Genomic DNA, 115,343 nt, shown 5'->3' with positions numbered 1-115,343 from the left:
ACATTATGGGTCGAGCTGGCAGGGTTTTGCGCCACATCATTAACGGTGGCATTGATGACATTATTGCCTTGTGGCAGCGCCTGTACATCACCCGCCGGAACCGACACACTCCAACTGCCATCAGCCTGAACCACGCCTTGATAATTCTTGCTGTGTAAACTAACGGTCACGGTTTGCCCTGCTTGTACTCGCTGACTATTGCCACTGATGGTCAGTGCTGACTGGCTTTCCTGATAATTGATGATGTCATCACTGGTGACCGTGGAGACTGTCAAGACAGGTTGGTCTGCCAGAGAGGCAATGACTGTGACCTGATGAGTATCACTCGCCGGGTTCCCCGCCACATCGGTCACGGTCGCCTGCGCAGTTAAGGCCCCTTCCGGTAACTTACTGACATCGGCGGCCGGAACCGTCACTTGCCAGTTGCCGTCACTTTGCACCGTGCCGCTGTAGGTTTTGCCATTGAGCATCACACTGACGGTGCGCCCAGCCTCTACATGGCTGGACACCCCATTGATCAACACATCTTTGGTGGACTCAACACGACTAATGAAGTTATCACCCGAGACGCTGCTAATCGTGACCGTTGGGAGATTAACCGGCGAGGCATCGATGGTTAGCGTGCGGTCGACTGTGGTTTGGTTACCGGCGCTATCACTGATAGTCACCCGCACCGGATAGTTACCATCCGCCAGCCCTTGCAGCACGCTGTTACTCAGCGGAATACTCCAGGTGCCATCCGGTTGAACCAAACTGCTGTAAGTCACCCCGTTTAGCTGCACCGACACTGTTCGCCCCGCCTCAGATTGCGGCGCATTACCCGTGATATTGACGGTACTCAGGGCCTCAATGGCATTGATGATATTGTCATTACTGATAGGGTTAACCACCAGCGCGGGGGCAATTTTATCCACCGTCGCGCTACCAGTGTAACTGTTGCTATTGCCTGCACTGTCGGTCGCGGTAACTGAAATCACCAGATTGCCATTGGGCAGATTTTGCAATTCCGACGGTTGCAGGGTTAATTGCCAGTTACCCTGACTATCCGCCACCAGCGTATGGACCACCCCGCCCACTGTCACCACCACCTGTTGCCCCGCGCCACTCACGCCGGTGCTACCGCTTAATGTTTGGCTGGAGGTGACTTCTGTGGCATTGAGATAACCATCAGCAAACGGCGTAGTCAGTGTTGGGTTCGGAACCGACTGGGTGACCAGCTTGATATTCTCAGTCACGGTAGTGGTATTGCCAGCACTATCCTGAATTGAAATGGTGATGGGATAGCTGCCATCGGCCAACAAGTTGAGGGTATTAGCCGGGATATCGACACTCCAACTGCCGCTATTGCTCACTTTGGTGCTGTAAGTTTGGCCATTTATCACCACATTAACTAAAGCGCCCACTTCATTAGAAGTACCAAATACCGGGATGTTGGCTGCCGCTTCAGTGGCATTTATGACGCCATCAACGGCAATTTTCCCCACCGATAATTCAGGCGGCAACGTATCAACCGAAATGGCGGTGGTGGCGCTATTGGTATTCCCCGCAGCATCGGTAACTTGCACCTTAATTGACTGCCCGCCCTGTGCCAGCCCTTGCAACACGCTCGGTGGCAATGTTAATGACCACTGGCCGTCATTACCCACCGCGGCCTGATAGGTTTTGCCCCCGACAGTCACCGTCACCGACTGCCCTGCGCCCGTCACACCGGTGGTGCCATTTAAGCTTTGGCTGATACCGGCCTCGGTTTGGTTGAGGGTGCCATCACCAAAGGGGAGGTTGGTCACAACCGCCGGCAGACTATGGATATAAACCCCAAGTTCGCTGCTGGTGGATACCGTGTTCCCGGCGCTATCCGTCGCGGTAGCAGTCAGTGTGGTTTTGCCATCGGCCAACAAGGCCAAATCACCGGCGGGCAATGCCAGACTCCAATTCCCATTCGATCCGGTAGTGGTAGTGTAGGTTTTGCCATTTAGCGTCACCGTAATGGTCTGGTTGGCATTCAAATTACTGGAGGTGCCGTTCACCGTGATACCTGCCGCCGCTTCCTGCGCGTTGATCAGGTTGTCACCAGTCAGTGGGCTGATACCAATCCCGCTTTGAGTATTGTTGACAATAATAGTGTGGCTACCATTGGCGGCATTGCCATTCACATCACTGACTGTCGCGGTAATATTGGTCGTACCATTGGTCAGTAATGCCAAATCACCGGCGGGAATGGTTGTACTCCATTTACCGGCAGAATCCACAGTTGCGCTGTAGGTTTTCCCATTAAGGGATATCGTAATCGTTCGCCCGGCCTCAATGCCGGTGGTACTGCCACTGACGGTCTGACTCACTTTCTGTTCAGCACCATCCAGGATATTGTTATCCGCAAAGGCATTAATAGACAGTGTCGGGAAATTACGTGGATCGGCATCCAGCATGACATCTTGTGTCACGGTGGTGCTGTTACCGGCCGCATCCTGAACTTGCGTGCTCACGACATAACGCCCATCACCCAGCGATGACAGCGCACCGGCCGGAATAGTGACACTCCAGCTACCATCAGGCTGCACCGCGCCGGAGTAGAGTTGCCCGCCGATACTCACTTTCACAATGGCACCGATTTCCGAGCTGGTACCCCGAACAGTGATGCTGGCGGCGGCCTCTGTGCCATTGATAATGTTATCTGTTGCAATCGGAGCAACAGTTAACGTGGGGGCTTGAGTATCCACTTTGAATTGAGTGTTGAGTGTATTGCTGTTACCGGCCGCATCACTGGCAGTAATCGCCAGCGACTGGTTGCCTTGCCCCAATCCTTGCAATGCATTGGCTGGGAGTTGTAATGACCAACTGCCGTCTGCGGCAACCGTGGCGGCATAGGTCACCCCACCAAGGGTCACACTCACCTTCTGACCATTGCCAGTCACACCGGTGCTGCCGGTTAATGTCTGACCGAGTGCCGCTTCCGTACTGTTGAGTGTGCCGTCGCCAAAAGGTGGAGCCAGGCTGGCGGTAGGTAGCGTATGGGTATAAATGCCCAAATTTGCCGAGCTGTTAATCGGATTGCCGCCAGCATCGGTGGTACTGGCGGTTAATACCGCGCTGCCATCCGCGAGTTGAGCCAGATCAGCCGCTGGAATCTGGGCACTCCAGCGCCCATCCGCCCCCACCTGCGCAGTATAGATTTTACCATTTAATGTCAGGGTGATTGTTTGCCCGGCATTCACATTGAATGATGTGCCGCTGACCGTCACGCCTGCCGCTGCTTCAGCCGCATTAATCAGGTTGTCGCCCGTCACCGGATTGATACCCAGCCCGGTCAACTTATCATTAACAGTAATATTATGAGTTTCAGTGGTGCTATTGCCGCTGGCATCCGCGACGGTTGCGGTGATGCTGGCATTGCCATTGACCAGCAGAGCCAGATCAGCGGCACTGACTTTGACACTCCAGCTCCCATCAGCACCCACCGTGGCCTGGTAGGTTTTACCGTTCAGCAAGATAGTGACCACACGGCCTGACTCTACTTGGGTGGTGGTACCACTGACTATTTGATCAACGCGCTGTTCGGCAGCATCGAGAATATTGTTACCCGCAAAGGTATTGATAGATAAGGTGGGCAGATTGACCGGATTGGCGTCTAACGTCACATTCGAGGTGACGTTGGTGATGTTACCCGCCGCATCCATTACCGTCGCCGTTAACGGGTGGCTGCCATCAGCAATCCCCGTTAATGCACCAGCAGGGATATCGACATGCCAGGAACCGTCGGTCTGGACAATTGCCTGATAAGTTTTCCCTTCGTAAGTAATGACGACTGTCGCGCCAATCTCAGAACTACGACCACTGAGGGTTATCGGCGCGGCAGCTTCAATGGCATTAATGGTGCCGTCACCCGCAACGGGATTGACCGTCAGTGTCGGGGCCTGAGTATCTACATTCACTGTCAGTAGCTGACTTTTGCTATTACCTGCTATATCACTGACGGTCACCAGCAGCGGAGTATTACCTTGCCCCAGCATCTGTAAGATAGCGGAAGGGAAAACCAGCGACCAACTGCCATCCAGCGCCACCACCGGGTGATACGTCACGCCATTAAAGCTCACCGTCACCGTCTGACCCGCCCCATTCACCCCCGTTGAACCCTGGAGTGTTTGGTCGATCTTCGCCTCGGTACCATTGAGATTTCCATCACCAAAAGGCGTGCTGAATGTCGCCGCTGGCAAATTATTGATATAAATCCCCAGTGGCAAGGTGGCGTCTGGTAACCCGGCGGCTTCCACCGTTAAGGTGATCGGGCCATCGGTCAGTTTACCTAAATCTCCTTTCGGGATTAGCACACTCCAGTTGCCATTGGCATCCACAGTGCCGTTATAAGTGACACCATTTAATGTGACCTTCACTGCCGTATTCACCGCCAGCCCTGCCGATGTACCGGTGACGGTGAGATCAGTCTGCGCTTCATTGGCATTGATCAGGTTATCGCCGGAGACCGGGTTGATCCCTAAACCGCCTTGAGTATTATCGACAGTGAAAACGCTATCTTTGCTAGCCGGATTGCCCGCAGCATTGGTGACTTCAACATGGACAGTGGCAGACCCATTGGCGAGCATCGCCAAATCAGCTGGCGGTATCTGAGTACTCCATTTGCCATCCGCCCCAACCGTCGCGCTATAAGTCTTATTATTCAGCGTGATAAGCACTAATCTGCCAGCTTCAACATGGGTGGTTGCGCCACTCAATGTCTGGCTGACTTTCTGCTCAGCACCATTCAAATGATTGTCGCTGGCAAATGAGTTGACGAATAATGCTGGGAAGTTAAGAGGATCAGCATCAATCATCACACTTCCGCTGGCACTGGCGCTGTTACCGGCACTGTTGCTCACTGTGGCCGATATCGACTGTGAACCGTCTTTTAACCCAACCAACGCGCTGGCTGGAACATCCACACTCCAGCGCCCATCACTTTGTACCGTGCCGGTATAGGTTTTCCCGTTAAATACCACGGTGACGGTTGCGCCAATGGCTGATGATGTCCCGCCAATAACAACTGTCGCTTTGGCTTCAGCTGCGTTGATAATGCCATCACCGGCGACGGGAGAGAGAGTCAATGTTGGCGCGGTAGTATCAACCACCAGCGTGACAGTTTGCTGCGCTGTCTGGCCGCTACCATTGGCCACCGTCACCACCACCGGATAGCTACCGTCATGTAAACCTTGCAGCACACCGGCCGGTAATAAAACGCTCCACGAACCATCGGCTTGAACTTTCGCCGTATAGGTGGTGCCATTAATGGTGACATTCACCAACTGCCCGGCGGCAACGCCCGTTGTTGTACCGCTTAAGGTTTGATTGGAATTTACTTCGCTACCATTGAGGCGGTTATCGCCAGTCAATGGGTTGACTGTCAATGTCGGTGCGGGGCGCGGATTGCCGCCAGTAACAGGAGGAGGATCGATATTACCGCTGCCAGAACTGCCATTGCTGTTGTGTGATGCGGCAATGCCAATACCGCCGGCAATCGCCAGAAAGCCTAATGCACCCGCCAATAGCCCTGCCGAGCTGGCACTTCCTCCCAGCGCCAGTCCCGCGACACTATCAATGGCAGTCAATTGCGGCACCAGGATGGCATCAGCGCCAGCAGCGGCTCCCACAGCGGTTGGGAAAGTGACATGCACCGGCGGATTGACACCATCATCAAACACCAATTCGCTATAATTTCCTTCAGCGTCGGCGGTGAAAAAGTGCTGATATCGCACTGTGGTGCCATCTTTCATGTGCAAAATCAGATCATTGCCCTGACGCTCATAGCTGGCGACACTGTCTGCCGTGCCATGAATTCGCACGATGCTCAACCCGTTAAGCGCCACGACTGACTGATTTCCCGCAACCTCTGAAATCAATGCCCCGTTTTGCCGCGAAATAATATCAATTGCGCCAACCGCTGAATTCGCCATGGATAACCTCAAAAATCAAGCAAGTCACTATCTCCACGTAAGAACTTATCGGGGGGCCAGATAAGTCGGACGCCGGAGGGTAAATAAACACCTCAATTCCGAGGGTTTAAGCTTGTTTCTGGTGTGGTTAATAACAGCAAAGAAATCAGCGCAATATGTGTTTATCTTGTTTTTTTAATGTGATCTCGAACAGCTAGCTGATTGAGACTACTTAAATATAAGTAGATAATGTTAAAACTGTACAATTAAATTTTTCATTTAATTTACAAACATTAGTAATCAAAATAATATGTATCGGCTACTTCTCGATAAAAATCGCTAAAATAAAAAATGTAACCTAATGATAAATTAAGCTTTAATCGTTTCATCAACGTTAGCTATCACAGGAGGAAACCATAGTAATGTTAATTATTTATACACAGGAATAAGCATTAAAATTAATATATGGTTATTACATTTGTGCAACATGAAGGGGAAACTATTTTTCCATAGTTTAGATTTATTGAATTATTCTACTAAAGAGGTAGATTGCTCAAATATTAACCACATCGATAATAAAGTCAGCATATCGATAAATAAGGCGGTTAAGTTTCAACTAATCCAGATAAATCCCTTCGACCCGCATTTCGCTTTGTGATAGAAACGTCTGTCTATATTTATTATTCATATCAATCGCAGATCCCATACCTCATGACCGCCAAAACACACCAATTAACAGTGCAGCCCGGTGTTGCGCAGCAAGTCTCGACTCGGCTCGCATTTTTTATTTCCGGATTGGGAATGGCCGCCTGGGCACCACTGGTACCCTTTGCCAAAGAACGGATAGGTCTTAACGATGCCTCACTGGGCTTACTATTATTGTGCATTGGTGTTGGATCGATGCTTGCTATGCCCCTGACCGGAGTGCTCACAGCAAAATGGGGATGCCGGGCGGTGATTTTGTTAGCGGGAGCTGTGCTCTGCCTCGACCTCCCCTTGCTGGTGTTGATGAATACCCCCGTGACGATGGCGCTGGCGCTGCTGGTCTTCGGTGCGGCGATGGGCATAATAGATGTTGCAATGAATATTCAAGCGGTCATTGTTGAGAAAGCCAGTGGGCGCGCAATGATGTCCGGTTTCCACGGGCTGTTCAGTGTGGGGGGGATTGCCGGTGCCGGCGGCGTCAGTGCATTATTGTGGCTGGGGCTAAGCCCGCTCACGGCCATCATTGCTACCGTCGCATTAATGATTATCCTATTACTCACCGCCAATAAAAATCTGTTACAGGGCAGCGGAGAGCCTCATGATGGCTCACTGTTTGTGCTGCCGCGCGGATGGGTGATGTTTATCGGTTTTTTGTGTTTTGTGATGTTCCTGGCTGAAGGTTCAATGCTTGACTGGAGCGCCGTTTTCCTCACCACACTGCGCGGTATGGACCCCTCACAAGCAGGAATGGGTTATGCAGTATTTGCTATTGCGATGACGCTGGGCCGGTTAAATGGTGATCGGATTGTCAACGGATTGGGCCGATACAAGGTATTATTAGGCGGCAGCTTATGTGCTGCTGTGGGGATTATCATCGCGATAAGCATTGATAGCCCAATCGCCGCCCTTATTGGCTTTATGCTTGTGGGGCTGGGTGCATCAAATGTGGTGCCAATCCTGTTCACTGCCGCAGGCAACCAAACTGTCATGCCAGCCAATTTAGCGGTGGCCTCTATAACCACTATCGGTTACGCCGGTATTCTGGCAGGCCCCGCAGCCATTGGTTTTGTTGCCCAGCTCAGTAACTTATCGGTCGCTTTTGGCTGCGTGGCCGTCTTGTTACTCACAGTGACAGCCAGTGCCAAAGCCGTCACGCGCTAACCAAGGGATATGCATTATCGTTATGCAAAATAACTCGTTATCTACCAGTTCAGCTAACATTACGCGCTGCTTCTGGCTGTTTATCGTATTACTGCTCATCACCGTTGGGCTGTATGGCTACAACTATACCAATGCTTACCTGACAGAAAAAAAACACGCATTGAGCTATATTGCCACCGGTTTACAGCAACGTATCGATGATTATCGTTACCACACCTACCAGATATATGATTTTGCCAATAATCCGAATATCTCTGATAAAAATATTCTTTCTGCCCAAGAAGTGCGTCTGCGCCCTGATATTTACTATATTGAAAAACCGCGCAGAAAAACTGACGCCGTCATTTTTGGTAATCACGAACCTGCCACACTCGCCATGACCTTGCAGTTGTCAGATTATCTCGACAGCCATTGGGGAGCTCAGAATGATACCTACTCAATGTATTATCTGAACGGCCAGGACAATAGCCTAACCCTCATCACCACTCAGGCCTTAAAGGAAGTCACTTCGCGTTTTAAAGAAAGCTACCTGACTGCCGCCGCAGAGTCTCGGCGAGCAGAAATGCTACAACAGGCCAATACGCTAGATGAGCGTGAGAGTTTCTCTCCATTGCGGAAATTACGCTTCCAGAACGCCTACTATTTCACGATTCGAACCACCTTTAATCATCCCGGTCATCTGGCGACGGTCATTGCCTTTGATTTGCCGATTAATGACTTAATTCCGCCGAATATGGCGCGTTCGAACTTCCTGTTGCAACCGGATAAAACACCGATTAATGAGGGGATGGCACCGGAGGATACTGCCGCTGCCAGCGTGACACTCAATGGCTATTGGGTTGAAATTTCAGCGCCACTGGCCAACGCGTCGTTGAAAATTGTTTATCGTGTTCCGGTGACCGTGCTGGCCATTGATTTGCTGAGAAATAACTTCTGGCTAATCTTGTCCAATATATTGCTACTGGCTCTGGCTGTTTTGGGGATCTATTTTATTCGTCGCCAATTCGTTCGCCCAAGTACAGATATCCTTGATCAATTAGAAGCGCAAAAATCACTGAGTCAGGAAATTATTACCAGCTTGCCACAAGGGCTACTGGTTTATAATTTCAGTAGCAATGCGGTAGTCGCCAGTAATCAGATAGCCGATAACCTGATGCCTCACCTTAACCTGCAAAAAATTGCCCATATGGCAGAACAGCACCACGGGGTGATTCAGGGCACGGTGAATAATGAAGTTTACGAAATCAGGATGTTCCGCAGTAAGTTTTCGCCTGAAACCTATCTTTTCCTGCTCCATGACCAGGATAAAGAAGTTTTGGTCAATAAACGCCTACAACAGGCCAGACGTGAATACGACAAAAGCCTGCAAGCCCGTAAACTAATGCTCCATAACCTGGGTATTGAACTGAATCAACCCATTAATAACCTCAATCAAACGGCCAAAGAATTACAAAATACTACTGACCCGGCGTTGCAACATGAATTAGCGAGCAAACTGGCAGAACAATCTGAAAGTATCATTGAGCTGATTGATAATATTACCTTACTAACACGTTTAGAAACTCAGGATTGGCAACCAGAACAACATAGTTTCTCCCTGTCGGCATTAATTGATGGGCTGCTACTGGATGTGCTGCCAGCGATAAATCAGAAAGGGTTAACTCTGTTTAATCATTATCTTGTTGGCCTCGACCAAAATTACATTGGTGATGAAAAAGTATTGCGTAAAATACTTTCATTACTACTGCATTATTCTGTTATCACGACTGCTTACGGTAAGATAACGCTTAATGTGGATCATGAGCCTGGACACCCGGAACAACTGATTATTCAAATTACCGATACGGGTGTGGGCATTTCTGATGAAGAGATCAGTAATCTTAATTACCCTTTCCTCAGCCAAACATTGGCCGACAGATACAATCACAGTTCGGGGTTAACATTCTTTTTATGTAACCAATTATGTAAAAAATTAAACGGTCAATTAGAGATTCGTAGCAAAGTTGATATAGGTACTCGTTATACAATCCGGGTTACGATTGCTATCCAAAATGAGCAGGAGGAGGAACAAGAGAAATTATTGGATGGTGTCACGGTATTATTAGATATAACGTCAGAAGAAGTGCGTTCTATAATCACAACATTATTGAATTCATTTGGCGCTAACTGCATTATCGTCGATGACCGCTTGCCGGGCCGAGACTATGATGTGACAGTGACTGACAACCCACAACACTATGATAACTTTACTTTATTACTTGCATCTGACGAACCAGGAATGCAGCAGTTGCAGGATAATTATATTCGGGTAAATTATAATTTAGGAAGTGCAGTCATTGATGCAATATTATTATTAATCGAACAGCAGATTTCATCTGATGAACACATTGAAAAGCCTGAATCCATTGCTGCTGATGATATAAATGCTTACGAGCAACAACTAAAATCCAGTGACTATTATTCCTTATTTGTTGAGACAGTACCGGTAGATCTGAAGAAACTGTATACTGAACTTCAGCAACGTGATTTCATATCGCTTTCGCAGACCGCACATCGATTGAAAGGCGTATTTGCTATGTTGAATTTGCTTATCGGCAAACAACTGTGTGAAACATTAGAACAGCATATCGCAGATGGCGATCGGTTGAAGATCGAAAATAGCATCAGTCAAATTGATTCTTTCGTCACCAGACTGTTGCAGCAAGGTAACCCATAACCATGAACAACCTTAATGTAATTATTGCTGATGACCATCCAATTGTGTTGTTTGGCATCCGAAAGTCACTTGAACAAATTGAGTGGGTAAACGTTGTCGGGGAGTTTGAAGACTCCACAGCGCTTATTAACAACTTGTCTAAACTCGATGCCAACGTGCTAATTACTGACCTCTCCATGCCTGGAGATAAGTACGGTGATGGCATCACATTGATAAAATATATAAAACGACACTACCCAGATTTAGCCATAATAGTACTAACGATGAATAATAACCCTGCTATTCTTAGTTCAGTTTTGGACTTGGATATTGATGGGATTGTACTAAAACAAGGCGCGCCTGCTGATTTACCTAAGGCTTTGGCAGCATTACAGAAAGGGAAAAAATTCACCCCTGAAAGTGTGGCTAAGCTGTTGGAGAAAATCAGCGCTAATGGTTACGGTGACAAACGTTTATCACCGAAAGAAAGTGAAGTTTTACGGTTATTTGCTGAAGGTTTCCTGGTAACTGAAATTGCCAGAAAACTAAATCGCAGCATCAAAACCATCAGTAGCCAGAAGAAGTCGGCGATGCTGAAACTGGGCGTGGATAATGATATTGCCCTGTTAAACTACCTCTCCTCTGTCACTATTGGCCAAGACAAAGAATAATTTCTGTTCCCCAACCCGGCATTGCTCAGCAGCGCCGGGTTTATTATCCCCTTCATATTTGAAACTACAGCTTCAAGCTCAACACCATAAGCCAAAGTAATTGGAGTTGCAGGTAGGCAGCAAACGAGCAAATCCCAATGAGCTTACTTATTTTAAGGTCAATGGCTAGTAAGTGATTTGGGTGAGCGAGTGTAGCTAACAACCCTGCAGCTTCAAGTACAAAGGCTTTAGCGGGTTTTTCGCACCTTATCGCCATAATATCGCAACATCTGGCGCAAAGTATCCAATGTTACCGGCTTAGATAAACAGTTATCCATACCCGCTTCAATACAGCGCTGCTTGCCTTCGGCCAAGGCATTAGCCGTAACACCAATTACCGGGAAATTATGATTCAGTTCTCGCAGGCGATGAGTCAGGCGATAACCATCCATATTCGGCATATTCACGTCAGTTAGCACAATATCGACACTATTTGTATTCAACACCGCCAGAGCATCCAGCCCATCATTAGCCGTAATGACCCGATAACCTAAAGCTGTCAATTGATCAGCCAACAACCGCCGGTTGATAGGATGGTCATCCACCACCAGAATGTGCAGATCTGCATTCTCATCCAGATTAGTTTTCGGTGCAGGCAACGCCAGTGGTGTGTCCTCAACAACTCGCTGATCCAACAATATGTGATCCAATAATGGGATAATTTCCAGCAATGTGGATGTGCTAAGCAACCAATAACCTGGACGAGTCTCTTGTGGTAAACCAATATGTTCAATGGATAGCTGAATCCATGTTGATAATGGCGCGTTTATTTGTGGTAAATAATCACAGATAAGCACTTGATCCTGCAATGTTTGCTCATTGCTATAGCGTTGGATAGTCGCACCAAAGTGACTTAACAGATCGAGTAAATAGCTCTCAAGACGAGCATTACGGATATCCAGCCACAGTATTTTCCCTTGCCAGCGCTCACTCTTCGGCAAGACTGCATTTTGGACATGATGTTGAACTCCTTTCAGATACAAAGGAATACGAATGGCAAAAATGCTGCCCATCCCCAGCTCTGAAATCACTTCAACATCGCCGTCCATCAGGTTGACCAATTTCTCACAAATTGCCAACCCTAACCCGGTTCCTTGGAAATGGCGCTGTACCCCCGTTCCCACCTGGAAGAACGGATCAAATAGCTGATTTATCTCACGTGAATTTATCCCCACACCGGTATCGCGCACGCGGAACTCCAGGTAATAGCCACGGACCCTTACCTGCAAAATGATGCAACCGGTGTCAGTAAATTTAATCGCGTTATTAAGTAAGTTAGAGATAACTTGTTGTAGGCGAACCGCATCACCCAACATCAGCCGTGGAACATCAGCTTCAATAAAGCAGTAAAGGCCCAAACGCTTTTTCACCACCAGCGGTAAATAGTTCGCCGTGATATGTGTTATCACCTCTACAGTGGAAAACTCACTTGGCTCAATTTTCAGTTGCTCGGACTCTATTTTGGAGAAGTCGAGAATATCACTGATAATTTTGAGCAATAACCCTGACGAGTTGTTCATCGCCGTCACCAGACGCTCAACACCGTGAGGTAATTCTTTGGTTTGCAATAAATCGAGGTTACCAATAATGCCATACAGCGGAGTGCGCAGCTCATGACTAACCGTTGCCAAAAACATCGATTTTGATTGGCTGGCCTGCTCCGCCGCTGCCGCCATTTCCTGCAATGACTCTTCCATTTTTACGCGTGAACTGACATCTACCAGCACACAAATCGCTACATCTTCATTACGGTAGCGGGAGTGAACGAAGCTGATTTGTAGATTGTTGTTATTACTGGTCATCACATCGACAAAATTCGCCTGTTGCTCACAAATAATGCGCGTAATACGTTCACGATCCTCATTGGTCAGCAAGTTAATATAGTTATGTGCTAATTCGTTACTGAGGATATTGGTGCCGTCACTGATCCGCAGAATGGAAATACCCACCGGAGCAGAGGCCACAATTTTACGGTTAAATTGCTCATGTTCTTCCAAGCGCAAAGCATTATCTTCAGCCGGATGGAACATTTTTCGCTCAAACAACCAGGCCAGGGTAAATATGACCACCGCAGAAAGAGCATTCAGCAACAAAGCATTAAAAATTAATAACTTGAATATCTCTATTATGGTTTTGACCGGCAAGGAATAGGCAATACTTAGGGGGGACGGCAGTAAATTCTTTTTCAGCAAAAGATAATTATAATCGTCCACATAGCCAAAGTAAGAGGGAGTATCTGGGTAGTCATCCAACATCGAAGCATCGCGTTCACCCGTTGCCAGACGTAATACTGGCTCATTATTTTGATCCAGCAAAGTCACGCCAATGGGCAACGGGCCGGAGGAGATAAAATCTTCCAGACGAATAGTCTGTTCCGTGCCAACTAATGCTTCTAACTTATTCCCCACATAAAGTGGGCTAAGCACATATAAGGTGCCTATTTCAGGACGCACGCCGGGGACTACCCAATATAGCGGGCTGTCTTTATCCTGATTATTGGCCTCACGATACCGTGCAATATGTTCACTCAGCGACTTAAGTAAGCTTTCTTGCTCCATCGGAACATTGCGAATATCGAAGTCCACCATGCACATGGTGTCACTGCCAATAAAAAATATCCGATTAAGATCATAGGCGGCAGCGAAGTTCTCTTTCCAATACAAAATAAGATTACTGAGAGAATCTAATGATGAATGGCGAGACGAATTAAGTGTGGCGCAATCAGCTGCTGAATTGAGTGGGTAATATTTGGGCGTGGCTTTATTTTTGATAAAAGCGCCCGAAGCAATGTCACTGCTCGCAGTATTGTGATTAAGCCTGTTTTCCGACATATATTTGATATCACGAATAATGTCGGAAGAGTGCCTAATGTAGTTCTGCGCCTGCTCAAAGTTAGTATTATATTCCTGACGAATATCTGATTTTTTCTCGTTAAGAATGTTCAGGATATAAAAAGTGGTCAGCAGTGCGCCAAGTGACCATAACATGACCGCCAATACCCGAAATAGGTAACGGGAGATTTTCAGCGTCGTGCGAAATGAAGAAAGATATTTCAATCTGATTCCATGATGAAAGCATCGCCGGGCAGGCTGCGTAATAACAGAATACACTACCCATGACTCATTAAAAAGTCAGCATAAAAAAGCCAGCTCGTAAGCTGGCTCCTATTTCATTTACGCATTATGCGTTGTCATCGTCTTCTGCTTCGCCAGCAGCATCTTCATCTTCTGGTGCATTCAGTGCAGCATCTTCCTCGCTGCCCTCTTCACCTTCTAATGATTCACCCTCAAGGATGTCATCATCCTCTTCCGGCTCAGCTACACGTTGCAGGCCAACGACATGCTCGTCTTCAGCGGTACGGATAAGTGTCACACCCTGGGTATTACGCCCCACAACACTCACCTCTGATACGCGGGTACGTACCAGCGTACCGGCATCGGTGATCATCATGATTTGGTCAGTCGGCGCGACTTGTACCGCCCCAACAACCTTACCATTACGTTCACTAACTTTAATGGAGATAACCCCCTGAGTCGCACGGGACTTGGTTGGATATTCTTCCACTGCGGTACGTTTACCGTAACCGTTTTCAGTCACAGTCAGGATTTCGCCATCGCCACGAGGGATGATAAGAGAAATAACCCGATCGTCGCCATTGAGGTTGATACCGCGTACACCGGTCGCGGTACGGCCCATCGAACGGACCTGCGATTCAGGGAAGCGAACCACTTTACCCAATGCAGAGAACAGCATGACTTCGTTAGTGCCATCGGTCAGATCGACACCAATCAGTTCATCGCCTTCATTCAGATTGACGGCAATAATACCGGCACTGCGTGGACGGCTAAACTCGGTCAGTGCGGTTTTCTTCACGGTGCCGCTAGCGGTAGCCATAAAGATGTGACGACCTTCTTCGTATTCCCGCACCGGCAGGATGGCGGTGATACGCTCATTTGGCTCCAGCGGCAACAAGTTGACGATCGGACGACCACGCGCGCCACGACTGGCTTCCGGCAACTGATAGACCTTCATCCAATAGAGACGGCCACGGCTGGAGAAGCATAAAATAGTATCGTGGGTGTTGGCGACCAGCAGGCGATCAATGAAGTCTTCTTCTTTGATACGCGCAGCCGATTTACCTTTACCACCACGACGCTGAGCTTCGTAATCAGACAGAGGTTGGTATTTGACATAGCCCTGATGGGACAATGTCACAACCACATCTTCCTGATTAATCAGATCTTCAATATTGATGTCAGAGGTATTCGCCGTGATTTCAGTCCGACGCGCGTCATTATATTGCTCTTTAATAGCAACTAACTCTTCGCGGATAACTTCCATCAAGCGCTCTGGATTTTCCAGAATAAAGATCAGCTCGGCAATGACGGTCAGTAGCTCTTTATACTCATCCAGCAGTTTTTCATGCTCCAGGCCGGTCAGTTTCTGCAAGCGCAGATCCAAAATCGCCTGAGCTTGCTGCTCGGTGAGATAATATTTGCCGTCACGGATACCGAACTCAGCTTCCAACCATTCAGGGCGGGCAGCATCACCACCGGCACGTTCCAACATGGCTGCAACGTTGCCTAACTCCCATGGGCTGGCAATCAAGCCGGCTTTCGCTTCAGCAGGTGTTGCTGCACGGCGGATCAACTCGATAATCGGATCGATGTTAGCCAGTGCAATAGCCAGCGCTTCAAGGATATGTGCGCGGTCACGTGCTTTACGCAGTTCAAAAATGGTACGGCGAGTCACCACTTCACGGCGGTGACGCACGAAAGCAACTAAAATGTCTTTCAGGTTAAGTAATTTAGGCTGCCCTTGAGACAGAGCCACCATATTGATACCGAAAGTCACCTGCAATTGCGTCAGAGAGTAGAGGTTGTTCAGAACCACTTCCCCGACAGCATCACGTTTGATTTCAATCACGATACGCATGCCGTCTTTATCAGACTCATCACGCAACGCACTGATGCCTTCTACGCGTTTTTCTTTAACCAGCTCGGCGATTTTTTCTATCAACCGCGCCTTGTTCACCTGATACGGGATCTCGTGAACAATAATGGTTTCGCGACCGGTTTTAGCGTCAGCCTCAACTTCAGCACGGGCACGGATATACACCTTGCCACGGCCAGTACGATAAGCTTCTTCAATACCACGGCGACCATTGATAATCGCAGCAGTTGGGAAATCTGGCCCCGGGATGTACTCCATCAACCCTTCAATGGTGATGTTTTCATCTTCGATATAGGCCAGACAGCCATCAATAACCTCAGAAAGGTTATGCGGCGGAATATTGGTTGCCATACCGACAGCAATACCTGACGAGCCGTTAACCAGCAAGTTAGGGATTCGGGTTGGCATTACGGCAGGAATTTGCTCCGTACCGTCATAGTTCGGCACGAAGTCGACGGTATCTTTTTCTAAGTCCGCCAACAATTCGTGAGCAATTTTAGACATACGGATTTCGGTATAACGCATCGCTGCGGCGGAGTCGCCATCAACGGAACCGAAGTTGCCCTGCCCATCCACCAGCATATAGCGCAGTGAGAACGGCTGGGCCATACGCACAATTGTGTCGTAGACCGCGCTGTCACCATGCGGGTGATATTTACCGATAACGTCCCCGACTACACGGGCCGATTTTTTGTATGGCTTATTCCAGTCATTACCCAGTACATTCATCGCAAACAGTACGCGACGGTGCACCGGTTTCAGTCCATCCCGGACATCTGGTAACGCACGTCCGACAATAACGGACATCGCATAATCCAGATAGGAGCTTTTCAGCTCTTCCTCGATGTTGACCGGTGTTATTTCTCTGGCAAGGTCGCTCATTGAGCCGCTATCCCTCTACTAATTACCGGATTTAAAGGTACGAAACTATATCACAAATCGCAGATTTTGGCGAAACTGCATGATGTTTGTCGAAACGAGTTATGTATAATCCGCGCAAAGAAGCAAAACAGTGAGAACTCTATCATGTGCGCAGATGTCACCGCCCTTAATCAGAACGTCGATGAACAAGAAATCGCCAAATTTGAGGCAGTTGCCTCCCGCTGGTGGGATTTGGAAGGTGAATTTAAGCCGCTCCATCGTATTAACCCGCTGCGCCTTGATTACATTTTGCAGCGCGCTGGCGGTATTTTCGAGAAGAAAGTGCTGGATGTCGGTTGCGGTGGTGGCATTTTAGCTGAAAGCATGGCGCGTGAAGGTGCGCAGGTTACCGGGTTGGATATGGGTTACGAGCCGCTACAAGTGGCTCGATTACATGCACTGGAAACCGGCACCAAGCTTGATTATGTTCAGGAAACAGTCGAAAGCCACGCGCAAAAACACCCGCAGTATTACGATGTTGTGACCTGTATGGAGATGCTCGAGCACGTCCCTGACCCTGCATCGGTTATTCGCGCCTGCGCACAACTGGTCAAACCCGGCGGTCACGTTTTCTTTTCGACCATTAATCGCAATACCAAATCATGGCTGATGGCCGTGGTTGGTGCGGAATATGTCTTGAAGATGGTACCGAAAGGCACCCATGATGCGAAAAAGTTTATCCGCCCGTCAGAACTGATTAGTTGGGTGGACCAAACCCCACTGCGCGAACGCCATATTATTGGATTGCATTACAATCCGATAACAGACCATTTCAAGCTGGGCCGTAATGTTGATGTGAATTATATGGTGCACACTCAACGGGATGAAGCATAAAGCGCAGATTATTACTGTCAGAGAGCCAGTCACTTGATTGCTCTCTGATGGAGCAAATTGCCCTTAATGTATCCATTTTTTGTGTCTTCGCGCACCATTTTGTCGCTTTATGCCGCGTCAATCAGAAAATTAGGCAGAAAGCGTCTTTTTGAACAATAAAAGCGATAAGTTATGCTGTTTTTTTCTAATGTTTAATAAACCGGCAAACGATCATGATTTTAAGATTTTCGGTAAAATCTTATCCCCCAGAGTGTCGGGCAGCAAGCCCCAGTAATGACGCAGCCTGTGAGCCTTTCGTAACAATTCACCCCCAAGTTATCCACACAATTTAGCGATCTTGTTCACTTGCCAAAAGTCTCAATACTCACTATCTTGTTATCTATCCACCACCCACCCCCTATATATTGTGTTTACATACTGAACAATACACTACGACCTCAGTGATTATCTTAATCATGGAGTGCGTAAATTTGTGCTGTATAGACACTGAGTAAGGGGAACAAAGGTCACGAACACATGAACCAAAGCCTACTTGTTACTAAACGCGATGGCAGTAAAGAACGCATCAATCTGGATAAAATCCACCGGGTCATCGACTGGGCCGCGGAAGGTTTACATAACGTCTCAGTATCTCAAGTAGAATTGCGTTCACACATTCAGTTTTATGATGGCATCAAAACCGCCGATATCCACGAAACCATCATCAAAGCTGCCGCAGATTTGATCTCACGCGATGCACCAGATTACCAATATCTGGCCGCACGTCTGGCTATCTTCCATCTGCGCAAAAAAGCCTATGGCCAGTTTGAACCGCCAAAATTATTCGCCCATGTGACGAAAATGGTGGAGATGGGTAAATACGATAAACATCTGCTGGAAGATTACACCGCAGAAGAGTTCGAACAGATGGACACTTTCATCGACCATTGGCGCGATATGAACTTCTCCTATGCTGCTGTTAAGCAGTTGGAAGGCAAATATTTGGTGCAAAACCGCGTCAGCGGCGAGATCTATGAAAGTGCCCAATTCCTGTACATTCTGGTTTCCGCCTGCTTGTTCTCTAACTACCCGCGCGAAACCCGCATGGATTACATCAAGCGTTTCTATGATGCTATCTCTACCTTTAAGATCTCATTGCCAACGCCAATTATGTCCGGCGTCCGTACCCCGACCCGCCAGTTCAGTTCTTGCGTGTTGATCGAGTGTGGTGACAGCCTGGATTCCATCAATGCCACTTCCAGCGCCATTGTGAAATATGTGTCACAACGCGCCGGTATCGGCATCAATGCGGGCCGTATTCGTGCTCTGGGTAGCCCAATTCGCGGCGGTGAAGCTTTCCATACCGGTTGTATTCCGTTCTATAAACACTTCCAAACTGCGGTGAAATCCTGTTCGCAGGGGGGGGTACGTGGTGGTGCAGCCACGCTGTTCTACCCGATGTGGCATTTGGAAGTTGAAAGCCTGCTGGTGCTGAAAAACAACCGTGGGGTGGAAGGCAACCGCGTCCGCCATATGGATTACGGCGTGCAAATCAACAAGCTGATGTATCAGCGCTTGCTGAAAGGTGAAGATATCACCCTGTTCAGCCCATCCGATGTTCCAGGGTTGTATGACGCGTTCTTCGCCGATCAAGACGAATTTGAGCGCCTTTATACTCAATACGAACAAGATGACAGCATCCGTAAACAACGAGTCAAAGCGGTTGAGTTATTCTCTTTGATGATGCAAGAACGTGCTTCTACTGGTCGTATCTATATTCAGAACGTAGATCACTGCAACACCCACAGCCCGTTTGACCCGAAAATTGCGCCGGTGCGCCAGTCAAACCTGTGTCTGGAAATTGCTTTGCCAACCAAGCCGTTAAATGACATTAACGACGAAAATGGTGAAATCGCGCTCTGTACCTTGTCGGCGTTCAACTTAGGTGCCATTGATAGCCTTGATGATTTAGAAGACTTGGCAGTGCTGGCTGTACGCGCGCTGGATGCATTGCTGGATTATCAAGATTACCCGATTGCCGCAGCAAAACGCGGTGCTATGGGTCGCCGTACCTTGGGTATCGGTGTGATTAACTTTGCCTATTATCTGGCGAAGAATGGCGTTCGTTATTCCGATGGCAGCGCCAACAATCTGACTCACCGCACCTTTGAAGCTATTCAGTACTATTTGCTGAAAGCCTCAAATGCGCTGGCCCGTGAACAAGGTGCTTGCCAGTGGTTCAACGAAACCACCTATTCACAGGGTATTTTGCCGATTGATACCTATAAGAAAGATTTGGATACCATCAGTGACGAACCTTTGCATTACGATTGGGAAACGCTGCGTAAGGATATTCAAACTCACGGCCTGCGTAACTCCACGCTGTCAGCACTGATGCCTTCCGAGACATCTTCGCAGATCTCCAATGCCACCAATGGTATTGAACCACCACGCGGCTATGTCAGTATCAAAGCTTCGAAAGATGGTATCCTGCGTCAGGTTGTCCCTGAGTATGAACGCTTGAAAGATGCTTATGAACTGCTGTGGGATATGCCAAATAACGATGGTTATCTGCAACTGGTTGGTTTGATGCAGAAATTCGTCGACCAGGCGATTTCAGCTAACACCAATTATGACCCAACCCGCTTCCCGTCAGGCAAAGTGCCGATGAAGCAGTTGCTGAAAGATTTGCTCACCACCTACAAATTTGGCGTAAAAACCCTTTACTATCAAAACACCCGCGATGGTGCTGATGATGTGCAGGAAGATATCCAAAGTCAGCCGGGTGATGACGACTGTGAAGGCGGTGCATGTAAGATCTGATTTTGAGTTCAGGCCCTCCCGATGATCCCACAAGGGGTCATCACGGGCCTATCTTCATTTGCCCTTTGCTGTCCCTGAGGAAATCATGGCCTATACCACTTTTTCGCAAAATAAAAACAATCAGTTACTCGAACCGATGTTCTTTGGTCAATCCGTCAACGTGGCACGTTTCGACCAACAAAAGCACGCTATTTTCGAAAAACTGATTGAGAAACAACTCTCGTTTTTCTGGCGTCCAGAAGAAATTGATGTTTCCCGCGATCGTATCGATTACAACGCCCTGCCAGATCACGAAAAACACATTTTTATCAGTAACCTGAAATACCAAACGTTGCTGGACTCCATTCAGGGCCGCAGCCCTAACGTCGCCCTGTTGCCGCTTATCTCTATTCCTGAGCTGGAAACCTGGGTTGAAACCTGGTCATTTTCAGAAACCATTCACTCACGTTCTTACACTCATATCATCCGTAATATCGTTAACGATCCGTCGATTGTTTTTGATGATATCGTGACCAACGAAGAGATCCTCAAACGCGCAAAAGATATCTCAGCCTATTATGATGATTTGATTGAGATGACCAGTTACTACCATCTGCTGGGGGAAGGCACCCATCAGGTGAACGGTAAAACCGTCGTGGTGAATCTGCGTGAGCTGAAAAAGCAGCTTTATCTGTGTTTGATGAGTGTGAATGCGCTGGAAGCCATCCGTTTCTACGTCAGCTTCGCCTGCTCCTTTGCCTTTGCCGAGCGCGAACTGATGGAAGGTAACGCCAAAATCATCAAAATGATTGCCCGCGACGAAGCCCTGCATCTGACCGGTACCCAACATATTCTGAATCTGATGCGCAGTGGCGAAGACGACCCGGAAATGGCTGAAATTGCTGAAGAATGTCAGCAACAATGCTATGACCTGTTTGTTCTGGCCGCACAACAAGAGAAAGAGTGGGCAGAGTATCTGTTCCGTGACGGCTCTATGATTGGCCTGAACAAAGAAATCCTGTGCCAATATGTGGAATATATTACCAATATCCGCATGCAAGCCGTGGGTCTGGGCATACCATTCAATACCCGCACCAACCCCATTCCGTGGATCAACTCTTGGTTAGTGTCTGATAACGTACAAGTTGCGCCGCAGGAAGTTGAAGTCAGTTCTTATCTGGTCGGTCAGATTGATTCAGAAGTCAGTGCTGATGACCTGAGTGATTTCGAGCTGTAATCCATGAAATCTATTGTGACGTTGAGCACCACCGGTGCTCGACTTAACCGCCCCGCTAACAGCCGTAACTTGCTAGAAACGCTTGAATATCATCAGGTAGCCATCGAATACCAATGTCGCTCTGGCTATTGTGGCTCCTGCCGCCTGCGCTTGCTGAAAGGCGAGGTCTGCTATCAACAGCAGCCGCTGGCATTTATCCAGACTGGCGAGATCCTGCCCTGTTGTTGTCAGCCAAAGGGCGATATTGAAATCGAGCTTTAAGCAGATAGATAAATCAGCCAATCGGATTTCACCTATAATCAGCCTGTTGAATAGATGATATTTTTGCATCTGGAATTAAAATCATAGGGACAAAAGATGAAAAAACTGTCAATCGCCATAACCAGCCTATTAATGGCCGCCTCTGCCAGTACTATTGCCGCTACCGAGCCGCCACTTAATCAACAACAGCCGTTAGAGAAGATTGCGCCTTATCCTCAAGCTGAAAAAGGCATGAGCCGCCAAGTCATTTTCCTCGAGCCACAAGAAGACGAAAGCCGCTTCAAAGTTGAATTGCTGATCGGTAAAACCATTGAAGTTGACTGCAACCGCCATATGCTCGGTGGCAATCTGGAAACCAGAACCTTGTCTGGCTGGGGCTTTGACTATTTGGTGATGGATAAAATCTCCGAACCTGCCTCAACCATGATGGCTTGCCCGGATAACACCCGCCGCCCACAATTTATCGCCGCCAATCTGGGTGATGCTGCTATGCAGCGCTATAACAGCCGCTTGCCAATTGTGGTTTATGTACCACAGGGCGTTGATGTGAAATACCGGATTTGGGAAGCAGGAAAAGACGTTAGAAGTGCGCAGGCGAAGTAATTTACATCTCCATATTCTGCATTAACCTTGTCAAAATACCCATTCAACTGAGTGGGTATCTGAATTCTATAGTCAATCGCTGGCATATGATTAATAATTGCTCGCCGTTAGAATATGAGAAACAAACTGGGGCAGTTTAGGTTGTGGATAGATGCCTTCGTATGCTCGGGTCGCGCCATCAAAATCAGGTATAATATTAACCAGTTGAGTAATATTATCTGGTACAAATGGGGCATTCGCCAGCATCGGTTCAGTGTCAGCAAAAATAAAATCCTGAGCATCAAGTTGCTCAATATCCAATCCATCCAGATACATTAAGCTGATACTTTTACCCTTCGGGCCAAACTCAATATCTACACCTTGAACAAGAGCCAATCCATTAATAATCATCGCATTTCTTTTCGTTACAGATAACTCAGTGAAATTACGAATGCCGACAGCACTTAAATCAATTTTATCAATACCATGCCTAAATCCACGAACGGTATTGCGATAATCCGATTGTTCCTCTTGGGGAACCACGACAAAAGTACTGGGTTCTGTATTCTCCCGCTGATAGACAGTCCCCGACAATGAAGCCACCATTTTACCCTGAGCATTGGTGCGTAAAGAGATACCTCCTCCGCCGCCATTCAGCAAAATATCGGTTGCCTTACGTACGGGGTTATCCATTGATTTGCTGCTATCAACATAGTGGGCAGGCGCGGTAAAGGTATCCTGAAAGTTAAAATGATGGGCCTGCAATGCGGCAACCTGTTGGCCTCCGATAGTTATTATTTGACCATCAGCTAGTTTGATCTGAACATCACCCTGCCGTTGTTTTAACCGTAATTCGCTGAATCCTTTTTCCGCAAAGCCAACTAAGTTAATGACCTCACGTTTGTCTGCCTCAAAGTTAATAATACGGTCATGCCCCTGTGGGCGTTTACGCACCACAAATATCTCTTTGCCCGCGCCTCCTTCCAGGGTATTTCTACCTCGCCCACCATCAAGCAAACTATTATTCCGGCCTGCGGTTAAAACATCGTTACCATCACCACTCACTATATTATGAATCGTTTGCGGGGAGTTAATCGTCAGAGTTGTCCCGCCAAGGTTTGCCTCTCCAGTCACTAAATTGATCTTCACCGCGCCTGACATAGCCGCAGCATTCAACGTATTTCGGCCACCGGCCACACCATTAATTGCATCATTTAAGATGGCTCGTGTAGGTTGCTCTGCAACCTGAGCGGCAAACTCATCAGTATAAAAATAGACATCATCAGCGCCAGTTTTGTGACCAAAGAGTCGTAGTGACCAGCGATTGAGCTTGATGGGTAAACCCTCTTTGGCATCTTTAACTACCAATTTCCACTGGCCGGTAGAATCTTCTCCACGAGAATGTGTCGACATAAAGGTATAGTTAAATTCACCGGATAGTGCGCTGCCCATATCGGTATCGTTGACCGCTGGTTTTTTCCCGGCCCGAACTAACAAAATACTCTCGCTGCCACCCGGCGAAATTAGTTTCACCGTCAAATCGCCCAACCGCCCCACAGCAGCACTGACATCAACCTCTACCTGTTCAACATTCAAGCCACTTGTCATAGTAATCGATGAGGTATCAACGTCCCCAGCATACAGCCGTTTCCACATAGCGTAATAATGACTTTTTTCCAAACTTTGTTGATTAGCATCGGTATTTTTACTCATCCAACTTTCTGCCAAACGCACTGCCGCCCGTGCATCGACCATACCAAAACCATAATCATGGCTTACCTGCATCCCGCCGCCATTCCAATTTTTGGCATTATTAATGCGCCACTGGGTGGCCGGATCATTCACCTTACGAGCCGACAAGGCGAGGATCTGTTGAGCATCGCGATAGCCCAGATTCGGATTGGCTTGCAGCATCAGTGCGGCAATACCGGAGACCATCGGCGCGGCAAAACTGGTACCTTGTTCGGTGCTGTATTCACTACCAAAGACCGCCCCGCGCTCCGTTTCTAACTCAACACTACTCGAGAGCACATGGTTACCGGGGGCTGAAACTAATAAACTGGCTCCGGGATTGGAGAAAGGTAATGTCCGCGTTTTTAAGATGGACAAATCATCTGCCCCATTAATTGCGCCGACCTGAATAGCAAAACGACTATGACTCATCAGCGAGCCTTGCGTGCTGCCCCCCTGTTCGCGTTGATTCCCGCCCGCAGTCACAATAACGGTGCCTAATCCCCCACGGCCATTGGCCGCCGCATAATGTAGTGTCGTGTTGAGGAGGTTTGGTAGATTAAGCGCCCCACCGGCGGTATGGCTCAGCGCAAAATCAGGTTGGGAACTCCAGCTATGGTTAACCACATCATAGCTGGACATTTTACCCAGAGTGGTCATATCCGCACCATTATTGCTCAGGTAATGGCCGCCCAAGGTCGCATCATAAGCCACCCCTACCCCACCGACACCATTTCTGGTGGCGGCCATCACCCCAGCAACCATAGTGGCATGATTGGAAACATCGGTGGGTAGTGTACCCGCGCTGTTTTGTGTTGCCAGCCAGATGGGGTCAACATTGGCAGCTAAATCAGGGTGTTGAATATCGAAAATCTCTGGCCCAGTGGCAAATGGCCCACCAGGTTCAAATTGCCCTATTCTTATGCCTTTACCGGTATAATCCTGCCATACAGGTATCACATTGATATCATTTAAATAAATTTGTTTGGCAACAAAAGGATCGTGGGGAATATCTGGTGTTAATAGCGTCACCGTCCCCCTCATTCCTGCCGACTCCCCCGTGGACAAATCAACCACAGAAATCGCCGGATCGCCGCTGCCACTCTTCACCTCATATTTAAAACTCATTACTCCAGTGAATGTGCTATCAGGTGTAAATATGACGTCCTTTTGAGCGTTAAGCTTGACCGTGCCCCCCACTGCATCGCCGACCGCAGATAGGTAGCCAGGTGTTCCGTCATTAAACTGTAAATCATTGGCGAGCAAGCTGGCTGCGGGAATGCGCTGCGCCCAGCGCCGATGAAGGGTTCTGCCTGGTTGACTCAACGACAATACATCATCGACTGGAATAATATTATTGGTATTTAGATCTACCGCGGAGATATCGGCAAAATTCAATTTTTGAATATTTTTCAGTGTCAGAGTGCCATCACGACCTGCCACTTTATCCCTTATCTGAAAGCCGCTATCAGTGCGAGTAATGGTGTAATCCGCATAGCTGCCATGCAATGTCACCAGATTGATCCCCCCGCCACCATCAATCTGTGCATCGCCGTGTCCCGCTTCAATAACATCATGACCTTCATTGCCGTAAATCCTGTCCGCACCACCACCGGCATAGATAATACTGCCTTGCTCTGAGGCATAAATGGTATCGCCCTGTGATCCTGCATAAATAACCGCTTTGCCACTACCACCAACAATCAGGTTTTTTCCACTGCCACCGACCAGTACATCATTGCCGCCCCCGCCCACCAAGGTGGTATTCCCGCTGCCCGCTTTAATAAACACACTGTTATTGCCGCCACTGACAATAATATCGTCGCCATCCCCCCCTTGAGCCAGAGTGATACCACTGCGCGCCATATTCAGCGCCACGCCTTTTTTACCGACAATCAGCACCGTATCGCGCCCGCCACTGCCTTTAATATTGTTCGTGTCATCACTGGCGCTGATAACAAATACATCGTCGCCAGTCTTGCCCATATAAGTATTACTGCCACCACGGCCGACTAACCAACTACCCTTGGCGCTGGCCATTAAAAAATCATCCCCATGACCGCCATAAATATTATTAACTTTCAGCCGGTCGGCCGATAGCACACTGCTGTTATCCGTGAGTTGAACATAAGCGGTGGTGGTGACCTCGCCGCTGTCAGAACGAATAAATGCGCCGCTGGCATCACGTTTAGTAATGGTATTACTCACCGGCGAACTGGCGAAATTCACCGCCAGCACTTCGCGTCTGCGGCCTCTGATGGAGAAAAAAGCTCGCGCCACTATCCGATTGCCGTGACTATCCTGTTCTTCGACCGCACTGGCGTTGACTTTAATTTGCGTAATCCGCCAGTCATCCAGCGTTTTCAGTTCACCGGCGTCGACCTTGCCGTTATGGGAAACATCCTGCCAAATACGCAATTTGTGCCAGACAGGATCATATCTATCAATCGCGCCATTGCCATCGGCATCCTCACTGGCCAGCGCGGCAAAACCATCCCGATAGCGTTTTTCCCCCGGCTGACCATTAATACCGGCGCTACCGCCGTAATATTCCGAATACATCTGGCTGATATTGTCAATTTTCCCACTGTCATTATCCAGCACCAGCATGCCTGTATCCGGCCCCGTCCAGCCGGTGCGCTTTAAGCTGCCACTGTTATCGGTATCAAACAGCACGCCATCTTCAATGCCGGTCATACTCACGCCCTGACCACTCAAATCCAGCAGCAGTGGGTCAACATAGGTATTGACGGTGGTTTGCGCCGACAGGCCATTGAGGGTGGCGGCATCAAATAAGCCGCTTTCCGGCAGTATGTAACTGGGTCGTTCCAGATAATAATCCGATAAATAACGGCTGGGCTGCACATTGGGGTCGAGTTGCACTTCCCCCGGGCGAATACCGCCCGATGCCAACCCCCCCATCTGCACCGAGGTAAAATCGGTGTTATCTAAAGTGCCATCACTAAAGGAGAAGCTGTGGGTGGGTTTATTCACCAGATAGCCGTTAGTGACATCGTGCCGCGCCTGATCTTCATCGGCAATACGCTGCACCGCTTGGGGGGTTGGGCTGATATTGATATCAAAATTGCATATCTCGCTTGAAAACAGTGCCGCTTCTTCTTCGGTGCTAAAGAGTTGGCGGGTGCTGCTTTTGGCTAACGCCCAATAGCCTGAGAGCGAATCGACTCTGTCAAACCATTCGCGCGAGGATGCCCGAATATCATCAGGGGCCACTTTCACAGACAACGCCATTTTTTGGTAGGTATCCACAGAAAGCATTAATTCTGCTTTGGGATTATCCGCCGCATTCAGCACCCACTGCCAATAAGCAGGCCGAATTTTAGGCTCGATAGCCTTAAATACCGGATCCAGCGTCCAGGCCTTGGAGGGTAATTCATGTTTCCCAAAAACATCATTATGAAATAATGCTGCTTGTTTATGATCGATATCACCATAGATAATTCCTGTGGGGCTTGCGTCCAGCCTCTTTTGCTGGGTATTAAGATAGCCATGCGCCATATCATAGCGGATATTATTAAGCTGTGACGCTGTCATCGGTTGATTGTGGCTGGCGGCCACGCTCTCCAAATAGTGAATAGCCATGGCACCGGCGATCGAATCCCCTTTCGCTACACCATTCGCCAACCTGGCATAACGATCGCCTTTGCTGGCTAAAAAGTCATACATTGGGCTGGGATCCTTACTCTCCTGATGAGCGGCCAATAACTCTCTGGCGCAGGCCAGATCGGCGGCATTCAGTTGTAATTCTCCTGCATTGCTATTTTGCTGTAACATAATTATCTTCCTTAACGTTTAATATGCGATAAAAGAAACTGCTGGGTACTGCTTACAATGGCTCTCCATTGTGGTAATTTTTCCACGGTAAAAGTAATCTCAACCAGTGAGCCTATTTCTGGCATCACAAAATAAGATTCACATCGGTAATATTTTTTTTTCAATGGTAGCCAAGCACAGTCAAATACCACCGGCACTTGCCCATTAACTTCTGACCAATAATAACCATTAACATCCTCATCAAACCAATAAGGCCAATCAGGGGCATTTTTATCCGGTGGCTTACCTCGGTTTAGTTTTTCAGTTGCCTCGACAAAAAACAGCCCTAAATTTTCAATATAAACAACCGGATCAAATACTTTATTCTTATCTTTCCTAAGGTAAGCATCGCGCATAAAGGCAACATCGGTATCGGATCGTCTAAATGGTCTGACACTGATTGTTAGCCCCTCAAACCTCAATATCTGCTCATACCACAGATTCTGATCGCCGGGTTTCATATCCGGCCAGCTGGTTATCATCGGCAATACCACAAAGTTGGCATCACAACCTTTTTTATTATAAATAAAATTGGGATCCCAGGCGCTGGCCCCCTCATACTCTGCCCAGTAAATAATATAGCTATCCGGTACTTCCATCACATGACCATTAAATTTACCGCAAACAAAACCGGGGCGATTATCAGCGAAGGTTAGCGGCGATATAATCAACAACATGATTTTAAATAAAAAAATTAAAGCTCCAATAATAAATTTATTCATTAACACCATCCCTATATCAATTCATTCCTATAGCAATATTAAATTAATTTCTTATATAATATGTGAAAATAGTTGTCTATTGTTAACGCCACTAAATTGAAAATAACGTGAATATAAAAATAAAACAAGAGATGGAAGTGAAATCAAAAACAAATAACAATCAGAAAAACAGGCTAATAAATAATATGAGCTTAATAAAAAAGGCGCTATTTTAAAACTGCGCCTTTATATTCTTATTAGAAGTTATCGACTAACTACAAAATCTCAACCACTTCCAGCCAACCGTGCTGACCACAAATCGGGCTGCCTTTTAACCAGCGGCGCAACATATCTAAAGCCAACATGGCACTGCTTTCCTGACGAATGCGCAAACCATGTCGGCTGGCCTGGTAACGCACCGTCTGAGCAAAAGTTCCCTCAGGGGTATGCAGTGCAACACTCAGACAATCATGTTGCATGGCCCCTACCGCCAGCACCATTTGCGCACCACACAGCATCGATAATGACTGAGCGCGGCCCGCCACCTCGGCTAATGACTCCTGACAATGGGCCGGTAGCAACTCGCCCCCAGCCAAGGGTGCCGCGGCGCTTTGTAATTGCCAGTGCAGCAAGCCAGCGGTAAATTGTTCGCTAACTGCCAACAATAATCCACGGTGGGTCAATTGCTCACTCAACAATGCCGGTAAACCGCGCGTGCCTTCGAATATCGTGCTATCACCCGCCACTGCCCTGACCTGTTGCCAAACCTCTTCCATCGCCGCTTGTTGCGACGCTGGCCCGGTGAGTTTCAGCTCAATAATAGGTGCAGATGAACGATAACCAAGCACCGCGCCGTCCGGAAGCGGTAGTGAGTCCAATTCGAGTGCCAAATCACTTTCTGAGCGACCAAAGGTGGTCATGCGCAGACACAATGGTGGCTCTGCCACATCAAAATGTTGACGTAAGCGCGGCATAATCTGCTGTTCAACCATCACTTTAAATTCTGACGGTACACCAGGTGTGAAAAACATCAGGCACTTATTGAGCCGTAAAGCGAAACCGCAGGCAGTTCCAACCGGGTTATCCAACATTTCCGCATTCGCCGGAATATGGGCTTGTTTACGGTTAGTCGATGACATCTCGCGGCCGCGCTCTTGAAAGAAAGCCTCCATCCGCGCAATCCATTCTGGATGCTCAATCAGTTCCGTCCCGGCAGCACGCGCCGCTGCCAACGCGCTCAAGTCATCACTGGTCGGCCCAAGGCCGCCATTAACAATCAGCACATCAGCCACCTGACTCCGCTCCGTCAGCACCTCAATAAGAGCGGAAAGTGAATCCCCGACGGTTTCCCGACTGCTGATTGGCAATCCCTGATTAAATAAATAATCTGCCAACCATGCCGCGTTGGTATCAATAATCTGCCCATGCAGCACTTCATCCCCGGTACTCAACATCTCAACTCTGATCATTTTCTTCTCCGTTGGCGCTTATACATTCACTTTATGAAGCTCCCTGCCTAAACACAATCGTTATCCATTATCAGAATGAATAACAATGGCAAAAGCCTCTATTTCAGCACCCTGAACACTGTAATTATAAGTTTACACATTGCGTAACGCCGATTTGACACAAATGGACCGATCTACTACCCTGCTGCACTCAATAATTTCAATAAATTGTCATGTAGTAGAGGAAAGCGTGAAGAATCGCACTCTGGGCAGTATATTTATCGTTGCTGGCACCACTATTGGTGCTGGTATGCTGGCAATGCCACTGGCGGCGGCGGGAGTCGGTTTCGGCGTCACCCTCGCACTATTAGTTTTTCTTTGGGTATTAATGTGTTACACCGCATTATTGTTGGTAGAAGTCTATCAACATGAAGCGGCAGATACCGGGCTTGGTACTTTAGCTAAACGCTATCTCGGCAATCGGGGGCAATGGCTCACCGGTTTTAGCATGATGTTTTTGATGTATGCGCTGACTGCCGCCTATATCAGCGGTGCCGGTGAGTTACTGGCAACCAGCATCAGCCAATGGACTCAACAATCATTTCCAACCTACCTCGGCGTATTGTTGTTTACACTCGTGGCCGGCGGTGTGGTCTGTATCGGTACTCATTCTGTTGATTTATTTAACCGCATCTTATTCAGCGCCAAAATTATCTTCCTGATAGTCATGCTGTCGCTGATGATGCCGCATATCGAAAAAACCAATTTATTGACGTTACCGCTGGAGCAAGGGTTAGCGCTTTCTGCTATTCCGGTGATTTTCACCTCATTTGGTTTTCATGGCAGCGTACCCAGTATTGTCAATTATATGGGTGGCAATATTCGCAAACTGCGCTGGGTGTTTATTATCGGTAGCGCCATCCCATTAATTGCGTATATTTTCTGGCAGTTAGCGACATTAGGCGCTATTTCCTCCCATACTTTTGTCGGAATATTGGCACAGCAAGCCGGTTTGAATGGTCTATTGCAAGCCGTACGCGATGTGGTGGCCTCCCCTCATGTTGAGCTGGCCGTTCACCTGTTTGCCGACCTGGCGCTGGCAACCTCATTCCTCGGGGTCGCCTTGGGTCTGTTTGATTATCTGGCCGATTTATTTAAACGCCGCAATTCAGTACGGGGCCGCCTACAAACCGGTGCGATTACCTTCGTACCACCGCTGCTGTTTGCACTGTTTTACCCACGTGGTTTTATTATGGCGCTGGGCTTTGCAGCGGTCGCATTATCAGTATTAGCATTAATCCTACCTGCGATGCTGGCGTGGAAAGCACGTAAAATCCATCAGGGAAATTATCGCGTTTGGGGTGGGAAACCGGCGTTGGCCGCAGTATTTGCTTGTGGCGTTCTGGTGATTGGCATTCAAGTAGGGATAGTGACCGGCGCATTACCCGCAGTCGGGTAATCAGCCCATAAATACAAAAAGGCGCATATCCTGTCAGGAGTGCGCCCTGCTTTAATCAACACCACCAATATATTAGCCAAAGTCATTGGCGTTACAGCTAGGCAGCAAATGAACAAATCCCGATGAGCTGACTCATGTCAGTGATTCGGGTGAGTGAATGCAGCTAACAACGCTGTAGCGTCAAGGACGAAGGATAATCAGAAGTTCAGGCCAGCGCCGATATATACACCATCCGCTACGCGATTATCCCGACGCCCGTCTTTACCTTCCATATTGATATAGCGATAGCCGACATCAACAGTTAATGGGCGGAATACATTCCAGCGCAGGCCGCCATTGGCTTCACTGTAGGACTTCATCCCGCTGGTCAGTTCTTCAGGGGCGAAATAGCCTTCACCGTACAGAGTAAATGATTTGTTGATTGGGTAAGTTAACCCGCCGCCAATCGCTACTGCACCACCACTGCTGCCATCTTCCGGTGACATATAAATGCCTTTACCGCCGACAGTTGCCATCAATGGGCCAAGTGGTAAGTTAAAACCCAGGCCTAATCCATAGACATCACCATCGTGATCGCTACGCGCCCAGTTGCCGCTAATAGCCAATCCACCAGTGTTAGTGCCCATGCCAAAACCCAGGTTGGTATAATCACTACCCACTTCACCATTAAGACTTATCGCACTGGCTGAACCTGCCACAAGCAGCAGACCGGCTGCGCACGCGGCTAAAGATTTATTCATATTCTTCTCTCATTATCCATTATGTCACCTGTGAGCCAATTCTCACTGACAGGTTTTTCCACCCCGAGTTTAACCGAAAAAAACCACATAAACACATGTAAAAACCGATTAAATACAACACTATTTCAAATGATTGCAAATGACCATGTAATTGACATGTCTTATGTCAGCAATGGTAACGATAAGGTGTGCCTATTTGCTGAATCGCACCAATAAGGCTACAACTAGTGTGGAGATCAAAGAATAAACCGCTGATGTTGTTTAAGTTATTATTTTGCCAATCGGACTTTTGGCGAAATCTCATGCTGTAAAACACCCGACGTGCAATCAATTCAACAGCCACACTGGAGAAAATGATGAGTAAAAAGAAAGGATTAACCACCGCAGCAGGTGCTCCCGTCGTTGATAATAATAATGTTGTGACGGCTGGTCGACGCGGCCCGATGTTGTTACAAGATGTTTGGTTCCTGGAAAAACTGGCCCATTTCGATCGTGAAGTTATCCCGGAACGCCGCATGCATGCTAAAGGCTCAGGTGCTTACGGTACCTTCACCGTCACCCACGACATTACCCAATATACTCGCGCAAAAATTTTCTCTGAGATTGGTAAACAAACTGAAATGTTTGTGCGCTTCTCAACGGTGGCAGGTGAACGTGGTGCTGCCGATGCCGAACGTGATATCCGTGGTTTTGCCATGAAATATTACACTGAGGAAGGTAACTGGGATTTAGTCGGTAACGATACGCCGGTATTCTATTTACGTGACCCACTGAAATTCCCGGATCTGAACCACGTAGTTAAACGTGACCCACGCACCAACCTGCGCAACCCAACTTATAAATGGGATTTCTTCTCGCAGCTGCCAGAATCGCTACATCAGCTCACCATTGATTTCAGTGACCGTGGCCTACCAAAATCATATCGCCATATGCACGGATTCGGCAGCCATACCTTCAGCTTTATCAATGCCGCCAATGAGCGTTTTTGGGTTAAATTCCATTTCCGCTGCCAGCAAGGCATTGAGAACCTTATGGATGATGAAGCTGAAAAACTGGTTGGTCAGGATCGTGAAAGTTCTCAACGTGATCTGTATGAAGCCATTGAACGCGGCGACTTCCCGCGCTGGAAACTACAAATTCAGGTGATGCCAGAACATGAAGCATCACAAACCCCATATAACCCATTTGACCTGACCAAAGTGTGGCCGCACGGCGACTACCCATTGATTGATGTGGGTTTCTTCGAGCTAAACCGCAATCCAGAAAACTACTTTGCTGAAGTAGAACAGGCCTCATTTAACCCTGCCAATGTAGTGCCAGGGGTGAGTTTCTCTCCTGACCGTATGCTGCAAGGCCGCCTCTTCTCTTACGGTGACGCAGCACGTTATCGTTTGGGTGTGAACCATCATCAGATCCCAGTGAATAGTGCTAAATGCCCATTCCATAATTATCATCGCGACGGCGCAATGCGTGTTGATGGTAATAGCGGCAATGGTGCGACTTATGAGCCAAACAGCTTTGGTCTGTTCCAGGAACAACCTGATTTCAGCGAACCACCATTAACCCTGGAAGGCGCGGCAGATCACTGGAATCACCGGGAAGATGATGATTACTACTCCCAACCACGGGCATTATTTAACTTGCTCAGTGCGGAAGAACATCAGCGGATGTTTACTCGTATTGCCGGTGAGTTATCACAAGTTCCGGAAGAAATTCAGCGCCGTCAGGTAGCTCTGTTTGAGAAAGTGCATCCAGATTATGGCGCTGGGGTGAAGAAGGCGCTGGGGTTAAAGTAGCATTGTTGTGATCGACTAGGTGATCGGGATCGGTTGATGGTTGTCAGGTGATCAGTTTCGGTTGTTAGAGCACCGGATCTGATTTCGGTTGATAGTCGATTAGGTGATCGGTTCGGTTGATATGGGGTCGGTATTCACTTAACTACAGGTGCCTCAACCGCCAAAGGGGTTACAAACGCGTAACCCCCTTGGAACCCCTGCGCTTACGCACGTATCGCTTGCCCACTTCGTGGGTTCCCTCCCTCATCATTTCGCTGACGGACCGCCGTGATTCGCCTCCTGCTCAAGCACGGCTCGCTCGGCATCCATGCCTCGCGTCCTACCTTCACTCTTCACTCGGCAGCTCAAATGTGCTTTTAACTTCAAGGCCAAAACCATGGTTTTTCTCCTTTGACGTTGAGCGCAATCAGGAATATTGCCGACAAGGAGGGAGGGTAGAGTGAGCGGGCATGGACGCCCGCGAAAAGCGCGCTTGAGCATGGATGCGAATCGCGCTGGCTCGTCAGCCCGAAAGACGTAGGAGGTTCACCCGTAGGGCAATATTTCGCGCAAGCGCGGGATTCCACAAGGGGGCCGCTGCCCCCTTTGGCGGTTGGTACATCGGAGGTTAAGTTAACTCAGTTGCTCTAACAACCGAACCCGATCACTAACTCAACTCAACTTAACTCAACTTAACTTAACTACAAAATCCGCCACCCCGCGCCGCGATACCTTAATCCCCCCCGTTTTAAGCTCTGCCGGTAAACGATAGAAAGCCACCGGGCGCTGGAATGCCGCCAATTGTGGCGCTAACCAATTCGCTAATACGGCGTCATTCACCGAATCATCAGCATCAATTACAGCTACAGGCCGGTGACCGAATTCAGTGTCGGCGACAGGAATAACAAAAGCTTGCTGCACTCCCGGATATTGCAGTAAAACTCGTTCAATATCCTCAGGTTGAATACCCTCACCGCCGCTGAAAAATAGATTATCCAGCCGCCCCAGAATACGTAATTCGTCTTGCTGCCATTCACCACGATCACGGGTATGGAACCAACCATCACTGTCAGTCAGGGGCTGTAACTGCCCCTGCTGCCAATAACCAGCGGCCAGACACGCGGCTTTCACCCAGACTTCGCCCTCGACTAATTTCACCTGTCGTCCTTCCAGTGCGACACCCACACCAGGCAAACCATCAGCGCGTTTAGCACACACAGTTGAAGCTGACTCCGTCAGGCCGTAGCCACACCAGCAGCGAATTCCGCGCGCTTCGGCTTGCTCAGTCAACGCAGTAGGGATAGTCGCGCCCCCGAGTAACACCTCTTTCAAGCTAAGTGGCTGCTCTGAACTTTCAAGCAAGCGCCAAAGCTGGGTTGGCACCAACGAGGCATGGCTGCAACCTGCCAGCGCATCAGATAAGGATACCCCGGCTTGCACAGCAAGGGCCGCTCCGGCACTTAACCAGCGCCAGACAATGCCCTGCCCGGAGACATGAAATAGCGGCAATGATAGCAACCAGCAATCATTAGCGGTGAAATCCATTAATCGCAATACGCCATCGGCACTGGCCAGATGCGCCGCCAATGTGTGCACTGCCGCTTTGGGTAACCCTGAAGAACCGGAGGTCAGTGTCATGGTTGCCAGCCGTTGGCTATCCCATGTCAGGGTATTATCCGTCGAATGTAGTGTAGTGAGATGCAATGGAGTAAAACTTAGCTGTGCAGGCAATGGTTCGGCCAGATTCAGCATAAAATCAATATCGAGCTGCGGCAAAAGTTGCGTCAACAGTGATTCGGGTAATTGAGGGTTAAGCGGTAAAACACGCGCGGCGCACTGCAATGCAGCCAGATACGCCAGCAACAATGAATAACTGTTTTTACCGCGCAGCACCACGCTACAACCGGGGGTGACACCTTGCTGCTGAAAGCCAGCAGCCAGATTATCAATATCGGTGGCTAACTGTTGCCAACTGATCCGTTGCGCCCCCAAGCGAATTGCCGTCGCCCGAGGTTGCAGATTGGCCCAATGTTGCCATGGAAATAAGTGTTGCCATGGAAATAAATCCTTCCAAGGCCAATCCTTTAGCTGTGCCATAGCACATCCAGTTGGTCGACAGTCACCACCGGCAGCGTGCTATCCGGCCACTGACGGACACATTGCGCCTGCATCAGACTCAATGTATCCAGCCCCGGCACGGTTGCAGGGGTTAGCCAATCCGCCAGGCGAGCCAACTGAGTCAGACCCAAACTCGACTCAATACTGGAGCTGATCACCGCCTCTAATCCTGCTTGATGCGCTTGCTGCACCAATTGCTGACAACGCGCGATACTGCCCACCAGCGTCGGTTTGATGACAATGGCTGCGACACCCGGTTCAGCTTCCACCTGGAAATCCACCTCGCGCACACTTTCATCCCAGGCAATAGCAATGCCGGTGTCACGGGCAAACTCACGGGATTCAGCGCGGGTTTTACACGGTTCTTCCAGAAACGCGATGCGTGAGCGCAATTCAGGATTAACATATTTGGCAAAACCATCTGCTTTAGCCCGCGTCCAACTGCGGTTGGCATCCAGCCGCAGTTTCAAATCAGGTAAAGCCTCCAGCAGCACATTGACAATCATGCCATCGCGCACCGCTTCATATAACCCAACTTTCACCTTGGCAACTTTCTCGCCTGGCAATGCTTGTAACACGGCGAACAGCTCATCAGGGTCACCGGTACACAGTGGGGCTTTGCGGTAATCCGCCGATAGTGGCAATAATTCCTCAAGCTCCGCCAGCGCGCAGCTGAGGCCAAAAGCCACCGAGGGCAAGGGGCCGAGATTAAGCTCCTCGCCATTCACCCAGCACTGTAACTCAGCGATTACAGCAGCTTGTGCCTCAGGCAACGTTTCCTGGCTGAACTCTGGCAAGGGGGCAATTTCGCCCCAGCCGGTCTGCTCGCCTTGTTGCAATTTCACCAACAATCCATCGCGACTTTTTAGCCGCTGATGCCGCAGTATCACCCCCGCTTCCATCGGGATGCTATAGCGGTAAAGTGTGGCCGCGCGCATTACGGATTACGCTTGAATTTGCTGAAGTCAGGCTGGCGTTTCTCATTGAATGCGTTACGCCCTTCCTGACCTTCATCTGTCATATAAAACAACATGGTGGCGTTACCGGCCAGCTCTTGCAAGCCCGCCTGCCCATCGCAGTCGGCATTTAATGCGGCCTTCAAGCAGCGCAGTGCCATCGGGCTGTTTTGCAGCATTTCACGACACCAGCGCACTGTCTCTTTTTCCAGATCAGCCAGCGGTACTACCGTATTCACCAGCCCCATATCCAATGCTTGTTTGGCATCATACTGACGGCATAAGAACCAGATTTCGCGCGCTTTTTTCTGGCCGACAATGCGAGCCATATATGCCGCACCCCAACCACCATCAAATGAACCCACTTTTGGCCCAGTCTGGCCGAAAATAGCATTATCAGCAGCAACAGTGAGGTCACACATCATATGTAATACATGACCGCCGCCAATAGAATAACCGGCAACCATTGCTACAACTGGTTTCGGGCAAGTACGAATTTGACGTTGGAAATCCAGCACATTCAGATGATGGGTACCGCTCGCATCCTGATAACCGCCGTAGTCACCGCGGACTTTCTGATCACCGCCGGAGCAGAAGGCTTTTTCACCTTCACCGGTCAAAATGATGACACCAATATTGTCATCATAGCGGGCATCAGCCAGCGCCTGAATCATCTCTTTAACTGTTAACGGGCGGAATGCGTTACGCACATGAGGGCGGTTGATGGTTATCTTGGCGATCCCATCACTGGATTTGTGATAGCGAATATCTTCAAACCCAGCGGAGCAATCTTGCCATTCAATGGCGGCGTACAGTTGTTCTTCGCTCGGATAAAGCATAGTAAGCATTCCTTTAACGGGATGGTGGTAAAAATGAAGACTGCGATAAAAATGAAAGCACCAGCGCAGCAAAAGCCCCTGGGTTCGCCCGATGGGCATTGTGCCCTGCGCGGGCCAGTGTCCGTAATGGCAACTTATATTGATGAGCCAATTGCTGGAATTTGTGGTCACGCTCACCACACAGATAGGTGTACGGGACACTCAGGCGTTGCAGAGCCGGTAATAGCCAGGGCTGATGCCCAAGTGAGGTGGCTTCGAGCATATCCGCCACCGCCGGGCCATGATTATTGGCTCGCAGCGCGACCAATTGCTCACGCTGCCGCGAATCCAAATCAGCAAATACCTCCTGCTGATACCAGTCAGCCAACACCTGTGGCAAAGGTTCGTGACGAAAGCGCTGTGCCCATTGGCAATCTTGCTCAAAGCGCGCTTTTCGCAGCTCATCGCTTTCCAGCCCGAGATTGCCCCCTTCGACCAGCAGCCCTTGCAAACCAACCTGATGACCATAGCAGGCGTGATACATCGCAATTCTGCCGCCTAAAGAATAGCCCGCCAGCCAATATTCGCGAATACCATTAGCCTGTAATGTTTCGGTTATCTGGCGGCTGATATCTTCAAAGCCAGTGGTCGTCAGAGCGACAGAGTTACCGTGTCCCGGCAAGTCGATGAGTAGTGAGGGGGTGTCACCGCATAATTCCGCCACCGGTAGCCAGTCCTGACCGCTGCCCAATAAACCATGCAGCCAGACCAGCCACGGCCCAGTATGTTGCCGTGCCGGAGATTGGGGATGTGGGTTGAGCTTACGGCATGCCAGCGTCATAATTGGGCCACCTGTTGTACCAATTGTTGCAGTGTTTCTGCCCCCTGACTCGACGGCACCTCTATTTCAATCAGTGTAACTCCACCGCGCAGCCAGCATTGATCGACTTGCTGTTTGAGCATCAACCAGCTTTCTGGCCGGGAATAATCTAAACCGAACATCGCAGCAGCATGTTCAAAACTCACATTCTGCGGCATGCAATAAAAACGCTGACGGTCAGCTTCAGGTGTCGGCAGCAGAGAGAAAATCTGCCCGCCATTATTGTTCACCACCAGTAGTACGGTAGGCGCGGAACATTGGCGCAATAGCGCCAGAGCATTAAGGTCATAAAGAGCCGATAAATCCCCAACTATCGCCAGCGTTGGCTTAGCGGTGGCGCGCTGGACACCGGCGGCGGTCGATAACAAACCATCAATCCCGCTGGCCCCGCGATTACTGTAAATCGGATACCCCGCAGGCAACTGCCCCAGCGCATCAATCAAACGGACAATCAAACTATTGCCGACAAAAAGCTGGCCGTTTTCCGGTAACAACTCGGCCAGGCGATGGGCCACTGCCGCCTCACTGAATTGTTCGTTCAACGCTTGTACAACATGCGCATGAGCGTTTTCCGACCATATAATCAGCTCGGAAGCCCAGGGTGTGCGGCGTAGCGCCGGATGTTGTTCTAACCACTCATTCACCGGAGAGATAATCCGGCGACCACGGTGATTCGCCGGATCAAGACGGCCCGCGATGTTATCCACCAGCCAGTATTCTTGCGGCTGGCATTGTGCCTGCCACTGCAACAGGCGTTTGCCCGTTAAGCTACTGCCAAATTGTAAGACTATCTGCGCCTGAGCGAGCACACGTTGTGCGCCTGGGTGTGCGAGCCACAGGTCGGCACAAGGTAGCGGTTGGCCGGTTTGCGACAGCACATCGCCAATCAGAGGCCAGCCGAGTAATTCGGCCCATTGCGCCAGCTGTTCGCCCTCTTCAGCGGTCATGCGCCCGGCAATCACCACGCCACGCTTTTGCCGCCAGAAAAACCAGTCGGCTTGCTCTGTTTGCGGCAAAGAACGGGATTGGCGCAGCCAGGGATGGCAATCTTGCCACCAGTCACCCAAGGCGGCAGACCAGTCGGCATAGCATTGTTCATCACCACCATAGAGCGGTTCAGCAAATGGGCAGTTAACATGCAAACCGCCGTGGTGCAATTGCGCCATCGCACTGTCGATAGTTGAAACCAGCCAACTGGCAGGAATATCCGGTGTGGGGCGAGGCAGATTAAGGCTGACGGTCGGATGGCTGGCGAACATGCCTTGCTGGCGAATCGCCTGATTGGCACCGCAATCAATTAATTCTGGTGGGCGATCGGCGGTCAATAAGATTAAGCGCTCACCGGTAAGCCCAGCTTCAATTAAGGCCGGATAAAGATTAGCCGCCGCAGTGCCGGAAGTGACAATCACCGCCACCGGTTCAGTTGAAGCTTTCGCCAAACCCAATGCCAGATGCCCCAAGCCGCGCTCATCAAAATGAGTATGGCAAACCAGCGACGGATTAGCCGCCGCCGCCAAGGTGAGCGGCGTCGAACGGGAACCCGGAGCAATACAGATATGCTGCACACCGTGGCGACTCAACGCCTCCAGTAGTAATGCCGCCCAACGACGGTTAAAAACGCTTGTCGACATGGTTCGCCCAAAAGTCAGTTAACAGACACTGCGACCCCGATAATCAACGTGAGGAACTAAACTATCCGCTGAAAAAGCCCTGAGTGACTGATTAATGGTTAAATTTTTACCGTTCTATATAAATAACAAAGACAACAAAACTCGCTTGCATTGGCCCTGTTTGACAGTTTACACCTGCTACCTGAGGGCGACAATCCGCCCACATGATTTGTACGGTTAACAACTCAGCGAGTGCGGCTAATTACTGCATTTTATGATTATTATCAGACTTAATATTTACTAGCAAAGTACGTAACCCTGCCGATTTATTGTTAATTTCCTGCCATTCTTGCTCTGCATCAGAACCGGCGACAATACCAGCACCGGCATACAGATGAATCTGTTTATCCTCCACCCATGCCGAACGCAATGTCACACTAAATTCAGTTTGCTTGAGAGAAAGATAACCGGCAGAACCGGCATACCAACCACGAGAAAAAGGCTCGTTTTCTGTAATAAACTGCCGGGCAATATTGCGCGGTAACCCCGCCACCGCAGCCGTTGGTTGTAGCCGGTGTAAGCAGTCAGCATCATTAGCATGATTAAGTTGCGCATGGATACAGCGGCGTAAATGCTGCACTTTACGCAGGCGGATAACTTCTGGTGGCATGACATCCACTGCGACCACTCCGCCTTGTAAACGCTGGCAAATATCATCAACCACCAGCAAATTCTCGCGTTGATTCTTTTCATCATGCATCAACCAATCAGCCAACTCAGTGGCATGAACAATATCTTCATCATTTGACGCGGTTCCTGCCAGCGCTTCTGTTTCCAGGTGGTGAAGCTGGCGCAAATACAGGCGCTCAGGGCTGGAACCCAAAAATGCCCGCAAGCCATCAAAGCGCAGCATAAAGTGAAAACAATGATGATTCACCTGACGGCTGGCGGCCATAAAAGCCCCGCACGAGAGAGGCTTATCCAGCATCAAGCGAGTCGCCCGAGCCAGAACCACCTTCTCCATTTTTTGTTGCTCAATATTGCCCAATGCTTGTTCAATCAGGCGGCTCCACTGCGGATATTCCGGCATATGGCTGGCAGCTTCAACCACCACGTCCAATGCAGCCAAAGGTTTGGCGGCAACCAGTTGATCAATAAAAGCAATGGCGAGCAAAGCATCTTGCGCAAGGGAGTCGTCACTGACCAAATTTAGGGTCAAATAGGTATTTTTACCGCGCCGTAAAATTTCGATACGCGGTAAAAACAAGAAACTGGTCTGGGTTTGTTGAGGCGAATCAGGAGAGGGTTCGACAATACTGACCGGCTCAAAAGCATTCAGCCCCCAAACACGTAACCCCACAACAGCTCTGTGCTGTTGGATAAATTGATCAGCCGATTGTACGTCGTTGAATTGCCGAGTTTGACCACAGACTGCGGCCTCTTCATGACCTTCACGATGACACCAATAAAATTGAGGAAAATGATATTGAGCGGCAAGCCATTCAAGCAATTGATTTCCCACTTGTCCCGGCGCGGGCAAGATAATTTGCCGAATACCGGCCTGGTCAGGGAAATTGGCACGTAACTTTTGCCGTAATTCGCCCAACAAACCAGAAAGTTGCTTCACGACCACCTCGGCAAATCAACAGAAAGAGTGGGATTATACGGGGCATGAATAATAAGAAAAGTCAGATTGAAAAGTTATTGTTACTTATCACACTAATATTTGATATTGATGTTTTTATATACTCAACAAGGGGTATTTAGCGGCACGAATTCAACTCAGTTCGTTAAAACTCAGTTCGTTAAAAGGGGCCGCAGCCCCTCTTGAGATCGGGTATCTCAACGGCGGGCAAGCAACAATCCAATAACCAATCCAACAGTTGCGCCAATTCCTACACTGCACCAGGGTTTGTCGCGCACATAATCATCGGTGCAACACGCCAGCGCTTTTGCCCGTTTGATATAGCACTCACTGCGGCCACTCAAACGGTACTGTACCTCCTTTAACGCTTTTTCCGCTCGCGCTTTGATTTCTTTATAACTTTCATCCGCCGCATCACCAGAAGCACGCAGCACCTCTTCCAGAGTGTCGGTTAGCATTGTCAAATCATCATCCAGCGAAGTTTGCTGTTCTTTATCTCGGTTCATGTGAATTCTCCATGAGTGAAAAAAGTGCATCTTTTAAGCTTAGTCGAAAAGCGCTGTGCAGTATTGATTCTGGGCGGATGGGGGAACTTTCAGGATTAATCTGGATGAGGATTTTGATAGCGTGATGAGGCTATGGCATCGCCTTGTGTATGGGTTTCCGGCTCTTCCACACCACGTAATCTGATTTCTGCCCGGCAGAAACCGCGGCAAAGGGGTGAGCGCCCTTTGCCGCTGAACTCTCATTAAAACCGAATACAGCACGCCCCTTGCTCTGCGCCTGTCAATTGTTCGCGCAATGCGCCAAATAATTCACGACCACATCCCACATGGAAAGCCGAGATATCAGGTAATGCTGGATGGCGAGTGGCCAGTTCGGCTTCATCCACCAACAGCGAAAGTTCACCGCTGACGCCATCAACCCGCACCCGATCGCCATTGCGAATTTTCGCCAATAAGCCCCCACAATAAGCTTCTGGTGTCACATGAATGGCCGACGGCACTTTGCCGGATGCACCAGACAAACGACCATCAGTGACTAACGCCACCTTAAAACCGCGATCCAGTAATACCCCCAGTGGCGGCATCAATTTATGCAATTCCGGCATACCAATGGCACGCGGCCCCTGATAGCGCACCACTACCACGCAATTTCTGTCCAGCGCACCGGATTCAAAAGCTGGCCCGACATCATGTTGGCTGTCAAACACCACGGCTGGCCCTTCAATAATCTGATGATCATGCGGTACGGCTGAGGTTTTCATCACCGCTCGGCCCAGATTGCCACTCAATACTTTAGTGCCGCCATGAGGTGAGAAAGGTTTGCTCAGACTGGCAATGACGCTGTCATCCAATGAACGCTCTGGCCCACTGCGCCACTGCAACTGACCTGCGGCCAGATAAGGCTCTTGCGTGTAACGTTGTAGGCCGAACCCGGCCACCGTATGAACATCCTCGTGCAACAAACCGCCTTGCAATAACTCTTGTATCAACAAAGCCACGCCGCCTGCGGCCTGGAAATAGTTAATATCCGCCGGGCCGTTAGGGTAAATGCGGCACAACTGCGGAATCACTTCCGACAGTTCAGAAAAATCATCCCAATCAATGATTATGCCTGCCGAGCGCGCCATCGCCACCAAATGCATGGTGTGATTGGTCGAACCGCCGGTAGCCAGAAGCGCCACAATGCCATTCACCACCACTTTCTCATCCACCAATTGGCCGACCGGCAAATAATTGCCACTGGTTTGCGTCAAGCGCGTGACTTGCCGTGCCGCCGCGGCTGTCAGTGCATCGCGCAGTGGGGTATTGGGCTGAATAAAAGAAGAACCGGGCAAATGCAGCCCCATCACTTCCATGACCATCTGATTCGAGTTGGCGGTGCCATAAAATGTACAGGTACCGGCGCTGTGATAAGAGGCTGACTCGGCTTCCAATAGTGCATGCCGGTCAACTTTACCCTCGGCATACAATTGGCGCACTCGCACTTTTTCTTTATTGGACAGGCCGCTGGCCATTGGCCCTGCTGGCACAAAAACTGCTGGTAGATGACCAAATGACAACGCCGCCATCAGCAACCCCGGCACAATTTTGTCGCATACACCGAGATACAATGCGCCATCAAACATATTGTGCGATAAGCCGATAGCCGCCGACATAGCAATCACATCGCGGCTCATCAGCGATAATTCCATGCCATCCTGCCCTTGCGTCACACCATCACACATCGCAGGAACGCCCCCCGCCACTTGCCCGACCGCCCCCACTTGATGTAGCGCATCTTTAAGTTGTTGCGGATAATGCTCGTAAGGCTGATGAGCTGACAGCATGTCGTTGTAGGAGGTAATAATGGCGATATCGCTACGCACCATATTCTTCAGAGAGACTTTATCCTCGGGCTGGCAAGCGGCAAAACCATGAGCCAGATTGCCGCAGGCCAATTGTGAACGGTGAACGGTATTTTCTTTTGCCGCACTGATGCGTTGCAGATAGGCGGTTCGGTTCGGCGCAGAACGCGCAATAATACGCTGCGTCACACGGGTAAGAGTCGGGTTCATCGCCATTCCTTATTCAGTCAGCGGAGCCAAAAGTTCAATACTGCCCGCAGGAAGACCAATAAAATCCGCCAGTACCTGCAACAGCAAATTGTGATCATCCAAATGTGGCGCGCCGGAGACATTTACGCTGCCAATAATACCTGCTTGCTTAACCTGTAACGGGAAGCCTCCGCCTAGCGCGGCATAGTCACGTAAGCTGACACCATAGCGTTCCTCAAGGGAGGTTTGGCGCTGTTGCAGCATCAACCCTGCGGCATAGGAGCTGGTGCCCAGTAACTCCACCACATTACGTTTGCGCCGCAACCAGTCAGCGTTTTCTGCGCTGGTACCCGGCATGGCGTAACTCAATAAAGTTTGCCCGTTTACCCGGATATTGATAGCCAGCGCCAGCCCCTGCCGCTCTGCCTGTTGCTTTATTTTTTCACCCAACTGCCAGGCGATTTCATGATTGAAATGGGTCAATTGCAGTCGTTGCTGATGCTGCTGGCAGAGGGTAAGTTGCTGTTGTAAATTCATGAGATTCTCCGGTGATGAATGGCGGCGGTCATGCCCGTTGCAATAAAGACCGCCTACCTGGCTTAAGCGCGTTTTATTTTGGCTAAGCCTTTGTCAGCAATGCCCTTTCCCTTCGCTGCGACTTCAACATCACACTCTTTTGGCAAGGTTAAGGTAATCAGCCCGGCAATAATTAATGAGCCAGCTAACATGCAAACTGCTGCACTTTGGCCGTAGAAGAAAATCATGACACCGACCAGATACGGGCCACAGAATCCGCCCAAATTGCCTAACCCATTAATCACACCGCGAGCGCCACCGGCCACTTCTGGCACAGCAATACGGCCTGGAATAGACCAGAATGGGCTGGTTGCGGCTTTGAGGAAGAATCCGCACACCACCAGAGCCAGATAAGAGACCAATACGTTGTGGCGGAAAATAACGGATGTCACCAGACCAGCGGCAAAGCAGAACAGAGAAATCATTATCAGCAAACGGCGTTTACCGGTTTTATCTGATAGTGAAGAAATGACATAAATACCGGCGGTGGTGGCAATAAACGGCAGAATAGCCAGAATACCAACCGAAGCCATATTACCGCCGGTCAGATTTTTCAGAATAGTCGGCAACCACAAGGTGTAGCCATAATCCCCGGTCTGATAAAAGAAGTTCAGAGCAACCAGTTTCATCAAACCTTTATTCAGAAATACCGCTTTTAATGGCGCATTAGTGACTGGCGCATCCAGCATCCGCTCTGCCCGCTCACGTGCCAGCTCGGTGACCAGATAATCGCGCTCTTTTTTCGACAGCCATTTGGCTTCTTCCGGTCGGTCACTGATAACAAACCACCACATAATCAACACGACGGCTGACAATGAACCTTCGAGGAAGAATAGCCAGCGCCAGTCTAACGCATTGATAATAAAACCAGATAAAGGCGCAGTGAACATGCCACCGATAGGGGCAAACATCATCACGAAAGCATTGGCGCGGCCAATTTCGCGTTCCGGGAACCAGTTACTGACCATAGTCAGCACCACAGGCAACATGCCGCCCTCAGAAACACCCAGCACAAAGCGCAGGAATAATAATTGATAATGGTTAGTCACAAAGCCAGTCAGAATCGACACCACAGCCCAGACGGCAAGGGAATAAGCAATGAATTTTCTGCCGCTGCCATGAACAGCAATACGGCCACCCGGTACTTGTAAAAATAAATAACCAATAAAGAAAATACCGCCCGCTAAACCGGCCATTTGGCTGGTAATAGCCAGATCACTTTCCATGCCACCTGGTAGTGCAAAACTAATATTTACCCGGTCCATAAAAGAAATAATACAAGCAATCATTATTGGCACAATAACGCGGAACCAACGGGCATTAGGGATCTTACTGTCCATATAAACACGCCTCTTTCTCTAGCTGAATAATTCCCACACCATTAAGAAAATAGCGTAGAGAATGCCGCCAACAAATTAGGGTAATTTGCCAGTTATTTAAAACTCACGATGTGGTCTTTTATTTTTATTATAGTAATTTGAGGATCAATTTAATTAACCCTCATTTTTTCTTAATTAGTAAGTAATAGCAGTGGGTGCTTTCTCACCCGCGAAGTGAGCTTGAATATTTGAAAATACAATATCACTCATTTGAATTCGGGTTTCGATGGTGGCACTGGCGATATGGGGCAGTAATACCACATTATCCATTTCGATTAATGCCTGCGGTACATTAGGCTCATCTGCAAATACATCCAAACCTGCCCCACCAATTTCTTTCTGTTGCAATGCACGGATTAAATCATCCTGATTGACCATACTGCCACGAGCAATATTAATCAGCAGAGCATGATTTGGCATCGTAGTAAAAATGGTTTTATCAACCAGACCAACACTGTCTTTGCCACCCGATATGGCTATAACCAGAATATCGCTTTGTCTGGCAAGGCTGATTAAGTCCGGAACATGCTGATATGGCAGGCTTTCGATGTGGGCGGTGTCGGTATAAGCAATTTGCATATCAAAACCGGCTGCGCGGCGGGCAATAGCTTGACCAATGCGGCCCATACCAAAGACACCCAGACGTTTGCCGGTCACTTTAGAGGCCAATGGCAAGTTGCTGTGCGGCCACTGACCGGCACGCAGGAATTTATCTGCCTGACAGAGACGTCGTGAAGTCGCGATAATCAGCCCCAAAGCGGTATCGGCTACATCATCAGTCAATACGCCAGGGGTAGTGGTGACGATGATATTGCGCTCACGGGTATAGTCTAAATCGACCGCGTCAGTCCCTACGCCAAATATTGAGATAATCTGTACTTCAGGTAATAACGCCAGTGCTTCGTTGGTCACACCAATATCACCACGAGTGACGATACCCTTAATATTCTCGCCTTGTTGTGCAAAAAATTCAGCAGTATCCGTAACTTCGAAGAGCTTATGAACAGTAAAATTCTGTTCCAGTTTCTCGGTCAAATAGTCCATTACCGGGGCAATAATTAATACGGCCTGTTTGAAAGAAGATGGTTTGCTGTTTTTCATAACGAGTACCTGATCATGTCAATAAATCAAAAACCAAAAATGGCAGTGGATAGTCATCAGATGATTAAGCCATTTAGCGAATGTCGTTATAAGACCCGTTTTCAATGTTTTATTTTGTGATGCAGGTCACTGTAAATCATGTTAAGAAAACATGTTACCGGTAACGTGATCGACCTATCATTGCTGGTGCTGAATTGTTTCAGCTAAGCAAATCAGCGTTAATGATTTATGTAATGCCTTAATGAAAATGTTATGGATTGGCATAATTTGTTATGCTAGGAATATTATTATGACGGGTTATCCAAGAGGAACATTGACTGCCATTCAATAACACAATGGCAGTTGTGGGCAATTTAGAAGTATTTCAACAACAGCAGAAATCTTAGATAGTTCCACCGAGTGAAATACGATAATGCAGGTCAACTTGTTCAATTGTCGGGATTTTTTTTATTTTCTTAATCAAGATTTCAGCAGCCACTTTGCCCATTTCAAAACGTGGAGTGGTGACACTGGCCAGTACTGGAGTGGTCGCCTGGCCGATATCCAACCCATGAAAACCGGAGATCGCCATTTCTGCTGGTACCACCATGCCCAATTTCAAGCATTCTTGTAACACGCCTACCGCCATATCATCATTGGTACAGAAAATAGCATCGACTTGCGGATACATTTGTCGTGCCAATGCCAACATCCCGGCACCAATAGAGACGGATGAAACTTTATTAGGCGTAATATGTAGTGGTGCAAACCCCGCGTCCGTCATTGCCTGGCTATAGCCTTGATAACGTTTACGATCTCGCACATCAGACATTGAACCGAAATAGACAACATTTTGCTTCCCACTTGCCAGCAATGTGGCCGTCATATCGTAAGCGGCCTGATAATTATTAAAACCAACCGTAATACGGTTGAACTGGGGTTCCAGGTCCATCACCTGCGCAACCGGAAGCTCTGAAGCATTCAGGTATTTGTCCGCACGTAAGGTATGTTCAGAATCAGTCAGTATCAGCCCGGAAATCTGGCAAGAAAGCAGATTAACTATTTGTTCTTCTTCACGTTCTTTATTGTAGTTATAGTTGACTACCAGTGTTTGATAACCGCTGGCGGCGGTGACCGACTCGATACCAGCCAGTAAATCAGAGAAAATCTGGTTATTAAAGGAGGGAACCAAAATACCGATTCTCGGGCTTTTTTGATTGAGGCTAGTTTCCCCTTCTGAATCAGCACTGTAATTGACTTCAGCCATCACTTGAGCGATACGCTCACCGGTTTCTGGAGCCACTTTTTCCGGCGTGCGTAAGTAGCGGCTGACAGTCATTTTAGTCACGCCTGCTAGTAACGCGATATCCTGTAACGTAACACGCTGGTTTTTCATGGCATATACCTGGAACAAGAGTGTGGGAAGAATATACTCGTCATACTTCAAGCTGCATGTGCGTTGGCTGCACTCAATAACCCGAATCACTTACAACACAGTAAGCTCATCGGGATTCTCTCCCTTGCCGCCTTCCTGCAACTCGAATTATTTAGAGTAAAAAGTGATTATGCACTGTTAGCGGAGATAATGAAAAGCATGTTACTGATTTAAAATACAATAACAATCATGCTTCCTATTATTTAGTTATTTTATTATCAATAAGTTAAGCCACTACGCCCCCCATTGAAGAACAAAGCCCATACAAATAGTCCTCTTTTACCGTCACCAAGGCGATGTCGCTCACGTAAGTGGTAACAGCTTGTCGTAACATGAATTAAAGTGATCTGCATCACAGTTTGGCAAGGCGGAAAACGGTTTGATAGGCACATGTTTTCGCACAGCCATTATTCAATAATATTGATTTTATAATGTCGATTAATAAGCGCCATTTCCATCAGGAATTACTATGAAGAATTTATTTTCGTTAGAAAACCGCAAAGTATTAATTACGGGTTCCGCTCAAGGCATTGGTTTTTTATTAGCAAAAGGCCTTGCCGAATTTGGCGCAGAAATAATAGTTAATGATATTACCGCAGAACGCGCAGAAAAAGCCGCTGCAGAATTACGCGACAGCGGTTTTGTTGCTTATGCCGCGGCATTTAATGTCACTGACCATGATGCTGTGAATGATGCTATTGCACAAATAGAAAATAATATTGGTGCCATTGATATTTTAATTAACAACGCCGGTATTCAACGGCGCCATGCCTTTACCGAATTCCCAGAAAAAGATTGGGATGATGTGATTGCGGTAAATCAGAAATCCGTATTCTTGGTTTCACAAGCAGTTTCCCGTTATATGGTTAAACGCCAACGCGGAAAGATTATTAATATTTGTTCAATGCAAAGCGAATTAGGCCGCGACACTATCACGCCATATGCTGCCTCTAAAGGTGCAGTGAAAATGTTGACGCGTGGGATGTGTGTTGAACTGGCCCGTTACAATATTCAGGTCAATGGTATTGCCCCAGGTTATTTCAAAACGGATATGACAAAAGCACTAGTAGACGATAAGGCTTTCACCGATTGGCTGTGTAAACGCACACCAGCTGCCCGCTGGGGGGATCCGGAAGAGTTGATTGGTGCCGCGGTGTATCTCTCTTCCAAAGCATCAGACTTTGTTAATGGTCATCTGCTATTTGTTGATGGCGGGATGTTAGTTGCAGTCTGATAAGCAGCAGGGGAAAGTTATGTCTGGGAAATGCATTATTGTTATGGGCGTATCGGGCACGGGTAAATCCTGTGTGGGCCAAGCGCTGGCACAGGCACTTAACGCCAAATTTATTGATGGCGATGATCTGCACCCACGCGCCAACATCCAAAAGATGGCATCAGGTCAGCCGCTTAATGATAGTGACCGCGCTCCGTGGCTTGAACGGCTAAGTGACGTGGCATATAGCCTGCAACAAAAAAATGAAGTCGGTTTTTTAGTCTGTTCAGCGCTGAAAAAACAGTATCGTGACCGTCTGCGCGAGGGTAATCAGGGAGTTCGCTTTCTGTGGTTGACGGGCGATTACGATTTGGTATTACGCAGAATGCAGCAACGGGCGGGGCATTTTATGCCGGAGAGTCTGTTAAAAAGCCAGTTCGCGACACTGGAAGTCCCTGATGCCCGCGAACCGGACATCATTCCAATTGATATATCTCCTGACATTGCTGGTGTTGTTAAACACTGTATTACCGCACTGGAGCAGGAAAATAACGTCAGTCACTGTGCTTAAATCCTCGGCATGATGCATACGCAGAAATATAGGAATAGTTATGATACTTGATGAATTGAAAAGCGCGGTGAATAACCCACTTTATCCAGATGCTATCCGCCGCACACTGGCCGCCATCAGCAAGATGGATTTAGCCAATTTACCCGCTGGTGAATTAGACATTGAAGGCCGTGAGATTTATCTCAATCACATTATTGCCTCATCTAAACCATTGTATGAGCAAGCACCTGAATTACATCGTTATTACATTGATATTCATATTCTGCTGGAAGGCAGTGAGGTGATTGGTGCTTCACCATCAGCTCAGGGCCAGCGCCCTACAATGGATTTTGATACCGAACGGGATTACGGATTATTTGAAGGCATTACCACCGAAACTTTATTGACTCTGGCTCCGGGTGATATCGCCTTGCTGTTCCCAGGTGAGTTGCACCGTCCAATGGGAACATTAGGCGACGTTGCACCGCTGCGCAAAATAGTAGTTAAAGTGGCGAATCATCTGTTGTGATTTAGGAATGGGTCGATAATCAGGGTCGGTTGATATTGATTGGTGAATAGATTTGGTTGTCATAACTTCACGGCTCACTTAGCTTTGAGCGCCTCAACCGACCAATTGGGCAGAAGGGACAGCCTGCCCTCCTGCCCAATTGGGGCAACAAGGATTAAGTGATTGCTGAATAAATATCAACCAATAGCTCTAAGTTTTTGGGTTCAGTACAAGTGCCGTCTAAACTGTCCACACTCACGCGCGTATGGATTTTTCCGCAAGCAAGATAGATACACACAATCATTATTCTGGCTGACGAACAGCCACAATTATCCGCTCTTAAATACTCCTTCTTCGGACCAAAGTAAGCTTATACGATAAAACAAGAGACGAACCTGCGATTTTTTCCTGATAACTCAGCGCTTTATTATGACTTAACGTCAATATCTTGTTTTTCTCGAATATAGTCGTCTACCGCTAGAATACGGCTAACATTTTGTTTTTGTTAGCAGTACACTTCAATAAATAAAGTCTATACGCTGTGGTGTAGTTTAAATAGCTAACTTTTCCTGTAGATTTTATGAATCGTAGAATAATGGCAAACCGCAACAAACATAACAAATTAAATATTGGTTTAAATATTTAACTTTAACTAAATAATAAGGATTTTAAAAATGTCATTAAGGAATTTATTCATTGCCACCCCTCTAATTCTCTTAACTGGCTGCTCCCATTTACTTCCTCTTGACTACCAAGGTTATAATAATGCTGATGCGGCCACTATATACATCCAAAATGATAAGGGCAATGTTGGCACAACGTATATTGCCAAATACCATTATGTTAAAGCTGATGCTTGTTATCAGATGGACACAAGATATGAACTGAATTCTAATATATTAGCCGCCGATGGGAATATAATAGAAAGTAAGATAGAACCGGGTGGTTTTTATGCGGTGGAACAAAGTCTATCTCAGGGTCCAAGGGTCGCCTACCTGTCAGCATCGTTTGTGCCAGAACCGGGTAAACATTATTTTATTTCTCCAGGTTACGGTTCGGCAGAAATTCCTGATAATTTAAAAATAACCCTATCCATGGATAAGGATGAAATCTTCCAGCAATACGGCAAAGATCGGGTCAAAGGTTGGCCAGTAAGAAACTATTGCAAGAATTTCGTGCAAAAAGCATTAAGTTTTAATTAGGTTATATAGTCAAAATTTACTGAGAATGGATTTTAACCATGAGATTGATAAGAACCACACTTCTGACCCTGCCAGTTTTACTTCTAATAAGTTGTTCCAGACCAACCCCTGTTGTGAATATCTATCATGATGTGACCAGTGGTGATACAGCCAAAGTTCGCATCATTGGATTCACAGAAGACTCGCATATTTGGTCGGGTTATGACTGCAATGAACCGTATAAAATGCCAGAGAAGGGTTATTATCCTCATGTCCGTCAATCCTATGAAGGTAAACCTGTTTTTATCGATAAAGGATTTACAAAAACTGAGCTCCCTAAAGGAAAATATCCTATTGATATGGCAGAGTTTTATGTTCATGCAGGAAAACTAACAACAGTTTGGGCCTCTTACCACACCTCAGATCAAAGACTCTGCCAAAAAACAATAACCATCCGCCCTGAAAAAGATGAATTATATGAATTTAGAAATCGCATTGAAGGTGATATATGTGTATTTGAATTGTATAAAGTCAGTCCAGATCAGGCAACACCTCTCCCATTGCAAGATTTTCAGAGTATTTGTAAAAAACCTGGGCTGTAATTTAGAGAAAATCGCGCTTTATAAAAAAGAATAAAGACATTACTTTCTATTCTCATGGATGTCGTTATGCCAACTGACAAATTAATCTAATTGTTGGAGCCAAGGGCTGGCTTATTATGGCCCCTTGGCTGATTGCTTTATCGCAAGCCCGGTGACTATCACGTTTTGACAATCTAACTGGGCCACATAGCCCAATCTATGCCTTGTCGAGAACGTCTGGAACTCTGCTCCCTTGCCGTTCCCTTTTCGCCGCTAACCATAATCCGCTGTTCTTCATGGCATAACCGAACACTACCCCGACTAACAGCGAAACAATCACCAGCTTCCAATTACCATTAGCGGCAAAAGTTGCACAGGCACCGATAAAGGTGCCGGGGACAAAGGATAACCACTGCTGACAGGCCTGAATACACATCAGAAACGCCACAAGACCCGTCAGAACATAGCCAAGGATAGCCCATTCCGGTTGCAAAGCGCTGCCCTGAATAATCATCATCGCCCAAAATACCCCGCTCATGCAGGTTAGTAGGGTGATAAGCAGCCCTTTCAAACCACCTTGCGGACAGGCAAAGTAGGCAGTGCAGCCCAAAAAACCCGCCCAACTAATAAGCCCCAGGCTGACCGCAACCCAACCCCAGATACCTGAGAGAATGCCAGTGGTAATGGCAATCATCAGAATAATGTTCATCAGTATTCACCTGCGCAAAACGTTAAAAGAGAAAATGTATTGCATGAAAGTTGCGCAGTTTACCTGAATTCAATATCCTTTCATGTACAATGATCACAAAAACAGTTAACAACCAAGATTGCATACATTTTTTTTGTGATTAAAGTCACATTTAAGCTCTATTTGGAATGTATATGTAATCACGCGTGCCGTCAGATTGTTTCAATAAATTTTCTAACATATTCAGAGGATATGATTTTACAAATTCAAAATTTTCTACGGCTTTATCGCCGATTTCTTTTAACTGTGCTGCCGAAGGAAAATCAAACTTCCCCGCGTTGTAATCATAATATGCCATTAATAGATCACTAAACTTCTCAGGCCCAACAGTGTAGCTGGCATGGTTATTTATATAGTCAGCCAAGATAGATGCCATACTATCATAGGGTTTATCAGTAATATCAGTACAAAATTCCTTATTTATATTTTTCAAATCACCAATCTCAGCATTAAGCAATCTTACTACCATATCTTTACACATTTGTGGTGGTAAATACTCTTTAGCTTTATGGCTAACGTCTCCTTCTGTATCTAATAAGCTATCAGATGAATCAATTTCAGGGTTTATTTTTTCTAATATATCATTAGTGATTGTTTTTATTGCATAATAAGACAAATGTTCTTTCGCTTCATGCTGGTTTTTAAATTCAATTTTATACTGATTAAAACATGCCCGTTCAATAAGATGACCACATGAATCTTTATGTTTTTGTGCTTTTAAAAGAAAAGAATCAAGGTGTTCTTTGCTTTTATTTAACATTTTATCTATTTCTATAGGGACAGAATTTTTGTCATGTACAGTTTTTTCTTTTTCTTCTTTATTTAAGAAGTCAATTAGTCTCTGAGTTTTTTCATTTTCACCCCAATCAAATATTTCTGGTTTTGCCTTTAAATAAGACTTATCGTTAGGATCATGATTAAATAATTCTTTGGCAGTGCAAATAGTTTGAGAAACAATACCAACTAAACCCATAAATATCACCTTAATAACATTTCCACCATGAGCCCCATTAATGAGGGTGTCTATAAGCCTCTATTTTATTTAAACTCAGCATGTCATAGCATCCACTATTAACCCCACCCCCACCTTAAATAACCTTAATTTCAGCGCAGAGTAAAAAAACAAAACCCCCTGCAAGTTTCAGCTTACAGGGGGTTGGCATGACGAACTTAACGCAGTATTACATCAGTGGCTGCGCCAACTGCACCAGCGAAATCAGCGGTTGCGGATAGATACCCAGCACCAGTACCAAAATCGCGGAAATCAGCACCACCACACCACCGGCAGTCAATGCCCAGTTACTTGGTGTATCACGAACCAGGGTTTCCGGCGCACTCAGATACAAGCTGACAGTCACGCGCAGATAGTAATACAGGCCGATGGCGCTGCCCAATACCACGGCACCGGTCAGCCACCACAGGTTGGCGCTTACACCCATTGCCACGACAAAGAACTTACCAATAAAGCCCAAGGTCATTGGGATACCGGCCAGTGACAACATCATCACCGTCATCACCGCAGAGAGAATGGGCTTATGCCAGAACAACCCACGGTAGGAGAACAGTGATTCCGCATCCGGGCCTTTGTACGGACTGGACATCAAGCTGACCACACCGAAAGCCCCCAAGCTACTGAACAGGTAACCAGCCAGATAGACGCCGACGGTCTCCAATGCCAGTTGATGGGTTTGCACTGCCACCAACGCAATTAGCAAATAGCCAAGGTGCGCGATAGAGGAATAACCCAGCAGACGCTTGATGTTGGTCTGGCTGATAGCCATCAGGTTACCAAACAGAATCGAGGCCACAGCAATCAGCGAGAGCACTAAACGCACCGCTTCACTGTCAGCGGCTGGCGCGTACAGGAACAAGCGCATTACCACCGCAAAGATGGCAATCTTACTGGCGGTCGCCAGGAAAGTAGATACCGGGGCAGGTGCGCCCTGATACACATCCGGCGTCCACAGTTGGAACGGCACCAGCGATAACTTAAAGCCAAGACCAACAATCATCATCCCCAGACCGGCCAGGATCAGCGGTTGGTGAATCATGGAGTCACTCAGGCTTTTGCCCAGACCGGCGAATGACAAACTACCAGATTCCGCATACAACAGCGCCATACCAAACAGCAGGAATGACGATGCCGCCGCAGACAGCAGCATGTACTTGATGCTGGCTTCCAGTGAGCGCTTCTGCCGATAGGCATAGCCGATCAAACCAAACAGCGGCAAGGAAATCAGCTCGATACCCAGGAACAGCGATGCCAGATGATTGGCGCTAGCGAGCAAAATACCGCCCATAGTCGCAATCAGCACCAGCAGGTAGAACTCTTCGCGGTTATCCGGATAGCCATTGAGCCACGGATAAGCAAAGGTGCTGGTCGCCAGACTGGCAACAATCACCAGCCCAGTGTAGAACATCGCGTAGCCATCAACCCGCATCAGCGGTGTGACATCCATCGGCCCGACCTGACCGACAAAGTAGAGTGACAGCAGCGCCAGGTTAAGCCCGATAACCGTGAGAGTGGCGTTGATAAAATGATCGCGTCGCCACGCAATGGACAGCATCACAACCACCACCGTCAATCCGACGATCAACAGCGGTAGCATTGCGATCAGTTGTTGAGGAGTTATTGTCATGGCGAATTACGGCCTTGTTGTTGGAATAATAGATGAAGCATTGAACCACTGCTGTACATTACTCATCGCAGCATGAGATGTGTCGAGAATTGGCTGCGGATAAACCCCCAGCAATACTAGCAACACCACTAACAGCAGGATGATGGACAGTTCCCTTGCACTCATGCCCGGTAATGCTTCTTCAGATTTTGGCGCGCCGTAATAAGCACGCTGCATCATAATCAGCGAGTAAACCGAAGCAAAAACCAGCCCAAAAGTGGATATCACGGTAATCACCGGAACCACCTGGAAGCTGCCGAACAGGATCATGAATTCGCCCACGAAGTTACCGGTACCCGGCATCCCCAATGTTGCCACCGCGAAGAACAGCGATAGCGCAGGCAAGTATTTGATTCGACCCCACAGGCCACCCATTTGGCGCATATCACGTGTATGCAGGCGCTCATACAGCTGGCCGCAGATGATGAACATACCGGCGGCTGACAGGCCGTGGGCAATCATCTGGATAACCGCGCCTTGGTAAGCCAGTTGGCTGCCGGTATAAATGGCAATCAACACAAAGCCCATGTGCGATACGCTGGTATAAGCAATCAGGCGTTTGATATCGGTCTGGCAGAAGGCCATCCACGCACCGTAGAAGATACCGATGACACCCAGCCACATGGCGATTGGCGCAAACTCATGCGAGGCATTCGGGAACAGTGGCAGGCTAAATCGCAGCAAACCATAAGCTGCGGTTTTCAGCAAAATCCCCGCCAGGTCGACAGAACCTGCTGTTGGTGCCTGACTGTGCGCATCTGGCAACCAACCGTGCAATGGTACAACCGGCATTTTTACCGCAAACGCGATAAAGAAGCCCAGCATCAGCAGCCATTCCACATTATGGGACATCGGGGTTTTCAACAAATCTTCATAGTTGAAAGTCCAGATACCGGTGGCGTTGTAGTGCACGAACACCAGCCCCAAAATGGCAATCAGCATGATAAGGCCGCTGGCCTGGGTATAGATGAAGAACTTGGTGGCTGCCGCGATGCGAGTTTTACCGTCTGATGCTTTGTGACCCCACAAAGCAATCAGGAAGTACATCGGCACCAACATCATTTCCCAGAAGAAGAAGAACAGGAACATGTCGATGGCGAGGAACACGCCGATTACCCCACCCAGAATCCACAATAGATTCAGGTAGAAGAAGCCCTGATTGCGCTGAATTTCACGCCACGAACAGAGGATAGCCAGCACACCCAACAGGCCGGTCAGCACCACCATCAGCAGTGACAAACCATCTAAAGCCAGATGGAATGAGATGCCGAACCGTGGGATCCACGGCAAGGTGAATTCTGACTGCCACTGCGGGATACCCGCCGGGTTCATCAGTGAATAGTTGCCCTGCACCCACAACTGCAAGGAGAGCACCAATGTCAGCCCCATCGCGAGTAGCGCTATCCAGCGCGGTACTCTGGTACCGAAGCGCTCACACTGCCAAGACAGTAAGCCGCCGATAAAGGGGATAAGAATTAGCCAAGGTAATAGCATGGCGTTTTGTGTCCCTAATTAAACGAAAAGCAACAGAGCCAGTACAACGACTGCACCCAAACCCATAGACGCGACATACCAACGCACCTGCCCATTTTCACTGACGGTCAGACCGCGATTACTCCAGCGCGAAAGTATCGCCGGGGTATTCATCAGTGAGTTCAGCGGATCACGTTGCAACAATCTTGCAATCCACAGATACGGGCGGACAAACACGTTATGGTACAGCCAGTCGAAGCCCCACGCGTGGAACCACCAGACCGTAAAGAAGCGGCCCGGCGCACTTTGCGCGATGCTGTTGACCAGCTGACGTTTGCCCAGATACAGCATTGCTGCCAGTGCGATACCCATCACCACCAACACGCCGGAGAAGATTTCCAGCGGCATTTTGCCCTCTTCACCGAAATGAAGCTCTGGCAATACACCCGCCAGCGGCGGAGTTATCAGCGCGCCAACAAATGTCGATAGCACCAGCAACACGATCAGCGGCAGGCTGTGAGTGATCCCTTTGACCGGATGCGCCTTGGTTTTTGGCTCGCCGTGGAACACAATGAAAATCATACGGAAGGTATACAGCGCGGTAAGGAATGCCCCAACCAGCCCCGCGGCCATCAGATTGATATGGCCACTGGCCAATGCACCCCACAGAATTTCGTCTTTACTGTAGAAGCCTGCGGTGACGATTGGCAATGCTGCCAGCGCCGCGCCCCCCACCAAGAAGCAGATATACACCAATGGAATAGTCTTACGCAGACCACCCATTTTGAAGATATTTTGCTCGTGGTGACAGGCCAGAATCACTGAGCCAGAAGAGAGGAACAGTAACGCTTTGAAGAATGCATGAGTCATCAGGTGGAAGATAGCCGCATCCCACGCCTGAACGCCGAGCGCCAGGAACATGTAGCCAATCTGGCTCATGGTGGAATAGGCCAACACGCGCTTGATATCGCTCTGCACCAGCGCGGCAAAACCGGCCAACACCAGAGTTACGGCCCCGATGATTCCCACCAGATGAAGCACTTCTGGTGCCATCAGGAACAGACCGTGAGTACGGGCAATCAGATAGACACCGGCGGTAACCATGGTAGCCGCATGGATAAGCGCGGAAACCGGAGTTGGGCCTGCCATCGCATCGGCCAGCCAGGTTTGTAACGGCAACTGCGCCGACTTACCCACTGCACCACCGAGTAACATCAGCGTCGCCCAGGTAATGGCGGTAGAGCCCATTTCCAGTTTCTGCGGTGCCAATACCATCAGCTCACGAATGTTCAGCGTGCCCAGTTCCTGATACAGGATGAACAGCGCGATAGCCAGGAACACGTCACCCACACGGGTCACGATAAAGGCTTTCATCGCCGCCGCACCGTTAGCCGGATTGGTGTAGTAGAAACCGATCAATAGATAACTACACAGACCCACACCTTCCCAACCCAGATACATCAGCATCAGGTTATCGGCCAGCACCAAAACCACCATACTGGCGATAAACAAATTGGTGTAGGCGAAGAAGCGGGAGTAGCCCTCTTCTCCACGCATATACCAAGAGGCATACATGTGGATAAGGAAGCCCACGCCAGTGACGACAGACAACATGGTCAGCGACAAGCCGTCCAGTGTCAGAGTCAACGGAATGTTGAAGGTGCCGACCGACATCCAGTTCCACAGGGTTTGGTTAAACACCTGAACCCCGGTGGCCTTCTGACTGAGGAAGTCTACGGCAACATACAGTGTCACCAGTGCCGTCAGACCAATCGATCCAACCCCGACAATGGCAGAGGTATTTTCAGACCAACGCCCACGGGAGAATGCCAACAGCAAGAAGCCCAGCAGTGGCAGCAGAATTGTTAAATATAATAGGTTCATCCGCGCATCTCACTGACTGTGTCAATATTCAGAGTATGACGGCGACGATACAGCTGTAACAGCAGTGCCAGACCAATACTGGCCTCCGCCGCCGCCAGCGTGATCGCCAGGATATACATCACCTGACCGTCAGCCTGACCCCAATAACTGCCCGCCACCACAAAGGCGAGCGCCGCCGCGTTGATCATCACTTCAAGGCTTATCAGCATAAACAGCAGGTTGCGACGAATAATCAACCCCGTCAGCCCCAGCACAAACAGAATGGCCGCTAAAATCAGGCCATGTTGTAGAGGGATCATGCTTGTTCCTCCGTTTTTCTTTTCGCGCTTTCACTTGCGCCCAGCACTTCACCCGGCTTGTGTTCGCGCCCGATATGGAAGGCAACCACCAGACCGGCCAGCAGCAGCATTGAAGCCAGTTCCACCGCCAGTACATAAGGACCGAACAGGCTGATACCGACTGCTTTGGCATCGACCATTTCACCGCTAATACCGGAATCAGTGACTGAACTGATGGCATAAATCAGCACGGTAAGCAGTACCAATGCCAGTAAACCAGGGCCAATCCACAAGCTCGGTTTCAGCCAATCGCGCTCTTGTTGCTCGACATTGCCCAAGTTCAGCATCATCACCACGAACACGAACAGCACCATAATGGCACCGGCGTAAACAATGATTTCCAACGCACCGGCAAAGTAAGCCCCCAGTGAGAAGAACACGGCCGAAATAGCCAGCAAAGAGATAATCAGGTACAGCAGCGCATGTACCGGGTTGGTGTGAGTGATAACGCGAATAGTCGCCACCACTGCCACCAATGCTGCAATATAAAATGCAAATTCCATGGACGCTGGCTCCTAAGGCATCAGACCTTTAACGTCGATCGGTTTGGCTTCATTTTCGGCTTCGCCTTTCTGCTTGCCGTCAATCGCCATACCGGACATCCGGTAGAAGTTATATTCCGGATATTTACCCGGCCCCGAGATCAACAAGTCTTCTTTCTCATACACCAGATCCTGGCGTTTGAACTCACCCATTTCAAAATCCGGCGTCAGCTGGATAGCGGTAGTCGGGCAAGCCTCTTCACACAGGCCGCAGAAAATGCAGCGAGAGAAGTTGATACGGAAGAACTCCGGATACCAGCGGCCATCTTTGTGCTCGGCTTTCTGTAATGAAATACAGCCAACCGGACAGGCAACCGCACACAAGTTACACGCAACGCAGCGCTCTTCACCGTCGGGGTCGCGCGTCAGCACGATACGGCCACGGTAACGCGGCGGCAGGTAAACCGGCTCTTCCGGATACATTTGGGTTTCGCGCTTGTGGAAGGCATGAAGGCCAATCATCCACAGGCTGCGCACTTGGGTGCCGAAACCAACCACTAACTCTTTCAACGTCATGGTTCATTCACCCCTTATTGAGCGTTGTACAAAATGACCGCGGCAGTCGCCAGCAGATTCAGCAGGGTCAACGGCAGGCAAACTTTCCAGCCGAATGACATCACTTGGTCATAACGTGGGCGCGGCAAGGATGCACGGATCAGAATGAACATCACCATGAAGAAAGCCGTTTTCAGCGCAAACCAGATAAATGGCGGCAAGAACGGGCCTTGCCAACCGCCGAAGAATAAGGTGACTATCAGTGCAGAGACAGTCACGATACCGATATATTCACCGACGAAGAACAAACCGAATTTCATACCGGAATATTCAATGTGGTAACCATCGGCCAGTTCTTGTTCAGCTTCTGGCTGGTCAAAGGGATGACGGTGACAGACGGCAACACCCGCAATGGCAAAGGTCACAAAACCAAAGAATTGCGGGATAACATTCCAGACGTGCTCCTGAGAGTTAACAATATCCTGCATGTTAAATGAGCCAGCTTGTGCCACTACGCCCATCAAGGATAAGCCGAGGAACACTTCATAGCTTAGGGTTTGCGCTGAAGCACGCATCGCCCCTAACAGAGAATATTTGTTATTACTGGACCAACCGGCGAACAGCACAGCGTATACCGCCAGCCCCGCCATCATCAGGAAGAACAAAATACCGATATTCAGATCCGCAACCGCCCAGGTCGGGCTGACCGGGACGATGGCAAAGGAGAGCAGCAGTGAGGTAAAGGCAATCACCGGTGCCAGGGTAAAGATAGCCCGGTCGGAGAAGCGCGGCACCCAGTCTTCTTTGAAGAACATTTTGATCATGTCAGCCACCAGCTGCAATGACCCGCCCCAACCGACACGGTTTGGCCCGTAACGGTTCTGGAACAAGCCCAGCAAGCGACGCTCGCCGAAGCTCATAAATGCACCGCAAGTCACCACGACCAGCAGAATCACTACCGCTTTCAGGACAGAGATTAAAATCTCAATCAATTCAGGGGTAAACCAGCTCATAGTACTGCCTCCCGCAGATTCTCAACGCGCGCACCCACCATAATCGGTGGAATACCCGGTAAGCCAAGCGGCAAGCCGACCTGACCCTGAGCCAAGGTTTCACTCAAACGTACTGGCAGACGCAAGGTCTGACCGGCACAGTTGAACTCCACCAGCGTACCGAGGTTTACCCCGAGACGGGCCGCATCAGCAGGATTGACCATCACATAAGGTGCTGGCATGCGCTGCTGGATGACATCTGAACGCTGAGACATCTCTTCACTACCAAACAGATGATAGTAAGGGGCAATCTGCCAGTTTTCGCCGTTGGCGGTAAAGGCGGCGGGTATAGAATCAAAGTAACCGAGCGTTCCCTCCCCTGCTTCAATCAAACGAATACCCGGATCACCAAAGCGCAGCTTGCCGCCCACTTCAGCCTGGAATTTGTTCCATGCTTGCGGTGAGTTCCAGCCCGGTGCCCAGGCAAATGGGATCTGCTGACGGTCAGCCAGTGGGCTGTTGTTCCCTTCCATTGAGAAGGCAAACGGCGTGTCGATATCCTGCGGTTGGCGCGGTTCGTGCACACTGATATCCGCACGCATGGCAGTACGGCCACTGTAGCGAATTGGTGAACGGGCCAGTTTCTGACCACGGATACGGAAGCTGGCATCGGGTGCAGCTTCAACAATCCCTTCCAACTGCGGCAATGCTGCAACACAGGCGGCAATCACATGATCAAGCTGTGTCCAGTCCACATGGCGGCTGGTATAAGTTGAGTGCAGTGAATGCAGCCAACGCCAGCTTTCCAGCATGATGCTGCGGCTTTCTGGTTTTTTCGGGTCGTCATAATAAGTTGGGTCATAAACCTGGAAGAAGCGCTGAGCGCGGCCTTCCTGATTGACCAGCGTACCGTCACTTTCAGCAAAACTGGCCGCTGATAGAATTAAGTTCGCTTTATCCATAATGGCGGTGCGTTGATGATCAACCACGATCAGGTTGGCCACTTTATCCAGCGCCGCATCAACTTTGTCTTTCGCCGCGTGGCGATAGAGATCGTTTTCCATCACGATAACGCTATCTGCATCACCTTGGGTCAACGACTCCAGCGCTTGATCCAATGAACCACCACCGATCATAGCAAGGCCGATGCTGTTAGCCGCACTGGCAACGAAAGTAATACCGACATCCGAACCACGGCCTTTCAGCGCTTTCGCCACGTTAGCGGCGGCTTCAATAATGGCATCGCTGCCAGCACTGCTGCCGGTAATAATCAGTGGTTTCTTCGCACCCGCCAAGGCTTGCACGATGATATCCACTTTACCTTTCAGATTACGATCCAGGTCAGCTACTGCAGGGGCAGATTCATCCAATGCATGCGCAATGGCGAAACCTAACCGGGCCTGATCATCCACTGGCGCACGATAGTTCCATGCCGCGATATCATCCATGCGGGTGTTATCAACGTTGGTGATAAACAGCGGATGTTTGGCATGCTGGCCAATGTTCATAATGGCAGCAATCTGCCAGTCAGCCACTTTCTGTGCTGCCGCCATTTCACGGGCTTTGCCTTTCACTGCCTGACGAACAGACAGCGCGATACGGGCCCCCGTCTGAGTCAAATCTTCACCCAGAATCAGCACGGCGTCGTAGCTTTCGATTTCACGTAATGCTGGCGTGTAGATACCGCCTTCGCGCAGCACTTTCAGCATCAGTTGCAGGCGTTGTTGTTCGCTGGCGGCGATACCGGTATAAAAGTTTTCCGCCCCCACCAGTTCACGCAACGCAAAGTTGCTTTCCAGGCTGGCACGCGGTGAGCCGATACCGATGGTTTTCTTCGCCTGACGCAGAATATCCGCCGCACCTTGCATCGCCTGTTCGGCGTTCAGGTGGATCCAATCATTGCCACGCAATTGCTGCGGCTGACGTGGGCGGTCTTTGCGGTTGACGTAGCCATAACCAAAGCGGCCGCGGTCACACATAAAGTAGTGGTTCACGCTGCCGTTGTAGCGGTTTTCGATACGGCGCAGTTCACCATAACGTTCACCTGGGCTGGTGTTACATCCTACGCTGCACTGCTGGCAGATACTTGGCGCGAACTGCATATCCCATTTACGGTTATAACGCTCGGAATGGGTTTTATCGGTGAATACACCGGTCGGGCACACTTCTACCAGGTTACCGGAGAACTCGCTTTCCAGCGTGCCGCTCTCGGTGCGACCAAAGTAGACGTTGTCATGCGCACCGTAGACACCAAAGTCAGTGCCATCAGCATAATCTTTGTAATAACGTACACAGCGATAACAGGCGATACAGCGGTTCATTTCATGAGAGATGAACGGGCCGAGATCCTGATTTTGGTGAGTCCGTTTGCTAAAGCGATAGCGGCGGAAACTGTGGCCGGTCATCACTGTCATATCTTGCAGATGACAGTTACCCCCTTCTTCACAGACCGGGCAATCGTGTGGGTGGTTAGTCATCAACCATTCAACCACACTCTCACGGAACGCTTTGGCTTCACCGTCATCAATGGAAATAAAGGTTCCATCGGTGGCTGGCGTCATACAGGACATCACCAAACGCCCACGCGTGTCGTCCGCGTTTTGGTATTGCTTTACCGCACATTGGCGGCAAGCGCCGACGCTTCCCAGCGCCGGATGCCAGCAAAAGTAAGGAATATCGAGTCCCAGGGAGAGACAAGCCTGTAACAGGTTGTCGGCCCCGTTTACGTCGTATTCTTTGCCGTCTACATGAATCGTAGCCATATGCATGCTTCCAAATGACCTACCTTACGGCAGGCGTTAATCAAAAATGCTGACCCCCACGGCAAACCGTAAGGGTATCTATGCTACCAGCGCGCTTTTAACAGGTTTGGTTGAATACCGGCTATGGCTCGGGTGTTGCCATAGTCTTTGCTTGCGATCCCGGCTTCGAATTCTTCCCGGAAATATTTGATCGCACTTTGTAGTGGTTCAACCGCGCCCGGCGCGTGGGCACAGAAGGTTTTACCCGGCCCTAAGAAGCGGCAAAGCTGCTCCAGCGTCTCGATGTCGCCCGGCTGACCTTCGCCGCGCTCCAGTGCACGCAGGATCTTCACGCTCCACGGCAACCCATCGCGGCAAGGTGTACACCAGCCACAGGATTCACGGGCGAAAAACTCTTCCAGATTACGCACCAGCGGAACCATACCGATTTCGTGGTCTACCGCCATAGCCAATGCAGTCCCTAAACGGCTGCCAGCTTTAGCGATATTTTCAAAATCCATCGGCAAATCCAGGTGGTCGGCGGTCAGGAAGTCAGTACCTGCTCCACCCGGCTGCCAGGCTTTGAATTTCAAACCATCGCGCATGCCACCAGCGTAATCTTCCAGAATTTCGCGAGCGGTGATACCAAACGGCAATTCCCACAGACCCGGATTTTTCACCCGGCCAGAGAAGCCCATCAGTTTGGTACCCGCATCGTTACTTTTACCGGCGGTAATTCCCTGATACCACTCCACGCCATGCTCAAGAATGGCCGGAACGTTACACAGAGTTTCAACGTTGTTAACGCAAGTTGGTTTGCCCCAAACACCAGAAGATGCCGGGAAAGGTGGCTTGGAACGTGGGTTGGCACGGCGGCCTTCCAGCGAGTTAATCAGTGCAGTTTCTTCACCGCAAATATAACGACCCGCCCCGGTATGAACAATCAGCTCAAAATCAAAGCCGCTGCCCATAATGTTTTTGCCCAGCAAACCCGCTTCAGTCGCTTCAGCAATGGCACGGCGCAAGTGCACGGCAGCTTCGATATATTCGCCACGCAAGAAGATGTAACCGCGGTAAGCTTTCAGCGCAAAGGCACTGATCAGCATCCCTTCCACCAACAAATGAGGCAATTGCTCCATCAGCAGGCGGTCTTTATAGGTACCCGGTTCCATCTCATCGGCGTTACACAGCAGATAGCGGATGTTCATGCTTTCGTCTTTTGGCATCAGGCTCCACTTCAAACCGGTGGAGAAGCCAGCACCGCCACGCCCTTTCAGGCCGGCGTCTTTGACTAAGCTAACAACATCAGGTGCTGCCATACTTTTTAAGGCTTTTTCCGCGCCGACATAGCCGTTTTTGCTGCGATATTCATCCAACCATACTGGCTGTTTATCATCGCGCAAACGCCAGGTCAGCGGGTGCATTTCCGGCGTGCGCACAATCTCTTTGGTAAAACCTGAGTTGACTGTCATGGATATTGCTCCAGTAACTTCTCAATATCTTCAGGCTTCAGGTAGCTGTGCGTATCGTCATCGATCATCATCGTCGGGCCACGATCACAGTTACCCAAACAGCAGGTCGGCAGCAGTGTAAAGCGGCCATCAAAGGTGGTCTGACCGGGTTGGATGCTGAGTTTTTTCGAAATCGCGGCTTGGATTCCCTGATAACCGGTGATGTGGCACACCACGCTGTCACAGTAGCGGATCACATGACGCCCAACCGGTTGACGGAAGATCTGGCTGTAGAATGTCGCCACACCTTCAACATCACTGGCTGGGATACCCAACACTTCAGCAATGGCGTGAATCGCCCCATCCGGCACCCAACCACGTTGTTTTTGCACAATTTTCAGTGCTTCAATTGACGCGGCACGGGCATCTTCGTAATGGTGCTTTTCATGTTCGATAGCATCACGTTCTTCAGCACTCAACTCGAAAACTTCTGCTGTGGTCGCCGGTTCAGCCGCATTGACTGCCAGGTTAGCCACATTTTGGCTTTCGTTACTCACCTGAGTATCTTTTTGGTTGCTCATAATTAGCGGTCCACATCAGACATTACAAAATCGATACTGCCCAGATAGACGATCAAGTCAGATACCAGGCTGCCACGGATAACCGATGGGATCTGCTGTAAATGGGCATAGCTTGGCGTACGTATCCGGGTGCGATAGCTCATGGTGCTGGCGTCACTGGTCAGATAGTAACTGTTGATCCCTTTGGTCGCTTCAACCATCTGGAATGATTCGTTAGCTGGCATCACTGGGCCCCATGAAACTTGCAGGAAGTGAGTGATCAGCGTTTCGATATGTTGCAGCGTGCGTTCTTTCGGCGGCGGAGTGGTCAGTGGGTGGTCTGCCTTGAATGGGCCTTCTGGCATGTTTTTATAACATTGCTCCAGAATGCGCAGGCTTTGACGCAACTCTTCCACTTTCAACATCACGCGGTCATAACAGTCACCGTTATTGCCGACGGGAACTTCGAAATCGAAGTTTTCATAGCCGGAATACGGACGCCATTTACGCACGTCAAACTCAACGCCAGTAGCACGTAAGCCAGCACCGGTCACACCCCATTCCAATGCTTCTTTGGAATTGTAGGCAGCAACACCGATAGAACGCCCTTTCAGGATACTGTTCTGCAATGCCGCTTTGACGTAGGAATCCAGGCGTTTTGGCATCCAGTCAAGGAAGTCACGCAGCAGACGTTCCCAGCCACGCGGTAGGTCGTGTGCCACACCACCAATACGGAACCAGGCTGGGTGCATACGGAAACCAGTAATCGCTTCTACCAAATCGTACACTTTCTGCCGGTCGGTAAAGGCGAAGAACACCGGAGTCATTGCACCGACGTCCTGGATGAAAGTACTGATATACAGCAAGTGGCTGTTGATGCGGAACAATTCAGACAACATCACGCGGATGGTTTTAACGCGATCCGGCACTTCTATGCCAGCCAGTTTTTCAACTGCCAGCACGTAAGGCATCTCGTTAACGCAGCCACCCAGGTACTCAATACGGTCGGTATAAGGAATGTAGCTGTGCCAGGACTGGCGCTCGCCCATCTTCTCCGCACCACGGTGGTGGTAACCCACATCTGGCACGCAGTCGACAATCTCTTCACCATCAAGCTGCAACACGATACGGAACGCACCATGTGAAGAGGGGTGGTTCGGGCCGAGGTTAAGGAACATAAAGTCCTCATTTTCGGTCCCGCGCTTCATACCCCAATCTTCTGGTTTGAAAGTCAGTGATTCCATTTCCAGATCTTCTTTCTGCTTGGTCAGCACAAAGGGATCGAACTCTGTTGCACGGGCTGGGTAATCTTTACGCAGCGGGTGTCCTTCCCAAGTCTGCGGCATCATGATGCGCGTCAGATGAGGGTGACCATCGAAGGTAATACCGAACATTTCCCAAGTTTCGCGCTCATACCAGTTGGCATTAGGGAAAATCTTGGTCGCTGTGGACACGTGCAAGTCTTTTTCAGACAGTGCCACTTTCAGCATGATGTCGCGGTTACGCTCAATGGAAAGCAGATGATAGAAAACAGAAAAATCCGCGTCAGGCAAGCCCTGGCGGTGGGTACGAAGGCGTTCATCTACACCATGTAGGTCAAACAGCATGACATACGGCTTCGGTTGTTTTCTCAGAAACGACATTACTTCCAGTAATTGTTCACGCTTCACCCATACCACGGGCATACCGGTACGAGTTGCTTGAACAACAAAGGCCTCTGGCCCAAAACGGTTCGACAGTTCACCAATCACCGGATCATCAAGATGGTCCCGGGTCTGCCATGCTGGCTGGGTGCTGTCGGACGTCGTTAAATCGGTCATTATTTATTCACCACACTGTTTTTTCACCACACTGAATGTGTCATTTTGTGGTCATTTGCCGCACACATGTTCTGGAAGAAAAACGGTTCTCTCCAAAAACAAATCACTTACGCACCAAAATCTTATGCCTAAAGGCACATTAGATTTCGTCAGGTGTACGCAGGTTAGTTACTGCAATTCGTTCAGCATGCTTACGTTCTCTTTCTGGCTGCATATTGGCGCGGTAAACACCTTGATCACCCACAACCCAAGAGAGAGGACGGCGCTCTTTACCGATAGATTCCTGTAGCAGCAACAATGCTTGCATATAGGCTTCCGGACGCGGTGGACAGCCCGGGATATACACATCTACCGGCAAAAATTTATCCACGCCTTGTACGACAGAATAGATATCGTACATGCCGCCGGAGTTAGCACAGGCACCCATGGAAATAACCCATTTTGGTTCCAACATTTGTTCATACAAACGCTGAATAACTGGGGCCATCTTGGTAAAGCAGGTACCGGCCACGACCATAAAGTCAGCCTGGCGCGGAGAGGCACGCAATACTTCTGCACCGAAACGTGCCACGTCATGCACGGCGGTGAACGAGGTCACCATCTCCACATAACAGCAGGAAAGACCGAAGTTATACGGCCAAAGAGAGTTCTTACGCCCCCAGTTCACCATGTCATGCATGGCGTTCTCAAGTTTACCCATGTAAACACTACGGTGGACATGTTGCTCGAGAGGATCGCCGCTGACGGTTTCCTGAGTTTGCAGGGGGTAACGGTCGTTCTCACCGTTAGGGTCTATGCGGGTGAGCGTATAGTCCATGTTAATGCCTCGCTGTATTTATTGACCACTATACCCTTTGTACTTAAAGCCGCAGGGTTGTTAGCTGTGCGCTTTCCTCCCAATAACTTACCTGTTTTAACTATAGATAAGTTCATCGGGATTTATTTGCTGGTAGCCGTACTTTCAACACCACGATCTTTGGGTATAGCTTGCGGATGATTGCTGGCGTATTTAACTATGCTCGGTTTGCTCACACGACGATTAGAACGCACAGGAGTCCAATCCAGAGCGCCAATACGCACCAGATAAACCAAACCAGCCAAGAGCACCAAAATGAAAATGGTTGCTTCGATGAAACCTATCCAGCCACTCTCACGGATGGAGATTGACCATGCATACAGATATAAGGCTTCAACATCGAAAATAACGAAGAACATGGCGACCAGGTAGAATTTCGCAGACAGGCGCATGCGCGCGGAGCCTACTGAATCAATACCAGACTCATAAGGGACGTTTTTGGCACGGGCCCGAGCTCTCCCACCCAGGAAGAACGCACCTAGCAGCATCAAACCGCACAGCCCGATTGCGCCGATCAGGAATACAGCGAACGCCCAATGATGAGCGATAACTTCAGTGGTTGTTGACATACTCATTGCTTACTCATCAAAAGTGGCGTCGGACATCCTGCTCTTGTGTTGGCAGTTAGTGCACCACATCGATTCAAAGGGAAGGATAAAAACCACACAATACACACTGTCTTAACAACTGTTTAGCCAGTGTTTTACTGTGGGCTTTTTACTCCTTTCAGTAACCTTTTGTCAACTTTGACAAAAGTAACTACAGATTAATTTACAAACGCACGATCTTACTTAACATTTGATGCGAACCTGCAAGCTAAATCGAGTCAGTAATTTGTTAAGTCAGAACATACACATATAAACCAACATGAATAGTTCGGACTAACTATACCATTGTCTCAGGAATAACCGGTTCTTCCACTCACTAGCTAGGGGTATTTTTTTGATCCAGAACACGTTTTGAGTGTTATTTCATAAATATTCGGCACGAAAAGTTGCTCTTAATTATTTACAAATAATGAAACGGTGTTTTAATAAAAAAATAAATGACATATGAGAAAGTCATTATTAACCATTATATAACTAAGGTTTATTGTTCGCTATCGACTCTCGAACACCCGCTATAAGTAAAATAAAACGACGTTTTACTCATAAAATTAACCTGAACGGGATAAAAAAGACTTTTAACAAAAAATGAAAATAAAAAAGCCCCTAAAATAAGGGGCTTAGCTTGACCTGCTCGAATTACTGCTTAATTTTGATCGTCGACTAAATAATCAGAATCTAGCATTAAATCCGTACCGGACTGCAAACCGTGTTGATGACCTGTCTGCATAGCATCGAAAATAGCCAAGGCCAATTCATTGCTACACCGGCTGTCTTTACATAATGAATAATGAGTTTCAGGCAGACGAGGTAGCCCTTCTGTTTCACCCAATACCCGTAAATCAGGACTCATCATCTCAATCGGTCTGGCAGTAATACCCAGCCCTGCCCTCACTGCCGCACGAATGGCAGAAAGTGAAGAGGCGACATAGGCAATACGCCACGCGATACCGGCTCTGGTCAGATGCTCTATTGCCATATCACGGAATGGACTTGGCTCATCCATAACAACTAAAGGTACTGATTCGCCGGGTTGGAATTGGTAATCGGCGGAGCAATACCACAGAGTCGGTGATGTTCTTAAAATCACATGAGGATGGTTGTCGACCTTGGCGGTGGTAATCGCCAGATCCGCTTCGCCATGACTCAGCATGTCAGCAATGAGTGGGCTACGTTTTACCCGCACATCAATGGCCAGCCGAGGATATAGCGTCGCCACTCGGTTTAGCAAGAAAGGCAACAGTGTATCGGCAGTATCATCAGATGCGCCGATAATGAGTGAACCTTCTACATTGCTATACATCAGTGACGTACAAGCTTCATCGTTGAAACGCAAAATTTTTCTGGCATAGCCAAGTAACTGGAGACCATGTTCAGTGAGCAATTTGTTACGCCCGTGACGGGCAAATAACTCCTTACCTACTAACTGTTCTAACCGTTGCATTTGTTGGCTAACTGCTGACTGAGTTCGACAAACCGCTGCCGCAGCAGAGGCAAACGTATTCAAGTCAGCAACAGCTACAAAGGTTCTAAGCAGATCGAGGTCGAGATTAATTATCGGACGATTTGCATTTGTCATAGTGTATTCTTCACTTTTTTGAATTCTAATTACAAACTACCCTGGTGTTTATGTATTAGCGCCATCAATAAGGGACAACGCTAAGTATGACAGTACCCCACTCATTCGAGTAGGGCAAAAAATTTACTTATATTTCGTTACCGCTATCTCTTTTTAAAAAAAACTATTGGCTGAATTCTGTCTCTGTTTGTGAGTGCGGTCATAAAAAAGTGCTAAATCTTCGATAAATGAAGATTTTTTCCTTTAGAAACCCTGATTTTTTGTACCCTTTATAAAGCAGCTCATCTCCAATTTTAATTAAATTAACGAGACCAACTCATCGATAAATATTAAAAATCATCAATATTTCTCTTGCGGCTTTTTTTATCTAATTGAGCAATTTCAAGTGGTAAGAATTGATAATCGATAAGCATTTTTAAGATTAACATTAGCTACTCTTAATAGTTTTCCTATTTACAAATTTGCCTCTTTTTGCCCTTCTATATATGTATGATGATATAAACTGTTGAATCCAGATTTTCAGCTTGAAACGCAACGTAATTGGACACCGATACTCTCACTTCCTTTCTGGTTTCTATCGCGCAGAAAATGGGTCTTAATTTTTATCAAAACCTATTTTTTGCTAATGCGCACGTACGATGAAATCTGGCAGAAGAAAACTTCAGACAAACTCATCAATCACACAGCGCCCGATAGGTTTGAGAGCAAAAACATCGGTAAAAACACCTATACTTTACGCCCAACAGTCATTTGCACTAAAGAATGTACATATACTCTAAATAATTCGAGCTGCAGGAAGGCGGCAAGTGAATGACAAATCGGTCGGGAACCGATTTGAACAGCATTTATGCTGCCCGCAGGGTGAGCCTCAGGGACGAGGCTCATTAATCCCGATGAGTTGACGTCAGTCAATGATTCGGGTGACAAATCTGTCGGGAGCAGATTTGAACGCTGCTTGCAGCGGCCTCGTAGAGGCGAGGCCCATGGACGGGCCGAGTAACGAGAGCAGCCAACGCACATGCAGTTTGAAGTATAACGAGTATAGAGCTTCAAAAATCAACGGCGTCGGAGTACATTGAACACCTTGCAGTGTTCCACGCTGAGGACACGCTTTTACCAGCAAAAGGCTCAATTTTTTATGTCCCCCATTGAGAAATCCAGCAAACTGGACAACGTCTGTTACGACATTCGTGGCCCAGTGCTAAAAGAAGCTAAGCGTCTTGAAGAAGAAGGTAACAAGGTTCTGAAACTCAACATCGGCAACCCTGCCCCGTTTGGTTTCGATGCACCGGATGAGATTCTGGTGGATGTGATCCGTAATTTGCCGACTGCACAGGGCTATTGCGACTCCAAAGGCCTTTTTTCGGCGCGCAAAGCCATTATGCAGCACTATCAGGCACGCGATATGCGCGACCTGACGGTAGAGGATATCTACATTGGGAATGGCGTTTCCGAGCTGATCGTGCAGTCCATGCAAGCATTGCTAAACCTTGGCGATGAAATGCTGGTACCGGCCCCGGACTATCCGTTATGGACAGCGGCAGTATCGCTTTCGAGCGGTAAAGCTGTGCACTATATGTGTGATGAAGAATCAGGCTGGTTCCCTGATTTGGACGATATCCGCAGTAAAATCACCCCACGCACCCGCGGGATAGTGATTATCAACCCGAACAACCCGACTGGCGCGGTCTACAGCAAAGAGTTGTTGCTAGAGATTGTCGAAATCGCTCGCCAGAATGATCTGATTATTTTCGCCGATGAGATCTACGATAAGATTTTATATGACGAAGCTCAGCATCATTCGATTGCTGCACTGGCACCTGACCTACTGACGGTGACCTTCAATGGTTTGTCCAAGACTTACCGTGTAGCCGGTTTCCGTCAGGGCTGGATGGTGCTGAATGGGCCGAAGAAACACGCGAAAGGTTATATTGAAGGTTTGGAAATGCTGGCATCCATGCGCTTGTGCGCTAACGTGCCAATGCAGCATGCGATTCAGACTGCATTAGGTGGCTATCAAAGCATCAGCGAATTTATCCAACCTGGCGGGCGTTTGTACGAACAACGCGACCGCGCCTGGGAGCTGATTAACCAGATACCTGGTGTTTCCTGTGTGAAACCTCAGGGTGCGCTCTATATGTTCCCGCGTATTGATCAGAAGCGTTTTAACCTGAAAGACGATCAGAAGTTGGTATTAGATCTTCTGTTGCAGGAAAAAGTCTTGCTGGTACAGGGCAGTGCCTTTAACTGGCCATATCCGGATCATGTGCGGATCGTGACCTTGCCACGCGTAGATGAGTTGGAGATGGCCATTGGGAAACTGGGGCGATTTTTGGAAACATACCATCAGTAATTTGTTGATTTCGTGATTAGTTCGGTTGAGATTTAATCATGTAATCGATTCCGTTGTTAGGGCAGATCGAATCATTTTTTCGGTTGATAATCCTTCAGTTATGACCTGACCACCGTAGACTCAACCGAGCAGGAGGGCAAGCCGGCCCTCCTGCACCTGCGGCTTGCGCGAAATATTACTGCTATTCGCAGTCCCCTCCGGCAGCCGTTGGCCTTATCGAGCCAGCGCGAGTCGCGTCCTGCTCCAGCGCGCTTTTCGCCGCCGTCCATGGCGGCTCACTCGGGCCATCGTCTTTGTCGGTAATATTCCTGATTGCGCTCAACATCAAAAGCCAAAAACCACGGTTTTGACCTTGATATTAAAAGCACATGTGAGCCGCCGAGTGAAGAATGAAGGTAGGACGCGAGGCATGGATGCCGAGCGAGGGCTGCTTGAGCATGGATGCGACAACACTGCGTAGCAGTTTTGAACAACGCTTGCGTTGGCCCGAAGGGTTGCCTCGAAGAGGCTATAATCGGCCCGGTCCGTCTGCGTAATGATGAGTGAGGGAACCCACGCAGTGGGCAAGCGATACGTGCGAAGCGCGGGATTCCACAAGGGTGCGCGCCCGCACCCTTTGGCGGTTGAGGCATTGGAGGTTAGATGAGCGATGAAGCTCTAACAACCGAACCTAATCACAAGACCGAATAACAACCGAAATAGGTTCCGATCAAATCCAACATCAACCAAAACCCAATCTGATATGCTATCCCCGGTTCTACCTTTAAAAGTCACAAAGAGAGAAAACTATGAGTCACTTCTTTGCTCACCTATCCCGCTTGAAACTCATCAACCGCTGGCCGCTGATGCGTAATGTCCGCACTGAGAATGTTTCTGAGCACAGTTTGCAGGTGGCATTTGTCGCTCATGCATTGGCTATCATCAAAAATCGGAAATTTAATGGCAATCTTAATGCCGATCGTATTGCTCTGCTGGCGATGTACCATGATGCCAGCGAAGTGATAACCGGTGACTTGCCTACCCCTATCAAGTATTACAATCCACAAATTGCTCATGAATATAAAAAGATAGAAAAAGTCGCACAGCAGAAGCTGATTGAAATGCTGCCCGTCGAGTTACAACATGATTTTCGTTGTTTGCTGGATGAGCATTATTACAGCGAAGAGGAAAAAGCACTGGTTAAACAAGCTGATGCCTTGTGTGCTTATCTCAAATGTTTAGAAGAATTATCCGCCGGTAACAATGAGTTCATCCAAGCCAAAGCGCGGCTGGAGAAGACCCTCGCCATGCGTCAAAGCCCGGAAATGGACTATTTTATGGAAGTTTTCGTCCCCAGCTTCAGCCTGTCATTAGACGAAATCAGCCTCGACTCACTGGATTAAAGTTGAAGTTGATTTTCAAAAGCACATTTGAGCTGCCGAGCGAAGAGTATAGGCAAGGAAAACGGGCAGGACGCCCGTTTTAGGGGCACGCGCTTGTGACCCCTTTGGCGGTTGAGGCACCAAGGGGCAAGGTGAGCACCGATCTCATATCAACCGAACTAAACACAACTCTTACCCTGTAGCATCCCAATTAAAAAGGAAAAAGTATCGGCACGACCATCACACTCACTATCATCACCAGCAGGGTAAACGGCACCCCTATTCGAATAAAATCACCGAATTTATAGCCACCGGGGCCTAAAACCAGGGTATTAACCGGGGACGAAACCGGAGTCATAAAGGCCGCTGATGCGGCAATACCGATAATCATCGCGAATGGATACGGGGAAAGCGACATCTCACGAGCGGCCGCTATGGCGATCGGTGCCATCAACACCGCTGTCGCTGTATTGGAGATAAATAGCCCGATGGTGGCGCATAGCACAAATAAGCACAGCAACATCACTCTTGGCCCCATGCCACCCGCGACATCCATCAAACCACGAACTATCAAATCTACCCCGCCAGTTTTTTGTAGCGCTTGTGCAAAGGGCATCATCCCGATAATTAGAATCAAACTCGGCCAATGAATTGAGCGATAAGCACTTTCCATATCAATACAGCGAAATTGCCCCATCAACAGACATGCCACTAACGCCGCTATCACATTCGGCACTTCGTCAGTTAGCATCATCGCCACCATCAGCGCCAGACAGAACAAAGCATGGGGCGCTTGTGAGATAGCAGGTGCTACTTCATCAACTTCAGCCGGTAAATTCAGCACAATAAAATCACGGGTTTTCTGCTGCAATTGACGAATCAATTTCCAGTCACCGATCACCAATAAGATATCGCCAAACTGTAATTTATCATCGACCAGTTTACCTTCCAGCGTCTTACCATTGCGGCGAATACCCACAACATTCAGGCCATAGCGGGTACGGAAGGTGACCTCACGTAAACTTTTTCCCAGCAGGGAAGAGTCTGGAATAAGAGAAACTTCGGCCATCCCGACGTTACGCGCCTGTTCAGAGAAATACTCGCCACGCAACACCATCGGCTCTAGCATCTGCTCAGTACAAAATTCGCGTAAATCCACATCGCAATCAGACATATCAATCAGCAAAACATCATTTTCGTGCAGCTCAGACGAACCGGTTGCACTGACCATGACCCGCCGAAAACGTTTCCAGCGTTCAATCCCGACCACGTTCGCGCCATAGCGGGCGCGCAGATGCAGTTCATCAAGAGAACGACCAATCAAAGGGGAATCGTGGCGAATCGCCAGGCGGCGGGCGCGGCCGGTAAGTTTATAATCGCGAATAAGATCACGGAAGGTACGGCGCTTCCATTGCTGCTCTTTTTCTGAACTTTCCGGCTTTCCCCCCAACCAGTGGCGGGCAACCAACATGTAGCCAACCCCCATCAACAAGATGATAAGGCCAATCGGCGTCACGCCGAAGAAACCAAAACCTTTAATACCTTCGCGCAGCAACTCACTGTTCACCACCATATTGGGCGGCGTCGCGACCAGTGTCATCATGCCACTGATAAGCCCGGCAAAACTTAGCGGCATCATTAATCGCCCGGGTGAAATCTTCATCCGACTGGCGACACTTAGTACTACCGGGATAAAAATCGCCACCACGCCGGTTGAGCTCATAAAGGCTCCCAACCCCGCCACAGTCACCATCAGTAACGCCAACATTTTGGTTTCGCTGTGGCCGGCAACTTTTACCAGCCAATCCCCCACCTGATAGGCGACGCCGGTTCTCACTAACCCTTCACCAATGACAAACAATGCCGCAATCAAGATGACATTAGGGTCACTGAAGCCGCTGGTCGCCTCCCCTAATGACAGCGTGCCGCTCATGACAAAGGCAATAATGACCAATAATGCCACGACATCCATCCGCAGTTTATTGGTGGTAAACAGCACAATAGCTATCAGAAGTAGCGTCAACACCCACAATAGTTCGCTGTTCAAAATGGCCTCGTTGGCAAAAAGTGAAAAGGAATATCCAGCTATACCCAAAATAATTCGAATTGCAGGAAGGCAGCCAACGCATATGCAATTTGAAGTATGAAGGGTATATGGTAGTAAATCATCAAATTAAGACACCACCGCTGTTTGAGATCAATAATGACTGTAAATTTATGCGCTTACCATCCCACTACGGCATTAATTGTATTTTTTTCTGAAAAATAATTAACCAATTTGTGATGCAGTATTCGCCAGTAAAAAAAATCCGCCGGAAACATTCTGATATTCAATAGGATTTAACCGCCTGACTATACTGATAATACTAAGTGGCAATCCATCATTGGGGTTATTTGGCTGGAGCGGTGAATGATCGATATCACAGACTACCCGATTGTACTTTTTCTGCTGTCATGTGCCCTGTTGTATAGTTCAGCTTATGTCGGTCAGGCCTTTTTCCGACGAGGGCGGGATCTGGATGATAATATTCGCGAGAATTTTACCGTCATTCAAGGGGCGACACTTACCTTGCTGGGCCTGATTATCGGTTTTAGTTTTTCGATGGCGATCAGTCGCTATGATTTACGTAAAAATTACGAAGAGGCGGAAGCTAACGCGATTGGGACTGAATATCTGCGCGTCGATTATTTGCCAGCCGCATCCAGTGTCACGACTAAGGCATTATTAATACACTATCTTGATCAGCGGATACTTTTTTATACCACGCGCAATGAAAACCATCTGGCCGAGATTAATGACCGAACTAATCAACTGGAAAATGCGTTGTGGGCCGAGTTACTCGGGCCGGTGAGTCAGCGCCCAGACCCTGTTATGGCATTGGTCGTATCCGGTATGAATGATGTTTTGAACTCAGCGGGTTACACCCAAGCGGCGTGGTGGAACAGAATGCCGCATGCAGCCTGGTTACTGATGCTGATTATCGCGATTTGCAGTTGTACTCTGGTAGGGTATGGCTCAAAGCAGGGTAAAAAAGGTAAGGTGATGACGTTGATATTGCCGCTGGTTATCTCATTCTCTTTTATGCTCATCGCCGACATTGATAGCCCGCGAGGGGGGATTATTCGGGTAAAACCACAAAATCTTCACAGCCTGGAAGACAGCTTAGCGCCGCTCCCCTCAGAGCCATCACATCCCCCGTCGCGCTAAAAGCAAAAGAGCGCCATCAGGCGCTCAGAGGTTAATGACAAAGTGCCCGTAGCGGTGAAAACAGGCAGATCGTAAAGACGCCGTAAACCCTTCCCTGGGGGCTCGACCCGCGCCATCCCTGGCGCGGACGCTTTACTCTTCTACCTGTCCTCACCCTGCAAAATCGAGTTGTTGAGGTTTGTCAGCAGTCTGAAAGCGCCATCAGGCGCTCAGAGGTTAACGACAAAGCTGTTGATAACTTAGTGAGTGACGGGTTTACCGCACCTCGGGGCACTCCGGTCGCTTACGCGACTACGACCCCAACGGCACGATTCCCCTTCATTTGACTTTGTCAGCAGTCTGAAAGCGCCATCAGGCGCTCTCAATAAACATACTCACCAAAGTGATTAGCCGATAAAGCGAACTGCCGCTCCATTTACTGTCTTTTCAACAGCAATATGTTCAAGTGAGCTGAGAACTAAATCCACTTGATCCAGTTTTGGTGTATCGGCAGGTGCATTCACGGCGATCACCTGGCAACCCGCCGCCAGCCCTGACAATATTCCCGCGGGTGCATCTTCCACCACGATGCAATCCGCCGGAGCCAGACCTAAACGTTCAGCACCCAGCAGGTAAGCATCAGGCATAGGTTTGCCATGTTTCACCTGTTCAGCAGTAACGAACACTTTTGGCTCGGGTAAATGGCCCGCCGCACGGCGCGCAGAAGCAACGGGTACCGAACCTGAGGTCACAATCGCCCATGGAATAGACAAGCTGTTCAGCCGCTCTAGCAATGATACCGCTCCCGGCAGCGCAGTTACACCATCAGTGTCATTGGCTTCAATCTGCTCTAAAGCCAAAAATTCTGCTTGAAGTTCTGCATCACTCGCACCCGGCATAAAATGGCGAAGAGAGGTAATTGCTTGTTTCCCGTGGATAAAATCCAGAACTTCCGATGGATCAATGCCACGACTTTGCGCCCAGCCAATCCAGGCTCGCTCCACAGCAGGTAATGAATCAACCAGAGTCCCATCCAAATCAAAAAGAAAACCTTTACACTCCACAAGCACATCCTCGTTAGTCAACCCAGGTCTTAATCATTACGCACTATCAGGCATTGATAATTTGCGAAATCTCAACAGCACTCAAGTGATACTGGCGCGGGCATGATTGCCAGATAGCCAGCATACGTTGGTATTTGTCCCACATTGGGGTTTGGGAATTGAAACCGTGTGTTCCTGAGTCAAAATGGGTATAGCGGCCTTCGGTATTCACCATAAAGCGCACATAACTCAGGTAACGCGATTCAGTAGCAGCATCAAAACCAAGGAACGCAATACGGCGCTCATCTAAATCTTGTTTGTCTTTCAGGTTATCCCAAGAGACTTGCAGTGCGTGATGCATCTCCATGATATTAATGATAGTACGGCAAGTATCTTCGCTCATTTCACCAAAATCACGGTCCAGTTCACGCATCTGCAAACCAAAGCCACGTTCGACAATTGTTTGCTGGCGGCGATAGCGCTCAGCGTTTTCCGGATCCAGCATGGTCATCATTTTGTACTGATTCGACAGAATCAGTCGTTGGGCGTTTGTCATATCCATCACTAAACTCCTAAGACATAAATAATGAGGAAATCATCGCATACAGAGTTGGGCCATACTTTGATTTGACAGGGGATTTTACGCTGCTGTTTATCAGATACATAAAAAGCCCCAGTTGCAGATAAAGCCCGGTATGGATTCCCGACATTGCCCAATCAAAGGCTACACTTACAAATCATCAAGAAATGTTTTATCCAACTGCTTGAAGGCGCGTTTAAGCACATCAGCCAAAGATTGGTAGGTCGGCGTTTGCTCAATAGGTGCGACGGCTTGCCCAGCTTCAGCCAGTTTATTCCGCACCTCATGGAACCACTGCAATAATGTCGGTGGTAACGGTGTAATAGCACGTTTACCTAACCACCATAACCCTTGTAGCGGTAAACCGCAGGCAAACAATGCAGTGGCAATGGCTGGCCCTAATTGCCCGCCAAGAGCTATTTGCCAGGTTAATGTAAAGATGGCCAACGGCGGCATAAAGCGGATACCAAAGCGGGTCGCGGTCGCCACACGATTCTCGGGAAACACCGGCGCCAGGCGTTTATCAGCAGGCCAGGTCTTCATATAATGCTGGCCGCGCTGGAGTACCTGAAACCAACTTACGGAATCAGAGGGTTTTGTTGTCATGGCTCACCTCAACTTCACAAACAAAGATTAAAATTTTTTTTGTAATCCACTAACTAAAAATTAGTCTGTTAAATATATTTTGTTTTTAGGCGGCGCTATCGGTATCCTAGTCCGGCCTTTTGGCCGCTAGAAGATGACGCTAAATATGTCAACTTTTTGCAGCATTTAAATCAATTTTGTTAAATCGCGCGGGCTTTTACCACCAGGCGTTAACGTTTGTTCTTAATACTAAATCGGCGATTTTTCCTTCATCATGCATTTTTCGCTATCGCATGATGTTAATCATTAATGTCGACGCCAATATGCGCTACGCTTTTGGATAGATTGACGTTTTATTAACCACGTGTTTTCGCTGTTTTTGTACCTCGATACATTATCTGTATCGATCATGCAAAAAACACATGTCGAACACGACTATAAATAGGTACTTCCATGTCGAGTAAGCTAGTACTGGTTCTTAACTGCGGTAGCTCTTCCCTAAAATTTGCTATCATCGACGCGACCAATGGTGAAGAACACCTCTCTGGTTTAGCCGAATGCTTCCATCTGCCGGAAGCCCGTATCAAATGGAAACTGGACGGCAGCAAACAGGAAGCAGCATTGGGTGCTGGTGCAGCACACAGCGAAGCACTGAATTTCATTGTTAATACTATTCTGGCACAAAAACCAGAGCTTTCCGCTCAACTGACAGCTATCGGTCACCGTATTGTTCATGGCGGCGAGAAATTCACTGCATCAGCTATCGTTACCGAAGAAGTTATTCAGGGTATCAAAGATTCCATCCCGTTTGCACCTCTGCATAACCCAGCTCACCTAATTGGTATCGCTGAAGCATTGAAATCCTTCCCGAATCTGGCTGATAAAAATGTTGCAGTCTTTGACACTGCCTTCCACCAGACCATGCCGGAAGAGTCTTATCTCTACGCCCTGCCGTACAGCTTATACAAAGAAAACGGTATCCGTCGCTATGGCGCACACGGTACCAGCCACTTCTACGTGAGCCAGGAAGCAGCAAAAACTCTGAACAAACCACTGGAAGAACTGAACGTTATTACTTGCCATTTGGGCAACGGCGGCTCAGTTACTGCGGTGCGGAACGGCAAATGTGTTGATACTTCTATGGGCCTGACGCCACTGGAAGGTCTGGTCATGGGCACCCGTAGTGGTGATATTGATCCAGCTATCATTTTCCATCTGTATGATGCGATGGGCATGACCATGGAACAGATCAGCAAACTGTTGACCAAAGAATCTGGCCTGTTGGGCCTGACTGAAGTCACCAGCGACTGCCGTTATGTTGAAGACAACTACGAAACCAAAGCCGATGCACGTCGCGCAATGGATGTGTTCTGCCACCGTCTGGCGAAATATATCGGCGCTTACACTGCACTGATGGATGGTCGTCTGGATGCAGTGGTATTCACCGGCGGTATCGGTGAGAACGCAGCAATGGTGCGTGAACTGACCTTGGACAAACTGGGCCTGTTAGGCTTTGAAATTGACCATGAACGCAACCTGGCAGCCCGCTTTGGTAAATCTGGCACCATCACTAAAGATGGCAGCCGTCTGGCTCTGGTTATTCCGACCAACGAAGAGCTGGTCATCGCACAAGACGCCGCTCGTCTGACCGCATAAGAATTTTTGACATATACCCAAAGTCATTGGAGTTGCAGGTAGGCGGCAAGCGAATAAATCCCGATGAGCTGACTCAGGTCAGTGATTCGGGTGCATGAGTGTAGCCAACAACCCTGCGGCTTCAAGGACGAAGGGCATAACCGAAGAGGTTTAGCCGTGTCCCGTACAATAATGTTGATCCCTACCGGCACCAGCGTTGGTTTAACCAGCGTCAGCTTGGGTGTCATCCGTTCCATGGAACAAAAAGGTGTACGCCTGAGCGTATTCAAGCCAATCGCGCAGCCACGTGCTGGTAACGATGCACCTGACCAAACCACCACTATCATTCGCGCGAACTCCAGCATCACTGCTGCTGAGCCGCTGAATATGAATCATGTGGAAAACTTGCTGAGTTCCAACCAGCAAGATGTGTTGATGGAAGAAATTGTTGCCCGTTACCACGAAAACACCAAAGACGCCGAAGTGGTTCTGGTTGAAGGTTTAGTGCCAACGCGCAAACATCAGTTTGCTAATGCGCTGAACTACGAAATTGCCAAAACGCTGAACGCGGAAATCGTGTTTGTTATTGCGCTGGGTAATGATTCACCAGACCAATTGAAAGAGCGTATCGAACTGGCTCGTTCCAGCTTCGGTGGCAGCAAAAACAAAAATATCACTGGCGTTATCATTAACAAACTGAATGCGCCGGTTGATGAACAAGGCCGTACCCGCCCTGACCTGTCTGAAATCTTTGATGATTCCACCAAGGCCAGTGTCGCGAGCATCGATCCAAAACAGCTGTTTGCCAACAGCCCGCTGCCGGTTCTGGGTTGCGTGCCATGGAGCTTCGAGCTGATTGCGACCCGTGCGATTGATATGTGTAAGCACCTGAATGCGCGCATTATTAACGAAGGCGATATCAGAACCCGCCGCGTTAAATCAGTGACATTCTGTGCGCGCAGTATTCCACACATGCTGGAACACTTCCGCCCAGGCTCTCTGCTGGTGACCTCAGCAGACCGCCCAGACGTGTTGGTTTCTGCTTGTTTGGCAGCCATGAATGGCGTTGAAATCGGTGCTATTTTGCTGACTGGCGGTTATGCGATTGATGAGCCAATCAAAAAGCTGTGTGATCGTGCCTTCCAAACTGGCCTGCCAGTATTTATGGTTGATACCAATACTTGGCAGACTTCTCTGAGCCTGCAAAGCTTCAATCTGGAAGTGCCAGCAGATGACCATGAACGTGTTGAGAAACTGCAAAACTACGTTGCCAGCCATATCAGCAGTGAGTGGATTGATTCTCTGAGCGCCACATCCGAACGTTCACGTCGTCTGTCTCCTCCAGCATTCCGCTATGAGCTGACTGAATTGGCGCGTAAAGCCGGCAAACGCATCGTGCTGCCAGAAGGTGATGAGCCACGTACAGTTAAAGCTGCGGCTATCTGTGCTGAACGCGGTATCGCAACTTGTGTGCTGTTGGGTAATCCTGAAGAGATCCAACGTGTTGCTGCGGCTCAAGGTGTTGAGCTGGGTAAAGGCGTTGAAATCATCGATCCAGTTGCAGTGCGTGAGCAGTATGTTCCACGTCTGGTTGAACTGCGTAAGAGCAAGGGCATGACCGAAGTGGTTGCTCGTGAGCAACTGGAAGATAACGTGGTTCTCGGCACGCTGATGCTGGAGAAAGGCGAAGTTGATGGTCTGGTGTCTGGTGCTGTTCATACCACCGCAAACACTATCCGCCCACCGTTGCAGTTGATCAAAACCGCACCGGGCAGTTCACTGGTATCTTCTGTATTCTTCATGCTGCTGCCTGACCAGGTTCTGGTTTACGGTGACTGCGCGATTAACCCAGATCCAACTGCTGAGCAACTGTCAGAAATTGCTATCCAATCAGCTGATTCTGCGGCGGCATTCGGTATCGAACCGCGTGTAGCGATGATCTCTTACTCCACCGGTAACTCTGGTGCAGGTAGCGACGTAGAAAAAGTGCGTGAAGCAACTCGTCTGGCACAGGAAAAACGCCCAGATCTGATCATCGATGGTCCGTTGCAGTATGACGCGGCAATCATGGCAGATGTGGCTAAATCCAAAGCGCCTAACTCGCCAGTTGCCGGTAAAGCGACAGTGTTCATCTTCCCTGATCTGAACACCGGTAACACCACCTATAAAGCGGTACAACGTTCTGCCGACCTGATCTCCATCGGGCCGATGCTGCAAGGCATGCGCAAGCCAGTTAACGACTTGTCTCGTGGTGCATTGGTAGACGATATCGTCTATACCGTGGCGTTGACCGCAATTCAATCAGCTCAGGCTGACGCTAGCGCATCTTAATTTCACAATTAAGTATGTATAAGAAACACCAACGCCAGCCTCGTGCTGGCGTTTTTATTGCGGGCTTTTTATTGTATTAGGGCAAGAATAGGCACAAAAAAACCGCCATAAAGACGGTTTTTCTGCGCTGGTCCGGTAAGCGGCCTTTCCAGCAGGTTTGTATTGCCGTTGTAACGCAAGCACTCCCCCGTGTTGGGCATATTGTCTTGCTTAGGATTGGCTGTCAAGTTTTTAACAACCCAACATTAGTGTACACTCGCGTCGGGCCTTTTCGCCGCCTTAAGCAAGCGGGCATCGGTTTAAGGAAAGGAGTTCCAACGGCCGTAAACGCAAGCACTCTCCCGTGCTTGTATTCACGGTAGTGTCGCCGATGGTGCTGGCGTGAAGCGGTCTAAGCATGGACCGCACAATGAAACGATACTTTTGTATTGTGCTCGTTGTATTTGGTGCGTTGTTAACATCCTGGAATGGGGGTTGGAGTATTTTCAACAACTCAATCACGGTAATCATCAACACATCAGGCAAGTAAAATAGGTAGCCGTCCTTCGGGGCGGCTTTCCTTCAAGCTTGGCTCTATCTTCAAGTGCTTTGCCGCGGTTCAAATTTATAGCTGAAATTTTGGCTCAAAGACTCGCCATCGTCATCATTATCCAACAGTTCAATTAGCATCTTACCGGCTTCCTTACCCATTTTTTTGTAATCAATGCGCATTGAAGTCAATGTTGGATAGGTTTGATCACAACTATCAGAGCCATCTAAACATGCCACCGCAATGCCGCTTGGGATTCTCAACAATCGGCGCTGGCATTCAAATAATACGCCGAGTGCAATATCTTCGTGACTGCATATCACCGCATCCAATTCTGGCTGGCGCTGGAGTATTTCTGTCAGTGCATAGCGGCCAAACTGCAAACTGGCCGTCTCAGGTGTAGTGACCGTCTGGTCGGCATTTTTATAATGCTCCAACATCGCCTTATGCCAACCATTCAGTTGCTGGCGTTGCAGGCGGTTATCCATATGAGCGCCGATAAAACCAATATGGTGATAACCCCGCTCCAACAAATGACGACTTAACTCATAGGCTGACTCAAAAAAAGCCGCCTCAAGAGTAATTTTGGCCCCTTTGAAATAAGAACCGACCACGTTGACCGTCGGGATATTAGCGCGTTCCAGCAATTGATAGGTTTTCTCTGCCAGCTGAGAGCCAAATATCACTACCGCTGCTGGGTTACTTTGCAGCAATGTCATCAATATTTCCGCTTCTTTGCGCTGGTTATATTCATGGCAACCTAGTAATAACTGAAACTCATTTTTATTCAGAATCTGTTGCAGCGCCTGCATAAATCGGGAACTGGCTTTGTCCGTTAATGACGGAATTAAAACAGCGACAGTATCGCTGTGACCGGATGCTAATGCCCCAGCTGCGCGGTTAGGAATATAACCAAGGGTTTCAACCGCTTGTTCTATTTTTTCACGTAATTTATCTGAAACCTGCTCCGGCGTTCGCAGCGCTCTGGAAACAGTCATCGACCCTACCCCGGCGTAATTCGCCACATCCGATAGAGTGACCCGCCCGGTATTACGGCGCTTGCGCGTTTTTTCCATGCTGATTTCCTGCCTGATTAAAATTCTTGTCTGAGTAAAACCTTCCCACACTGGCCCTCGACAATACATTGCATTGTATATGGCTTATTTGGAGATAGCCAAAGCCCTTGGTGTGACAAATGATAGCGCTATCACAAATTTTGATAGCGCTATCAGGTAGCGCTATCAATTGAGAGATCCATCACATTAATGCCAGTGATAACTATCTACTCTCACGTTAACAGTCATCGGGAGTCATATATATCATGTTAAAAACACTGTTAACGCCAGACGTCATTCAGGTCGTCAGCCAGGCAAAAGACTGGCGTGATGCCATCGCGATTTCATGTCAGCCACTGATTGATAATGGCTCGATTGAAGCCCGTTATGTCGAGGCAATTTATCGCTCCCATGAGGCTATTGGTCCTTATTACGTGGTCGGGCCGGGCATTGCCATGCCGCATGCACGCCCGGAAGAAGGAGCCAATAAACTCTCTCTGGCCTTAACCGTCATCACCGAGGGCGTCACTTTCCATGCTGAAGGTAATGATCCGGTAAAACTGCTCATAGTGTTAGCGGCGACAGACAGTACTAGCCACATCGAGGCTATTTCTCAACTCGCTCAGTTGTTCGATAACGATAACGATGTACAAGCCTTACTTAATGCCAAAACGCAGCAGGATATCCTATCCGTTATTGCGCGTTATTAATCTCAGCATTGAGTTCGGATAATAATTTCAAGGGGAAAGAAAATGAAAATTACAGTGGTTTGCGGTAACGGTTTAGGTACCAGCCTGATGATGGAAATTAGCATCAAAAATATTCTGAAAGAATTGGCGGTCAATGCAGAGGTGGACCATGTGGACCTAGGGTCTGCCAAAGGAACACCCAGTGACATTTTCATCGGTACTAAAGATATCGCCGAGCAATTAGTTGCTCAAGCTGTGGGCGGAAAAATCGTGGCACTGGACAATATGATCGACAAGAAAGCCATGAAAGAGCGTTTGTCTGTGGCATTAACCGAATTAGGCGCTTTGTAACAGGAGGCTGGCATGGATTTCTTTCGCTTTTTAATGAGTGATGTTCTTTCCGAACCAGCGGTGCTGGTTGGTTTGATCGCTTTAATCGGCCTGATTGCACAGAAAAAACCGGTCACGGAGTGCATTAAAGGCACCGTAAAAACCATTATGGGTTTTGTGATTTTAGGTGCCGGTGCTGGCCTGGTGGTTTCATCTCTGGGTGATTTCGCCAACATCTTCCAACATGCATTTGGTATTCAGGGTGTTGTGCCAAATAACGAAGCCATTGTGTCCGTGGCACAAAAGAGTTTCGGTAAAGAAATGGCGATGATTATGTTCTTCGCTATGGTTATCAATATCCTGATTGCTCGCTTTACGCCGTGGAAATTCATCTTCCTGACCGGTCATCACACGTTGTTTATGTCGATGATGGTAGCTGTCATTCTGGCGACCGCCGGGATCAGTGGTGTCACTTTGATTGTGATCGGTTCTCTGGTTGTTGGGGTTGCGATGGTGTTCTTCCCGGCCATTGCCCATCCTTACATGAAGAAAGTCACCGGTTCAGATGATGTGGCAATCGGCCACTTCTCTACTCTGTCTTATGTATTAGCTGGCTTTATCGGCAGTAAGTTTGGCAATAAAGAACATTCGACTGAAGACATGAATGTGCCAAAAAGTCTGTTGTTCTTACGCGATACGCCGGTCGCTATCTCCTTTACCATGTGTATCATTTTCATCGTCACCTGCCTGTTCGCTGGGCCGGAAGTGGTGAAAAGCCTGAGCGGTGGTAAAAACTGGTTCATGTTCTCACTGATGCAATCCATTACTTTCGCTGCGGGTGTATACATCATCTTGCAAGGTGTGCGTATGGTTATTGCCGAGATAGTGCCAGCCTTCAAAGGGATTTCCGACAAGTTAGTGCCAAATGCTAAACCTGCACTGGATTGCCCGGTCGTGTTCCCTTACGCACCCAATGCGGTATTGGTTGGTTTCCTGAGCAGCTTTGCTGCCGGTCTTATCGGTATGTTCGCGCTGTATTTGATGAACATGACCGTCATTATTCCAGGTGTTGTGCCTCACTTCTTCGTCGGCGCTGCCGCAGGGGTGTTTGGTAATGCTACTGGTGGGCGTCGTGGTGCAATTTTGGGTGCCTTTGCTCAAGGTTTACTGATTACCTTCCTGCCAGTATTCCTGCTGCCAGTACTGGGTGATATCGGATTCGCCAACACAACGTTTAGTGATGCGGACTTCGGTGCGCTGGGTATTCTGCTTGGGATTATTGTTCGATAATCAGTAGGATAAGCTCAAAAAAAAAGCCCTGACTGATGTCAGGGCTTTTTTATGGCTGAATGAGATTAATCTTCGCGCGGTGTGATTTTACCGTAATCCTGCTCGTTGTTACGGGTTAACCACAGCGATAATGCTTTCAGAGAATCCGGCGTGAACTCGTCGCACCGCGCGGTAATTTCCTCCGGCAGCATCCAACGGACTTCATCTATTTCTTCCGCCTGCAATGCAAATGGACCGTGTGAAACACAACTGAACAAAGCCCCCCACACGCGGCAACACTCTTCTTCAAAGTAGAACTGACCATGCTCAGCAAAAGGCACGCCAGCAATGCCTAACTCTTCTTCCGCCTCGCGCCTTGCAGATTCAAGGTAGTTTTCACCACTTTGCACCACACCACCGGCAGTTGCATCCAGTTTCCCGGGATAGAAATCTTTGCTCTCAGTACGGCGTTGTACCAGTATTTTGCCCATTCCGTCGTGCACCACAATATAGGTAGCACGGTGGCGTAGTCGTTGAGCTCTCATTTGTTGACGACTGGATTGAGCAATCACTTCATTTTGCTCATCAACAATATCAACCCACTCGATGACTGCTGCTGGATTTTGCTCCACCATCCTCTGAAACCTTCTATCTGGGCGCGATTAGATACGCGCAATTGTTAATCAAGAGTTTATAACTCGTTATATTATTTAGTTTTTAATGACAATTGGGTGACAGGCTCATCATTTTGTAGGGCCAGAACCTGTAAAACTCCCCCATCCAACATGCCATAACTCGCCGGGTATCCCCCTTTTGGGATGCTGACTGAACCGGGATTAAAGCATATGACGTCATCTTGCCACTCAGCTTGCGGTAGATGAGTATGACCATAGACTAAGACATCGCCCTTGCGCAATGGGGGAAGCGCAGCCGGGTGATAAAGGTGACCATGCGTCAAAAATAAACGTGTTTCTGGCATAATAATCTGCTGCCAACCGGCCATGATAGGGAACTGTAATAGCATCTGATCGACTTCGCTATCGCAATTACCCCGCACAGCAATAATCTGGTTTTTATAGGGATTAAGACATTCTGCAACAGCTGCCGGCTGATAACCTGTCGGTAACGCATTACGCGGCCCATGGTTGAGCAAATCCCCCAATAACACCAGCCATTGCGCGCCACTGCGGTCAAAGATTTCCAGCGTTTTTTTAGTGGCCGGTAGCGACCCATGCAGATCAGAAGCAAACATTAACTTCATGGTATCGTCGTCTCTTAGGTCTAATCTCAGTCAGTCTGGCGACACCTGCCGCCATAATACGTAATGAGAACTCAATGTGGCTTCATTCTATCATCCAATCCGTCAGATTAATCCGAGAAAAGCCACTATCCACCATAAGAAAATTTTATCGTAAAATACTTTTATCGTAAAAAAATACAATGCCGACATAAAAGAATAATGTCAGCATTGCGCAAGATAGAATGGAAGAGGGTTGGTTAGAGCGAGGATTGCGATACCAATTCATCCAGTGTCAACTGATTGAATAGATATCCTTGCATAGCATCAATATTACTGCCTTTAAGTTGCTCCGATTCATCCTGATTTTCTACGCCAACCACAATCACCCCGAGACAATATTTCTTAATGTTATTAATCAAAATCGGGAAGGTATGCTTATTGTGCTGCCAGAAGAAATGCTTATCAATCTTCACATATTCGAAAATATTGGCAGTTACCGCATTTAAGGTAGAGCCACCGCTGCCAAGGTCATCCAGCCATAGCGGATAGCGCTCAGCCAGATCGCGTAATAATGGGTTATTCATTCCATCAGATAAATTGGAGAATGTCTCCATTATTTCCAAACGCAAGAAAGGTAATTCATCCAGCATTTGACGAGTTGATTGATCTGTAACAATCACACTTGCCAAGTCAAAATCAATATTAATTGAAAGCAAAACGTTGTGAGTGATAAACCAATCTTTATAAGCCTTCACTGCACGTAATTGGTCATGGAATAAATCGGTCTTTCCATCAACATCCAATTTATTAATAAAATTTTCAACATCAATGGGTAAATCTACCGATTTAGCTGAAAATCGGCTCAATAGCTCCACAGCTAATAAACTACCGTCTTGCCTATGTATAGGCTCACACACATAAGAACAATTAACTTCAATGTTTAGCTTCATGCGCACCTGAAAAGTGTATGGACAACAATGAGGCAGCAACCTGACCTCAATCGCAGGATTGATCAGCCGCCGTGAGTTTTTATGAAATACTCAGCTTTTATTTATAAAATATCCAACATTACAAGGTGAAAGAGGCAAGTGGCCTCTTTTCCATACCGATGAGTATATTGGCTCTGGCAGAAAAGCGCGAATCCAGAGTTTTGTCGTCATCGATATGGCTTATAACCCTTGTTCGCGTTCAGAAACAATAAAGTAGATAGTCCTAACAGTTCTACTACATAATGGGTAATAGCCGAGTATTCAGTACTGTATTAATCGGATAGATCAGCAAATTTATTTAGTTATTATTTTTTATTTTGTTAAAAATTTCACTCAGGATGTGCTCAGCGTCGTGGGAGAAGAACGCAAGATAATCTATGCTAAAAAAGAAACTAGGCTACTGCTATCCCCAAAGAACGTGGAGTTGCAGGTAAGCATCAAGTCAGAAGGGCATATATGGAGATTGGCTATGCGTATTGTAATCACTGGAGCTACAGGACTGATCGGGCGCAGTCTGACCGCATTCCTTTTATCGCAAGCCCATCAAATAACAGTGTTAACCCGCGATCCGCAGCGAGCAAATGATGTTCTTGGTTCGCAAATCACCTGCTGGTCAACATTAGATGACCAACATGACCTCAATAATTTTGATGCCGTTATCAATCTGGCGGGCGAGCCTATTGCGGAAAAGCGCTGGACGCCGCAACAGAAAGAGATCTTATGTCAGAGTCGCTGGCAAATAACGGAAAGACTGGCAACATTAATTAGGGCCAGTAGTCAGCCGCCAACCGTCTTTATTTCAGGATCAGCCGTCGGGTTTTATGGTGACCAAGGACAAGCCGTCGTCACCGAAGATGAAGCCCCTCATGATGAGTTTACTCATATGTTATGTGAGCGCTGGGAGAATCTCGCTCGGGCTGCCGAAAGTCAGCATACTCGGGTTTGCCTTCTACGCACTGGCATCGTATTGGCTCCGCATGGTGGAGCATTAGCTAAAATGGTACCACTGTTGCGCCTTGGGCTAGGTGGCCCAATCGGGGATGGTCGCCAATACCTGCCGTGGATACATATAGATGATATGGTTCATGGTATTCATTATTTACTAACCACCCACGGCCTTAGCGGCCCATTTAATATGGTTTCCCCTTACCCGGTCCATAATGAGCAATTTATTGCCACTCTGGCCGAGGTATTAGATCGCCCAGCGGTGATACGTACCCCTGCTGCTGCAATACGTTTATTACTGGGGGAATCTGCCGCATTGGTATTAGGTGGGCAGCGGGCAATTCCAAAACGGTTGGAAGAAGCCGGTTTTGCATTCCGTTATTTCGAACTGGAAGAAGCACTGCGTAATGTGCTGAACAAACCCATTCCATAAAATATCTCTGCTTCAAGTCCATTCTTGCAGAATTAAATGATTTTGCAGGAGGAATATATTGCGGGGAATTAATATAACTATGAGATGAACATTACGCTCATCTCATGGGAATAAATCACTTCAATGCACCAGAAAGAAACTGCTGCAAACGAGGGCTTTTAGGATTACCAAACAGCTCGGCGGGCGGGCCTTCTTCTTCGATTAATCCTTTGTGCAAGAAAATAACATGGCTGGAAACATGGCGGGCAAACTCCATTTCGTGGGTCACCACTACCATGGTTTTCCCCTCTTCTGCCAGTTTCTGCATAATTCGCAGAACTTCCCCAACCAATTCTGGATCCAGCGCAGAAGTCGGCTCATCAAATAGTAATACATCCGGCTCCATCGCCAATGCCCGCGCAATAGAGACACGTTGCTGTTGACCACCGGAAAGATGTACTGGATATTTAGCCCGCGCACGCTCATCAATACCGACTTTATCCAGATAACGGATAGCACGTTCTTTGGCTACTGATTTACTCAGTCCTAATACCTGCACCGGCGCTTCCATCACATTTTCCAATACTGTCATATGGCTCCATAAATTAAAATGCTGGAATACCATCGTCAGCCGAGTGCGTAGTAATTGCAGTTCTTTTTTATCAAAAACCTTTAATTGTCCGTCTTTATCGCGCACCAGTCGAATATCTTGATTATTGACACTGATCGACCCTTCGCTAGGTTTTTCCAGGAAGTTGATACAACGTAAAAAGGTACTTTTCCCTGATCCTGACGAACCAATAATAGAAATAACGTCCCCCGCTTTGGCTGAGAGTGAAACGCCTTTTAACACCTCATGTTCCCCATAATGCTTATGCAATTCGGTCACAGACAGTTTGGTTTCAGCTATTTTAGGTTTTAGTGTGTCAGTCATAGTGTTTAATGTGTCAGTCATAAGGTTCTCCGTACTTAATGCGATGCCTGAGGTTTTATATGTGCCAGCCAACGTTTCTCTGCCTGGCGGAACAGGCTAATTAGCGTAAAGGAGATAATCAGATAAAGTACGGCAGCAATACCAAAAGCATAAAACGGCTGATATGTCGCAGCGTTAATATCACGCGCTATTTTCAGTATATCTGGCACCGTGGCGGTAAAAGCCAACGCGGTAGAATGCAGCATTAAAATAACTTCATTACTATAGGCGGGTAAAGCAATACGCAGTGCGGAAGGTAAAATAATGCAACGATACATTTTAAAGCGCGAGAAACCATAGGCTCTTGCTGCTTCAATTTCACCGTGTGGTACTGATCGAATAGCACCGGCGAATATCTCAGTGGTGTAAGCACAGGTATTTAGCGTCAAGGCCAAAATAGTACAATTCAATCCACTGCGGAAGAATGCATTGAGTAGATCGTTGCCTCGGACTATCTCCAGGCTGTACATACCGGAATAGAACACCAGCAATTGCACGTATAACGGCGTACCGCGAAAGATATAAGTAAATATCCACACTGGTAAGCGAATCCAGCGCCGCTCGGCGACACGCGCTACCGCCAACGGAATAGCTAGCAACCCGCCCATCACAACTGAGGTGATTAATAACCATAGTGTAACGGCCATGCCGGTAAATCGATAACCGTCACTCCAAAGCAAGGCTTGCCAATATTGATGTAGGATTTCAATCATAGTTCGGCCCTCTTCACTCCGTGAGAATAGCGCCGTTCCAGCCACAGTAAAATACCATTGGATAGGGTGGTAAAAATGAGATAAACCACGCCCGCCACCAATGCGAAGAAGAATGGTTGATAAGTCCCCTTTCCAGCCAACTGAGTTGCTTTAACGACATCATTCAATCCCAGAATAGAGACTAAAGCTGTCGCCTTGAGAATAACTTGCCAATTATTACCAATGCCTGGCAACGCATAACGCATCATGGCAGGAAACATAATTCTGCGGAAAATCTGGCTGGAAGAGAAACCAAATGCTCTGGCGGCTTCAATCTGGCCGTTTGGAACCGCCATATAAGCGCCACGGAATGTTTCAGTGAAATAAGCACCATAGATAAAACCAAGGGTGATAATCCCAGCTGAAAGAGGATCAATATTGATTTGTGCAAAACCAAGGGATTCAGTAATGCTATTTAGGACTATCTGCAAACCATAAAAGATAAGCAACATCAAAACTAAATCAGGGACACCACGTATCAACGTGGTGTAGCACTCAAATAAGCCAGATAACAGCCGATTTGACGATAATTTCCCACCGGCACCTATTAAGCCGATAATCACTGACAGTAGCACTGAGCACAGTGCCAGCTCCAGTGTCACCAGCGCACCTTCAAATATCAGTTTGGAATATCCATCCAGCATCTGGGTTATCCTATTCTACTGAGTAAGGAGTCTGGTTAATTACTTTGGCTAGTCGCTATAACGGCCTCTGCCTATTTAGGCAGAGGCTGTTACCACCAGCGGGATTAACCGCCGTAAACATCAAAGTCGAAATATTTTTTCGCGAGCTTGTCGTAGGTACCATCTTTGCGCATTTCTGCAAAGGCTTTATCCAGCGCCGCTTTAAGTTCTGCGTCATCTTTACGCAGGCCCATACCCGTACCTACACCAAAGAATTCATCATTTTTAACTGATGGGCCGGCGAAGGCATAACCCTTCCCTGCTTCTTGTTTCAGGAAACCCTCACTGCCAGCGACTTCATCCTGGAAAGCAGCATCAATGCGGCCAGAGCTTAAGTCAGAGTAAATCAAATCCTGATTCTGATAGGCGACAACATCAATGCCTTTTGGCTGCCACTCAGCATTAGCAAATGCTTCCTGAGTCGAACCTTGTAATACACCAACACGTTTGCCTTTCAACGCCACCAATGTTGGCTCAATTTTGCTGTCTTTTGGCGCGATCAAACGAGCATTAGCTGCATAAAGTTTGTCGGTGAAGGCGATTTCTTTTTGGCGTTTTTCAGTAATTGAAAGTGAAGAGATAATGGCATCAATCTTTTTAGCTTTCAGTGATGGAATAAGTGCATCGAAATCACTTTCAACAAAAGTACATTTAGTATCAATACGATTACATAACTCTTTGGCGATATCGATATCAAAACCTACCAACTCACCACTGGCATTTTTTGATTCGAAAGGAGCATAAGTTGGATCTGTACCAATTTTGATATCTTTAGGAATAGCAGCAAAAGCAGTGCTGGCAGCAGCCAATGCTAATACGAGAGGCAGAACCAAAATTTTCTTATTCATACATAACCCTCAAATTGATTTTCGATGCCACAAAGCGCGTTAGTTTTCTGTACAACCCTTAGCGTCCATAAATCTACGTTTCCATAAATCGATGTGCAGTAATCGTGCCAGTAATCATTGGCGGAAAAAGCAAATTTCATTACCGCTTGCCTGGCACAACAACCACTAAAAGTGGGCTTAGGGTCGTAGGGAGAAACTGAATACGAAATCTATGCAACAGTTCGCGATCTGAAACAGCATCATTGTGGTGCATAATGCGCCCTATTTCAGTGCGATGTTGCACAAATGTATCAATTGAGTGAGAAATGTTAACTAGTGCCTTGCCAACGAATAAATAGATCTTCGGGCAACTCAATATCGAATTGATCGATAACCCGATTAACCGTTTGATCGACCAGGTCTTGGATAGTCTGTGGGCGGTGATAAAACGCTGGCATCGGCGGCATAATGACCGCGCCCAACTCAGCAGCCTGCACCATTAGCCGTAAATGACCTAAATGCAGCGGCGTTTCACGCACGCACAGCACCAGTGGGCGGCGCTCTTTCAGTATCACATCAGCGGCGCGAGTCAATAAGCCATCGGTATAGCTATGGACAATGCCAGATAGTGTTTTGATTGAACAAGGTAAAATAACCATCCCGCAGGTCTTAAATGACCCCGAGGAAACACAAGCTGCAATATCGCGCGAATCGTGCACCACATCCGCTAGCGCCTGCACATCCTTGACGCTGAAATCTGTTTCAAGTGCTAACGTCTGGCGTGCCGCATTACTGAGAATCAAGTGCGTTTCCACCCCCTCGACCTGTCGTAGCACCTGTAACAAGCGAACACCATAAATGGCACCGCTGGCACCGCTAATGCCAATAATAAGTCGTTTCATGGGAAAGTCCCTCAAGCTGGCTTTATGCCTTATAAATTAAGCATAACATAAAGAAATATGGCGAGACTTTGCCGTATCCGAGATCAATTAGCAAATTATCGCCCGCCAATTTAGCCCTAACATCTTGAGTTCTGTTGGCAACAAAAAAGGTGCACCGCGCCTGCACGCTGGTTGCACCTTTTTGATTCACACTCACCTTTTCACTAAGTATACCCAGGTATACCCAAAATAATTCGAATTGCAGGAAGGCGGCAACGAAATGAACCCAAGGAGTTGAGATAACTCAATGACTTGGGTGAGTGATGGCAGCCAACGCACATGCAGTTTGAAGTATAAAGGGTATATTACCCTTCGTTATGCATCTCCAGGTTTTCCGCTTCGTTATGACTACGTAATGCTTGCGCATCGTCGTTACGTAACGATTCCAGATACTCCAGATAGCTTTGATCCACATCTTTAGTCACATAAACGCCGTTAAAGACTGAGCACTCGAACTGAGTAATATCTGGGTTATCTTCGCGTACCGCCTCGATAAGGTCACTAAGATCCTGGAAAATCAGTGCATCCGCACCAATCAACTGACGAATCTCATCCACTTCACGCCCATGTGCAATTAATTCATTAGCACTTGGCATATCGATGCCATACACATTCGGGAAACGAATTTCAGGAGCGGCAGAGGCGAAATATACTTTCTTCGCTCCAGCTTCACGCGCCATTTCAACAATCTGTTCTGACGTGGTACCGCGCACAATAGAGTCATCCACCAATAACACGTTCTTATCGCGGAATTCTGCACGGTTGGCATTCAGCTTACGGCGCACAGATTTACGACGTTCCTGCTGGCCCGGCATGATAAAGGTACGGCCAACATAGCGGTTTTTCACAAACCCCTGGCGGTAGGGCTTATCCAGAATACGGGCGATTTCCAGCGCGATATCACAGGAAGTTTCCGGGATAGGAATAACAACATCGATATCCAGGTCTTCCCACTGTTTGGCAATTTTTGCGCCTAACTTCTGGCCCATACGCACACGCGCACTGTAAACAGAAATTTTATCCATAAAGGAGTCGGGGCGAGCAAAATAAACATACTCAAACAAGCATGGATTGTATTTCGGATTTTCAGCACACTGGCGAGTGAATAATTGGCCTTTCTCGGTGATATATACCGCTTCACCCGGTGCAACATCACGCAGGAATTCGAAACCAAGGGTATCCAACGCCACACTTTCAGAAGCGACCATGTATTCATTACGACCATCAGCGAGGGTGCGTTTCCCCATAACCAGCGGGCGAATACCGTTAGGGTCACGGAAAGCAACCATACCATGACCAATGATCATCGCGACGCAAGCATAGGCACCACGAATCAATTGATGTGTAGCGGCAACAGCGGCAAAAATGTTGTCAGATTCCAACGGATAATGCTGGAAACGGTCCAATTCGCTGGCAAAAATATTCAGCAGAATTTCTGAGTCAGAAGTGGTGTTCACATGACGGCGAGAAACTTCGAATAATTCCTTTCTCAGCTGGTGAGCGTTAGTCAGATTACCGTTATGGGCCAAAGTGATGCCAAACGGTGAGTTAACGTAGAAAGGTTGAGCCTCGGAAGCACTGGAGCTGCCTGCTGTTGGGTAACGAACATGGCCAATACCCATATTCCCCTGTAAGCGCAGCATATGCCGGGTTTCAAATACATCCTTCACCAAGCCGTTTGCTTTACGCAGCCGGAACCCATTATGGGCATCAATGGTAACGATGCCCGCAGCATCCTGGCCTCGGTGCTGAAGCACCGTCAACGCATCATAAATCGACTGGTTTACCGGTGCAAAACCGGCGATACCGACAATACCGCACATGTTGTCTTTTCCTCATAAGCCGCTCCGAATCGGTAATTGATTCGGTAAGAAACTCGACGTGCTCTGTAGGTAGTCAAAGAACCACCTGATGATATAACTGAACTGCGGGATTAATTGTGACTGCTTCCAGTCAACACTTTGCGAGAAGCCGGTAAACGTATCCAGAAAGAACAACATGGCCGAGACAATCAGAACGCCTCGCAGCGCACCAAAACAGATGCCCAGCACCCTGTCAGTTCCTGATAGCCCCGTTCGTTCAACCAGCGAACCTATCACATAGTTAACAATAGCCCCGACGATCAATGTCGCGATGAACAAAATGCCGATAGCAATTCCGTTACGAACCACTTCATCCTCAAAACGGGTAAAGTAGATAGCAAGGTAACTGTAAAAATGGCTGGCAACAAAAAACGCACATCCCCATGTTACAAGTGACAATGCTTCACGGACAAAACCCCGGATTAAGCTGACTAAAGCAGAAAATCCGATAATCCCTATAATGACGTAATCAATCCAGACCATGACTATTCCAATGACGAAATCGCCGCTGCATCCTGTTCGCGGCGAATTCTAACAGAAAAAGAAAACGTTTGCGTAGAGGAATTATTACCGGCGACAAATTAAAGTGCGGCGATTTTAAAAACAACAATCGCCGCACAAACTTAACGCGAAAAACCCTATACACCCTGATGTCTTAACCTTTAATCAAACTTTAGCGCCCCGTGCCATAGGGCTTAACCTGCCCATTCAGACCACTTAATGAATTAAGCTCTGGCAAGGCCGATTGCAGTTTCTGTTTTGACGCATCAGGCCCGACATACACGCGGGTAATCTGGCCTTGAACCGGTGTCGCTGGCACCGTAAATGCGCGATGACCAGACAAACGCAGCGTCGCAACAATTTCATTCACTTTGGCCGCATTTTTCAGCGCCCCCAGTTGGACGACATAGGCCTGCCCCACTGGCGCTTTTTCTTCAGCAACCGGTTTGCTTTCTGGTTGTACTTGCGGTTTAACCTCAGGTTTTGGCTTAACTTCCTGCGGTTTCTTCTCGACCGGTACTGGCTTGACTTCTACTGGCTTAACCTCGGCTGGTTTTTTCTCGACAGGTTTCACTTCAACCGGTTTACTTTGTACCGGTGGCGGTGCCACGATAGTCGGTTCAGAAGGCAGGTTACCGGCATCATTAGCGGCCTGAGAGGCGGAATCATCTTTAGGGACTGCCACGGCTTGCGCTGCACCTTCCGGCGGCGCAATAGGCAGGGGCTGACTGACCGGTGGAACCGCATCAATCTCCTGACTATCACCGGGTTTTGGCACTAATGGGATGGCAGCAAACTCATCCTCATAATGCTTCTTTTTACCATCCAGCAGCCCCGGCAGTACAATCACGCCTAACGCCACCAGAATTATGGTCCCGACTAAACGGTTCTGGAACTTACTTGCCACTCGCACTCCCCATTTCAATGTCTTGATAAACTCAAGCTGTTACAAATCCATTGCTGCCATAACATGAGCAACCGTATGGAAAGAGCCACAGACAATGACCACATCCTGTGGTTCTGCATCCTGCATGGCCTGACGCCAGGCAGTTTCGACATCACTAAACTGGCGTGATTGCGCCAAATGCTCAGCTAATTGCTCCGCGCTGGCCCCACGCGGTCCTTCCAGCGGCGCACAGTACCATTCATCGACTTGCTCAGATAAACACGCCAGCGTACCACCAATGTCTTTATCCGATAACATTCCAATCACCGCGCGCACTTTGCCCTGTTTGGGCAGTTGAGCCAGTTTATCAGTCAAATAACGCGCTGCGTGCGGATTGTGAGCAACATCCAAAATCAACAACGGCTGCTCACTGATTATCTGAAAACGCCCTGGTAAACTGGCGGCCTGTAGCCCCTGACGAATCACGTCTTCGCTCAAGGACAATCCAGAATAATGCAATACTGCCAGAGCCGTCGCAGCATTAGCTAGTGGCACATTCGGTAGTGGCAAATCGTTCAGTTGGCGATCACCGCATAGCCAGTTCCAGCCATTTTGGGGTTGATCAAAGGAGCCATATTGGCTGAACTGCCAGGCAACATCGCGTTGATACAGGTGCGCACCGAGTGTTGCCGCAACATCTGCAATCGACTGCGGCATATCAGGCTCCCCAACGACTGCCGGTTTACCCGCACGGAAGACACCGGCTTTTTCACGGCCAATGCTTTCTCTGTCGAAACCCAGCCAGTCAGTGTGGTCGATCGCAATGCTGGTAATGGCGGCAACATCTGAATCCACAATATTTGTCGCATCCAAACGCCCACCCAGCCCGACTTCCAGAATTACCACATCAAGCTTAGCCTGCTTAAACAGTTGCAGGGCAGATAAGGTGCCAAACTCGAAGTAAGTCAGTGAGATATCTTTGCGCCCAGCTTCAATTTTAGCAAAAGAATGGCTGTGCTCCGCTTCAGGCAATTCTTGCCCCTGAATACGGACGCGCTCGGTGTAACGCAAAAGATGAGGTGAGCTGTAAACCCCGACCCGCAGACCCGCTGCCAGTAAAATTGATTCCAGGGTACAACAAGTGGTGCCCTTGCCATTGGTACCGGCAACGGTAAAGACTTTAGGAGCAGGCTTAAGCAAGTCCAAACGCTCAGCAACCTGTTTAACACGTTCCAATCCCAGCTCGATTGGCTGAGAATGCAAGCGCTCAAGATAGTAAAGCCACGCGGCCAAAGGCGACGTGGCTTGGGGAGTTTGATGGTTTTTCATAAGTCCCGTCACTGACCTTTATACCCATCATACTTCAAGCTGCATGTGCGTTGACTGCTTTCATTCACCCGAATCATTGACTAGCGTCAACTCATCGAGATTCACTCAATTGCCGCCTTCCTGCAACTCGAATTATTTTGGGTAAATATTTTCTTTTTTAAAGCTATAAAGCTTAAGTTGCGACAATGCACGATAACCGGGCACCACCATATCAGGGTGGTGCCCGTTAAGATAATCAGGCATCAGCCTGATTATCTGCCACAGCCGCATCAGCCTTAACCCCATCCACACTTGGTTGCGGTTGATGAGTCAATTTCGACAAAATGCTGGCTAGCGTCTGACGCATAACCGGACGACGAACTATCATGTCGATAGCGCCTTTTTCAATCAAAAATTCGCTGCGCTGGAAGCCCGGCGGCAGTTTTTCACGCACAGTTTGCTCGATAACCCGAGGGCCAGCAAAACCAATCAATGCTTTCGGTTCCGCGATATTGATATCACCCAACATTGCCAGACTGGCGGAAACACCGCCCATGGTCGGGTCAGTCAGCACTGATATATACGGCAAACCACGCTCTTGCATTTTAGCCAGAGCAGCACTGGTTTTTGCCATTTGCATCAGAGACATCAATGCTTCCTGCATACGGGCACCGCCACTAGAAGAGAAGCACACCAGTGGACAATTATCTTCCAGTGCCTGTTCTACCGCGCGAACAAAGCGAGCACCGACGACTGACGCCATTGAACCGCCCATAAAAGCAAATTCAAATGAAACCGCCACAATAGGCATACCTTGTAAGGTTCCTTTCATGGCAACTAAAGCATCTTTCTCGCCCGTCTCTTTTTGTGCAGCTGAAAGGCGGTCTTTATACTTTTTGGAATCCTTAAATTTCAGGATATCCTTTGGCTCCAGTTCGCTACCCAGTTCAACTTCACTACCTGCATCCAGCAGCATATGTAACCGCGCACGGGCTGACATACGCATATGGTGATCACACTTAGGACACACTTCCAGATTGCGCTCTAACTCGGCACGATAAAGTACCTGACCGCAGCTGTCGCACTTCGTCCACACCCCTTCAGGAATACTCGCTTTACGGGTTTGTGTGATATTGCTTTTGTTGAGAATTCGTTCAATCCAGCTCATCGATGACCTTTCTGTTTGAACCTGGCTGTTGCCAGTTCGCTGTTCATGCTTTAACCATCTCCCTGAAAACACCCCAATAAAAAATGCCTAAGATATACGCCAATGCGGCGTAACTAAGGCACTTAACTCGGATTGTCCGCAGGAACAGACCACAAATGTGACTCATTAAACCATATTGGTTCGACAGTGTAGATAAAAAACTGGTCGAACCCACGGCTTAGGTAACATTTTTACTGATTTTTCTGACGCGCTGCTGCCCGCCGATGCCGCCAAACCTCGAATACGCCCGGCAAAATTGACACCACGATAATGGCAACAATCAGCAATTTCAGATTATCCTGAACAAAAGGCATGTTACCAAACCAGTAGCCAGCATAGGTGAATAACAGCACCCATACCAACGCTCCAATCACGTTATAAGCGGCAAAATGGCGATAGGACATTTTGCCCATACCCGCAACAAACGGTGCAAAAGTACGAATAATCGGAACAAATCGCGCCAAAATAATCGCTTTACCACCATGTTTTTCGTAAAACTGATGGGTTTTATCCAGATAGCTACGACGGAAAATTTTGGAGTCCGGGTTACTGAATAACTTTTCACCGAATACCCGACCGATGGTGTAGTTAATCGCATCACCCAAAATCGCGGCCGTGACCATCAGAGCAACCATAATGTGAACATTGATGTCATTGGAGGGCAATGAGGCTAATGCACCTGCCACAAACAACAGAGAATCGCCCGGCAAGAATGGCGTGACAACCAAACCGGTTTCACAAAAGAGAATCAGGAATAAAATGCCATAAACCCAGACGCCATACTGCGCTACCAACTCCGCTAAATGCACATCAATATGCAAAATAAAATCAATAACGAAACGTATAAATTCCATAAATACTCTCGAGTAGTCAACGAGCTTAATCTTTGATTAAGCGAGCTTAGCTGAACTTCCTTAGGTAATCCTTAGCCCCAAGTGATCCACTCGCCTAACTCATGTTGTTGCATGAAAATAAGGCTATAAAATCAGTCGTCCGCTAAGAAAAGCGGCCCCAATGGCGTTTTGGGTAAAGCAAAGTGGTCAGGATAGTCAACCGAGACTAAATATAACCCTTCCGCTTTAGCGGTTGCCGCCGCACGTGCTCTATCTTTCAGCGCCAGTAACTCGGCCATCCAGGTGACACTCTGATTACCGCAACCAATTTCGATCAGGCTACCGACAATATTGCGTACCATATGATGAACAAATGCGTTGGCCTTGATATCTACCACGATATACGCGCCATGTCGGGTAACTTTGACATGTTTTACATTTCGCCAGGGTGTTCGGGACTGGCACTGTATCGCACGAAACGAAGTAAAATCATGCTCACCGAGCAAACATTGCGCTGCCTGTTCCATTTTTTCGGCGTCCAGCGGCATATAACAATGGGTGACCCCTTGCGCCAAAACCGCTGGCCGATAGCGATGGTTAAAAATAATATAACGATAGCGTCGAGCCGTGGCACTGAAACGGGCATGAAAACTATCATCAACTGTTTTGACCCAACGAACCGCAATATCAGGCGGTAAATGGCTGTTGACGCCCATCGTCCAGGCGGCATCTTTGCGCTCGGCTGTAGTGATAAAATGGACTACCTGCCCCGTCGCATGCACCCCGGCATCTGTCCGTCCGGCACATAATACGCCGATAGGCTCATTGGCGACTTTTGACAGTGCGGCCTCCAGACAAGCCTGTACGCTGGCAACCTCTTGCTGGCGCTGCCAACCGAAATAACGGCTGCCGTTGTATTCAATACCCAGCGCGATTTTAATCCCCGCAGCCTCAGCCACGGTATTTTCCGGCTGAGTCAACTCAAGTTCGGACATCAGTATAGTTGCTCCTGCAACAGGCGCTCCGCCGTTTCAATTGCCATCAACGCACCGCCGAAACGAATGTTGTCAGTCACCGACCAGAACTGCAACACTTCGGGGATACCATAGTCATTGCGGATACAACCAATACTCAAAACATCACTACCAGAGGCATCAGTGACTTGTGTTGGGTAATCATCTTCTTCCGATAACTGGATATCGTCGCAACTTTCCAGCTCACTGCGGGCTTCTTCCGCGGCGATTGGGCGTAGCGCTTCCAGATGAACCACTTGTGCCTGACCATAGAATACTGGCGACTGGATACAGCTCACGGAGATAGGTAACCCTTCGTCTTGTAAGACTTTACGTACCTGATCCACTAAACGGCGTTCTTCACGTACGCTACCTTCTTCATCAGCCAGCAACGGTAAAACGTTAAAGGCCAATTGCTTAGCGAAAACACCTGGCTCCGCAGGAATACCATTTAACAGCTTAGCGCTTTGCCCGGCGAGATCATCCACTGCGGCTTTACCGTGAGCGGAAGCAGAAATCAGCGCGGTAACATGCAAACGGGACAAACCGGCCTGCTCGGTCAGCGGCTTAATTGCTGTCAATAACTGGCTGGTCAGGCTATCGGCGACCGCAATAATATTGCGGTTGCGGTACTCCGCCAGCACTTGAGGATTCACACTTGGCACCACCAGCGGCACATCTTGATCCATGGCAAACAAGCCACTGCTGTCGATAACCAAACAACCGGCGTTGGCCGCTTCTTCCGCATATTGCTGTGAGGCTTCACGGCCAGCGACAAAGAAAGCCAGTTGCGCCTGCGACCAGTCAAATTCTGCGGCATTTTCAACCAGCACACTTTTACCGTTAAAGCGCACAGTTGCACCAGCACTGCGCTCGCTGGCCAGAGGATACAATTCACCAACCGGGAACTGGCGCTCATTTAACAGCTCCAGCAAAGCTTCACCTACTGCGCCCGTTGCTCCTAACAGAGCTATATTCCAGCCGTCAGACATGTTGGTTTTCTCCACTAACGTTCATTAAATTACAAAGATTTATGCAAATAACAGAATGGTCATTTACTAACGAATTAATGCGGTATACCCAAAGTCATTGGAGTTGCAGGTAGGCAGCAAGTGAACTCATCCCGATGAGCTTACTCAAGTAAGTGACTCGGGTGAGTGCACGCAGCTAACACCCCTGCAGCTTCAAGAACGAAGGATATGAGTGCTAAACCCTAACTTTTGCAACAACTCAGCGCTGGCAGCATCATCGCACTGCACACAAAGTGATGACCATTCGCGCCGCTCTTGATAGTGCTTACGCAGGCGGTCAAACTCGCCCGGCTGACCAGCAACACGCCGTAACGGCGCATCATCGCGGCGCACATCATACACCAAGTGCATCAATCGTTTTAATTTGCCTTCGTCTAACGCACCATTTAGTCGTAACTGGCTGAATTCGGGCGGTGGCAATAAGCTGGCAAGCTCGACGGATTGTGGCTGGCCCAAATATTGACTGAATGCTTCAAACACTTGAGTGGTACCGCGCGCTTTACCCTCCAATGTGTATCCGGCGATATGGGGTGTCCCGATATCGACACGGGCCAATAACGGCAGAGATAACTCTGGCTCTGGCTCCCACACATCCAGCACCACATTGAGCTTTTTGCCCTTTTCCAGCGCGCGGAGCAATGCAGCGTTATCAACCACCGCACCGCGGCAGGCATTAATCAGAATGCGGCCATCTGGTAATGCAGCCAGCAGCTCATCATCCGCCATGTGCAAACTTTGGTAAGGGCCGTTTTTATTCAGCGGTGTATGGAAGGTGAGAACATCAGCCTCACGTACCAGCTTTTCCAGCGGCCAGAATGTTTCGTTATCACCGCGATCCGCGCGTGGTGGGTCACACAGAAGAGTCTGCACCCCGAGAGCTTGCAGGCGAGCATTCAGCCGTGAACCCACATTACCCACACCAATGATACCAACCGTTTTATCACGCAGTTGGAAGCCATCGCGTTCGGCCATCATCATCAGCGCAGAAAAAACATATTCCACCACGGCAATCGCATTACAGCCAGGAGCGGCGGAGAAGCCGATGCCCTGCTGTTGCAGCCATTTATCATCGACATGATCAGTGCCTGCGGTCGCCGTGCCAACAAAACGAATTGACGTGTCTTGCAACAGCGCCTCATTCACTTTGGTAACCGAGCGCACCATCAACGCATCTGCACCAGCCAGCGCATCGAGGGGGATTGGCCGCCCCGGCACTGCCTGCACATCACCTAACCGCTGAAATAGCGCATCGGCGTATGGCATATTCTCATCAACCAGAATTTTCACTTTGTTCTCCGGCAGCTTGCTGCCCTACAGATGAAAAACAGGGCGCTTAGTATATCCCCAAAATCGTTGGAGTTGCAGGTAGGCGGCAAGCGAATAAACCCCGATGAGCTGACTCAAGTCAGTGATTCGGGTGCGTAAGCGTAGCCAACCCCCTGCGGCTTCAAGGAGGAAGGGAATTGGTGCGACGAAAACGCTCTGGTGTCGTCCCCGAAATTTGCTGGAACATGGTAATAAAAGCTGATGCTGAACTATAGCCCACATCAAGTGCCACACTTTGCACCGTTCTCCCCTGCTCGAGTAGCGAAATTGCATGTAAAAAACGCAAACGTTGCCGCCATTCACTAAACGCCATGCCTAACTCTTGCTGGCAACGGCGTGATAACGTTCGTTCAGTGGTATAGACCCGTTTGGCCCAAACTGCCAGCGAAGTATTATCTGATGGACAGCGTTCCAGCGCCGCCAAAATGGGCGACAACAACTTATCTTGTGAGGTCGGCAAATAGGTGCACTGCACCGGTGAGACTCTGAGCTGATCAATCAGCACCTGGCTTAAGCGCAAATCTTGTTCGCTTTGCGGCATTAATAAACCACGGGCGAAACAATCCTCCACGATGGTATTAAAAATCGGGCTGACATTAATCAGACAAGCTGAGGTGGGTAACTCTTTGCAATGTTCTACCGCGATATCGATAGCGCGAAAATGCATTGATTTACGGTTATAACTGGAATGCTCGACTCCGGCGGGGATCCAGACACTGAATTCAGGCGGAGCCAGAAAGCGCTGCCCACCAATGCTCATGGCCAGTACACCCGATTTAACACAGATCAATTGTCCATAGGAATGGGTATGGGGCAGAAATTCAGTATTGGCATTGTATATCTCACAGCGAAATGAGAGATTCTGCGGCGCGGTGTCGGCAACCATCGGAAGATTAGGTTTTATCATCGTCATTCATACCCTGCGGCCTACAGCTCTGCCCGTTTAAAGTTGTCTTAATCACAGCAACGATTGTCTGATTATCAGTATATAGAATAAATCAGACAGCGTTACACTGCACTGCATTAGTATCTCAATGAGAATTATGTTCATGAATGTGTTATTCCCCTTATTCGCGGTGATTATCTGGTCAATCAATGCCGTGGTCAGCAAGGTCTCCGCCACCGCTATTGATCCGGCTGCAATCTCCTTCTATCGCTGGGTACTGGCATTACTGACCCTAACGCCATTTTTGCTAATGGGCGTTATCCGCAACTGGCAGGCAATCCGCGTTTATTGGTGGAAACTGATGATTCTGGGGTTATTGGGGATGGTGTTGTACCAAAGCCTGGCTTATTACGCTGCCCACAGTGTCAGCGCCCTGTTTATGGGAATACTCAGTTCGTTAATTCCATTATTAACCGTGCTTATTAGCATTGTGGTGCTGCGTGTGGCACCTACCGTCGGGATTGCGCTGGGCAGTGTATTGTCATTAGGGGGATTGGTGTGGTTGGTCAGCGCGGGTAACCCGGCGCAGTTGCTGCAACATGGCATCGGCAAAGGTGAATTGATGATGTTCGGTGCCTCGGCATCCTATGCTCTCTACGGGGTATTAACCAAGCGCTGGGCAATTCAATTACCTAACTGGCAATCCCTATATATACAAATTGTCTTTGGTGTGGTGCTGTTATTACCGAACTTCCTGTTGGCCGCAGATGTTCAATTAACGGCACAGAATATCCCGCTGGTATTATTTGCCGGCATTCCCGCTTCTATTATTGCGCCTTATTTATGGATTCACGGCGTCATGCGACTGGGAGCAAACACCGCGTCGATATTTATGAACCTGACGCCAGTGTTTACCGCCATTATTGCCGTCACTTTCCTACATGAACAGTTGCACAGCTACCACCTGATTGGTGGCGGCATTACGCTCGCGGGGGTGATATTAGCTCAACGTCTGCGCACACCATTACGTCGAAAAACCGCGCAATAAACGCTCTCAGGGCGAGATAGCACTATTGCTCGGTGTTGCTATCTCCCCCTGAGTATTATCTTTTCTATGCAGCATTAATACACCCAATAAAACCAATGCACTGCCCAGTAATTGCGAAGCCGATAAGACTTCATCCAATAGAAAATAAGCAATTACAGCAGTGAACACCAATTCCAAGGTGAGTATTAAACTGGCGACGGCCAGCGGGAGAGTTTTCAAACTCAGATTAAACAACCCAAAGCCCAGTAATGTCGGGCCAGCGGCCAGAATCAGCAATAGCCACCAGCCAGACCATTGAACACCTTCTGTCCCGATGGATAAAAAGAACAGATTTCCCACCATCTGCTGTAATCCCTGTATCGGGAACCACAACAACAGTTGATTAAATATCAACTGATACACAGCAGAAAGTCCAAACACATATAAAATGGTATTCCACACAGGATAACGGCGATCCGTGGCAATTCGCCCGGCCAGAGTATAAAAGCTGTAACCAATTCCCGACGCCAGTCCAATGAATAAACCCACAAAATTAAAATCTGCCGCCGTGATATTCACCCCATCGCTGACCAGAAAACAGCCCACCATGCTAATAACGATAACGAAGAACTCACGCCAGCCCATATATTCGTTATAAAAAATCCATCCCAGAAAAACGGTAAAACCCACCGAGCAATACACCAAAATGGTGGATATCGATGCGCCGTTTAACGCCACAGATTCTGTCCATAAGCCATTAAATACCGCCAGCAGCAGACCATAAGCCAGATAGAATTTGACCTGATCGCGGCGTAATTTGGCCCACTCAGGCTTGATCACTAATAAAATAGGTAACAGAACGGCTGCGACCAACCCTGCCCGCCAGAAAGCTAAGACTGAAGTCGGCAAATGATAATGCGCAGTGAGAATGCGGATAATAATTCCGGTAAAACCTAATAACATGGCACTGATAAGAGCCAGCACATACCCTTGCCGTTTACCAGTCAAGAAGCCGCTTCCCACCAGCGGAGCACGAATTATAGATGGGGGTAATCCCGCTGGTATTGCCATAACAGCCTCATTAGATTGACGACATTGCTTAATGTAAGGCAATTTTACTCCGCCATTTTTTTGCCACCAGAGCCACTTCCCTCCTGATTGATGCAGGCCACTTTTTCTTGCTTGAAGCCTTGCTGGCATTGGGTATAGTAAAAGTATCATTTCTAACCTGAGCCACTTTCGGCGTTATCACATGCATATTCCTTTAGATCGCCAACAAGACATTCCGCTGTATTTGCAAATTGAAGAAGCACTGCGGCGAGCTATTCTTAGTGGCGTATTTGCTGATGGGGATAAATTGCCATCAACACGTACCTTGGCAGCAGAATTGTCTATCAGCCGCCTAACAGTGGATAACGCCTACGCCGAGTTGGCAGCTAAAGGTTTTTTGCAACAACGACGCGGCAGCGGTGCCTATGTTCGCCATCTCCCGCCACCGCCAAGTCAGCCACAGCCGCTATTACCAGGGGAATTTCCACTCGACCGTTTTACCACCGTGACTTCACGGCTGGACGGTTATGCGGATATTCCCCTCCCCCCAGACACCATCAATTTCGCCGCGGGCATTGGCAGCCCAAAGATTTTTCCACTGGATGAATTCCGCCAGATTTTGCAATCGATATTGCGACGTCATGCTGAGGAGGCATTCAGTTACGGCGATTACTGCGGTTATTACCCGTTGCGCGATACCCTGAGCCGCATTCTTTCTGCGCAGGGTATCGCAACACGCCCAGAGCAATTGCTAATAACCAATGGTTCGCAACACGCCATCAGTTTGGTGAGCCAATCATTATTGGCCCCAGGTGATACCGTGTTGGTAGAAGAACCTACTTATGCCGAAGCAATTGCCCTGTTTCGCCTACATAAAGTGAATGTTGTTGCGCTACCCAGTGATCAGCAGGGCATGCAATTAGATACGCTGCCTGCGCTATTGGTTAAGCATCAACCCAAACTTATTTATTGCATCCCTAATTTTAATAACCCAACGGGCCGCTGTCTGAGTGAGAGCCGTCGCCATCAGTTATTACACATCGCACGAGCCGCCGGAGTGCCGATTCTTGAAGATGATTACGTCGGGGATTTGCGCTACAGCGGCAAAAAACTGCCTTCATTGCGTTCACTGGCGGCACCTGGCGAGGTTATTTATGTCAGCACCTTTTCCAAAATGTTGTTGCCCAGCATGCGTATTGGTTATTTGGTTGCCGACCAACCCCACTACACGCAGTTGGCGCGTTTAAAACATGTTGATAGTTTTACCAGTTCGAACCTGATTCAGCGGGCGCTGGATGCCTTCGTTACCGTCGGGCGATATGACAAACAGCTACGACGGGCATGCCGTTTATATCGCCAGCATCGTGATGTGATGGTCGAGGCTCTCACCCAGACATTGCCGCCGGATTGTCAGTTTGAAATACCTGATGGTGGGTTATTTATCTGGCTGCAACTACCACAGAATGCACCGATTTCGCGTTTGATGCCGCTGGCGTGGCAAGCGGGCGTGACTTTCGCCAAAGGAGGTGGTTTTCACACCCAGGAAGCTTACGGGGAGTTTACCCTGCGCTTGAATTTTGCCGCCAACTCCCCAGAATTGATAACTCAAGGAATAAACCGACTCAGTGCCGCTATCAGGGAGTGCGGGGCAGAAAAAAGCCCAGACTAATGGCACTGGGCTATCTATAAGAAAATACTATGAGAAAATATTATAAGGAAAATATTACGTTAGAAGGACGCCAGCCACAGGCGCAGTTTCATCCCCCAATAGCTGGTCCAGCCGCTGGTATGTTGTACCATTTTGCCTTGATAGAGAATAACCACGGTCGGTGTGACATTAATTTGCCACTGGGCTGATAACTCGCCTTGCGGGTCATTTATCACCGGCAACGGGTAACCTTTTTTACGGAGCCAAGTCTCAACTTGTGCGGGGTCTCCTGACCTCAGTGCTACAGTCAGAACATTTTCACCCTCTTGCACCAACTGATTGACACTGGGAGTGGTGAATTTGCATACACCACACCATGTCGCCCAGAAATAGATAAGCAACGGTTTTTCCTGACTCATCTCTGATAACGAAACCACCTTTCCTGCCAGCGTTTGGCGTGATGTATCTGACCAATTTGTGGGCGCTTGCGGGCTACGCAACCAATCCATTGCCAGTGAAACCACCACCACTAGCAGCAATAGAACCATCAGTTCTTTGCCCCAGCGCTTTAAGCGATTCATTTAGCCGCCTGTGCCAGCTGTTGCTTCACTATCTCTTCCAATTCTTGATAAGAAATCGCGCCCGGCACCATCTGGTCACCAATTAAGGTGGCGGGGGTACCCTGAATACCCAGTTGGTCGGCCAACTTCAAATTGGAGCGCAGCACATTCAGACTTTGCTCACTTAGCGCAGCCGGTGTCACCCCGGTTTTTTTCTGTGCAGCGGCAATACTGCTCGCATCATGGAAGCCTTTTTTCGCCATCAAACGCTGATGAAAAGCCATCCATTGTTCTGGGTGCTGTTGCCATAGAGTCAATGCCAACCGTGCACTGGTCATCGAGCTTTCTCCTTTGAATGGCAATGGTTTTATCACCACCGCCACCTGCGGGTACTCTTTGACTAACTTTTCCAGCAATGGGTCAAATGTTTTACAGAATGGGCAATTGTAATCAGTGAAAGAAACCAAGGTCAGTTGCGGCGTCGCCGCGCCAAAACGCGGGCTGCCGGGGTCTTGATACAAGGCTTGTTTATTCGCCGCGATAAACTGACTCAGTTGTTGCCCTTGTGCTTCATTGGCCTGCTGCTGCCAGGCATTGACCGCTTGCTCCAGAATATCTGGATTAGATATGAGCGTTTCACGGATCAGTTCTTTAATGCGAACTTCCTGTTCAGGGGTGAAGGGAGCCGCCGCCCATAGAGGGTTCGAAAACATAACAAACAGTAATACAGTCAACATTCTCATTTTTCATTTCCTTTCGCATCGGCCAACACTTTCAGCAGTACATCACGATCCAGCAGCGGAGAAAGCACGACTCCCTGCGGTTGCTGCGGCCCATAAATTTGGTTGAACGGAATGGCAACACTGCCACGTTCACGTAAAAAAGCGGTGATATCCGCAGAAGGGCGCGTCCAGTCTCCGCGTAACGCCACCACATCCGGCGCTTGCAAAGCCTGTTGCACATCATCACGCATCAGCACGTGTATCTTGTTAACTTTGCAAGTCACACACCAATCGGCGGTGACATCGACAAACACGCGTTTATGTTCGGCCAATGCTTTTTTAATGGCTGTTTCGGTTAACGGCTGCCACGGGATATTGTCATGCAGCGGTTTGCGCCATAAATCTGCGGTTAATGACCCCACCAGCAGCAATCCTCCTACAATCAGGACGGCGATTAAACTGACTATCGCGGCAATGCGAGCGCCGTAACGTCTGCCAATAGCCAGTAGCAGTGCCAGCAAAGCTATTCCGGCGATGATAATGACAGTTTGCAGGCCGATATGACTGACCATCAAGCTGAGTAACCACAAGCTGGACGCCAGCATCAGTACGCCCATGGCAATCCGCAGGTGGTTCATCCAACGGCCGGGGCGCGGTAGGCACAACGCGAGTTTCGGCCACGCGGCGACGGCCAACCACGGCAAACTCATCCCCACACCGAGTGCGGTAAAAATCCCCCATAGCGCAGGTATTGGAGCCGCCAGTGCGAAAGCCACGGCTGTACCAAGGAAGGGAGCAGAACACGGGGTTGCCAGCAAAGTCGCCAAAGCGCCTTGCCCAAAGTGGCCCGCCATCCCCCGTGCGCCAGGTTTCTCAATGCGTGGGGCAGCAATGCGGGTATTCAACGATGAAGATAGCTGAATCTCGAACAGCCCGAACAGGTTGGCGGTAAAGAGTGCAGTAACCAAGACCATAAAACCGATAAACCACGGATTTTGGAACTGAATTCCCCAGCCAAGCGCATGATTGCCCAGTCGCAAGAGCGTCATCAGCAAGGCCAGCAGCCAGAAGGAGGTGATTATCCCAGCAGACGAGGCCAGAAACTGCCAGCGTACCTGACGGCGAGTTTGATGCTCAGTTTGTAGAATGGAGCCAAGCTTCATCGCCAATACCGGCAGCACACACGGCATCAGGTTAAGGATTAACCCACCGGTCAGTGCCATCAGAATCCACGACCAAAACGAGGAACTGGATTGCGGTAACGTCAGCGCTGGCCCGATAGTCACCGTCGCCTCTTGCGCCAGCCCACCATCCGCTATCACCAGAGTCAGCGACTTACCACTCAGATTGCCTGTTCCCTCCCCCCATCCATCGGTAGCCGGCACCTGCACGGAGAGTTGATTACCCTGCACCGTGACGACCGGTTTACCGAGATCGACATCTTCGAGGGTATCGAAGAACAGTTCTGGCTGCTGCCAACCTTCATCACGCAGAGCAAGAATTTGTACTTCTCCCTGACTAAAACCCGCTTGAATTTGCTGAGTCAATGCATTGGCAATCGGCACTTGCCCCATCGCTTGGGCAAAATCGTGTTCAAACTGTTGCTGGTTTTCAGCACTGATTGCCGCAGACATACCCAGGCTAAATGGGTAGTCAGTCAAAATGCAGACATTGCTGCATGTCGACAGGGTTAATGTTCCGCTGAGTGTTTTGGGGACTTTACCGGAAATCACGATTGGCAAGACGGCCTGCTCATGATAGCCCTGAGTAGAAATTCCAGACACATCAAAACGTTGCGGTACCGGCCAGTACCATTTTACGGTTTCAAGAGGTGGCGACCAGGTAATAGCGGGTGCAATGCCCCCTTCTCCCGGCGAGCGCCAATAGGTTTTCCAGCCTTTTTCCAACTGAACGTTCAGTAACATACGGGTTTCATTACCAGCAGAAGGCTCGGCACGGACGCGAACCTTGGCATGGTCATTTTGCGCACTGACCAGCCAGCCGCTATCTGCCGCCCAAAGGGTGGGCATCCATAGCAGCAACAGACAGAACAAAGCTGCCTTGCATAAATTGAACATTGTCTTTCTCCAGAAATAGATTAATTACAACAACATAGAGAGTTGTTGTGCTATTCCCGGAAAATGCATAATCGCAAATGCACCCTCAAACCGCTGGGTGATATGACTCTGGGTGGAGGGAACCGCATACTGGTTGGAATGATGGGCACCAACAACAGCAGCAATAAGCCCAGAGAGGAAATGGCTAATTCGAACAGAACGGGGGGCGATGCCAGCAGGGATTTGGCACTTAATTCACAAGGGGTTGGGGCGTCGTTTGCATCGGCAACAACCTGTGATGATGATGGCAAAAGCAGACTTTTTTCCAACGCGTGCAAGCTGGCAATGCGTTGCGTCATACAAACCAGTATGACCAGGCAAGCCAGACAGAGGAACCACTTTGCGGCGCGTTGTCGTTTAAACATTATCCCTATTTA

90 protein-coding genes (1 of these 90 cut by a window edge) are annotated in these 115,343 nt (G+C 48.6%); 27 read left to right on the top strand and 63 right to left on the bottom strand.

Annotated elements, in window-relative coordinates; translation table 11 throughout:
• On the bottom strand, nucleotides 1–5,942 hold the start of the coding sequence (locus tag QSV56_RS01105) for an Ig-like domain-containing protein (RefSeq protein ID WP_301210299.1). Its footprint begins 6,724 nt before the window's first position; only the first 5,942 of its 12,666 coding nucleotides appear in the window; its start codon is at nucleotides 5,940–5,942; its stop codon lies beyond the left edge, outside the window.
• Nucleotides 5,943–6,632: 690 nt separating this feature from the next.
• Here QSV56_RS01105 and QSV56_RS01100 point away from each other — a divergent pair.
• From QSV56_RS01100 to rcsB, 3 genes are read left to right on the top strand one after another with little or no spacing between them, the layout of a single operon-like run.
• Nucleotides 6,633–7,787, top strand: coding sequence for an MFS transporter (locus QSV56_RS01100; protein WP_046694815.1), 1,155 nt, complete (start codon nucleotides 6,633–6,635; stop codon nucleotides 7,785–7,787).
• Between the two features lie 22 nt (nucleotides 7,788–7,809).
• On the top strand, nucleotides 7,810–10,503 hold the full coding sequence (gene rcsD / locus QSV56_RS01095; protein ID WP_076707331.1) for a phosphotransferase RcsD: 2,694 nt from the start codon (nucleotides 7,810–7,812) through the stop codon (nucleotides 10,501–10,503).
• Nucleotides 10,504–10,505: 2 nt separating this feature from the next.
• Entirely contained in the window at nucleotides 10,506–11,153 is a 648-nt protein-coding gene (gene rcsB, locus QSV56_RS01090) for a response regulator transcription factor RcsB (RefSeq protein ID WP_004389433.1), read from the top strand.
• A 227-nt stretch (nucleotides 11,154–11,380) separates the two neighbouring features.
• Here the strand turns inward: rcsB and rcsC are convergent, their stop codons facing one another.
• Both rcsC and gyrA read right to left on the bottom strand, forming a co-directional pair.
• Complete coding sequence (rcsC, locus tag QSV56_RS01085; protein WP_076707330.1) at nucleotides 11,381–14,248, bottom strand: two-component system sensor histidine kinase RcsC; 2,868 nt, start codon at nucleotides 14,246–14,248, stop codon at nucleotides 11,381–11,383.
• 124 nt (nucleotides 14,249–14,372) lie between these two features.
• Nucleotides 14,373–17,027, bottom strand: coding sequence for a DNA topoisomerase (ATP-hydrolyzing) subunit A (gene gyrA / locus QSV56_RS01080; protein WP_076707329.1), 2,655 nt, complete (start codon nucleotides 17,025–17,027; stop codon nucleotides 14,373–14,375).
• A 144-nt stretch (nucleotides 17,028–17,171) separates the two neighbouring features.
• On the opposite strand from gyrA, the gene ubiG reads away from it, so the two are divergent.
• The 5 genes from ubiG (at nucleotide 17,172) to eco (ending at nucleotide 22,782) form a co-directional block, all read left to right on the top strand.
• A complete protein-coding gene (gene ubiG, locus QSV56_RS01075; protein ID WP_301210291.1) occupies nucleotides 17,172–17,900 on the top strand; it encodes a bifunctional 2-polyprenyl-6-hydroxyphenol methylase/3-demethylubiquinol 3-O-methyltransferase UbiG in 729 nt (242 codons plus the stop codon).
• Nucleotides 17,901–18,416: 516 nt separating this feature from the next.
• Nucleotides 18,417–20,702, top strand: coding sequence for a class 1a ribonucleoside-diphosphate reductase subunit alpha (nrdA, locus tag QSV56_RS01070; protein ID WP_019082046.1), 2,286 nt, complete (start codon nucleotides 18,417–18,419; stop codon nucleotides 20,700–20,702).
• Nucleotides 20,703–20,787: 85 nt separating this feature from the next.
• The gene (gene nrdB / locus QSV56_RS01065; protein ID WP_011815971.1) at nucleotides 20,788–21,918 is read left to right on the top strand and encodes a class Ia ribonucleoside-diphosphate reductase subunit beta; all 1,131 of its coding nucleotides are present in this window, start codon (nucleotides 20,788–20,790) and stop codon (nucleotides 21,916–21,918) included.
• A gap of 3 nt (nucleotides 21,919–21,921) precedes the next feature.
• A complete protein-coding gene (yfaE, locus tag QSV56_RS01060) occupies nucleotides 21,922–22,179 on the top strand; it encodes a class I ribonucleotide reductase maintenance protein YfaE (protein WP_019083527.1) in 258 nt (85 codons plus the stop codon).
• 96 nt (nucleotides 22,180–22,275) lie between these two features.
• Nucleotides 22,276–22,782: a serine protease inhibitor ecotin gene (gene eco / locus QSV56_RS01055; protein WP_050122509.1), complete on the top strand. Its 507-nt coding sequence runs from the start codon at nucleotides 22,276–22,278 to the stop codon at nucleotides 22,780–22,782.
• A gap of 90 nt (nucleotides 22,783–22,872) precedes the next feature.
• Here the strand turns inward: eco and QSV56_RS01050 are convergent, their stop codons facing one another.
• From QSV56_RS01050 to QSV56_RS01040, 3 genes are all read right to left on the bottom strand, one after another.
• Entirely contained in the window at nucleotides 22,873–28,287 is a 5,415-nt protein-coding gene (locus QSV56_RS01050; RefSeq protein ID WP_046694811.1) for a S8 family serine peptidase, read from the bottom strand.
• An 11-nt stretch (nucleotides 28,288–28,298) separates the two neighbouring features.
• Nucleotides 28,299–29,048, bottom strand: coding sequence for a hypothetical protein (locus QSV56_RS01045; protein WP_046694810.1), 750 nt, complete (start codon nucleotides 29,046–29,048; stop codon nucleotides 28,299–28,301).
• A 254-nt stretch (nucleotides 29,049–29,302) separates the two neighbouring features.
• Nucleotides 29,303–30,496, bottom strand: a complete 1,194-nt coding sequence (locus QSV56_RS01040) for a nicotinamide mononucleotide deamidase-related protein YfaY (protein WP_046050589.1) — start codon at nucleotides 30,494–30,496, stop codon at nucleotides 29,303–29,305.
• 229 nt (nucleotides 30,497–30,725) lie between these two features.
• On the opposite strand from QSV56_RS01040, the gene tyrP reads away from it, so the two are divergent.
• Nucleotides 30,726–31,934: a tyrosine transporter TyrP gene (gene tyrP, locus QSV56_RS01035; protein ID WP_019082042.1), complete on the top strand. Its 1,209-nt coding sequence runs from the start codon at nucleotides 30,726–30,728 to the stop codon at nucleotides 31,932–31,934.
• 197 nt (nucleotides 31,935–32,131) lie between these two features.
• Here the strand turns inward: tyrP and QSV56_RS01030 are convergent, their stop codons facing one another.
• Entirely contained in the window at nucleotides 32,132–32,674 is a 543-nt protein-coding gene (locus QSV56_RS01030) for a YfaZ family outer membrane protein (RefSeq protein WP_019083529.1), read from the bottom strand.
• Between the two features lie 356 nt (nucleotides 32,675–33,030).
• On the opposite strand from QSV56_RS01030, the gene katA reads away from it, so the two are divergent.
• Complete coding sequence (gene katA, locus QSV56_RS01025) at nucleotides 33,031–34,470, top strand: catalase KatA (RefSeq protein WP_019083530.1); 1,440 nt, start codon at nucleotides 33,031–33,033, stop codon at nucleotides 34,468–34,470.
• 666 nt (nucleotides 34,471–35,136) lie between these two features.
• Here the strand turns inward: katA and menE are convergent.
• The 12 genes from menE to QSV56_RS00965 form a co-directional block, all read right to left on the bottom strand.
• On the bottom strand, nucleotides 35,137–36,546 hold the full coding sequence (gene menE / locus QSV56_RS01020) for an o-succinylbenzoate--CoA ligase (protein ID WP_301210276.1): 1,410 nt from the start codon (nucleotides 36,544–36,546) through the stop codon (nucleotides 35,137–35,139).
• Nucleotides 36,534–37,505: an o-succinylbenzoate synthase gene (gene menC, locus QSV56_RS01015; protein ID WP_301210273.1), complete on the bottom strand. Its 972-nt coding sequence runs from the start codon at nucleotides 37,503–37,505 to the stop codon at nucleotides 36,534–36,536. Before menC ends, menE begins: the two co-directional genes overlap by 13 nt.
• Nucleotides 37,505–38,362 (bottom strand): 1,4-dihydroxy-2-naphthoyl-CoA synthase, encoded by an 858-nt coding sequence (gene menB, locus QSV56_RS01010; RefSeq protein WP_019082037.1) that lies wholly within the window; start codon nucleotides 38,360–38,362, stop codon nucleotides 37,505–37,507. Before menB ends, menC begins: the two co-directional genes overlap by 1 nt.
• A 13-nt stretch (nucleotides 38,363–38,375) precedes the next feature.
• Entirely contained in the window at nucleotides 38,376–39,185 is an 810-nt protein-coding gene (gene menH / locus QSV56_RS01005; RefSeq protein ID WP_102895940.1) for a 2-succinyl-6-hydroxy-2,4-cyclohexadiene-1-carboxylate synthase, read from the bottom strand.
• On the bottom strand, nucleotides 39,179–40,852 hold the full coding sequence (gene menD / locus QSV56_RS01000; protein ID WP_301210271.1) for a 2-succinyl-5-enolpyruvyl-6-hydroxy-3-cyclohexene-1-carboxylic-acid synthase: 1,674 nt from the start codon (nucleotides 40,850–40,852) through the stop codon (nucleotides 39,179–39,181). The genes menH and menD overlap by 7 nt, the downstream gene beginning before the upstream one ends.
• Nucleotides 40,853–41,093: 241 nt before the next feature.
• On the bottom strand, nucleotides 41,094–42,458 hold the full coding sequence (menF, locus tag QSV56_RS00995) for an isochorismate synthase MenF (RefSeq protein WP_019083534.1): 1,365 nt from the start codon (nucleotides 42,456–42,458) through the stop codon (nucleotides 41,094–41,096).
• Between the two features lie 215 nt (nucleotides 42,459–42,673).
• Nucleotides 42,674–42,982: a DUF883 domain-containing protein gene (locus QSV56_RS00990; RefSeq protein WP_019082034.1), complete on the bottom strand. Its 309-nt coding sequence runs from the start codon at nucleotides 42,980–42,982 to the stop codon at nucleotides 42,674–42,676.
• A 242-nt stretch (nucleotides 42,983–43,224) separates the two neighbouring features.
• Nucleotides 43,225–45,036, bottom strand: coding sequence for a phosphogluconate dehydratase (gene edd / locus QSV56_RS00985; RefSeq protein ID WP_050129919.1), 1,812 nt, complete (start codon nucleotides 45,034–45,036; stop codon nucleotides 43,225–43,227).
• 9 nt (nucleotides 45,037–45,045) lie between these two features.
• On the bottom strand, nucleotides 45,046–45,552 hold the full coding sequence (locus QSV56_RS00980; RefSeq protein ID WP_019083536.1) for a heme-degrading domain-containing protein: 507 nt from the start codon (nucleotides 45,550–45,552) through the stop codon (nucleotides 45,046–45,048).
• A 62-nt stretch (nucleotides 45,553–45,614) separates the two neighbouring features.
• The gene (locus tag QSV56_RS00975) at nucleotides 45,615–46,931 is read right to left on the bottom strand and encodes an MFS transporter (RefSeq protein WP_046050582.1); all 1,317 of its coding nucleotides are present in this window, start codon (nucleotides 46,929–46,931) and stop codon (nucleotides 45,615–45,617) included.
• 174 nt (nucleotides 46,932–47,105) lie between these two features.
• Entirely contained in the window at nucleotides 47,106–48,071 is a 966-nt protein-coding gene (locus QSV56_RS00970; RefSeq protein WP_301210266.1) for a 2-hydroxyacid dehydrogenase, read from the bottom strand.
• 382 nt (nucleotides 48,072–48,453) lie between these two features.
• On the bottom strand, nucleotides 48,454–49,446 hold the full coding sequence (locus QSV56_RS00965) for a substrate-binding domain-containing protein (protein WP_019082029.1): 993 nt from the start codon (nucleotides 49,444–49,446) through the stop codon (nucleotides 48,454–48,456).
• A gap of 508 nt (nucleotides 49,447–49,954) precedes the next feature.
• On the opposite strand from QSV56_RS00965, the gene idnO reads away from it, so the two are divergent.
• The 5 genes from idnO (at nucleotide 49,955) to QSV56_RS00940 (ending at nucleotide 53,539) form a co-directional block, all read left to right on the top strand.
• The gene (idnO, locus tag QSV56_RS00960) at nucleotides 49,955–50,719 is read left to right on the top strand and encodes a gluconate 5-dehydrogenase (protein WP_019083539.1); all 765 of its coding nucleotides are present in this window, start codon (nucleotides 49,955–49,957) and stop codon (nucleotides 50,717–50,719) included.
• Nucleotides 50,720–50,738: 19 nt separating this feature from the next.
• Nucleotides 50,739–51,269 (top strand): gluconokinase, encoded by a 531-nt coding sequence (locus QSV56_RS00955; RefSeq protein ID WP_019082027.1) that lies wholly within the window; start codon nucleotides 50,739–50,741, stop codon nucleotides 51,267–51,269.
• 40 nt (nucleotides 51,270–51,309) lie between these two features.
• Nucleotides 51,310–51,777 (top strand): YhcH/YjgK/YiaL family protein, encoded by a 468-nt coding sequence (locus QSV56_RS00950; protein WP_019082026.1) that lies wholly within the window; start codon nucleotides 51,310–51,312, stop codon nucleotides 51,775–51,777.
• 653 nt (nucleotides 51,778–52,430) lie between these two features.
• Complete coding sequence (locus QSV56_RS00945; protein ID WP_019082025.1) at nucleotides 52,431–52,958, top strand: hypothetical protein; 528 nt, start codon at nucleotides 52,431–52,433, stop codon at nucleotides 52,956–52,958.
• Between the two features lie 38 nt (nucleotides 52,959–52,996).
• Nucleotides 52,997–53,539, top strand: coding sequence for a hypothetical protein (locus QSV56_RS00940; protein ID WP_229697819.1), 543 nt, complete (start codon nucleotides 52,997–52,999; stop codon nucleotides 53,537–53,539).
• Nucleotides 53,540–53,735: 196 nt separating this feature from the next.
• On the opposite strand, the gene QSV56_RS00935 is transcribed toward QSV56_RS00940, so the two are convergent.
• From QSV56_RS00935 to rovM, 16 genes are all read right to left on the bottom strand, one after another.
• Nucleotides 53,736–54,227 (bottom strand): DUF1097 domain-containing protein, encoded by a 492-nt coding sequence (locus QSV56_RS00935; RefSeq protein WP_019082023.1) that lies wholly within the window; start codon nucleotides 54,225–54,227, stop codon nucleotides 53,736–53,738.
• Between the two features lie 151 nt (nucleotides 54,228–54,378).
• A complete protein-coding gene (locus QSV56_RS00930; protein WP_046050578.1) occupies nucleotides 54,379–55,239 on the bottom strand; it encodes a hypothetical protein in 861 nt (286 codons plus the stop codon).
• Between the two features lie 208 nt (nucleotides 55,240–55,447).
• Nucleotides 55,448–56,905, bottom strand: a complete 1,458-nt coding sequence (gene nuoN / locus QSV56_RS00925; protein ID WP_046050577.1) for an NADH-quinone oxidoreductase subunit NuoN — start codon at nucleotides 56,903–56,905, stop codon at nucleotides 55,448–55,450.
• Between the two features lie 6 nt (nucleotides 56,906–56,911).
• Nucleotides 56,912–58,438: an NADH-quinone oxidoreductase subunit M gene (nuoM, locus tag QSV56_RS00920; protein WP_050078321.1), complete on the bottom strand. Its 1,527-nt coding sequence runs from the start codon at nucleotides 58,436–58,438 to the stop codon at nucleotides 56,912–56,914.
• A gap of 18 nt (nucleotides 58,439–58,456) precedes the next feature.
• Complete coding sequence (gene nuoL / locus QSV56_RS00915) at nucleotides 58,457–60,301, bottom strand: NADH-quinone oxidoreductase subunit L (RefSeq protein WP_050335710.1); 1,845 nt, start codon at nucleotides 60,299–60,301, stop codon at nucleotides 58,457–58,459.
• A complete protein-coding gene (gene nuoK / locus QSV56_RS00910; protein WP_005159229.1) occupies nucleotides 60,298–60,600 on the bottom strand; it encodes an NADH-quinone oxidoreductase subunit NuoK in 303 nt (100 codons plus the stop codon). The genes nuoL and nuoK overlap by 4 nt, the downstream gene beginning before the upstream one ends.
• The gene (gene nuoJ / locus QSV56_RS00905; protein WP_005159228.1) at nucleotides 60,597–61,142 is read right to left on the bottom strand and encodes an NADH-quinone oxidoreductase subunit J; all 546 of its coding nucleotides are present in this window, start codon (nucleotides 61,140–61,142) and stop codon (nucleotides 60,597–60,599) included. Before nuoJ ends, nuoK begins: the two co-directional genes overlap by 4 nt.
• A gap of 12 nt (nucleotides 61,143–61,154) precedes the next feature.
• Nucleotides 61,155–61,697 carry an NADH-quinone oxidoreductase subunit NuoI gene (nuoI, locus tag QSV56_RS00900; RefSeq protein ID WP_005171687.1) on the bottom strand — a complete coding sequence of 181 codons (543 nt, stop codon included), beginning with the start codon at nucleotides 61,695–61,697 and terminating at the stop codon, nucleotides 61,155–61,157.
• A 14-nt stretch (nucleotides 61,698–61,711) separates the two neighbouring features.
• On the bottom strand, nucleotides 61,712–62,689 hold the full coding sequence (nuoH, locus tag QSV56_RS00895) for an NADH-quinone oxidoreductase subunit NuoH (protein WP_005159221.1): 978 nt from the start codon (nucleotides 62,687–62,689) through the stop codon (nucleotides 61,712–61,714).
• Entirely contained in the window at nucleotides 62,686–65,430 is a 2,745-nt protein-coding gene (nuoG, locus tag QSV56_RS00890; RefSeq protein ID WP_019083544.1) for an NADH-quinone oxidoreductase subunit NuoG, read from the bottom strand. The genes nuoH and nuoG overlap by 4 nt, the downstream gene beginning before the upstream one ends.
• Before the next feature lie 83 nt (nucleotides 65,431–65,513).
• Nucleotides 65,514–66,881: an NADH-quinone oxidoreductase subunit NuoF gene (gene nuoF, locus QSV56_RS00885; protein ID WP_050328470.1), complete on the bottom strand. Its 1,368-nt coding sequence runs from the start codon at nucleotides 66,879–66,881 to the stop codon at nucleotides 65,514–65,516.
• On the bottom strand, nucleotides 66,878–67,441 hold the full coding sequence (gene nuoE, locus QSV56_RS00880) for an NADH-quinone oxidoreductase subunit NuoE (RefSeq protein ID WP_005159216.1): 564 nt from the start codon (nucleotides 67,439–67,441) through the stop codon (nucleotides 66,878–66,880). The genes nuoF and nuoE overlap by 4 nt, the downstream gene beginning before the upstream one ends.
• 2 nt (nucleotides 67,442–67,443) lie before the next feature.
• Nucleotides 67,444–69,240: an NADH-quinone oxidoreductase subunit C/D gene (gene nuoC, locus QSV56_RS00875; protein ID WP_019082017.1), complete on the bottom strand. Its 1,797-nt coding sequence runs from the start codon at nucleotides 69,238–69,240 to the stop codon at nucleotides 67,444–67,446.
• Between the two features lie 139 nt (nucleotides 69,241–69,379).
• Nucleotides 69,380–70,057, bottom strand: coding sequence for an NADH-quinone oxidoreductase subunit B family protein (locus QSV56_RS00870; protein WP_002210278.1), 678 nt, complete (start codon nucleotides 70,055–70,057; stop codon nucleotides 69,380–69,382).
• A gap of 122 nt (nucleotides 70,058–70,179) precedes the next feature.
• The gene (gene nuoA, locus QSV56_RS00865; protein WP_005159212.1) at nucleotides 70,180–70,671 is read right to left on the bottom strand and encodes an NADH-quinone oxidoreductase subunit NuoA; all 492 of its coding nucleotides are present in this window, start codon (nucleotides 70,669–70,671) and stop codon (nucleotides 70,180–70,182) included.
• A gap of 676 nt (nucleotides 70,672–71,347) precedes the next feature.
• Entirely contained in the window at nucleotides 71,348–72,280 is a 933-nt protein-coding gene (gene rovM, locus QSV56_RS00860) for a virulence transcriptional regulator RovM (RefSeq protein ID WP_019082016.1), read from the bottom strand.
• Between the two features lie 1,138 nt (nucleotides 72,281–73,418).
• On the opposite strand from rovM, the gene QSV56_RS00855 reads away from it, so the two are divergent.
• The 3 genes from QSV56_RS00855 (at nucleotide 73,419) to yfbR (ending at nucleotide 76,015) form a co-directional block, all read left to right on the top strand.
• A complete protein-coding gene (locus QSV56_RS00855; RefSeq protein WP_050129907.1) occupies nucleotides 73,419–74,633 on the top strand; it encodes a pyridoxal phosphate-dependent aminotransferase in 1,215 nt (404 codons plus the stop codon).
• 163 nt (nucleotides 74,634–74,796) lie between these two features.
• Nucleotides 74,797–75,093 (top strand): hypothetical protein, encoded by a 297-nt coding sequence (locus tag QSV56_RS00850; RefSeq protein WP_046050573.1) that lies wholly within the window; start codon nucleotides 74,797–74,799, stop codon nucleotides 75,091–75,093.
• Nucleotides 75,094–75,421: 328 nt separating this feature from the next.
• Complete coding sequence (gene yfbR / locus QSV56_RS00845) at nucleotides 75,422–76,015, top strand: 5'-deoxynucleotidase (protein ID WP_004391643.1); 594 nt, start codon at nucleotides 75,422–75,424, stop codon at nucleotides 76,013–76,015.
• Nucleotides 76,016–76,205: 190 nt separating this feature from the next.
• Here the strand turns inward: yfbR and QSV56_RS00840 are convergent, their stop codons facing one another.
• On the bottom strand, nucleotides 76,206–78,041 hold the full coding sequence (locus QSV56_RS00840) for an SLC13 family permease (protein WP_019082012.1): 1,836 nt from the start codon (nucleotides 78,039–78,041) through the stop codon (nucleotides 76,206–76,208).
• A 363-nt stretch (nucleotides 78,042–78,404) separates the two neighbouring features.
• Here QSV56_RS00840 and QSV56_RS00835 point away from each other — a divergent pair, with 363 nt between their 5' ends.
• Nucleotides 78,405–79,202: a hypothetical protein gene (locus QSV56_RS00835; protein WP_046050572.1), complete on the top strand. Its 798-nt coding sequence runs from the start codon at nucleotides 78,405–78,407 to the stop codon at nucleotides 79,200–79,202.
• A 386-nt stretch (nucleotides 79,203–79,588) separates the two neighbouring features.
• Here QSV56_RS00835 and QSV56_RS00830 read toward each other — a convergent pair whose 3' ends face one another.
• The 3 genes from QSV56_RS00830 to yfbV form a co-directional block, all read right to left on the bottom strand.
• Nucleotides 79,589–80,245, bottom strand: a complete 657-nt coding sequence (locus tag QSV56_RS00830; RefSeq protein ID WP_050328474.1) for a sugar phosphatase — start codon at nucleotides 80,243–80,245, stop codon at nucleotides 79,589–79,591.
• A gap of 46 nt (nucleotides 80,246–80,291) precedes the next feature.
• Nucleotides 80,292–80,786, bottom strand: a complete 495-nt coding sequence (locus QSV56_RS00825) for a YfbU family protein (RefSeq protein WP_005159196.1) — start codon at nucleotides 80,784–80,786, stop codon at nucleotides 80,292–80,294.
• A gap of 168 nt (nucleotides 80,787–80,954) precedes the next feature.
• Nucleotides 80,955–81,410, bottom strand: coding sequence for a terminus macrodomain insulation protein YfbV (gene yfbV / locus QSV56_RS00820; RefSeq protein WP_046694795.1), 456 nt, complete (start codon nucleotides 81,408–81,410; stop codon nucleotides 80,955–80,957).
• A gap of 432 nt (nucleotides 81,411–81,842) precedes the next feature.
• Between yfbV and ackA the strand changes: the two genes are divergently transcribed.
• Both ackA and pta read left to right on the top strand, forming a co-directional pair.
• Nucleotides 81,843–83,045 (top strand): acetate kinase, encoded by a 1,203-nt coding sequence (gene ackA, locus QSV56_RS00815; protein WP_005171756.1) that lies wholly within the window; start codon nucleotides 81,843–81,845, stop codon nucleotides 83,043–83,045.
• Nucleotides 83,046–83,216: 171 nt separating this feature from the next.
• On the top strand, nucleotides 83,217–85,355 hold the full coding sequence (gene pta / locus QSV56_RS00810; protein WP_019082007.1) for a phosphate acetyltransferase: 2,139 nt from the start codon (nucleotides 83,217–83,219) through the stop codon (nucleotides 85,353–85,355).
• Between the two features lie 579 nt (nucleotides 85,356–85,934).
• Here the strand turns inward: pta and QSV56_RS00805 are convergent.
• Nucleotides 85,935–86,960 (bottom strand): LacI family DNA-binding transcriptional regulator, encoded by a 1,026-nt coding sequence (locus QSV56_RS00805; RefSeq protein WP_026018278.1) that lies wholly within the window; start codon nucleotides 86,958–86,960, stop codon nucleotides 85,935–85,937.
• 245 nt (nucleotides 86,961–87,205) lie between these two features.
• Here QSV56_RS00805 and QSV56_RS00800 point away from each other — a divergent pair, with 245 nt between their 5' ends.
• From QSV56_RS00800 to QSV56_RS00790, 3 genes are read left to right on the top strand one after another with little or no spacing between them, the layout of a single operon-like run.
• Nucleotides 87,206–87,649: a PTS sugar transporter subunit IIA gene (locus QSV56_RS00800; RefSeq protein ID WP_005166808.1), complete on the top strand. Its 444-nt coding sequence runs from the start codon at nucleotides 87,206–87,208 to the stop codon at nucleotides 87,647–87,649.
• A 42-nt stretch (nucleotides 87,650–87,691) separates the two neighbouring features.
• Nucleotides 87,692–87,979 (top strand): PTS sugar transporter subunit IIB, encoded by a 288-nt coding sequence (locus QSV56_RS00795; protein WP_019082005.1) that lies wholly within the window; start codon nucleotides 87,692–87,694, stop codon nucleotides 87,977–87,979.
• A 12-nt stretch (nucleotides 87,980–87,991) separates the two neighbouring features.
• On the top strand, nucleotides 87,992–89,248 hold the full coding sequence (locus tag QSV56_RS00790; RefSeq protein ID WP_005277900.1) for a PTS ascorbate transporter subunit IIC: 1,257 nt from the start codon (nucleotides 87,992–87,994) through the stop codon (nucleotides 89,246–89,248).
• Between the two features lie 65 nt (nucleotides 89,249–89,313).
• Here the strand turns inward: QSV56_RS00790 and yfcD are convergent, their stop codons facing one another.
• The 3 genes from yfcD to QSV56_RS00775 all read right to left on the bottom strand — a co-directional run bounded on the left by yfcD (nucleotide 89,314) and on the right by QSV56_RS00775 (nucleotide 91,417).
• Nucleotides 89,314–89,862: an NUDIX hydrolase YfcD gene (gene yfcD, locus QSV56_RS00785; protein ID WP_011815932.1), complete on the bottom strand. Its 549-nt coding sequence runs from the start codon at nucleotides 89,860–89,862 to the stop codon at nucleotides 89,314–89,316.
• A 71-nt stretch (nucleotides 89,863–89,933) separates the two neighbouring features.
• Nucleotides 89,934–90,488 carry a phosphodiesterase gene (gene yfcE / locus QSV56_RS00780; RefSeq protein WP_005158446.1) on the bottom strand — a complete coding sequence of 185 codons (555 nt, stop codon included), beginning with the start codon at nucleotides 90,486–90,488 and terminating at the stop codon, nucleotides 89,934–89,936.
• A 236-nt stretch (nucleotides 90,489–90,724) separates the two neighbouring features.
• Entirely contained in the window at nucleotides 90,725–91,417 is a 693-nt protein-coding gene (locus QSV56_RS00775) for an EAL domain-containing protein (protein ID WP_019082003.1), read from the bottom strand.
• Nucleotides 91,418–91,925: 508 nt separating this feature from the next.
• Between QSV56_RS00775 and QSV56_RS00770 the strand changes: the two genes are divergently transcribed.
• Nucleotides 91,926–92,834, top strand: coding sequence for a TIGR01777 family oxidoreductase (locus QSV56_RS00770; RefSeq protein WP_046694794.1), 909 nt, complete (start codon nucleotides 91,926–91,928; stop codon nucleotides 92,832–92,834).
• 115 nt (nucleotides 92,835–92,949) lie between these two features.
• Here QSV56_RS00770 and hisP read toward each other — a convergent pair whose 3' ends face one another.
• The 15 genes from hisP to QSV56_RS00695 form a co-directional block, all read right to left on the bottom strand.
• Complete coding sequence (gene hisP / locus QSV56_RS00765) at nucleotides 92,950–93,747, bottom strand: histidine ABC transporter ATP-binding protein HisP (protein WP_005171791.1); 798 nt, start codon at nucleotides 93,745–93,747, stop codon at nucleotides 92,950–92,952.
• A 35-nt stretch (nucleotides 93,748–93,782) separates the two neighbouring features.
• The gene (locus QSV56_RS00760; protein WP_005158455.1) at nucleotides 93,783–94,499 is read right to left on the bottom strand and encodes an ABC transporter permease; all 717 of its coding nucleotides are present in this window, start codon (nucleotides 94,497–94,499) and stop codon (nucleotides 93,783–93,785) included.
• A complete protein-coding gene (locus tag QSV56_RS00755) occupies nucleotides 94,496–95,182 on the bottom strand; it encodes a histidine ABC transporter permease HisQ (RefSeq protein ID WP_019082000.1) in 687 nt (228 codons plus the stop codon). The genes QSV56_RS00760 and QSV56_RS00755 overlap by 4 nt, the downstream gene beginning before the upstream one ends.
• A gap of 104 nt (nucleotides 95,183–95,286) precedes the next feature.
• Complete coding sequence (gene hisJ, locus QSV56_RS00750) at nucleotides 95,287–96,069, bottom strand: histidine ABC transporter substrate-binding protein HisJ (RefSeq protein ID WP_005158461.1); 783 nt, start codon at nucleotides 96,067–96,069, stop codon at nucleotides 95,287–95,289.
• A 308-nt stretch (nucleotides 96,070–96,377) separates the two neighbouring features.
• Nucleotides 96,378–96,950, bottom strand: coding sequence for a UbiX family flavin prenyltransferase (locus QSV56_RS00745; protein WP_019081998.1), 573 nt, complete (start codon nucleotides 96,948–96,950; stop codon nucleotides 96,378–96,380).
• A 344-nt stretch (nucleotides 96,951–97,294) separates the two neighbouring features.
• A complete protein-coding gene (purF, locus tag QSV56_RS00740) occupies nucleotides 97,295–98,812 on the bottom strand; it encodes an amidophosphoribosyltransferase (RefSeq protein WP_005158469.1) in 1,518 nt (505 codons plus the stop codon).
• Between the two features lie 12 nt (nucleotides 98,813–98,824).
• On the bottom strand, nucleotides 98,825–99,334 hold the full coding sequence (cvpA, locus tag QSV56_RS00735) for a colicin V production protein (RefSeq protein ID WP_005158480.1): 510 nt from the start codon (nucleotides 99,332–99,334) through the stop codon (nucleotides 98,825–98,827).
• A gap of 190 nt (nucleotides 99,335–99,524) precedes the next feature.
• Nucleotides 99,525–100,259 (bottom strand): cell division protein DedD, encoded by a 735-nt coding sequence (gene dedD, locus QSV56_RS00730; protein WP_046050569.1) that lies wholly within the window; start codon nucleotides 100,257–100,259, stop codon nucleotides 99,525–99,527.
• 39 nt (nucleotides 100,260–100,298) lie between these two features.
• Nucleotides 100,299–101,567: a bifunctional tetrahydrofolate synthase/dihydrofolate synthase gene (folC, locus tag QSV56_RS00725; RefSeq protein WP_050122554.1), complete on the bottom strand. Its 1,269-nt coding sequence runs from the start codon at nucleotides 101,565–101,567 to the stop codon at nucleotides 100,299–100,301.
• A 235-nt stretch (nucleotides 101,568–101,802) separates the two neighbouring features.
• The gene (gene accD / locus QSV56_RS00720) at nucleotides 101,803–102,714 is read right to left on the bottom strand and encodes an acetyl-CoA carboxylase, carboxyltransferase subunit beta (protein ID WP_019081994.1); all 912 of its coding nucleotides are present in this window, start codon (nucleotides 102,712–102,714) and stop codon (nucleotides 101,803–101,805) included.
• 230 nt (nucleotides 102,715–102,944) lie between these two features.
• Nucleotides 102,945–103,607, bottom strand: a complete 663-nt coding sequence (locus tag QSV56_RS00715; RefSeq protein WP_005171830.1) for a DedA family protein — start codon at nucleotides 103,605–103,607, stop codon at nucleotides 102,945–102,947.
• A gap of 131 nt (nucleotides 103,608–103,738) precedes the next feature.
• Nucleotides 103,739–104,581 (bottom strand): tRNA pseudouridine(38-40) synthase TruA, encoded by an 843-nt coding sequence (gene truA, locus QSV56_RS00710; protein WP_019081993.1) that lies wholly within the window; start codon nucleotides 104,579–104,581, stop codon nucleotides 103,739–103,741.
• Nucleotides 104,581–105,591, bottom strand: a complete 1,011-nt coding sequence (locus QSV56_RS00705; RefSeq protein ID WP_019081992.1) for an aspartate-semialdehyde dehydrogenase — start codon at nucleotides 105,589–105,591, stop codon at nucleotides 104,581–104,583. Before QSV56_RS00705 ends, truA begins: the two co-directional genes overlap by 1 nt.
• 192 nt (nucleotides 105,592–105,783) lie before the next feature.
• Nucleotides 105,784–106,917: a 4-phosphoerythronate dehydrogenase PdxB gene (gene pdxB / locus QSV56_RS00700; protein WP_301210227.1), complete on the bottom strand. Its 1,134-nt coding sequence runs from the start codon at nucleotides 106,915–106,917 to the stop codon at nucleotides 105,784–105,786.
• A gap of 160 nt (nucleotides 106,918–107,077) precedes the next feature.
• On the bottom strand, nucleotides 107,078–107,863 hold the full coding sequence (locus QSV56_RS00695; RefSeq protein ID WP_046695674.1) for a helix-turn-helix transcriptional regulator: 786 nt from the start codon (nucleotides 107,861–107,863) through the stop codon (nucleotides 107,078–107,080).
• A 142-nt stretch (nucleotides 107,864–108,005) separates the two neighbouring features.
• Here QSV56_RS00695 and QSV56_RS00690 point away from each other — a divergent pair, with 142 nt between their 5' ends.
• Nucleotides 108,006–108,890: a DMT family transporter gene (locus QSV56_RS00690; protein ID WP_005171845.1), complete on the top strand. Its 885-nt coding sequence runs from the start codon at nucleotides 108,006–108,008 to the stop codon at nucleotides 108,888–108,890.
• A gap of 6 nt (nucleotides 108,891–108,896) precedes the next feature.
• On the opposite strand, the gene QSV56_RS00685 is transcribed toward QSV56_RS00690, so the two are convergent.
• Complete coding sequence (locus QSV56_RS00685) at nucleotides 108,897–109,940, bottom strand: DMT family transporter (protein WP_019081988.1); 1,044 nt, start codon at nucleotides 109,938–109,940, stop codon at nucleotides 108,897–108,899.
• A gap of 181 nt (nucleotides 109,941–110,121) precedes the next feature.
• Here QSV56_RS00685 and QSV56_RS00680 point away from each other — a divergent pair, with 181 nt between their 5' ends.
• Nucleotides 110,122–111,588 (top strand): PLP-dependent aminotransferase family protein, encoded by a 1,467-nt coding sequence (locus QSV56_RS00680; RefSeq protein ID WP_050298365.1) that lies wholly within the window; start codon nucleotides 110,122–110,124, stop codon nucleotides 111,586–111,588.
• A 59-nt stretch (nucleotides 111,589–111,647) separates the two neighbouring features.
• Here QSV56_RS00680 and QSV56_RS00675 read toward each other — a convergent pair whose 3' ends face one another.
• Genes QSV56_RS00675 through QSV56_RS00660 form a run of 4 tightly spaced genes read right to left on the bottom strand, consistent with a single transcriptional unit; the run spans nucleotide 111,648 to nucleotide 115,331 of the window.
• A complete protein-coding gene (locus QSV56_RS00675; RefSeq protein WP_046694790.1) occupies nucleotides 111,648–112,148 on the bottom strand; it encodes a protein disulfide oxidoreductase in 501 nt (166 codons plus the stop codon).
• Nucleotides 112,145–112,870, bottom strand: coding sequence for a DsbA family protein (locus tag QSV56_RS00670; protein ID WP_046050563.1), 726 nt, complete (start codon nucleotides 112,868–112,870; stop codon nucleotides 112,145–112,147). Before QSV56_RS00670 ends, QSV56_RS00675 begins: the two co-directional genes overlap by 4 nt.
• On the bottom strand, nucleotides 112,867–114,927 hold the full coding sequence (locus tag QSV56_RS00665) for a protein-disulfide reductase DsbD (RefSeq protein ID WP_050328488.1): 2,061 nt from the start codon (nucleotides 114,925–114,927) through the stop codon (nucleotides 112,867–112,869). The genes QSV56_RS00670 and QSV56_RS00665 overlap by 4 nt, the downstream gene beginning before the upstream one ends.
• A 50-nt stretch (nucleotides 114,928–114,977) precedes the next feature.
• Nucleotides 114,978–115,331, bottom strand: coding sequence for a hypothetical protein (locus tag QSV56_RS00660; protein ID WP_046694788.1), 354 nt, complete (start codon nucleotides 115,329–115,331; stop codon nucleotides 114,978–114,980).
• Nucleotides 115,332–115,343: the final 12 nt, after the last annotated feature.

This window comes from Yersinia sp. 22-579 (assembly GCF_030433455.1).
GTDB classification, from domain to species: Bacteria; Pseudomonadota; Gammaproteobacteria; order Enterobacterales; family Enterobacteriaceae; genus Yersinia; species Yersinia enterocolitica.
Note: the sequence above shows the minus strand (reverse complement) of the source record. Positions and strands in the feature narration are given on the sequence as shown.

What these genes read in the sequence shown, in the direction of transcription:
- QSV56_RS00675 (WP_046694790.1), bottom strand. Translation starts at nt 112,148, where the DNA reads ATGAATCGCTTAAAGCGCTGGGGCAAAGAACTGATGGTTCTATTGCTG.
- QSV56_RS01050 (WP_046694811.1), bottom strand. Translation starts at nt 28,287, where the DNA reads ATGTTACAGCAAAATAGCAATGCAGGAGAATTACAACTGAATGCCGCC.
- QSV56_RS01040 (WP_046050589.1), bottom strand. Translation starts at nt 30,496, where the DNA reads ATGATCAGAGTTGAGATGTTGAGTACCGGGGATGAAGTGCTGCATGGG.
- nuoI (WP_005171687.1), bottom strand. Translation starts at nt 61,697, where the DNA reads ATGACGTTGAAAGAGTTAGTGGTTGGTTTCGGCACCCAAGTGCGCAGC.
- QSV56_RS00795 (WP_019082005.1), top strand. Translation starts at nt 87,692, where the DNA reads ATGAAAATTACAGTGGTTTGCGGTAACGGTTTAGGTACCAGCCTGATG.
- QSV56_RS00660 (WP_046694788.1), bottom strand. Translation starts at nt 115,331, where the DNA reads ATGTTTAAACGACAACGCGCCGCAAAGTGGTTCCTCTGTCTGGCTTGC.
- truA (WP_019081993.1), bottom strand. Translation starts at nt 104,581, where the DNA reads ATGTCCGAACTTGAGTTGACTCAGCCGGAAAATACCGTGGCTGAGGCT.
- QSV56_RS00965 (WP_019082029.1), bottom strand. Translation starts at nt 49,446, where the DNA reads ATGAAAAACCAGCGTGTTACGTTACAGGATATCGCGTTACTAGCAGGC.
- QSV56_RS00945 (WP_019082025.1), top strand. Translation starts at nt 52,431, where the DNA reads ATGTCATTAAGGAATTTATTCATTGCCACCCCTCTAATTCTCTTAACT.
- yfbV (WP_046694795.1), bottom strand. Translation starts at nt 81,410, where the DNA reads ATGACAACAAAACCCTCTGATTCCGTAAGTTGGTTTCAGGTACTCCAG.
- gyrA (WP_076707329.1), bottom strand. Translation starts at nt 17,027, where the DNA reads ATGAGCGACCTTGCCAGAGAAATAACACCGGTCAACATCGAGGAAGAG.
- QSV56_RS00775 (WP_019082003.1), bottom strand. Translation starts at nt 91,417, where the DNA reads ATGAAGCTAAACATTGAAGTTAATTGTTCTTATGTGTGTGAGCCTATA.
- QSV56_RS01100 (WP_046694815.1), top strand. Translation starts at nt 6,633, where the DNA reads ATGACCGCCAAAACACACCAATTAACAGTGCAGCCCGGTGTTGCGCAG.
- katA (WP_019083530.1), top strand. Translation starts at nt 33,031, where the DNA reads ATGAGTAAAAAGAAAGGATTAACCACCGCAGCAGGTGCTCCCGTCGTT.
- rovM (WP_019082016.1), bottom strand. Translation starts at nt 72,280, where the DNA reads ATGACAAATGCAAATCGTCCGATAATTAATCTCGACCTCGATCTGCTT.
- QSV56_RS00665 (WP_050328488.1), bottom strand. Translation starts at nt 114,927, where the DNA reads ATGTTCAATTTATGCAAGGCAGCTTTGTTCTGTCTGTTGCTGCTATGG.
- QSV56_RS00835 (WP_046050572.1), top strand. Translation starts at nt 78,405, where the DNA reads ATGATCGATATCACAGACTACCCGATTGTACTTTTTCTGCTGTCATGT.
- purF (WP_005158469.1), bottom strand. Translation starts at nt 98,812, where the DNA reads ATGTGCGGTATTGTCGGTATCGCCGGTTTTGCACCGGTAAACCAGTCG.
- nrdA (WP_019082046.1), top strand. Translation starts at nt 18,417, where the DNA reads ATGAACCAAAGCCTACTTGTTACTAAACGCGATGGCAGTAAAGAACGC.
- edd (WP_050129919.1), bottom strand. Translation starts at nt 45,036, where the DNA reads ATGAACCCGACTCTTACCCGTGTGACGCAGCGTATTATTGCGCGTTCT.
- QSV56_RS00715 (WP_005171830.1), bottom strand. Translation starts at nt 103,607, where the DNA reads ATGGAATTTATACGTTTCGTTATTGATTTTATTTTGCATATTGATGTG.
- QSV56_RS00690 (WP_005171845.1), top strand. Translation starts at nt 108,006, where the DNA reads ATGAATGTGTTATTCCCCTTATTCGCGGTGATTATCTGGTCAATCAAT.
- menC (WP_301210273.1), bottom strand. Translation starts at nt 37,505, where the DNA reads ATGCGCGCGGCCACACTTTACCGCTATAGCATCCCGATGGAAGCGGGG.
- ackA (WP_005171756.1), top strand. Translation starts at nt 81,843, where the DNA reads ATGTCGAGTAAGCTAGTACTGGTTCTTAACTGCGGTAGCTCTTCCCTA.
- nuoA (WP_005159212.1), bottom strand. Translation starts at nt 70,671, where the DNA reads ATGAGTATGTCAACAACCACTGAAGTTATCGCTCATCATTGGGCGTTC.
- QSV56_RS00855 (WP_050129907.1), top strand. Translation starts at nt 73,419, where the DNA reads ATGTCCCCCATTGAGAAATCCAGCAAACTGGACAACGTCTGTTACGAC.
- folC (WP_050122554.1), bottom strand. Translation starts at nt 101,567, where the DNA reads ATGAAAAACCATCAAACTCCCCAAGCCACGTCGCCTTTGGCCGCGTGG.
- menB (WP_019082037.1), bottom strand. Translation starts at nt 38,362, where the DNA reads ATGCTTTATCCGAGCGAAGAACAACTGTACGCCGCCATTGAATGGCAA.
- QSV56_RS00695 (WP_046695674.1), bottom strand. Translation starts at nt 107,863, where the DNA reads ATGATAAAACCTAATCTTCCGATGGTTGCCGACACCGCGCCGCAGAAT.
- menE (WP_301210276.1), bottom strand. Translation starts at nt 36,546, where the DNA reads ATGGCACAGCTAAAGGATTGGCCTTGGAAGGATTTATTTCCATGGCAA.
- eco (WP_050122509.1), top strand. Translation starts at nt 22,276, where the DNA reads ATGAAAAAACTGTCAATCGCCATAACCAGCCTATTAATGGCCGCCTCT.
- pta (WP_019082007.1), top strand. Translation starts at nt 83,217, where the DNA reads ATGTTGATCCCTACCGGCACCAGCGTTGGTTTAACCAGCGTCAGCTTG.
- QSV56_RS00705 (WP_019081992.1), bottom strand. Translation starts at nt 105,591, where the DNA reads ATGTCTGACGGCTGGAATATAGCTCTGTTAGGAGCAACGGGCGCAGTA.
- nuoN (WP_046050577.1), bottom strand. Translation starts at nt 56,905, where the DNA reads ATGACAATAACTCCTCAACAACTGATCGCAATGCTACCGCTGTTGATC.
- idnO (WP_019083539.1), top strand. Translation starts at nt 49,955, where the DNA reads ATGAAGAATTTATTTTCGTTAGAAAACCGCAAAGTATTAATTACGGGT.
- QSV56_RS00930 (WP_046050578.1), bottom strand. Translation starts at nt 55,239, where the DNA reads ATGGGTTTAGTTGGTATTGTTTCTCAAACTATTTGCACTGCCAAAGAA.
- yfcE (WP_005158446.1), bottom strand. Translation starts at nt 90,488, where the DNA reads ATGAAGTTAATGTTTGCTTCTGATCTGCATGGGTCGCTACCGGCCACT.
- yfcD (WP_011815932.1), bottom strand. Translation starts at nt 89,862, where the DNA reads ATGGTGGAGCAAAATCCAGCAGCAGTCATCGAGTGGGTTGATATTGTT.
- QSV56_RS00790 (WP_005277900.1), top strand. Translation starts at nt 87,992, where the DNA reads ATGGATTTCTTTCGCTTTTTAATGAGTGATGTTCTTTCCGAACCAGCG.
- QSV56_RS00935 (WP_019082023.1), bottom strand. Translation starts at nt 54,227, where the DNA reads ATGAACATTATTCTGATGATTGCCATTACCACTGGCATTCTCTCAGGT.
- accD (WP_019081994.1), bottom strand. Translation starts at nt 102,714, where the DNA reads ATGAGCTGGATTGAACGAATTCTCAACAAAAGCAATATCACACAAACC.
- QSV56_RS00745 (WP_019081998.1), bottom strand. Translation starts at nt 96,950, where the DNA reads ATGAAACGACTTATTATTGGCATTAGCGGTGCCAGCGGTGCCATTTAT.
- yfaE (WP_019083527.1), top strand. Translation starts at nt 21,922, where the DNA reads ATGAAATCTATTGTGACGTTGAGCACCACCGGTGCTCGACTTAACCGC.
- ubiG (WP_301210291.1), top strand. Translation starts at nt 17,172, where the DNA reads ATGTGCGCAGATGTCACCGCCCTTAATCAGAACGTCGATGAACAAGAA.
- QSV56_RS00755 (WP_019082000.1), bottom strand. Translation starts at nt 95,182, where the DNA reads ATGCTGGATGGATATTCCAAACTGATATTTGAAGGTGCGCTGGTGACA.
- hisJ (WP_005158461.1), bottom strand. Translation starts at nt 96,069, where the DNA reads ATGAATAAGAAAATTTTGGTTCTGCCTCTCGTATTAGCATTGGCTGCT.
- yfbR (WP_004391643.1), top strand. Translation starts at nt 75,422, where the DNA reads ATGAGTCACTTCTTTGCTCACCTATCCCGCTTGAAACTCATCAACCGC.
- QSV56_RS00825 (WP_005159196.1), bottom strand. Translation starts at nt 80,786, where the DNA reads ATGGATATGACAAACGCCCAACGACTGATTCTGTCGAATCAGTACAAA.
- QSV56_RS00970 (WP_301210266.1), bottom strand. Translation starts at nt 48,071, where the DNA reads ATGAAAAACAGCAAACCATCTTCTTTCAAACAGGCCGTATTAATTATT.
- QSV56_RS01045 (WP_046694810.1), bottom strand. Translation starts at nt 29,048, where the DNA reads ATGAATAAATTTATTATTGGAGCTTTAATTTTTTTATTTAAAATCATG.
- QSV56_RS00980 (WP_019083536.1), bottom strand. Translation starts at nt 45,552, where the DNA reads ATGAATTTACAACAGCAACTTACCCTCTGCCAGCAGCATCAGCAACGA.
- nuoH (WP_005159221.1), bottom strand. Translation starts at nt 62,689, where the DNA reads ATGAGCTGGTTTACCCCTGAATTGATTGAGATTTTAATCTCTGTCCTG.
- nuoF (WP_050328470.1), bottom strand. Translation starts at nt 66,881, where the DNA reads ATGACAGTCAACTCAGGTTTTACCAAAGAGATTGTGCGCACGCCGGAA.
- nrdB (WP_011815971.1), top strand. Translation starts at nt 20,788, where the DNA reads ATGGCCTATACCACTTTTTCGCAAAATAAAAACAATCAGTTACTCGAA.
- nuoE (WP_005159216.1), bottom strand. Translation starts at nt 67,441, where the DNA reads ATGAGCAACCAAAAAGATACTCAGGTGAGTAACGAAAGCCAAAATGTG.
- QSV56_RS00760 (WP_005158455.1), bottom strand. Translation starts at nt 94,499, where the DNA reads ATGATTGAAATCCTACATCAATATTGGCAAGCCTTGCTTTGGAGTGAC.
- QSV56_RS00680 (WP_050298365.1), top strand. Translation starts at nt 110,122, where the DNA reads ATGCATATTCCTTTAGATCGCCAACAAGACATTCCGCTGTATTTGCAA.
- QSV56_RS00685 (WP_019081988.1), bottom strand. Translation starts at nt 109,940, where the DNA reads ATGGCAATACCAGCGGGATTACCCCCATCTATAATTCGTGCTCCGCTG.
- QSV56_RS00955 (WP_019082027.1), top strand. Translation starts at nt 50,739, where the DNA reads ATGTCTGGGAAATGCATTATTGTTATGGGCGTATCGGGCACGGGTAAA.
- QSV56_RS00950 (WP_019082026.1), top strand. Translation starts at nt 51,310, where the DNA reads ATGATACTTGATGAATTGAAAAGCGCGGTGAATAACCCACTTTATCCA.
- QSV56_RS00800 (WP_005166808.1), top strand. Translation starts at nt 87,206, where the DNA reads ATGTTAAAAACACTGTTAACGCCAGACGTCATTCAGGTCGTCAGCCAG.
- nuoL (WP_050335710.1), bottom strand. Translation starts at nt 60,301, where the DNA reads ATGAACCTATTATATTTAACAATTCTGCTGCCACTGCTGGGCTTCTTG.
- menD (WP_301210271.1), bottom strand. Translation starts at nt 40,852, where the DNA reads ATGTCGACAAGCGTTTTTAACCGTCGTTGGGCGGCATTACTACTGGAG.
- nuoC (WP_019082017.1), bottom strand. Translation starts at nt 69,240, where the DNA reads ATGACCGATTTAACGACGTCCGACAGCACCCAGCCAGCATGGCAGACC.
- cvpA (WP_005158480.1), bottom strand. Translation starts at nt 99,334, where the DNA reads ATGGTCTGGATTGATTACGTCATTATAGGGATTATCGGATTTTCTGCT.
- QSV56_RS01030 (WP_019083529.1), bottom strand. Translation starts at nt 32,674, where the DNA reads ATGAATAAATCTTTAGCCGCGTGCGCAGCCGGTCTGCTGCTTGTGGCA.
- nuoJ (WP_005159228.1), bottom strand. Translation starts at nt 61,142, where the DNA reads ATGGAATTTGCATTTTATATTGCAGCATTGGTGGCAGTGGTGGCGACT.
- QSV56_RS00870 (WP_002210278.1), bottom strand. Translation starts at nt 70,057, where the DNA reads ATGGACTATACGCTCACCCGCATAGACCCTAACGGTGAGAACGACCGT.
- nuoM (WP_050078321.1), bottom strand. Translation starts at nt 58,438, where the DNA reads ATGCTATTACCTTGGCTAATTCTTATCCCCTTTATCGGCGGCTTACTG.
- QSV56_RS00975 (WP_046050582.1), bottom strand. Translation starts at nt 46,931, where the DNA reads ATGGACAGTAAGATCCCTAATGCCCGTTGGTTCCGCGTTATTGTGCCA.
- QSV56_RS00940 (WP_229697819.1), top strand. Translation starts at nt 52,997, where the DNA reads ATGAGATTGATAAGAACCACACTTCTGACCCTGCCAGTTTTACTTCTA.
- QSV56_RS00990 (WP_019082034.1), bottom strand. Translation starts at nt 42,982, where the DNA reads ATGAACCGAGATAAAGAACAGCAAACTTCGCTGGATGATGATTTGACA.
- hisP (WP_005171791.1), bottom strand. Translation starts at nt 93,747, where the DNA reads ATGACTGACACACTAAAACCTAAAATAGCTGAAACCAAACTGTCTGTG.
- rcsD (WP_076707331.1), top strand. Translation starts at nt 7,810, where the DNA reads ATGCAAAATAACTCGTTATCTACCAGTTCAGCTAACATTACGCGCTGC.
- rcsB (WP_004389433.1), top strand. Translation starts at nt 10,506, where the DNA reads ATGAACAACCTTAATGTAATTATTGCTGATGACCATCCAATTGTGTTG.
- nuoG (WP_019083544.1), bottom strand. Translation starts at nt 65,430, where the DNA reads ATGGCTACGATTCATGTAGACGGCAAAGAATACGACGTAAACGGGGCC.
- nuoK (WP_005159229.1), bottom strand. Translation starts at nt 60,600, where the DNA reads ATGATCCCTCTACAACATGGCCTGATTTTAGCGGCCATTCTGTTTGTG.
- QSV56_RS00805 (WP_026018278.1), bottom strand. Translation starts at nt 86,960, where the DNA reads ATGGAAAAAACGCGCAAGCGCCGTAATACCGGGCGGGTCACTCTATCG.
- QSV56_RS00670 (WP_046050563.1), bottom strand. Translation starts at nt 112,870, where the DNA reads ATGAGAATGTTGACTGTATTACTGTTTGTTATGTTTTCGAACCCTCTA.
- QSV56_RS00770 (WP_046694794.1), top strand. Translation starts at nt 91,926, where the DNA reads ATGCGTATTGTAATCACTGGAGCTACAGGACTGATCGGGCGCAGTCTG.